The organism is Flavimarina sp. Hel_I_48, assembly GCF_000733945.1.
Classification (GTDB): Bacteria; Bacteroidota; Bacteroidia; order Flavobacteriales; family Flavobacteriaceae; genus Leeuwenhoekiella.
On record NZ_JPOL01000002.1, the window covers coordinates 701,859 to 817,201 of the forward strand.

Consider the following 115,343-nt stretch of genomic DNA (forward strand, 5'->3'; position numbering starts at 1 on the left):
ATACGGCAAACCACTGGGTGCTTATGCCGGCCTCGCTTATGGGTGGCGCGCTCCTTATGCTTATTTGTGATAGTATTGCGCAGGCGCCTTTTCATTCTTTTACGTTGCCCATCAATGCCATAACCTCCCTTCTGGGCGCACCGGTCGTGATCTGGTTATTGATCAGAAAAAAGAGATTGATCTTTTAATATGGACAAAAACCAACATAAAACACCCATAAATCCGGTTTTAAAGACTAAAAATCTTAGCGTGGGTTATTCCCCGAATGCGACACAAAAAGAGATTGTTTCCGGTATAACTATTTCATTCCAAAAAGGGGAGCTTATAGGGCTCGTGGGCATTAATGGTTCAGGTAAATCCACTTTGTTGCGCAGTCTTTCCGGTTTGCAGAAGCCTTTGCACGGAACGATTTTTTTAGAAGGAAAAAAGTTGGAAAGTATTTCTGCCGAAAAGCGCTCACAACTAATCAGCGTGGTACTTACCGGGCAGCCTATTTCTAAAAACCTCAGCGTTGCAGAACTTGTCGCTCTGGGCAGACAGCCCTACACCAACTGGCTGGGAAATCTCAATAAAAATGATATAAAAAGCATTAACAACGCGCTTACCGCCACCGAAATGCAGGCCTTAAAAAATGAAAAATGCCACCGTTTAAGTGATGGCCAACTGCAGCGCGCGCTCATCGCCCGCGCACTTGCTCAGGAGACGAGCCTTATCATTCTGGATGAACCTACAACGCATCTTGATTTGCACCACAAAGCTTCGGTGCTCAAGCTTTTGCAACATATTTGTACCACGACAGGAACGACCATTCTGTTCTCGAGTCATGATATTGAATTGATCCTTCCGCTCTGTGATAAAATGCTCGTGCTCCAGGAAAAAAAATGCATCATGGATACTCCTGAAAAATTAGTGGAAAATGGCACTTTTTCTGGTCTGTTTCCGAAGGAAATCATCGGTTTTGACCCGAAAACAGTCCGTTTTTACCTCAAAAAATAAGATTTATCTTAAGAATATTTGCCTGTACAAATATGTATCTTTGAAACCAAGTCTGTACTTATGAACCTATCTTTTTTATCGCTTATCGTTGCTTCCGCAGCATTGATTTTAGGGGTTTTAATAGGTTTTTTGATCGCAAATGCCAGGAAAAACGCACAACTTAGCAAACTTACCGAAAGGCTGAATTTACAAGCTTTGAATTTGCAAAAGGCAGAACGCCAACTTCAGGATATACAGGATGAAAAGAACAACCTGCTCAGTGAAACCAGCAGCATTCAACAACATCTTACGCGCCGAACGGTAGAACTGGAACACCTCAAACAGCGTATGACAGATAAAACCGGCGAACTTGAACAGCTACAGGCTCGGTTTACTAAAGATTTTGAGTTGGTCGCCAGTAAAATACTCGATGAAAAATCGACCAAATTTACCCTTCAGAACAAAGAAAACATAGATAATATCCTCAAACCCCTTCAGGAAAAAATAAATAGTTTTGAGAAAAAAGTAGAGGACACGAATAAAGAAAGTTTGGGCCGCCACGGCGAATTGCGACAGCAAATTAAAGGCCTGGCAGAATTGAACATGCAAATGAGCCGCGATGCAGACAACCTGACCAAAGCATTGAAAGGCGATTCAAAAATGCAGGGCAATTGGGGCGAGGTGATACTGACACGCGTACTTGAAAAGTCAGGATTGGAAAAAGACAGGGAATATACAATTCAGGATAGCCACGCCAGTGAGAACGGGCGCCGCCTACAAACCGATGTGCTTATTCACCTCCCCGATGGCAAAAAAATGGTGGTGGACAGCAAAGTATCGCTCACCGCTTTTGAGCGTTTTGTTTCCGAAGAGGATGAAGATCTGAAAAGGGCACATTTAAAACAACATATTCAATCCATCAAACGGCATATTGATCAATTGAGCGCAAAAAATTACCCGTATTTTATTGAAGAGAGTCCAGATACGACGTTTATGTTTATCCCTGTAGAGGCTGCTTTTGCAATAGCTTCGGCGCATGCCCCGCAATTGTATGAAATGGCGTTTGACAAACAGGTGATTATTGTCACCCCTTCTACCTTACTTGCGGCGCTACGACTGGTAGAAAATCTATGGCAAAACGATAAACAGAAAAAAAATACGCTCGAAATTGCTACCCAGGCGGGCAAGCTCTACGATTCTTTTAGTACTTTAACAGACGAACTCCTAAAGATCGACAGGCAAATGGGAACCGTTCAAAACAGTTTTGAAAACGCCCTTAAAAAGTTGACAGGAAAAGGAAATCTGGTACAACGGGTGGAAAAGTTGAAACGACTGGGTGCAAAAACCAGTAAGAGCATCGCCCCTAATTTACTGGAAAACCTCCCACAAAACCATTTAAAACCAACAGATAACAAATAAAAAACACATGAAAAGAACCCTAATTTTTATACTTGGTGGCCTTATAGTACTCTTTATCCTCTTTTTCTCATTCGTCTACTTTGTACCGTACAGTGAAGGAACGCGCGCCGGTGAACTTATAAAATTCAGTCATAAGGGATTTGTTGTAAAAACCTGGGAAGGCCAGATAAGTCAGGGCATTAGTGGTGCACAAATTTTTGATTTCACCGTGCTTGACAACAAACCGGAAGTCATTGAAAAGCTGAAGGAATATCAAGGCAGTTATGTAAAACTGAATTATGTGGAACGTTTTTCTACATTTTTTTTCTGGGGTGACAGCAAGTATTTTGTAAACGATGTTACACAGGAAAATTCACCGCACTTCAACCGAAAATAAACACGTAGTATCTTTTTCTATGCAGAAAAAATTCAAGAATATTTCTGAATCCCAGATTACCATGAGCCAGCTCATGTTGCCTTCCTATACTAATTTCTCAGGTAAAATACATGGCGGCTATATCCTGTCCTTAATGGACCAGATTGCCTTTGCCTGCGCCTCAAAACATTCCCGTAATTATTGCGTGACCGCTTCTGTAGACACAGTTGACTTTTTAAAGCCGGTAGAAGTGGGCGAACTCGTGGTATTGAAAGCGTCAGTTAATTATGTGGGACGCACTTCTATGGTGATCGGTATTCGGATAGAGGCAGAAAATATTTCTTCCGGGGAAATAAAACACTGTAATTCCTCCTATTTTACCATGGTCGCGAAAGATGACGCCGGGGATAGTGTTCCCGTTCCCGGACTTATTTTACTGACTGAAACCGATATTCGCAGGTTTGTAAAAAGCATGAAACGTCAGGAAATGAAAGGAAAGCGGAAGAATGAATTTAAGGCTACTGATTTTGCTTCAAAAGAATATCTTGAAGAACTGAAAAACCATAATATAAAAGTAGAGTATGATATCAGCTAGCAATTCAAAATAACCCCAAAAATAAAAAAACCTCCGTCTGGAGGTTTTTTTATTTTTGGGGTTATCTTAAAAACAATTCCGAAGGTTTATTCTTTCAACAAGAGCTTGAAATTGAATTTCTGTATGTTTAATTTTTAATTAGTTTTTGTGTAAATGAATCCCTGCCATTATCTACCTGCACGAGATAAATCCCCCTTTTAAGGGAACTTACTTCTACACCGTTGCGCATGGTCGCATTATTGAGACGTTCCTGTTTCACCACTTTTCCCAAAACATCAAATACAGTAATTTCCAATTCTTCACTATTGGTTTGATTTTGAAAGAAAATACGATCTTTTACAGGGTTGGGATAAATTTTAAAATCAAGCGCTTCTGCTTTTTCGGCATTCATATTTTTACTTGAGGTAATCGTCCCGAACATCGTTCCCGGATGCACGTTGCAAATGTAATCTATTACCGCAGGTTCAGTAAAAGTATAGGAATACACATAACCCTCCTGGATTATTGTTTCAGAACCGAAGTCGTTTGGAGCATCCTCGTCACTGCTTACAATGTTGTGCGGCGCCTCATTTCCCCAGATCCAACGCACGGTGTCCCCGGTTTGAATTTCCAGACTGGCATTGGTTCCATTTACATCCTGTTGCCAGGTGATATCGTACGTGGTCTGCCCAAAAGAAAAGGCAGTAAACAAAATAAAAAATAAGAGAAAAAAGGTAGTTTTCATTACATATGGGGTGATTTAACTTGATGCAAAAGTAGTCAATAGGATTACATCAAGCTAAAACCATGCCCAATTTAATACCGAATTAAGACTTGATCAGACAACCGCCTTTTCCTCCTCTTTTATTTGCTTAAATACATCTTTCTGCGTGCATATAAATCGTAAAACTCGTCATCCTTTAAATTATCAATAAAGAGGATACTCTCGCCCGTACTCTTCATTTCTGGACCTAATTTTTTATTTACTTTCGGGAATTTGTTGAAAGAGAAAACAGGTTGTTTGATCGCATAACCGTCTAAATGAGGTTTAAAATCAAAATCTTTCACCTTCTTCGCCCCTAGCATGACCTTGGTCGCATAATTTACATAAGGCTCCCCATAGGCCTTGGCAATGAATGGAACGGTACGCGAAGCACGTGGGTTGGCTTCAATGATATAAACCACATCGTCCTTAATGGCGAACTGGATATTGATCAGTCCCACCGTACCCAGCGCAAGGGCGATTTTTTGTGTATGGTCTTTTATTTGCTGCATGACCAGATCGCCCAGCGTAAATGGAGGAAGCAGGGCATGTGAATCGCCTGAGTGGATTCCGCAAGGTTCTATGTGCTCCATAATCCCTATGATATACACATCTTCGCCATCACAAATCGCATCTGCTTCGGCCTCAATAGCACCATCCAGATAATGGTCAAGTAAGAGTTTATTATTGGGTATTTTACGCAACAGGTCAACAACCGTTTCTTCCAACTCATCCTTGTTGATCACGATTTTCATACCCTGTCCACCTAAAACATAAGAAGGACGGACCAAAATAGGAAAGTCTAGCGAATCTGCTACCGCCAGTGCTTCTTCCGCGGTTTCGGCAGTATCAAACTCTGGGTAAGGAATATCATTTTCTTTCAACAACCTGGAAAAACTGCCCCGGTCTTCGGCAAGATCCAGCGATTCAAAACTTGTTCCTATTATTTTGATACCGTAACGATCAAGCTTTTCCGCCAACTTCAATGCGGTTTGTCCGCCCAGCTGAACAATAACACCTTCCGGCTTTTCATGACGGATAATATCATAGATATGTTCCCAGAAAACGGGTTCAAAATAGAGTTTGTCCGCAACATCAAAATCGGTAGAAACGGTCTCAGGATTACAGTTGATCATGATGGTCTCGTAGCCACACTCAGCCGCAGCGAGTACACCGTGCACGCAACAGTAATCAAACTCTATTCCCTGGCCTATACGGTTAGGACCAGATCCCAGAACCACAATTTTTTTCTTGTCGCTTACCTTACTTTCATTGGCAGAAAAAGGTTTACCACCTTTTAACTGCATTTGATTTTCAAAAGTAGAGTAGAAATAAGGGGTTTGCGCAACAAATTCTGCTGCACAGGTATCTACAAGTTTATAAACCCTATTGATCTGAAGTTCGTCACGTTTATTATAAACCTCGCTTTCAAGACATTCAAGCATAAAGGCGATCTGTCTGTCTGCAAAACCTTTTTGTTTTGCCTCAAGCATTAAATCTGCAGAGAGCGAATCAATATCATATTTTGTGATCTCTTTTTGAAGCGCATTCAGTTCTTCAAACTGCTTTAAGAACCACATATCAATTTTGGTAATATCATAGATACGGCTCAATGGAATGCCCATTTGTATGGCATCGTAGATCACAAATACGCGATCCCAACTGGGGTTCGTAAGCTTTTCAATAACTTCCTCGTAATTGGTCTCGCCTTTACCATCTGCACCTAGTCCGTTACGCTTTATTTCCAGGGATTGAGTGGCTTTATGAAGCGCCTCCTGAAAAGAGCGGCCTATACCCATAACCTCGCCTACTGATTTCATCTGTAAGCCTAATGTGCGCTCACTTCCCTCGAATTTATCAAAATTCCAACGTGGGATTTTAACGATAACATAATCAAGGGTAGGTTCAAAAAGTGCCGATGTGGATTTTGTGATCTGGTTATCCAACTCATCAAGCGTATAACCAATTGCTAGTTTTGAGGCGATTTTTGCAATGGGATAACCGGTGGCCTTAGAGGCAAGTGCCGAAGAACGGGAAACCCTTGGGTTGATCTCAATGGCAATTATATCTTCATTAGCATCTGGGCTTACCGCGAACTGTACATTACAACCACCAGCGAAGTCACCTATGCTGCGCATCATTTTGATTGCCATGTCGCGCATTCTCTGGTATGTGGTGTCGCTGAGTGTCATTGCCGGCGCCACGGTGATCGAGTCACCGGTATGAATCCCCATAGGATCCATATTTTCTATGGTACAGATGATAACCACATTATCGTTCTTATCGCGCAATAGTTCCAGCTCGTACTCTTTCCACCCCAGGAGGGCTTTATCAATAAGGACTTCGTGAATGGGCGAAGCCTCAAGGCCGCGCGTAAGGAGTTCATCAAATTGATCTGCCGTGTGCACAAACGAGGCACCAGAACCACCTAGGGTAAAAGACGGTCTAATCACCAGCGGAAAGCCAAATTCCTGAGCAATTTCTTTCCCTTTAAGGTAACTTCCGGCAATTTTTGCAGGTGCTACGGGAATACCTATTTTTATCATGAGATCCTTAAAAAGATCCCGGTTTTCGGTAACATTTATGGCATCTATATCAACGCCTATCATTTTTACACCAAAATCCTTCCAGATACCTTTTTCATCAGCCTCAATACACAAGTTGAGCGCGGTCTGCCCACCCATGGTAGGAAGAACGGCATCAATTTGAGGATGCTCTTTTAAGATCTTTACTATAGATTTTGTGGTAAGCGGCAATAAATACACATGATCTGCCATAGACGGATCTGTCATGATGGTTGCCGGGTTCGAGTTTATTAAAATGGTCTCTATGCCATCTTCCTTTAGGGAGCGAATGGCCTGGGTTCCAGAATAGTCAAACTCACAGGCCTGCCCTATGACGATAGGGCCAGATCCTACAATTAAAATAGATTTAAGATTTTGGTTTTTAGGCATTGTAAAAGTTGTTTTGGCTTAAAAATAAGTATGGATAGCTTATAAAAAAAGGCGTTACTTAAAAAAGTAACACCTTTATATCAACACATTGAAACATTGTGCTTATCTTTTATGTCGTAACTCAGAAGATACAGAAAGTTTTTTTCTTCCTTTTGCCCTTCTACGTGCAAGAACTTTACGTCCATTTGCAGAGGCCATACGCTCGCGAAAGCCGTGTTTGTTTTTTCTTTTTCTTTTGGAAGGCTGAAACGTTCTTTTCATTTTATATCTTCTTAGATGTTCTTACTTGCTTGCTTAAATTAAAACCGGTTTCCCGAAATTCTGGGCGCAAATATACAAAGACTTTTTTGTTGACCAAATGGAAAGTTTAAATTATTTGCAATACTTTTTCCTAACTTTGCAAACCGTTAAAAATAGTATTGGTCCTGGAGCAAAAAGCACCTGCCAATTAAAATAAACCAACCTATGTTCAATAAAAATATAAAATTAGTTCTTTTTGCCCTTGTACTTGGTCTGGCCATCTGGCAATTCATAGATCGGGAGATTGGCAACGGCATCATGCTCGTATTGCTCTCGCTAATCTTTATCGTACTCTATTTTAAGAACGAGATCATCATCCTGGCGTTTTTGCGTCTAAGGAAACAGGATTTTGATGGTGCAAAAAAATGGCTTGATAAAATTAAAAATCCAGAAGGGGCACTCACCACAAAACAACAAGGCTATTATAATTACCTTAATGGTCTTATGATTTCCCAGACCAATATGAACCAGGCAGAAAAGTATTTCAAAAAGGCAATTTCCCTGGGTTTAAGCATGGATACCGATCTGGCAATGGCCAAAATGAACCTGGCCGGAATCGCCATGGCAAAGAACAGAAAACGCGAAGCAGATACGCTCTTAAAAGAAGCGAAAAGCCTGGACAAGCACAATATGCTTGACGAACAAATAAAGATGATGAAAGATCAAATGAAAAAAGCTTCTAACATGCCAAAGCAACATTATGGCCGTGGAGGAAGGAGATAATCCTTATGCTTAAATTTTTAAATGATTTGGGATATGTTTCCATCCAAAGCATATTGACATTTTATTTTATATGTATTAAATACCCCACAGATTTTAAAATCTGTGGGGTATTTTTTTGTGTTTTAAATTTCAAATTCTAAAATAAATAACTACGTTCTCTTATGGACGTCACACTATTTTGAACGGTAGTGAATATAAAATTTGGCATCTTACACTTAGGACTTCAAAACCAAGATTATCTCTGGGATTTGTTTTACAAAATTTCTGTTTTCTCAAAATCGGACGACCAATTTAATACATTCGTTAAATCTTTAGCTTATTGGCTTAAATTCGGTAAAATCAATGTTTTTTAGTCGTATTTATCCATTTTTAGAGTAGTTTTCAAATAGTATGTACCCATTTTCTTAATTCCCAGACACCTAAAAATAACTACATATATGACCATAAAACCAGTACTTTTTATTTTATTTTTAACATCCATACTGCCAAAAAATGCCTTTTCTCAGGGTTTTGAAGGTTATTATCAATATCCAGATGTGCATGGCAACACCGTGGTTTTTTCAGCAGAAGGAGATCTCTGGACGGTGCCCTTAACTGGCGGAACGGCGCAACGCCTTACCACGCATGCTGAGGAAGAAAGCTACCCTAAAATTTCTCCAGACGGTAAAACCCTGGCCTATACCGCCAGTTATGAAGGTCCTGATGAAGTTTATACCATGCCCCTCGCCGGTGGACTTACACAACGTTGGACCTATGAGAGTGATGCTTCTCTTGTAAATGGGTGGACGCCCAGTGGCGATTTAGTTTATGATACACGGGCATACGCCACGCTTCCAGATCGCCAATTGGTGAAAATTAATTTAAAGAGTAAAAAGATAGCACGCGTTCCATTGAGCCAGGCAAGTGAGGCCAGTTATGATAATACGGGCGAGATCGTATATTTTGTACGGCCATCGTATCATGGCAACGTAACCAAGCGTTATAAAGGTGGCACCGCACGTCAAATCTGGAAATTTATAAATGGCAGTGCGGAAGCTGTGAAACTTACAATAGATTACGACGGGGAAAGCCACCACCCCATGTGGCATGAGAACCGTGTTTATTTTATAAGTGACCGCGATGGGATTATGAATATCTGGTCTATGACAGATACAGGATCAGATTTTAAACAGCATACCCATCATACTGGTTTTGATATTCGCTATGCTTCTCTAGATAACAATACTATTGTATATCAATTAGGTGCTGACTTATGGAATTACAACCTACAGACTGATAAAACCCATAAAATTAATATCACCCTGGCTTCAGATCTGGATCAGCTGCGCGAAAAATGGGTAGATGATCCAGAAAATTACATTACCTCAGTCAATCCTGATAAGGACGGCACCCACGTTGTGATCACCGCCCGCGGAAGGGTTTTTGTCGCTCCAGTTGATTCGGGTCGCTTTGTTGAATTTACCGATAAAGAAAGTGTACGCTACCGGGATGCCAACTTTTCGGCAGATGGAAAACAGATTATCACATTGTCCGATGAAAGTGGTGAATTCGAATTCATCCGTATGCCGGCCAATGGGATGAACCCTTCAAAAGCAATTACCAGTGATGGGAAAGTCCTGCGCTTTGGCGGAGAGCCGTCTCCCGATGGGAAATGGCTCGCTTACGATGATCTGGAAAACAACATGTTCATCCTGAATCTTGAAACGGGCAATAGTAAAAAAATATCCACTACAGAAGAAGGTATTTATTCCTATTCCTGGTCCCCTGACAGCAAATACCTGGCTTTTTCGCAGGTTGCAGAAAATACCATGGCTCAGGTTGAAATTTACGGTATTGATGATAAAGAAACATTTCCCATCACCACAGACCGCGCCAATAGCCGTTACCCGCAATGGAGCCCTGACGGAAAATTTATTTATTTCCTTTCAGACCGTAATTTTAATACTCTCGTAGGAGCGCCATGGGGCAGCAGACAACCAGAACCCTTTTTTGACGCGAGTGAGAAACTCTATCATATTGCCCTTCAAAAAGTTACCCGCTCCCCTTTTAGATCCAATGACGAACTTTTCACGGATAAAATGGACAGCGATGCTGACACTGAAAAAGAAAAGAAAAATGATGAGGAAGAGGAAAAACCAGACGTAAAAAGCAAAAAGGTAGTCATTGATAAAGAAAACATCAGCGAGCGCATTGCTGAAGTACCCATACAGCCAGGCAATTATCGTGGCCTGCAAGTGACTGAAAAAGCTATTTACATGCTCTCTACAGCTACAGGGGCTGACGCAAAAACGAACCTCATGGCCTTAAAAATTGACAATGAAGAAATTAAATTGAAAACCCTGGTAGAAGATCTCAGCAGTTTTGACCTTACGGAAGATGGCACAAAAATGCTAATCAGCAAAAACAAAGATTATTATATGGTGCCGGCGGGTACAGATGCGATCAATGAATTGAGCAAGAATAAAATAGACCTGAGCAGCTGGAAGTTTTCCATCGTACCCAAAGAGGACTGGAAACAGCTTTTTACAGATGCCTGGCGTATGGAACGTGATTATTTTTACGATAAGAATATGCACGGCGTCAACTGGAAAGCGATGTATACTAAATACCTGCCGCTCGTAGATCGTATTACCACACGTAGCGAACTATCAGATTTAATAGGTCGTTTTGTGGGCGAACTTGCTGCTTTGCACACGAGCGTTCACGGTGGTGACCTACGTGATGATGATACAGATATAGGTGTCGCAGATCTTGGTGCACGTTTTAGCAGGGATGAGGCTGCCGGCGGGTTCAAAATTGAGCACATCTATAAAGCAGATCCAGATTATCCTGATGAGCGCGCACCCCTGGATGATCCTTTTCTTGATATTGAAGAAGGGGACATAATCACAAAAATTAATGGAAAACCTACCTTGAGTGCAATAGACCTTGGTGAACTCATACGCAACAAAGCCGGCAAACAAGTTCGGTTGCGCGTGAGCCGCGAGGGTAAAACCAGAGATATGATCGTCGTACCTATAGCCAATAGTTATAGTCTGCGCTACCGTGACTGGGAATATTCCCGTCGCCGTCAGGTAGAGAAACAAACGAATGACAATGTGGGCTATGTACATCTGCAAGCCATGGGCAGTAACGATATCAATCAATGGTACCGCGAGTTTTACCCGGTTTTCAACCGTGCAGGCCTTATTATTGATGTACGGCATAACCGCGGGGGAAATATTGAAAGTTTTATTCTTGAAAAATTACTCCGCCAACCCTGGATGTACTGGAAAGGCCGCGCTGGCAAACCTTACTGGAACATGCAGTACGCCTTTAGGGGTCATATCGTGATTCTGGTAGATGAGCATACGGCATCAGATGGTGAAGCGTTCGCGGAAGGCTTTAAAAGGCTCAAGCTGGGTACCGCAATAGGAACGCGCACCTGGGGCGGTGAGATCTGGCTGGGCAATAGCAACCGGTTGAGCGACAACGGACTGGCCAGGGCACCTATGAACGGTGTGTATGGGGAAGAAGGCACATGGTTAATCGAGGGACATGGTTTTGAACCTGATATTGAAATTGTCAATCTTCCCCATGCTACTTTTGAGGGAAAAGATGCGCAATTAGAGGCTGCAATAGATTTTCTCAAGGAGCAAATTGCTAAAGATCCTCGGGAAGTACCGGCACCACCTGCCTTTCCAGACAAATCATTCAATAATAAAAAATGAGGGTTTCCTAACGCTTTCTTTTAATGATAAGAAATTTCAAAAAATGAACAGACTTCACATCCGCTTCTTTGCTATTTGCCTTCTAACGCTCTTTGTCTATGGATGTAAAAATAGGGATCAAAAAACGCAACCTAAACAGGTTGAAGTGCTGGAATTAACTATTCCCGATATACATACAGCATATCGGGAAGGCCAATTTACCAGTGAAGATCTGGTAAAAGCGTATTTGAACCGCATCAAGACGCTGGATACGTTTACAAATGCAATTACGACAATCAATCCAGATGCCCTTAAAATTGCCCGGGAACAGGACTCACGCTATGCTTTAAGCGGAAACCTGCTTCCTTTGCAGGGTATTCCCATTGTGATAAAGGATAATATAAATACCAAAGGGCTTGCCACAACCGGCGGTTCACGTGCACTTCAGGATTTTATTCCTGAAGAAAACGCTTTTGTGGTTCAGAAACTAATTGATGCCGGGGCTATCATTCTAGCAAAGACCAATATGGCGGAATGGGCCTTTAGTCCCATGCACACCGAAAGTTCTACAGCGGGCACTACCCGCAACCCCTATAATTTAGACTACGTGCCGGCAGGATCCAGTGGCGGTACGGCCGCAGCGGTTGCCGCCAATTTTGCTGTAATAGGCCTGGGTACAGATACCGGAAATTCCATCAGGGGGCCATCAGCTCATTGCGATCTTGTGGGCTTCCGTACCACTTTAGGATTGATAAGCCGAAGCGCGATCATTCCACTATACCTGCGCAACGATGTGGTAGGTCCCATGGGCAGAACGGTTGAAGACGCTACCAAAATTATGCAGGTCATGGCCGGAATCGATCCTAAGGATCCCATAACCGTAAATTCCGAAGGAAAAATCCCGGGAAATTACACTCAATTTCTTCTAAAAAATGGCTTAAAAGGTGCTAAAATCGGTGTTTTAAGGCAATTAAGTGACCATAATCCAGACCCCGAAGTTCATGAATTATTTGAAAAAGCCTTGAATGATTTAGATTCCCTGGGAGCGCAGGTTGTAGATGACGTTACTATTCTAAATTTTGAGGTGTTGAGACAAGATCAATGGTGCTCTGTGTTTAAAAATGATGTTGAAAAGTACCTGGCCACTTATGTTAAGGATGAAAGTATGCAAACCATACAGGATATTATTCGTGTAGGCAGCAGTTCTGATTTTGCCAGGCAGCGCCTTGATGCTTCCGCGGAAAGCGATAAGGCAGGTGATACAATTAATACCGCGTGCGGCGATGCCTATCATGATACGCGTCGCATTGCTTTTCGGGAAGCTATAGAAAAAACGATGGATTCCCTGCAATTAGATGCCCTGGTATACCCCAGCTGGAATAATAAACCAGCCACGATCGCCCATTTTCAGGAAGAATACAAAGGCGATAACAGTCAGGTGATCGCTCCGCATACCGGTCAGCCAGCTTTTACGGTGCCCATGGGTTTTACTGAAGGAAATTTACCGGCTGGTATTCAGTTTCTGGGCAGGATGTTTTCAGAACCCGTCCTGATTAAACTTACCTACGCATATGAGCAAGGCACCCTTCACCGAAAACCTCCCAAACTTCGTAGCATGGAAAGTGCTACGGAGTAGAACATAGCCCGGCGTGATGTTAACCAACCTAAATCTTCTATAAAGCAATAGCCAATTTCAAAACTTTTTTAAACTTAGTTTTAAAATTGGCTATTTGGTAATCAGTAATCCTCAAAATAGAAAGAAAGCAGCTCTTTTCAAGAAGTAACAAAAAGTCATTTTCTGCAACTTCTGGTATTTTTAGTTCCCCACTGCCGGACTATAATATCCACTTTTTGGTATTTCTATAAAGTACTCTTTACCGGAAGAATTATTTAGGTGATCCTCCCGCAACCAGGGATTGTGGATTTTCAGGATTTTATAGTTGATATCATAACCCTGCGCAAACTTCACAAAATTGGTTACTGCGGTATCTACTTTGACTTTGTATGTAGGTACTTCCTGGTAAAGGTCGTCCTGCGTATAATTAAAGCCAAACTTAGCCGGATCTCCCATAATCTCTTTTAAAGCTAATATCCTGAACACATAACGACCGGTTTCTTCACCTAAAAGCAGATCGTAATAACTAGCTACATCTTGTTCCTCTAGACGTCTGTCAATACCTCTGTTCCCAGCATTATATGCAGCGGCGGCAAGCGTCCACGTGCCCCATTTCTTCTTGGAATCCTTAAGATATTTACAGGCAGCCACTGTTGCTTTTTCCACATTATAACGTTCATCCACATTATCATTCACTTCAAGTCCCAGATCTTTACCGGTACCCGGCATGAGCTGCCAAAAACCACGTGCGCCTGCCGGTGAAACAGCATGCGTGAGTCCACTTTCTATTACTGCCAGATATTTAAAATCGTCTGGTATCCCTTCTTTTTTGAGGATAGGTTCTATAATGGGAAAATATTTATTGGCCCGCTTTATAAGCAACAGTCCATTAGATTGCCAGTATGTATTTACCAGTAATTCCCTGTCCAGACGCTCCCGTATGTCAGGATCATTGAGTGGAGCTGGCTCGCCGGCAAAATTGACAGACTTGGGCAATGGGATGGCATACACATTATAGCCCTGTACAAGGTTTTTAGGATTTCCTTCCTGAGATTTAGCTTCTGTTTTTTGAACCTGTCCAGCATCCTGAGACGTGGTATTATTGGAAATTGGGGCATCCTGTACGGCCTGCACGGAAAATAGCGCGACTGCGACAATTCCTACACCCGCAAATATTGATTTGATCGCTTTCATAGTTAAAATTTCTTTAATGCAAATTACTGATTATTTTCTATAATTCGAGGTATGTTCTCATTAAACCACTTCCATTTTGTAATGACCATAATGTGGGTTCCGGAAGGTATGGTCACACACTCCCCAATGTATTTATGAGGAAAAACAGGGTCAGCATCCCCGTGTATATGCACGATTCCCTCTGGCGCGTCATTTTGTTCCCAGCAAAGCAATTCGCGTATTGCCCATTTTAAATAATGTGGATCATCAACCGAAAGATATTTTTTATACAGTTCCAGGCGGTATTCTATCTTTTTATTGGGTGCGTATTTTGACCAACTTTTCATACTTTTTGCCAGACTCACCGGTATAATGTTATACAATTTAAACTTCCTGGATAAACGCATTCGCCTGGGCAGTTCAAATTTTGTTTTGACACTACTTATGATGATGAGTTTTTTAACCGGAATAAGTTTGGCCATTTCCTGTACGATCACTCCGCCAAAACTTACCCCTATCAGCACAGGGTTTTCATGCGCAATATGCTCGGTCATACGCTGGGCGTACTGGACAATAGTCTCTCCAGTTTTGGGTATTTCCCAGCGCAGCAAATAGATCTTGTACTGCTCAGGGAATTTCCAGGATTCAAATATTTCTGGACTTGCGGCCATACCCGGCATCAGATAGACAGGTGTTATCATATTTATATTTTGGTCTTTAACACTCACTGTTATTGAAAAACCGTTAAATTTCTGTAAATTTACGGAAGCACAAACGTTAAAAAATAGTACCAACTACTTCAAATCCAAAAAAACCATCTGTTAACGTAATTAATCTTTAAAACAAAAGATATGGCTGTGATAAGCGAAATTGAACTGACCGATAATGAATTTTTGAGACAATTTGAAACTACTTTTGATGGCAAATTAGCCAAAATCGAATATGCCCTGCAAGATCGGAAAATCTTTCTGACCAAAATCAAAATGCCCGAAGGAAGCGAAGAGCATATGAACGATTTTATCATCACCGTTTTCAAAGAAGTAGAAGACAGGGAAATCAGACTGGTTCCCACCTGCCCGGAAATCGCAAAATTTATGCGCTCTAATCGTAGAAAGTACAAAAAACTGCTTCCGGTAGGAATCAATATCTAATTTCTCACGCATATACAAACCTGCTTTCTCAACACTTGTATCGATAAGTAACTGGCGATTATTAAGAAGAAACAACCACTTATTATCGAAAAACAACCTAAAAAACACTAAAAACAGCTCAATTTGACTAAAACAGGTCTTTTGAGCTGTTTTTTTATGCCATAACCCCTTGGTTTTCTTCAGTAAAAGAAAAGCGCAGGAGCCCATCCTCATCTATTTCTTTTAACTGAACTTCATGCGTAGTATTTACCAGCGCAGGATCCCAGGGTGTTTTCACTTTTACATAATTTTCGGTAAAACCGTGTATAAAGCCTTTTTTGTTCTCCCCCTCAAAAAGGACCTCGTGGGTAGAATCCAACTGTGATTCATAAAAAGCCCGGCGCTTCTTGGCAGAAAGGCCACGGAGCATTTTACTGCGTTTTTTCCTCTTTTTTAAGGAAATCCTGCCTTCCATAGTTGCGGCGGGGGTATCGTCCCGTTCAGAGTAGGTAAAAACATGCAAATAGGAAATATCCAGTTCCTGCAAAAAAGTATACGTATCCAGAAAGTGGGCATCAGTTTCCCCGGGAAATCCCACGATGACGTCCACACCTATACAACTGTCTGGCATTAGTTTCTTGATACGGTTCACGCGATCCACGTAAAGTTCACGACGATAACGCCGGCGCATCTTACCTAACATTTCATTATTGCCACTTTGCAGGGGAATGTGAAAATGAGGTACAAAAGCCCTGCTCTGAGCAACCACATCTATTGTTTCATCTTTCAATAAATTAGGTTCAATACTTGAAATGCGCAAACGTTCAATGCCGTCTACCTGATCAAGTGCTTTTACAAGGTCCAGAAATGTATGCTCATGTTTTTTGTTGCCAAATTCCCCTTTCCCGTAATCCCCTATATTCACTCCGGTAAGTACGATCTCCTTAATGTCCTGTGCCGCGATTTGCTCTGCATTCCTGACTACATTTTGCAATGTATCGCTTCGCGATATACCGCGCGCAAGCGGAATCGTACAATACGTACATTTGTAATCACAACCATCCTGAACTTTCAAAAAAGCCCGTGTACGATCCCCTATGGAATAAGAACTCACATAAAAATCGGCATCCTGTATCTCACAGCTATGCACTTCGCCAAAATCATTTTTACTAAGGTCATTGAGATATTGCGTGATCTTAAATTTCTCGGTAGCGCCCAGTACGAGGTCCACGCCATCCACATCGGCAAGTTCTTCAGGCTTGAGCTGGGCGTAACATCCCACCGCGGCCACAAACGCATCTGGATTTACACTTTGAGCCTTTTTTACGATACTTTTAAAACGCTTATCGGCATTTTCGGTCACGCTGCACGTGTTGATCACGTAAATATCTGCCGGTTCACTAAAATCTACCCTTTCAAAACCTTCATCCCTAAAATCGCGTGCGATCGTAGAGGTTTCCGAAAAATTAAGTTTGCAGCCCAGGGTATGAAATGCCACTTTTTTACCAGAGGTACTCATTTTACTCGTTGTTTTTTTGGTTACATTTGCGCCTTGTTAGCGCTTTTATTGCGCATGAAACACAATTAAAATCAGCTGTTTTTTACCTTACTGCAAAGGTAGTTACTGGCAGGCATATGCTAAAATTGAAAAAAAATCACCATAACTTAATTCCATTCTCCTTATGTATCGTGCTGGCGATAAGCACCATCGCCTGTACTGATGTGAAAAATAAGGACCGGGACAAACTTGTTTTTAGGTATAATGAACATTACAATGTTGCCACGCTAGACCCTGCTTTTGCCCGGAACCCTCCTATAATCTGGCCCACCAACCAATTATTTAACGGTTTGGTACAGCAGGATGACAGTTTGAATATCGTTCCAGATATTGCAAAGCGCTGGGAAGTTTCAGAAGACGCAAAAACGTATATTTTCTATCTGCGTGAGGCGGTTTATTTCCACAAGCATGCGCAGTTTAAAACCCCAGATAGTACGCGCAAGGTGGTTGCAGCAGATTTTACTTACAGTTTTGACCGGCTCAAGGATGCGCGGGTGGCTTCGCCGGGAAGTTGGGTGCTCAGCAATGTAGAACATTACGAAGCGCTGAATGACAGCATGTTCAGCATCACCTTAAAAAAACCGTTTCCCGCATTCATCGGTATGCTGGGCATGCGGTATTGCTCGGTCGTGCCGAAGGAAATAACGGAATTTTACGGGAGCGATTTCCGGTCAAATCCCATTGGCACGGGTCCGTTTAAATTCAAGCGCTGGCAGGAAGGCGTAAAACTTGTACTTCGGAAAAACGAACTGTATTTTGAGAAAGACAAGCAGGGGCGCCAGCTTCCTTATATGGAAGCCGTAGCAATCACCTTTCTACCAGATAAGCAAAGTGAATTTTTGCAATTTGCCCAGGGAAACCTTGACTTTTTAAACAGTTTAGATCCCTCTTACAAAGATGAATTGTTGACCCCGCTGGGCGAATTAAAAGATAAATATGACGAAAATGTAAAAGTCATCACCGGCCCGTTTTTAAATACGGAATACATCGGTTTTTTTCTTGAAAGCAAGTCAGAAGAAGTGCGCTCAGAATTGCTTCGGCGTGCCTTAAACTACGGTTTTGACCGTCAAAAAATGATTACGTACCTGCGCAATGGTATAGGCATGCCAGCAGATGCCGGCTTTATTCCGAAAGGCCTGCCCGGCTACCAGGCCAATAGTGGATACGAGTATAATCCTGGCAAAGCGAGCCAACTTATAGATGCCTACATCAAGCAAACCGGCAATACTTCACCCAGTATCACGATAGGGACCAACTCGCAATATCTTGATATTTGCGAGTATATTCAGCGGGAACTGGGCAAGATCAACCTGCATATTGACATTGATGTGATGCCGCCCTCTACCCTGCGGCAATTAAAATCTACCGGGCAGCTGGATGCTTTTCGCGCAAGCTGGATCGCAGATTACCCCGATGCCGAGAATTACCTGTCTTTATATTACAGCAAGAATTTCACCCCAAACGGCCCCAATTATACCCATTTCAAAAATACCGATTATGATTCCCTGTATGAACACAGTTTTGGCATCACAGCCATTACAGAGCGCCAGGAAATCTACAGGAAAATGGATAGTATTTTAATTGAAAAAGCGCCTTTTGTCCCTCTGTATTATGACGAGGTCATTCAATTTGTGCACAAAGATGTGCACGGTCTAAAACCCAATCCACAAAATTTTCTGAACCTAAAACGGGTTTATAAGGGTGAAAAACCAGCAATACCGGCAAAAAATGGCGAATAATGCCTAATTATTAGACTGGTTTTAAGTTTCTTCAATCAAAAATTTAAGCCTAATTTTGGCGACTATGAGCGCGATAAATTATGTTTCGGTGGAAGGCATTGCCAAAGCCTTTGGTGAAAAAATTCTTTTCAATGATCTTTCTTTTGGTATCAATCAAGATCAAAAAATAGGTCTAATAGCTAAAAATGGAGCCGGTAAAACTTCCCTGCTCGATATTCTTGCCAGTAAGGAAAACCCAGATAGCGGCCAGGTAATTTACCGCAAGGGCATTAAAATCTCCTTTCTTGCCCAGGAACCTGACCTTGACGGAAGCCTTACCGTAGAGCAAACCATCTTTGACAGTGATAATGATACCCTGCTTGCCATTGCCGCTTATGAAAAAGCGCTGGTCAATATGGATGACGCAGATGCTTACCAGCAGGCTTTTGATAAAATGGAAGCGTTGCAGGCCTGGGATTTTGAAACCCAGTACAAACAGATTCTCTCCCAGTTAAAGTTGGACGATCTCGACCGCAAAGTGGAAAAACTGAGCGGGGGCCAGAAAAAAAGGCTTGCCCTGGCAAATATGCTGTTGCATAAACCTGATCTGCTCATCATGGATGAGCCCACGAACCATCTGGACCTGGAAATGATCGAGTGGCTTGAGGCCTATTTTGCCAAAGAAAACCTGACCATTTTTATGGTCACGCACGACCGTTATTTCCTGGAGCGGGTATGTAATGAAATCATTGAGCTGGAAGACGGTAATCTTTACAGCTACAAAGGAAACTATTCCTATTACCTGGATAAACGCGAATCGCGCATAAGCGCGGAAGAGGCAGAAACCGGGAAAGCCAAGCAGCTCTTTAAAAAAGAACTGGACTGGATGCGCCGCCAGCCCAAAGCACGTACGACCAAATCAAAATCCCGTATAGACGATTTTCACGAGATCAAAGAGCGCGCCGGCAAGCGACGTCAGGATCACGAAGTGCAGTTGGAGCTCAATATGGAGCGTATGGGCAATAAAGTGGTTGAATTGCACAAGGTCAGCAAAAAGTTCAAGGAGCGCCTAATTCTTGATCAGTTTGATTACAATTTTCAACGGGGGGAGCGCATTGGGATCATTGGTAAAAACGGTACGGGAAAATCCACTTTCCTGAACATCCTTACGGGTAAAATGGAAGCTGATAATGGTAAAGTGATAATCGGTGAGACCATCCAATTTGGCTACTACACACAGAAGGGGATTAACATTAAACCTGGTCAGAAAGTCATTGATGTCATTAAAGAGTTTGGCGATTATATTCCACTGAAAAAAGGGCGACAGATTTCTGCAGGGCAGTTGCTTGAGCGTTTTCTGTTTGACCGCAAGAAACAATATGATTTTGTTGAAAAACTGAGCGGTGGGGAGCGAAAAAGACTCTATTTGTGTACGGTTTTGATTCAGAATCCCAATTTTCTCATTCTTGATGAGCCCACTAACGATCTGGATATTGTGACCCTCAACGTGCTTGAAAGTTTTCTTATGGACTTTCCCGGTTGCCTGCTCGTTGTTTCCCACGACAGGTATTTTATGGACAAGATCGTAGATCACCTTTTTGTCTTCCGCGGTAGCGGAATCGTGGAAGATTTCCCCGGTAATTATTCTGACTTTAGAACATACGATCTAAGTGCGGACAGCGCCCCTGATAGCACAGAAAAAGAAGCGAAAACTTCAAGTTCCACAACGAAGGAAAATTGGAAAACGCAGGATAACCCACTCACCCACGAGCAACAAAAAGAGTACAACAGACTGGAAAAAGAGATCGCAAAACTGGAGCAAAAAAAGGTTGAGCAGGAAAAGAAATTCCTTGATCCAGAATTGTCTGGAGAAGAGATCAATGACGCATCCATCGCGCTGCAAAAAATCCAGGATGATATTGACCAGAAAACGGAGCGCTGGTTTGAACTATCGGTTTAATGCCTATGAAATGTGACCTATGAAAGCATTTTTGACCATTGCCCTACTCGTTATCTCAAATACATTCATGACCCTGGCCTGGTACGGCCATTTGAAATTTGCGGAGTGGAAATGGTTCAGTAAGCTTAGCCTCATTAGTGTGGTACTGATCAGCTGGGGGATTGCACTTTTTGAATATCTCTTTCAGGTACCGGCAAATAAAATAGGATTTGAAGAAAATGGCGGGCCCTTTAGCCTTTTGCAGCTTAAGGTCATTCAGGAAGTAATTACCCTCGTCGTCTTTGTTGCTTTTATGCTCATCGCCTTTAAAGAAGAAACCTTTAAGCTCAACCATCTAATAGGCTGTGTCTTTCTAGTGCTTGCGGTGTATTTTATGTTTAAAAACTAGCCGGTTTGTCACATGCTTTATATTCCATAAAAAAATATCTGGAATTTTTAAGGAAATCCACGCACCTGCCCCGCGTACATACTCCTTTTGTATATCTTTTTTTGACAAAATGCCTATATGATCAACAGGCGCACCCTGCTTATTCGAAACTTAAAACCTATCGAAAATCGGTCATAACTGACAATAAATTGATTGAAATAACCGATTTTGGCGCTGGTTCGCGGGTTTTTAAAGATGATTTACGAAAGATTTCCGAGCTCGGAAAAAACGCCGGAGCCACCTATAAGCGCATGCGCCTGCTCTATCGCGTGACCGCTTATTTTAAGCCCAGACATGTGCTGGAACTTGGGACTTCTGTGGGACTGGCCACTGCCGCGTTTGGCCTTGCGGAAACAGGTAAAATCACGAGCGTGGAAGGCTGCGAAAAGATTGCAAATGTTGCCAAAGAAAAACTTCTTGCGTTAAAAATCCCTCTGTTGACCCTCAAAAACGAGCAGTTTTCATCCTTTTTAGACCGAAAAACCGAAGATTTTTATGATTTAGTCTACTTTGATGGCAATCACAGTCAGGAGGCCACATTGCATTATTTTAACGCACTATTGCCTACCGTAACATCTGATACAGTTCTTATTTTTGATGATATTTACTGGTCAAAAGGGATGACCGCAGCCTGGGAAATAATTAAAGAGCACCCGCAGGTACAGCTTAGCATTGACTGTTTTTGGCTGGGTTTTGTTTTTTTCCGGAAAGAAGAAAAAAAGCAGCACTTTAAAATACGGCTTTAAATGTGTAACATCTGCCGCCGCTGTCGTACTTATAATAAAATCCCGTAAATTGGGATCTGGTAAACCGAAAAGCAACGTATGGGCAACTTAATCAAGATTAGGGACATTAAACGCGACTTCCCGCTAGGGAACGAGATCGTACACGTACTCAAGGGCATAGACCTGGATATTGATAAAGGGGAATATGTTGCTTTTATGGGTCCGTCAGGTTCTGGAAAATCCACGTTAATGAACCTGCTGGGCTGCCTGGATACGCCCACTTCTGGGACTTATGTCTTAAATGGAAAGGATGTGAGCGATATGAGTGATGATGAACTCGCCGAAGTGCGCAACAAAGAAATAGGTTTTGTGTTTCAGACTTTTAACCTTTTACCGCGTACTACTGCATTAGACAATGTTGCTTTGCCCATGGTTTATGCCGGTTATTCTAAATCAGAGCGCCATGTTCGCGCGCAGGAAGTTTTAACCGACGTGGGCCTTGCAGATCGTATGGACCACAAGCCTAACCAACTTTCGGGTGGTCAGCGCCAGCGTGTTGCCGTGGGGCGTGCACTGGTCAATAAACCTTCAATCATACTGGCAGATGAGCCTACGGGAAACCTGGATTCTAAAACTTCTGTGGAAATTATGAGGCTTTTTGATGATATTCACGCTGCAGGAAACACGGTGATCCTTGTAACGCACGAAGAAGATATCGCAGAACATGCACATCGCATTATACGTCTTCGTGACGGCGTTATAGAACGCGATGACAGGAAAGTTCTTATTTAACCAGTAGTCACCTCGAGTGTTTTTTCTAAAGTGATAACGGAGGAAAAAACGTATCAAGAGTCACCTCGAGTGTTTTCTCTAAAGCGATAACGGAAGAAAAAACGTATCCAAAGTCACCTCGAGTGTTTTTTCTAAAGTGATAGCGGAAGAAAAAACGTATCGAGAGGCGCTATGGAATAGGTCTCGATACAGCCTCGTGCCGTCGGCCACTCGACCTGACATAGTCATTTTATGTAAATGTATTCCGTTTACATTTTTAATTGTGCAGACGGAACATACTACACAGGGATTACTTCAGACCTCTGCTAAAGATTGCAAGATCACCAAAGAAAAAAATCCAAAAAGTAATACTGCGTCTAAACTTCCCTTAAATGCTGTTTTGTAGTGAATTTACAGATGCTTCCTTAGCAATTGTCAAAGAAAAACAACTCAAAAATTGGTCAAGAGCCAAAAAACAAGCATTAATTAGCGGTAAATATGAAAATTTACCCAATTTGGTTAAAAAGAAATTCCAAGGCTCTGGGTGTCGATACAACCTCCTACCGTCGGCCACTCGACCTGACAAGGATTACGATAAATTTTCTAGTTTTACACTTCACAAACTAGTTTAAATCAATCGCATTCTAAAAAAAGTAAGGATTCTCCATGAGATCATGACTTCGCAAATGTTTACAGATGCAAAAAACAATCAAGAATGTGCTGTTCTTAGCTTTCTTGGTTGGTGTTTTGTAGGTTCTATCGCCTCTAAAGGTTCTGCATAAAGGTCAAAATCTTCGGCAGAAGTAATTTTAACACGGGTAAATTCCGCGGTTTTAAGGTAATACTTCGTAGCATCAATTAACACCTCATTATCTACGTCTGGGGAGTCAAATTCGGTACGGCCTATGTAATGGTTGCCCTCTTTGCGATCAATGATCACTTTAAATTCTTTGCCAATTTTCTGTTGATTCAGCTCCCAACTAATTTGCGACTGTATCGCCATGATTTCATTGGCGCGATCCATTTTCACTTCTTCAGGAACATCGTCCTCAAGATTATAAGCGTGGGTATTCTCTTCATGGGAATAGGTAAAACAGCCCAGACGTTCAAAGCGCATTTCTTCAACCCAATCGCGCAAAAGCTCAAAATCCTCCTGGGTTTCACCGGGGTAACCTACGATCAACGTGGTGCGAATAGTCATTTCCGGTAGTTGTTCCCTGAATTTTTTCAGGAGCGCATTCGTTTTTTCATATGTTGTACCGCGACGCATGGATTTCAATACTTTTGTTGAAATATGCTGTAGCGGAATATCAATATAATTACAGACTTTTGGCTCTTCTTTGATAACGTCAAGAACATCTTCCGGAAAACCGGTAGGAAACGCATAGTGCAGGCGAATCCACTCAATGCCCTCTACCTTTACAAGCTCCCGAAGCAAGTCTGCCAGCGCTCGTTTTTTATAGATATCAAGACCATAATACGTAAGGTCCTGAGCAATAAGAATAAGCTCTTTTATCCCGTTTGCCGCCAGTTTTTTAGCTTCAATGACCAGGTTTTCTATGGGCGTGCTTTTATGGCCACCGCGCATAAGCGGTATTGCACAGAACGAACACGGGCGGTCACAGCCTTCGGCAATTTTTAGGTATGCGTAATTTTTTGGAGTTGTGGTAAGGCGTTCACCTATGAGTTCATGCTTATAGTCGGCGCCCAGGGCTTTTAGCAAACCAGGAAGTTCCGTAGTGCCAAAATACTGATCTACATTTGGCATTTCCTTTTGGAGGTCTGGCTTATAACGTTCAGAAAGGCAACCGGTCACAAAGACCTTGTCCACCATTCCATCTTCTTTCTGTTGAACGTATTGTAAAATAGTATTGACTGACTCCTCCTTCGCATTGTCTATAAAGCCGCAGGTATTGATCACCACGACATTACCATCCTGCTCGTGCACCACTTCCTTATTGTTTGCCCGAAGTTGCCCCATGAGGACTTCGCTGTCGTAGACGTTCTTTGAACAGCCTAAAGTGACAACATTTATTCGGTTCTTTTTTAAGGTTTTAGTACGCATAGTGCCTTTTTTTAAGGGCGCAAAGATACGTAATTTTAATGGGATTGTAAAGTATGAAAAAGGGCTATAAAAGTCAATAATTACCGGAAAATAGCCAATTTATGGTCCATTTAGGGTCAAAATTTATAACCTGCCCGCAGTTGAAATAAACTTTTGCTTTGCGGCATGGCATCAAAAACAGGTTTCATTTTTAAAGGGGGAATTTCTTTTGAATATTTAAATTCCATAAAAGCGTCCTTTTTAAAATCATACCGCACGCCAATGGGAATGGAACCGCTAAATGTATCACTGCCAAAACGATTGCCCAGTAAAAGGTCATCCTGATCCAGTAGCCAGTTGAGTTGACCGCCCGTATAAAACGTCCACTTATCCTTCGTAAATGTTGCAAAAACAGGGAACTCATAAAAATGGAGCATACTGGTAGTATTGGCCACGGGACCAAAAACCAGCGAAGAACGTTTAGAAATCCCAATCTCTGCAAGATTACTACCAAAATTTCCCAGCGTGCTGATTCCAGTAGAATCCCTAAAGGTCTCAGGAAATTCCTGAGCGCAGCAGCAGCCTATCATAAAATAACCGAAGGAAAAAAGTAACGTTTTTAGCATAAGCTTGAACGTATTTATAGTAAGATCAATTCGTACTAAAGACTTTAATCCCTTAAAAAAGTTGCAAATCAAAATGTTACAGACACTAAATTTCCTGAAAAATAGGATGCATATTATTCATAATCAGCTGGTGCTTTTCTTTCTTTTGTCAACTGTTCATACGCGTAGCCCAACTGTAAAAGCACACCTTCATTCCCTGCGGGTGCAATAAACGTTAAACCCATGGGTTGATTTTCAGCATTGTACCCCATAGGAACGGTAAGCGCGGGATATTTAGCCACTGCGGCGTAACCCGCCATATAATTATTGATGGAAAGCACCGCATCAAGCGTATTGGGTTCAAGGGCCTGATCAAAGAACTGCCTACCACGAGTCTGCAGCGTATCTTTGATTTTACTGAATTCTTCTTCACTGGCCTCATCGTCAATAACGCCGTAAAAAAGTTTCTGGCCATACGGCATCATTCGGCTGGAATCGGTTTTATTGAAAGCGATGATTTCGTCAAGATCTTTTACCCTTAGATTTTCCCCACCATAATTGGCCACATAATCTGGCAGGTCCCTTTTCATATCCAGATTTAACACACGCGTAAATTCCGGAAGGTCGAGATCTGGGCGGTCTAGCGCAATCAAAGTTGCGCCAGCATCTTTCAGGGAATTTATAGCCTGTTGGTAAAGCGTGTCCTGCTCCATATATTCAGAATAATAACCCAGACGTTTTGAACTCAAAAATGCCTTAAAATCCTTGATTTCTTCAATTTTAGCACTAAAACCGGTTGTTTTTGCATTCATTTTTGCGGAAGCAGGATCATTTGAATCAGTCCCCGAAAGCGCGTCGAGCATGATTGCATTATCCACGACTGTTCGCGTCATGGGCCCGGGCGTGTCAAGCGTGCTTGATATGGGAACAATTCCACTACGGCTTAAAAGCCCTATGGTAGGTTTTAAACCCACTACGGAATTTGCGCTCGATGGCGAAAGGATGGAACCCGAAGTTTCGGTACCTACGGCCGCGACCGCAAAATTAGCCGCCATTGAAACGCCACTACCCGAACTCGAACCGCCCGTATCGTGTATTTTGCGACCGTAAGGATTGAGCGTTTGACCGCCAACGGCAGAATAACCGCTAGGACAATCACCACAGAAAAAGTAGGCCCACTCACTTAAATTGGCCTTGCCTAAAATTAAAGCGCCATTTTCTTTTAAACGCTGGGCAATAAAGGAATCACCGGTACGGTTATCTTTGAAGGCCACAGCCCCGGCAGTGGTAGGCATTTCAGAAGTATTGATATTATCCTTTAAAAGAACCGGCATCCCAAAAATAGAGTAAATTTCGGGTGGTTTTGAGCCATTTTTGTCCAATTTTCGGGCTTCTTCCAGCACTTTAGGGTTGAGTGAAATGACAGAATTCAGGGAAAGGGAATTCTCGCGATCGTACTTTTTGATTCGGTATAAATAGAAAAGAACCAACTGTTCATAGGTAAGTTGGTTATCATTTATCGCCATCTGGATTTCAGGAATGGTTTTCTCAAAAACCAGTTTTTTTATTCCTTTATAATCGACTTCGGAAAAATCTGAAAGTGCTTTATCAAAAGGCATCCAGAGGGAATCAACATCAATTTCTTTAGAATCGAGAACTTTATATTCCCGCTCTTTAATGGCAGAAATAGTATCATTTTTATCTGATTTATCGCTGTTTTGAGAGGTTTTTGAGTCCTTACAGGCAGAAAGTGAAAGTATAAATAAGAGGAGTAAAGCTTTTTTCATAGATAAAAGTCCGTTGTGTGAGACTTCTAAAATACGAAAGAACTGCAAATGGAAAACCTTACCAACACAATTTATCCAGTGATTTTGAAGTTTATTGGACAAAAAGACAATACAGGGCAAAATCGGTTTAAAGATTATCCCGTAAACGCCATTTATTCTTTAAAATATAGATAGAACTTGATCTATCCTGTTTTATGGATTATAAAAAAACCTTCGATCTAAAAACGGATTTTGCGTTAGGGATTGAAGTGACTTTGCCAAACCTACCGGGAGGAAGCCTTTTTGTGAGAAACTCACAAAAAGATTGCAGCGTAAAGCCCTACCCATAGGGAAACGCCCAAAAAAGAATAAGAGAATTAAAATTGGTTTGAGATTCAACTAAATTAGAATATTTCTGACACCACTTATTTATATCAATGGTTTCTGGATATTCAAAAATTACTTAAAAAACGAGTCCACGAACTCATACTTATTAAAAACCTGAAGATCTTCAATCCCTTCACCTACTCCAATATATTTCACGGGTATCTGAAACTGGTCGCTAATCCCTATAACCACACCGCCTTTTGCCGTACCGTCAAGTTTTGTTACTGCCAGGGAAGTTACTTCGGTGGCCGCTGTGAACTGCTTGGCCTGCTCAAAAGCATTCTGGCCAGTTGATCCATCCAGGACTAATAAAACCTCATCTGGAGCGCTATCTATTACCTTTAGCATTACCCTTTTGATCTTGGTGAGCTCGTTCATTAAATTGACTTTGTTGTGCAAGCGGCCTGCAGTATCCAGTATGACCACATCAGCATCCATTTTTACGGCACTACTAACGGTGTCAAAGGCCACAGATGCAGGATCGCTGCCCATTTTTTGTTTAATGATAGGAACATCCACGCGATCAGCCCATATTTGTAATTGGTCAATAGCCGCTGCCCTAAATGTATCGCCGGCACCTAAAACAACCTTTAAACCTTTCTTTTTAAACTGGTAGGCTAATTTCCCTATCGTAGTGGTTTTACCCACACCATTTACACCCACGACCATAATGACGTAGGGCTTTTTAGCGGGCACGCTAAAGTCAGTGGCATTGCCACTATTTGTCTCGCTCATTAAAGCGGCAATCTCTTCCCTCAGAATTTCGTTAAGCTCTGCCGTACCCAGATATTTGTCACGAGCAACACGTTCTTCAATACGGTTGATTATTTTAATGGTCGTTGTAACGCCCACATCGCTAGAGACGAGCACTCCTTCAAGATCATCGAGGACTTCATCGTCTACCTTTGATTTTCCGGCAACGGCCTTACCAAGTTTTGACAGGAAGTTGGCATTCGTTTTTTCCAGTCCTTTGTCTAGGGTTTCCTTTTTATCTTTTGAAAAGATTTTCTTTAGAAAGCTCATGGATTTTTAATATTCAGAGGGTTAGTTACACAAATATAACACCTTTTATAAACCTTTTAGGGCTTGACTTAAAATAGAAAAGCCATTACGAATTACGTAACGGCTTTCAATATTGTAAAAAACGAAATTTTATTTTTTCAAAAAGTCGTTTACCATTTCTGGAGCCATAACGGACTCAACAAAAGTGTAAGCGCCTGTTTTTGGTGACCGAACCATTTTGATGGCTTTGGTCAAACGCTTTGAACCTGTCTGTAACGATGCAACTGATTTCTTTGCCATAATATTTTATTTTTTATCTCCGCTGGAGCGGAAATATTATTTAATTTCTTTATGAACAGTCATTTTGTTAAGTATGGGATTGAATTTTTTCAATTCCATACGGTCTGGAGAGTTCTTTTTATTCTTAGTGGTAACATAACGTGAAATACCAGGTTTTCCAGTAGCCTTGTGCTCTGTACATTCTAATATCACCTGTACCCTATTGCCTTTTTTTGCCATGGTAGTGCGTTTTTATCTATTATTTTTTAAGGAAGCCCTTTGTTCTAGCCTCTTTAAGAACAGCAGCAATACCGTTCTTGTTGATGTTTTTAAGAGCCGAAGTAGAAATCTTAAGGGTCAACCACTTACCTTCTTCTGGAATATAAAAACGTTTTTTGATTAGATTGGCGTCGAATTTACGTTTTGTCTTATTCATCGAGTGGGAAACATTGTTTCCTACCATCGCTTTTTTGCCCGTAAGCTCACAAACTCTTGACATGATTCTAAATTTTGTATTAGGTAATTAAAAACAGGCTGCAAACTTACACAACTTTCTTGCAGTGCGCAAGTGTATCTTTATTTTTTTAGTAATTCTTTTTGTAACAGTTCCATAGCTTTGTTCACCGTCTTGGTAATTACCCGTTCCCGGTGATTCCCCATCATGAATTTTTGGGAAAATACCCCGTCTGGAGTTGCAAAACCTATAAAAACGGTACCTACTTCCACATCGGCATCCCCTTTGGTAGGGCCTGCGTTGCCTGTAGTGGACAGGGCATAATCTGTTTTATAAATTGCTTTTGCCTGCCGTGCCATGGCCTCGGCAACTTCAGCACTTACAACAGAATGTTTATTAATCAAAGCGGGATCTAAACCCAGGACTTCTATTTTGGATTGTGTTGCGTAGGTGACCATCCCTCCTTTGAAAAAAGCTGACGAACCAGGAATTGCCGTTAATGTACTTGCGATTTGGCCGCCTGTACAACTTTCGGCAAGGGAAAGGGTGCTTTTCTCGTTCTTGAGCATAGTACCCACTACAAACTCAAGCGATTGCCCGTCTTCATAGCCTACGATAATATCCCCTATCAGATCCTTTAGTTGTTCGATTTGGGTTTCAAGCGCACGTTCCAGAATTTCCAGATCGTTGCCTTTAGTTGATAGGCGCAAACGTACTTTCCCCAGGGAAGGAAGATAAGCCAACTTGATAGTTACAGGAAGTTGATTTTCCCATTCCTCAATGGTCGCAGCAATTTCGCTTTCCCCCATGCCATACGTCTGTAGCGTTTTGTGCAGGATAAATGGCCTTTTAAAGCGTTTTTGCAACCGCGGAAGTACTTCATCTGTGATCAGCGCTTTCATCTCATAAGGCACACCGGGCATCGCGATAAAGACGGTACCGTCCTGTTCCATCCACATGCCGGGGGCTGTACCATAGGCATTATTCAAAACCGTGGCTTTACTGGGAACAAGGGCCTGCGTTTTGTTAGACGGAAGCATGGGACGTTTTACATGGTTCTTAAACAGGTTCTCCACATGTTTAAGAACTGCAGCATTTTCTACTAAATGATCGTCAAAAAATGTGCAAAACGTTTGTTTTGTAACGTCGTCCTTTGTGGGCCCCAGTCCACCGGTAATAAGTACAACTTCGGCATGTTCTTTAGCAAATGCTAATGCATTTACGATTTGCTCCTGAGTATCTGAAATGGAAGTAATTTGGGTAACGCCTATACCAATCTTATCCAACGCACTGGCTATAAAAGAAGAATTCGTATCTATGATCTGACCTATTAAGATCTCGTCTCCAATAGCGATTATATGGGCGCGCACTACATTTTCCAATCCCTCTTCATTTCTGTGATTGCATCGTTGACCATAGTGGTTATGGTTTGTAACTGCGACTGTATGGCAGAGGTGGGCTTTTTGCTTTCAGACCAGCGCTCCATGGCCGAAATCTCGCGTATGAGATCTATCCCGAACATTTCCAGGTTTGGCTTCATTTTATGGGCAAATTGATATGCCATCTTGTGATTGTCGTTCTCAATCGCCATTTGCATACTTGCCAGATCTGGTGGGATTTCTTCCAGGAAAGCGGCTACTACCGTTTTCATAAATTCCTTGTCTCCTCCAGACATGTCTTCTAACGCATAAAGGTCGTAATGGGTTGGCATGATTATTTAATATTTATGGCAAACATGGGCTTGCCGGACAAAAATCCTGTTAGTTTATCATCTATGGCTACGGGGCCTACACCCTTTGGGGTTCCCGTAAAAAGGACATCACCTATTTTTAAGGTCATGTATTTAGAAACATGGGCAATAAGATTATCTACAGTGTAGATCATATCTGCCGTATTGCCAGACTGAACAGTGGCATCATTTTTCTTTAGGCTGAAATCAAGATTTTCCAGACTGTTCAATTCCTTTTTAGGGATCCATTTGCCTATCACCGCGCTCCCATCAAAGGCTTTTGCTTTTTCCCAGGGGTGTCCTTTTGCTTTGCATTCCCGCTGCAGGTCCCTGGCCGTAAAATCAATACCCAGGCCTATTTCTTCATAATAGGTATGCGCAAATTCTGGTTGAATGTATTTTCCCAGTTTTTTTATCTTAACGAGCACTTCCACTTCATATTCAACTTCCTTACTGAACTCTGGAATCACAAACGGCTGCTGACTCAGCAATATTGCTGAATCTGGCTTAAGAAAAAACATGGGCTCGGTAGTGGGAGCACTGTTTAGTTCTTTAACGTGGTCCTGATAATTTTGACCTATACAAATAATTTTCAATGAAGAATCTTTATAATTATAGTAATGATAAAAAATTATATGCTAAATCTTGGTATTTAACTTCCTCAACTTGATTGCAGTAAGTACTTTTTTAGTGTATAATGGAAAATCTGCATTCTGTATCCACCCAAAATAGCCGGGCTCCTGATCCAGCACATCATCTACTTTTTTCCCCCTGTGTTTACCAAAGGAAAAAACCTCTTCATCATCTTTGTTATAAGCAATAAAACCGGCAAAATCAGCCAGTTTTTTCCGGGCACTAAAGTCGGCCAAGCTTTTCATGTTGTTTTCAAGATCCTCGTAACGGTCAAGCTGTGCCTTGAGCACCTCATAGGTGGCGATAGTATCTGCTTCCGCGCTATGGGCATCCGTAAGTTCCTGCTGGCAATAAAATTTAAGCGCGGCAGCGAGGGTACGCTGTTCCATTTTATGAAAAATAGTCTGCACATCTACCGCATGGCGGTTTTTCATATCAAAATCAACATCTGCCCGCAACATTTCTTCAGCAAGTAAAGGAATATCAAAACGGTTTGAATTGTAGCCGGCCAGATCAGAATCTTTGATCAAATTGTAAATTTCTGTTGCCAACTCCTTAAATTTTGGCTTATCTGCAACGTCTTCATCCTTTATACCGTGCACTGCGGTTGTTTCTGCAGGGATGGGAACGGTAGGATTGACAAGCCAGGTAAATTTTTCTTCTTTGCCCCCGGGGTGAACCTTTAAAACTGAAATCTCAACAATTCGATCGTTGGCTACATTTGTCCCTGTGGTTTCCAAGTCAAAAAAACAAATGGGTCTAGATAGGTTAAGCTGCATATTTTTTTCGATTTACGACACAAAAGTAGCGTATCTGTATCAAAAAAACATAATGTCTTAATATTGTTTCGTCAATTTAAAATATCCAATTCTAGTAAAAATCATATCTGATTGTTTTAAAAAATAAAACACTGTAAACCGAATTCTCCATAAAAGTCTATATTTTGAACTAATTATACCTTTCGAGGTTCTTGACATCTAATTTAAAAATAACACTGAAATAGTATTGCGTTGAACACCCTTTTTCATCACACACATCCCTACCCTCCCTTTAACCTTGAAGGCGCAACGAAGCTCATTGTGGGTACGTTGCCACCACCTCGCTTTACGACGAAAGACCTCAAACCCGGCGATGTAGATTTTAGCTATGGAAGCATAGATGGGCAGCTATGGCTCATTTTAAATCGCCTTTTTAATCTTGATCTTTTATTTGAAAACTCGAAGGAAGCCATTGCGCAACGTCATAACTTCTTAAAAAATCGTAACATAGGCATCTGTGACGTTGTAGCTTCTGCAAAACGGGCAAAAATAGATGCTTCAGATCTTGGCATGACAGATGTTGAATTACGTGATCTCATCTATATTTTAAAAAAATATCCCAATATCAAAACATTGCTGTTTACCGGCGGAAACAGTAAAAACGGACCAGAATATTTTTTCCGGCGTTTAGCAAGAACCTATAGCATCAAGTTGAAACCTGTTTCATCTGAAGTTCCACGTATTCATCAGTTTGAACTGCCTTTAGAAAAAGGGGTCAGGACGATCAGAACCGTATCGCTTACTGCACCTTCGGGATCAGCAAACCGTGCGGTAGGAAGTAATATGCTTTACAAAAAGAAAAAGGCAGAAAACGCTTCTTATACCACCATAGACTTTAGGATGGAGCAATATAAACCGTTCTTTTAAGCCTAAAATCGGTCTCTTTTACTGCATTTTCGGTCTTTAAATGCCTGCGGAATATCCTATTTTTGGGAATCCACTTCTAATTGTTCTGTTTATGAGCTTGACCTATGCATTAAAAAAACTTCTTTTTTTACCGATTTTCGGTATTTCCTGCCTGTTTTCGGCGCAAAGCCAAACCAAAACTTCGGCAAATAAATTTATAACGCTCTTCGAAGAAAGCAACGGTACAAAAACACCCACATATAAAGAGGTCATGCAATTTTATCAATATCTTGACTGTACGTATCCTGCCATTAAAACATATAAAATAGGCCTTACAGATAGTGGCGAACCCCTGACACTGGTCACCTACAATCCATCAAACCCTGACCGAACCCTTCAAACTGAATTTTCAAAAAACCCAGACCTCTATAAATTGCTTATCAACAACGGCATTCACCCTGGGGAACCAGATGGAATTGATGCCACAATGATGCTCTTCCGTGATGCCGCCCAGGGCAAAATAAATATCCCCAAAAATGTTTGGCTGGGAGCCATTACCATTTACAATGTAGGCGGCGCTCTTAATCGAAACAGCACATCAAGAACCAACCAGAACGGACCAGAAAGCTATGGCTTTCGTGGTAATGCTCGCAATTTTGACCTCAACCGGGATTTTATAAAAGCAGATACGCGCAATGCACAGTCTTTTGCGCAATTGTATCACAGTATAGATCCAGAAATGTTTATTGATAACCACGTGAGCAATGGTGCAGATTATCAATACACACTTACCCACCTTTTTACGCAACACGATAAAATGGGTGGTAAACTTGGTGATTACATAAAAAAAAGCCTGCAGCCGCAATTAGAAAATTTACTGGCCGCCCAGAGATGGGACATCACGCCCTATGTCAATGTCTTTAACGAAGTGCCAGAAACCGGTTTTAGTCAGTTTATGGATTATCCGCGCTATTCTACGGGGTATACCACGTTGTGGAATACGGTGGGGATGATGGTAGAAACCCATATGCTAAAACCCTACAAACCACGGGTAGAAGGAACTTACGCACTCTTGCGCAGCATGATTGATATCCTTGCGAAAGACGGAAAACAGATCAAAGAACTGCGCACTGCAGAAAAAGAAAGCTACTCCTCTGGAGCGCGGGTGGGAACATCCTATCCCTTAGCTTTTGAGATAGACAACAGTAAAGTGACCACCTTTGACTTTAAAGGTTACGAAGGCAAAATGATTCCCAGTAAACTTACGGGCAAGCAACGTCTAAAATATGACCGAAGCAAACCTTTTACAAAACCCGTGCGATACTATGACAATTTTAAGGAGGCACGAGAAGTAACAATTCCTAAATATTATGTGATTCCGCAGGGCTGGTTTACCGTACTGGATCGCCTACGTGAAAATAATATTGAATTACAAATCCTTAAAACCGACACTACATTACAGGTAGAAAGCTACCATATTGCTGACTATAAAACCAGAGAGAGTGCCTATGAAGGGCATTATATGCATAGCAATACCAAAGTAAATAAGGAGATTGAGAAGATAAAATTTAGAAAAGGAGATGTATTGGTAAGCACTGCGCAGCCAGGAATGCGCTATCTGCTGGAAACTTTAGAGCCAGCAGCGCCAGACTCTTTTTTCAACTGGAATTACTTTGACACCATACTTCAGCAAAAAGAGGGTTTTTCACCCTACGTCTGGGAAGATAAAGCCAAAGAATTGCTCGACAATAACGCCGGTTTACAGGAAAAATTTGAGGAAATGAGGCGAAAAAATGCCGATTTTGCCAATAATTGGTATGCGCAGTTAGATTGGTTGCATAAACATTCTCCCAACTATGAAAAAGCGCACTTACTCTACCCTATCTTTAGGATTAAGGATTAGATATTCTTTTGGAAAAAGAATTTTGATGTTTTCGTATGATTTACGGAGGGCTTTTTGGCTTTTTTCAAAATTTTCCATTTTACCTTTTTAATACCCTCGCTAGGCTCTGGTTTAAGCTCACCTTCATAATCACTGGTCATTTTATACCAGTGGGTTTCTTTTAGCTTAAACTTGTTATTGCGTTTAAAAACATGATAAGTGGTCTTGATAAATTCTGAGATCTTCAGATTTTCTACTCCGGTCTCTTCCCATACTTCCCGAAGGGCGCATTCTTCTATAGTTTCGTTCTTTTCAAGTTTGCCTTTAGGGAGGTCCCACTTACCGTTGCGGTAAATAAATAAGATTTTCCCTTTGTTGTTGTGTACCATTCCACCACCGGCAACCACTACGGGCAGGCTCTTTTTTAAAACTTTTAATAGTTTTTTCTCCTTGCGGTGATATAAATTTATGTGCGTAAGTTCACCGCGCACAATCTGCTTAATCACAGATTTTATTTTGACCCGCTTGATGGGGAGCGAAGTGTAATTTTTACCAATATACTTCTCAGTTGAGAGTATTATTGGTACATCGTTTACAAAAACTTTATACATTTGTACCATGATCCTAAAAAACGAAACAGCTCGAAAAACTGCTGAATTATTGCTGCAAATTAATGCAATAAAATTACAACCACAAAACCCATTTACCTGGGCCTCTGGTTGGCAGTCTCCCATTTATTGCGATAACCGCATCACTTTGTCCTATCCTACCATACGCAATTACCTACGCGAGAACATGGCAAGACAGATTGAAGAACTCTATGGCAAACCAGACGTCATTGCCGGCGTGGCCACGGGAGCTATAGGTATAGGTATGCTTGTGGCAGACTATCTGAACGTTCCTTTTGTCTACGTGAGACCAGAGCCTAAAAAGCACGGAAGGCAAAATCAGGTGGAAGGTAAACTGGAAGAAGGGCAGCATGTAGTTGTGGTAGAAGATCTCATCAGCACTGGTAAAAGCAGCCTTATGGCGGTAAAAGCACTTGAAGAAGCTGGTGCCCACATTAAAGGAATGATGGCCATTTTTACATATGGATTCAATGTTTCAAATGAGAATTTTGAGAAAGAAGAGATCACCCTCCACACGCTAAGCGACTATGACCATTTGCTGGAACAAGCTCTAAAAACACGCTATATTTCAGAAAAGGAAAAGCATACGCTTGAAGGCTGGAGGCTGGATCCCGCCAACTGGAGCGCTGCCTCAAAATAAAAACTAAAAAATTACGTGATACCTCGAAAAGGCTGATCGTTGCTATTATATTCAAATAAAAAATAAAATACTATGAAACTGGAGAGTCCCAAACATGTTGTTGAAAAATCGCCGGAGACCGTTTTTAATTTCCTGACAAATGTGGAAAATTACAAACAGCTCATGCCAGATACGGCAACAAAATTTGAAGTACTGGGAGAAGACCGTTTCGTTTTTGCCCTAAAAGGGATGCCCGAAATCGTTCTGGAACTCAAAGAAAGTATTCCGTATAACGAAGTGATTCTGGGCGCTGCGAGTGAAAAAATGCCATTTACCCTAAATGCGCAAATCAAACAGCTCACCGAAAACAGCAGCGAAGTTCAACTCCTTTTTGACGGTGAATTCAATAGTATGGTTTCCATGATGATAAAATCACCTATTCAGAAGTTTATCAACACGCTTGTAGAAAAGATGGAGCATATTTAAAAAACGCGCCTAATAAAGCATTTTTAGCTCCTTTAGGCCATATTTTCTTATAGCATCGTCTTCGTGCTGAAGCAGCAGTTTTCCTTCTTCGGAAACGCCTTTTATCATACCATTAAAGCGATCACCGTTAGGGTTACTAAATAAGGCGGGGCGGTCTTTTTTAAACAATTCCGCCTCGTATTCTACTTTGATCTGCTCAAAATCCCCCCTGGTAATACGATTGACATATTTTTCAAAAATGGGGTTTATCTTTTTGATGAGCTGCGCAAGTTCAAATTCCTTCTTGGTTTCCAGTGCTAGCGATGTCGCCTGGGGCGCACGTTCAAAATGCGTCTGGTTCACATTAAGCCCCACACCAATAATCAATGCGTCAAGTTTACCATTTTTGACCACACTTTCTATCAGAATCCCACAAAGCTTCCGGTTGCCTGCCAAAATGTCGTTAGGCCATTTTACCTTTAGCCGCGGTATCTCAAATTCTTTTAAAAGTTCCACTATTGCCAGGGATGCGGCCATGGTAATATAAAATTGTTTTTCTACCGGAAACAACCGCACACGTTTAAAAACACTAAATGTTAGGTTCTTAAAAGGTTGGGATTCCCAGGTGGCCCCACGCTGTCCCCTGCCGGCAAACTGGTGGTCTGTCCACAATAAAATCTCTTCTTGTAGGTCCATACTTCTAGAAAATTCCCTTAAATAGGAATTTGTGGAAGCCGTGGCATCAACTTTGACAGTACGCATGATATAAATGCGGTAGGTTAAGACTAAAAGACAAAATTGTGATAACTTTGCCGAACTAAAAAAAAATTGATGGTAAAAAAAGAAGCAAATTCAGATCAACTTATCACGACTATTTTAGAAGGTATTGAAGAGGTTAAAGGGCAGAACATTGATATTTTGGACCTTAGGGGAATAGAAAATATGGTTTGCGACTATTTTATCATCTGCAACGGTACCTCAAACACGCAGGTTTCTGCCATTGTAAATTCCGTACAAAAGACCGTTAGCAAGAAAATTAAAGATAAACCCTGGCATGTAGAAGGACTTCAAAATGCAGAATGGGTCTTGATGGACTATGTAAATGTGGTAGTTCATGTATTTCAAAAACACATTAGGGAATATTATGATATAGAAAGCCTTTGGGGAGATGCCAAGGTAACGTCTATTGAATCAACTTATAATTAGAATAAATGGCACAAAAAGCAAAAAAGCCGACTCCTAAGAAGCCTAAATTTAGTGCTTGGTGGATCTATGCGGCAATCATCCTGGTTTTTCTGGGACTCAATATATTCAGCGGTAGTGGTTTTGGCGAAACGTCTAAAATTACTCCAGACAAATTTGAACAGTATTTTGTAAGTGGTGATCTTCAAAAAGTGGTCATTGTCAACAATAGCCTTGCAAAAGTATACCTCACCCCTGAAGCTCAGAAAAAAGATATACACAGCAAAGCTACCGAGGATGGATTTTTACCTTCTGCGGGAGGTGCTGATTATCAGTTCCGTTTTGGGGATCTTGCAACATTTCAGAATAGGATCAAAGAGATTGAGGCAAACAACAATGTCAATGTTCCCGTATCTTTTGAGACGGAAAGCAATTTTTTCGGTGAAATTTTAATGACCCTTCTACCCATTGCGGTAATCATAGGGATCTGGATCTTTATCATGCGCAGAATGTCATCTGGTGCAGGTGGCGGAGCAGGCGGACAAATATTCAATATTGGAAAGTCAAAAGCGAAGCTTTTTGACGAGAAGACTGATGTTAAAACCTCCTTCAAGGATGTTGCCGGTCTTGAAGGTGCTAAAGAAGAAGTTCAGGAAATTGTGGATTTCCTTAAAAACCCTGATAAATACACCAATTTAGGTGGAAAAATACCTAAAGGAGCACTTTTAGTTGGTCCTCCGGGAACAGGTAAAACCCTCCTGGCAAAAGCTGTTGCCGGTGAGGCCAAGGTACCTTTCTTCTCACTTTCTGGTTCAGATTTCGTTGAAATGTTTGTAGGTGTGGGTGCATCACGGGTACGTGACCTTTTCAAACAAGCTAAAGAAAAATCTCCAGCCATCATTTTTATTGATGAGATAGATGCCATAGGTAGAGCGCGTGGTAAAGCGAATTTTAGCGGATCTAACGATGAGCGTGAAAATACCCTAAACCAATTACTGACCGAAATGGACGGTTTTGGCACCAATACGAATGTTATTGTCATTGCGGCAACTAACCGTGCAGATGTACTTGATACGGCGTTAATGCGTGCAGGTCGTTTTGACCGTCAGATCTACGTTGATTTGCCAGATGTTCGCGAACGTAAGGAAATTTTTGAGGTACACTTGCGTCCACTTAAAAAAGTGGATGACGAGTTGGACACAGAATTCATGGCCAAGCAAACCCCCGGTTTCTCTGGTGCAGATATTGCCAACGTTTGTAATGAAGCGGCACTCGTGGCTGCCAGACAAGATAAAACCGCGGTAGGAAGACAGGATTTCCTTGATGCGGTGGACCGTATCGTAGGAGGTCTTGAGAAGAAAAATAAGATCATTACCCCAGAAGAGAAAAAGGCGATTGCTTATCATGAAGCAGGTCACGCAACTGTAAGTTGGATGCTTGAACATGCCGCTCCACTTGTAAAAGTGACTATTGTTCCCAGAGGGAAATCCTTAGGTGCAGCCTGGTATCTTCCAGAAGAACGCCTTATCGTACGTCCTGAGCAGATGCTTGATGAAATGTGTGCCGCAATGGGCGGTAGGGCAGCAGAAAAAGTGACTTTTGATAAAATATCTACGGGTGCACTAAGTGATCTTGAGAAAGTAACCAAACAGGCCCGTATGATGGTAACCATCTATGGTCTTAACGATGAAGTGGGTAACCTTACGTACTACGATTCCTCAGGACAGTCTGAATATAACTTCAGTAAGCCTTACAGCGAAAAAACTGCGGAAATCATAGATAAGGAAATTTCTAAGATTATTGAAGAGCAATATCAGCGTGCCGTGCGCATTCTTGAGGAAAATAAAGATAAGCTGAATCAGCTAGCCGAAGTATTGCTGGATAAAGAAGTAATCTTTAAAGACAATCTAGAGCAGATTTTTGGAAAGAGACCCTACGCTAAAAGTGAAGAACAAATAGCTATAACAAAGGAGACCGCCACTACAGAATCTTCTACTCCAGATAATTTGTAGTTAAATACTACTTCAATGAGACATTAATCTTAACTTAACTGGCGGTTGAGTTAAGATTTTTTATATTTGAAAGAATCCATTTTGTTTTAAGGACTCATTCATGAGCAATTTATTTAAAAAAATCTTTTCACAGAATCTTAAGCCCGAGCCTCAAAAAGGCCCCCAGGGCAAACCGCATCGTGGAAAATACATGCCAGATGAAAAGTCTCCGGCTGATGAACGTTTTACCAAACATTTTATCCTCAACGGCGGTAAGTTTCTGTACTGTGTTGACATGAACGAGGTTCAGGAAAGTTTTGACAATATTTTGCTTGAAAATGACTGGTATGAGAACGAGGTTTTCTGTATAGATGATAATCTTGCCGCCAGTTTTAAAGGGTATAACTTAAACTTTGGGAAGTCTCAGGAGGCATCCTTCCTGCTTTCCACCTGCGAAAATTTAGTAGCTGATGATGGTAGTTTGCTTATCTGTTCCAATCAAATTAAGGAGAAAAAGTTGAAGGAACTTCCGCAGGATTTTGTGATATTTGCCACTACAAGTCAAATCGTAAATAACATTGGGGAAGGTTTACGGGGTATAAAATCAAAAAATACCAAGAGCATCCCTACAAACATTACTACCATTAAAAACTTTGAGCCAGATGGTGTTTCCAAAGATTTTATGTCTTACGGCAGTAGTGCTAAAAACCTCTATTTACTACTTTTAGAAGATCTATAACATGCGGGAACTTGTAGTCAGGACGCTTTCTGGATTGCTGTATGTTACCATCTTGCTATTCTCCATTTTCTCTTCGGAAAAATGGTATATCTTGTTATTTCTTATATTCGGGTTGATCTGTTTACGGGAATTTTTGAGGATGATTTCTTTTCAGTTCTGGTATACTTACCTTCTGCTTATCGCTTTTATCTTATTTTTCAGCTATTTCAAACTTTCCGATATAAGCACCTATATTCTACTTCTACTCACTGTAGGAACCGGATTTTACCTTATAAGAAATCTTTTCAGTACAAAAATCAGGAGGCTAAACAAGCTTAAGAAACTTCATATCACCGTATTTTACATGATAGGTGGTTTTGTTTTTCTAACGCTCCTCCCCTCGCATGGTGATGAGTTTTCACCTTATACCGTAGCTGGTTTATTTATACTTATTTGGGTCAATGACACCTTCGCCTATATTGTGGGGAAAAGTATAGGAAGGCACAAATTATTCCCCAGTATATCTCCTAAAAAAACGATCGAAGGCTTTTTCGGCGGACTCGTTTTTGCTTGTGTCGCAAGCTACTTTATTCATAAATTTACAGGTAGCCTTAACTTTAATATATGGTTTAGCCTCGCTGTTGTAATGAGTACTTTAGGTACCTTTGGCGATCTTATTGAGTCTAAACTCAAAAGAGAAGCCGGCATGAAGGATAGCGGTACGTTAATGCCAGGGCACGGCGGTCTTTATGATAGATTAGACAGTGTGCTGTTTGCAAGTCCTTTTATCTATCTGGTTTTAATAATTTTTGAATACGTATCTTCATAAATAGCTTCTATCGATGTAGGTACTTATGCGGATGGGGCGTATTCAACAGCTCATTGATGCAGCAAGCGTCATTTTTATAAATCATGGTGAAACATAACAAAAACATCGAAGCAGCGTTTGACGAGGCAGTAGCACTGGCAACAAACACTTCTAAAAAACTCCCACCTGACATTCGCCTAGCGCTCTATGCGCGATATAAACATGCCACCAGGCGAAACCATGTGGTGTCTTTTGACCAACTCGCAGATAATGACCTCCGCGGGGCTTTTAAGTACAATGCCATGATTCAGGTTAAAAATCTTACCATAACAGAGGCAAAAACGGAATATATAGAGCTTGTCAACCTTCATATCAAAGACTGATTTTTTAAATCATTGATACCTTATTGCTTACTTAAAGATCTTCTTTTAGCTATCCACATTGTGCTTCAATAAAGAAGTAAACGATCTCTAGAGTAGCTTCATTTATTTGATTTTTTAGCTTTTTTTAAGTCTTGTTTTTTGGTTGGGCGTTTCCCTATGGGTCGGGCTTTACGTTGCAATCTTTTTGCTCGTGCCTCACAAAAAGGATTTCCACTTCAATCCCTAACGCAAAGTTCATTTCTAAGCCCAGGATTTCAATTAAATCAAAACAATTTTTAACTTTCTCCGCATACACAATAAAAAAAGCTCCAAAACAGTCTAGAAAACGGACTATTTGAAGCTTTTTTTATGCTATTTAAGCAGTTTTCCGGCTTATTTGAGGGAATTTAATCTGGTCTCCAATGCTGTTATTTTTGCCTGAGCATCAGCTTGCTTTTGACGTTCCATTGCAACCACCTGTTCGGGCGCATTGTCAACAAAACGGGAATTAGCAAGTTTTTTCTCAACAGACTTAATAAAGCCCTGGGTATACTTGAGCTCTTCTTTGATCTTTTCGATCTCAGCCTCTACGTCGATTGCCCCTTTTAGCGGAATAAAATATTCATTGGCCTTGACCCGGAACGAAAGCGCACCTTCTATAGATTCCGTGGTTTCTTCCATAGTGGATATATTTCCCAGGCGCTTGATGACCGTATCAAAACGTCCTTTAAAGTTTTCGGTATTGTTTACAAAAAGCTCCAGTTGATCTTTAAAGGAAATATTCTTTTCTTTCCGAATGGTTCGCACGCCACTTATCACCTGTGATGCGGTATCAAATTCAGCTATGATCGCCGTATCTGGTTTTTTCATTTCTGGCCAACTGCTTACGATCAAAGCATTTTCAGGAGTACGCGAGGTAATTTGCTGCCAGATTTCTTCCGAAGCAAAAGGCACAAAAGGATGCAGGATGCGCAAGTTATTTTCTAAAGCTTTTATTACCCCATCAAATGTTTTTCTATCCATGGGCGCTCCATAATCTGGTTTTACGATCTCCAGCAACCAACTGCAGAAATCATCCCAAACCAATTTATAGGTAGCCATCAACGCATCACTGATGCGGTATTTTTCAAAATGATCTTCAATTTCAGCAAGGGTCGCGTCAAATTTGGCCTCAAACCATTCCAGACCTATTCTGCTCGATTCTGGCTGCGCAATATTTTCATCAATTTCCCAACCTTCAATAAGTCGGTAGGCATTCCAGATTTTGTTAATAAAGCCTTTGCCCTGCTTACAAAGATCTTCGTCAAACATGAGGTCGTTACCGGCAGACGCACTCAGCAAAAGCCCCACGCGCACACCATCTGCCCCATATTCATTGATAAGGCCCAGAGCGTCTGGCGAATTCCCCAGCGATTTGGACATTTTTCTGCGCTGCTTGTCACGTACAAGTCCCGTGAGGTAAACATTCTCAAAAGGTCGTTTGCCAGTATATTCATAACCGGCAATTATCATCCGGGCAACCCAGAAGAACAGAATATCTGGCCCGGTGACCAGGTCATTTGTAGGATAATAATAGTTGAATTCTTCATTCTCGGGATCGCGGATTCCATCAAAAACGCTCATGGGCCATAACCAGGAAGAAAACCAGGTATCAAGCGCATCTTCATCCTGCTTTAAATCGGTTGCTTTCAGATCAGGATTGCCTGTTTTTTCTTTAGCAAGGAGCAATGCATCTTCACTATTTTGAGCAACTACAAAATCCTCTTTTCCGTTACCGTAGAAATACGCTGGGATTTGCTGGCCCCACCAGAGCTGGCGGGAAATATTCCAATCCCTGATATTTTCCATCCAGTGGCGGTAGGTATTTTCAAATTTCTTGGGGAAAAGTTTGATCTCACCGGTCTCCAGCACTGCTTTTATGGCAGGCTTGACCAGTTCTTCCATCTTGAGGAACCATTGATCTGACAGCCTTGGTTCGATAACCGCACCGGTACGTTCAGAAGTCCCCACTTTATTGAGGTGGGTTTCGGTTTTGATCAATATATCCTTTTCCTCAAGCTCTTTGATGATCTCCTTACGTACCACAAAACGATCCTTACCTTCATAATGCAGTCCGTTCTCGTTGAGGCTTGCATCAGCATTGAAGATATCGATAACTTCCAGCTTATGCTTATCGCCCAGCATTTTATCGTTCTCATCATGCGCCGGGGTGACTTTAAGGCAACCGGTACCAAATTCAACATCCACATAGTCATCCTCAATAATAGGAATCGCCCGACCTACAAGCGGAACGATCGCTTTTTTACCTTTCAAATGCGAAAAACGCGCATCATCAGGATTGATACAAATGGCGGTGTCGCCAAAAATAGTTTCCGGCCTGGTGGTCGCGATCGTTAAGGTATCATCGCTATCTTCAATTTTGTACTTCAGGAAAAAAAGTTGGCCCTGCTGCTCCACATGGTTCACTTCTTCATCAGAAAGGGTGGTTTGCGCTTCGGGATCCCAGTTTACCATACGGTAACCGCGATAAATAAGCCCTTTATTGTAGAGATCAACAAAACTGCTGATCACGCTCTCAGACATGTCATCATCAAGGGTGAATTTGGTTCTTTCCCAGTCACAGGAAGCGCCCAGTTTTTTGAGTTGGTCCAATATGGAACCACCATACTCTTCGGTCCATGCCCAGGCGTGTTCCAGGAATTCACTACGGGTAAGGTCAGCTTTGTTGATCCCTTCAGCCTTCAATTTTGCCACTACTTTAGCTTCCGTAGCAATAGAAGCGTGATCTGTTCCCGGTACCCAGCAGGCATTATAACCGCGTAAACGGGCGCGGCGCACCAGCACATCCTGTATGGTATTATTGAGCATATGTCCCATATGCAGGATTCCGGTAACATTAGGTGGGGGAATTACTATTGTGTAAGGCTCTTTGTCATTGGGAACGGAATGAAAATAATTATTTTCCATCCAGTAGTCGTACCATTTTTTTTCTATTTCCTGGGCACTGTATCGTGGCGCTATTGGCATAGTATCATGTGATTTTTCTGAACCCGCAAAAATACTTATATAGCTAGAATAACCTCCCATTAGAATTCGAAAAAGTACTATATAATTCTAATTTCCTACAAAAATTTACTTAAAAAAGGATCAATAACTCAAAATACCGTTGAAAATTTTGTTCGGCGTTTATTTTAAGGTTATTTTTGTTATTCATATTAAAAATGAAGATCATGAAAAAATATGTAATTCTGTTATTTCTTGGCATTTGGGGTGTTGCACTTCAGGCGCAGGATAAAAAAGCAGAAATAAATTTTGAGACCGATGTCATTGATTATGGTGAGATCGCCCACGGTGCAGATGGCTTGCGGGAATTTAAATTTACCAATACCGGTAGCGCCCCGCTAATCATCAGCAAAGCTTATTCTACCTGTGGCTGTACTGTCCCTACACCACCCAAGGACCCCATCATGCCGGGCGATAGTGGTGTTATCAAAGTAAAATATAATACAAAACTCGCAGGCGGGCCCATCAGGAAGACGATCACTGTATATACCAATGCGTCCAGCGAACCGCATACTTTAAAAATAAAAGGTACGCTATTACCCGAAAAAGGTGCTATGGAAAAAGAACAATCAGGTCCTATTAATCAATAGCATATTATAAATTATATGTTTAGAAGCCGCGTACTGAGATTCAGTACACGGCTTTTTTTTTAATACATGGTGTTTCTAATTTTATATCTAGTTTTCAGATCACCAAGCGATTCTCAAGAATATTTCAGACCTTTGAGAGCTCAAAATAAACCTTATGCCAGCACTGTCACAGAAAGGGCAAGATATGCCCCAATCCCCCATACGTAAATTAGCGCCATTTGCCGAAGCTGCAGAAGCGCGTGGAACGCAGATATACCAACTCAACATAGGCCAACCTGATATTAAAACGCCACAGGGCGCCCTTGATGCGGTAAAAAATGCTAACATAGATATTCTTTCCTATAGCCATTCCGCAGGATTTTTAAGCTATCGTGAAAAATTGGCCGCGCACTACACCAAGCAGGGTATTGAACTAGAACCCAATGAAATAATTGTTTCAACGGGAGGTTCTGAGGCGCTTTTGTTCGCTATGGGCAGTATTACAGATCCAGGCGACGAGGTGATCATTCCGGAGCCTTTTTATGCCAATTACAATGGTTTTGCCACATCTTCAGGGGTAAATGTGGTTCCCGTTTTTTCTGCAATGGAAGATGATTTCGCCCTTCCTCCCATAGCAGATTTTGAAAAGCTGATCACTTCAAAAACGAAGGCGATCATTATTTGTAATCCAGGAAATCCTACGGGATATCTTTACAGCCATGAGGAAATCAAACAACTGGCAGAACTGGTCCTCAAACATGACCTGTTCCTAATTGCAGATGAAGTGTACAGGGAATTTGTCTATGATGGCCTTGCACATCATTCCATCTTAAAAGAGCGCAGTATCGATAACAATGCGATCATGATCGATTCGGTTTCTAAACGTTTTTCCATGTGTGGAGCACGTATAGGTTGCCTGGCCAGCCGCAATAAGGAATTTATGGCCACAGCAATGAAATTTGCCCAGGCACGCTTGAGTCCGCCTACCCTTGCCCAAATCGCAAGTGAGGCTGCGCTTGATACACCGCAGTCTTATTTTGACCAGGTCATTGAAGAATACGTAGATCGTCGTGACACACTGGTCGCCGGTCTTAAAGATATTCCCGGTGTTAAGGTTTCAGTTCCTAAAGGTGCTTTTTACTGTATCGCAGAATTACCCATCAAAGATGCCGAGGATTTTGCCCGCTGGTTGCTTGAAGATTTTGAAAAAGACGGAAAAACGGTAATGGTAGCACCGGCAGCCGGATTTTATTCTACCCCGGGAAGTGGACTCAACCAGGTGCGTATTGCTTATGTCCTTAAAAAAGAAGACCTGGTGGAAGCAATTCATTTGTTGAAAGAAGCTCTGGCATCATACAAGGAACAACATGCAGATAACGCCTGATTTTTCTCTCAAAAACCATAATACGTTTGGTATTGATGCCAAAGCGGAATTTTTTGTTTCGGTACAAACCGTAGAAGAATTGACGCACGCTTTGAATTTACCGGGATATTCCCAGAAGTTTATTTTAGGCGGCGGAAGCAATATGCTGCTCAAAAAAAACATCAAAGGCCTGGTCATCAACCTCAACCTGAAAGGTATTACCGTTGAAGAAGAAGATGAAAATCACGTTTGGCTTCGGGCAGCCGCGGGAGAGAACTGGCATGAATTTGTAATGTATTGCGTGGGCAATAACTATGGTGGTGTTGAAAACCTGGCGCTGATTCCCGGTAACGTGGGTACTTCCCCGGTACAAAATATAGGGGCTTATGGCGTGGAACTTAAGGATAGTTTTGAAAGCTGCGAGGTGGTAGACAGGACTACGCTCGAAACCCGAACACTTTCAAAAGCTGCCTGTAACTTCGGGTATCGGGATTCTATCTTTAAAAACGAAGATAAGGGAAGGTACATCATTACCTCGGTACTTTTTAAACTGACCAAACGCGACCACGAGCTCAGGACTTCGTATGGCGCTATTCAGCAAACGCTTGATGCACTTGGTATTGATGAACCTACACTTGTAGATATCGCCAATGCCGTGATTTATATCAGACAACAAAAACTACCCGATCCTAAAAAAATAGGCAACAGCGGTAGTTTCTTTAAAAATCCCGTGGTTGCCCGCAACTATCTCGGGACCATTCAAAAAAATCATCCGGATGCTCCTTTTTACGAGATGGGCGATGATCTGGTAAAAATCCCCGCTGGCTGGCTTATAGAACGGGCAGGATTTAAAGGAAAACGCTTTGGTCAGGCCGGTGTACATGATCGTCAGGCTTTGGTTCTTGTAAATCATGGCGGCGCGACCGGTGATGAGGTATGGAAGGTTGCCCTTGAGGTTCAACAAGCGGTACAAAAGGAATTTGGCATTCTACTGCAGCCAGAAGTAAATATCATTGAATAAAAGAAACTTTTCAATTTCAATTACGTAGTGGCTTCGGTAAAAATTTTATTCCACTGGCATTTCATAAAATTTATTCATACCCCTACGTTGACACTAATTAAAGAAAACAATGAATGACAGAAAGTAATAAAATGCAAGTCCTATTCTGGAGATATTTTTTCCTTGCGATTGGAATGGTCTTACTTTGCTTAAGTATCTTGAAATTTTACAATCCGGACCGAATTACTGACTGGAATAATCTTATAATTTTTGGGGGGATCGGATTGTTATTAATGGTCTTAAACATAATTTTCTTCGACAAAATTAAAAGCGTCAAAGTAAATCACAACAGAATTATATTTGAAGAAAATGGAGCTCAAAAAGATGTAAACTGGAAAAATGTAGGTAAAATTGGCAGAATATTATTTATCGCTCCTCCCCTTTATTTTGCTGTCATAGAGAAAAAAATAATCATCTTTCCAACAGAGAGAAATTTTGGGTATTCAAGTTTCGGATCCTCCTCTGTTTTCGTTGTCATTGATCATAGTAAAATGGGAGATATTATAAAGAAGGCTAAAAGCCAATATTTAATCTAGGATAACAAATGCCAACAATATTTAAAAACAATGCTTAATTTGTTCTTGAACCGAAACTCCCTGCTCGATTGCTTAGCGGATTGTCTCGCGTACAATCACGCACGCCCGCTCGCACAGTTTATACGGTCGTTCGCTAGGGTATAGCTTTAAAACACAAAAAAACCGCCTAAAAAAGCTGATTATTAGCTCTTTTAGGCGGTTTTATCGTTGTGCAATTTCACTATTATCCTTTAGTCAAAAGCACTTTATCAATTTTGTGTACGATTCCATTAGATGCTTCAATATTTCCTTGTAGAATATGTGCCCTAATGTTCGTTCCATCTTTTATAACGATTTGATCGCCATCCATCATTGCAGTAAGTTCCTCACCATTTACGGTATTGAATGTGTATTTTCCGCCATTTTCTTTGATGCCATCGGTAAGGTCTTTTGCCAGCACTTTACCCTGAACCACGTGATATTGCAGGATACCGGTAAGCATTTCTTTACTTTCTGGTTTTAAAAGTTCATCCAACTGTCCTTTTTTCAGTTTACTGAAACCATTATCTGTAGGCGCAAATACGGTGTATTCACCTTCTTCCATCATCATGCTATCAAGGCCGGCGGCTTTTAAAGCAGTAACAAGCGTATCCAGATCGCTGCTCGCCATGGCTTTTGACGCAATACTGTTAGCCTTGGCTTTTTCTTCCAGTTCTGCCTGGCGCTGTGTTTCCAGAGCCGCAGCGGCTTCTTCTTCCGCTTTTTGATCCATTTCGGTGGTTTCTACATTCTCTTTTTTATCTTCTTTACAAGAAGTAAGGGTTATCCCCAAGAGCATTACAAGAAGATAGGGCAAGGTTTTAAGAATTTTCATAGGATTGTGTTATGTGTTAAATTCAAATGTATCTCTTAAATGAGGTATTTTCCAGAGCACCTTATTAATCTTTAGTTAAAATATTACCAATCAGTCAATGGGAAACCATTCAGGCACCAATTCATCTTTAATAATTTGGGCTACTGCACCCCAGATCGTACCTTTGCACAAACAACTCGATATTATGAAATTGTTATTGATCACACTCGTATTGCTTGGACTTGCTTTTGCCGGAATTGCCATTAAAATATGGGGCAAAAAAGACGGTAAATTTGCCGGTACCTGCGCGAGCCAGAGTCCATTTCTCAATAAAGATGGTCAGGCCTGTGGGATGTGCGGTAAAATGCCAGACGAAATAGGAACCTGCGACACAAAAAATTAACACCTATATTTTTAGCGTGATAGCACTGGAGCCCGTAGTATTTTACATATGTACGGGCTTTATTTTTATAAATTGCTGTTTTTATGTGTATTTCGGTGGTTTTTGCTTTCGTAAGGCGAAAATTAAAGAATTTCATAAATCAGCGCTACCTCCACTTTCTATACTGGTTTGTGCCCGAAATGAAGCACAAAACCTTGCTGCAAATGTTCCATTTCTACTAAAACAGAAATATCCCGAATTCGAAATTTTGCTCGTCAATGATGGCTCTACTGATGAAACCGCTGCCGTAATTGACGCATTTTCCGCAACCAACCCAAACGTACGCGCACTCCATACAAAAGCAAAAGCGGATACTAGAAGCGGAAAAAAACAGGCACTATCAACCGCAATAGCTGCCGCCCGCCACGAACACCTTCTTTTTATGGATGCAGATTGCCGGCCACGTACCACCCACTGGGCGCAGGAAATGGCACAGGGCTTTGATACCGGAAAACAAATTGTACTGGGATATGGAAGTTATGCGACCGTAAATAATACTTTGCTCAATAAAATTATTCGGTTTGAAACGCTGTTGACGGCCATGCAATATTTTGGCTATGCCAAACGAAAGAATGCATACATGGGCGTGGGCAGAAACCTGGGCTATACCAAAACCTTGTTCTATGCGCAAAATGGTTTTTCTGCCCACAATGATGCGCCGTCAGGTGATGATGATCTTTTTGTTAATGCTGCCGCCACGGTTACTAATGTTTCCTGCGTTTATACAACGCAATCTTTTAGCGTTTCTATGCCAAAAACCACCTGGACCGACTGGTTTTTGCAAAAAAGAAGGCATATTTCGGTGGCAGATCGTTATAAAAAAAGACACCAATTAAGCCTGGGTTTGTTTTATATAAGTCAGTTTTTACCGTATATATTGGTCATTTTCCTGCTATTTTCGCCCGTTTTTAGCCGGATTTCCTTAAGTATTTTACTCGTGCGCTACCTGTTTGTGGGCTTTATAATGTATGCCGGTATGAAGCGGTTTCAAGAAAAGAATTTGATCTATTGGTTTCCAGTACTTGAAATCATCTTGGTGCTGTCACAATTAAGTATCTTTATACTATCTATCACCACCAGAGTCACCCCTTGGAAAAGCAACCAGACATAGCAGAACATATTCAGGATGCCCTTGAGGGCAGGCAGGCTGCTTTTAGCTATCTGCTCACCACTTTTTGGAGCCAGGTTTATGCCTTTCAGCTTAAGCGTACGAAGGATGACTATATTTCCGAAGAAATTACCATACAGACCTTTTCACAGGCATTTTCTCATTTGGGACAATACGATCCTAACCATAAATTCAGCACCTGGTTACTCGCGATCTCAAAAAACATACATATTGACCGCCTGCGGAAAGAAAAAGGGAAACGGCATATAGAAAGTGGTACGAATGCCGAAAATCTCAACCGTATCATTGACGACAGCCCCACCCCGGAAGACGCATTGATCAAAAAACAGCATCACGACGAACTTTCCCATTTTATCAAACAATTGAAACCGCCCTATCAGGAAGTACTGGACCTGCGTTATTTTCAAGATATGAGCTATAAAGAAATGTCAGGTCATTTACGGGAGCCCATGAACAATGTAAAAGTCAGGCTACTGCGGGCGCGACGACTGCTGGCAGATAGCATACAAAAAAAATAGCCGTGACCAGATTTTCCTTTAAACAACTGGGGCCGGGACTTTTATTTGCCGGTGCGGCGATAGGGGTTTCCCATCTTGTACAATCCACAACTGCGGGTGCGCAATATGGATTTGGGCTAATATGGGCATTGCTACTTATCCACCTTATAAAATATCCGTTTTTTCAGTTTGGGCCACGCTACGCTGCAGCGACAGGAAAAAGCCTGCTTGATGCCTACCTTCAGCTTGGAAAAGGCGTACTCTGGTTTTATTTTATATTGAACCTGTTGAGCATGTTCACCATCCAGGCAGCAGTTACCGTAGTTACCGCATCGCTGGCATCATATATTTTTGGTTCAACCATGAGTATATTGGGTTGGTCTGCTGTGATAACCGCAATTTGTACACTATTGCTCATGGTGGGCAGGTATCAATTACTGGATAAAGTCATGAAAATTATCGTGGTTACCCTTACGGTAAGCACGCTGGCTGCAGTGGCCTTTGCTTTTTTTGATACGGAAAAATCAGTTGAACTAAGCCAGATTATTCCATCAGATACCGCAGGAATAGCCTTTCTGATCGCTTTTATGGGTTGGATGCCCGCACCATTGGATATTTCAATCTGGCATTCGCTCTGGTCACTGGAAAAGGCCAAAGAAGAAAAGATTACTGAAAAATCTGCCGTATTTGATTTTAATGTGGGTTATGCCGGGACGATCCTTGTGGGCATTTGCTTTATAGGACTGGGTGCGCTGGTGATGTACCACACAGGCACTACCTTTAGCTCCAGCGGAACCGGTTTTGCCAAACAACTAATTGACATGTACACGTCAAGCCTGGGATCATGGACATTCTGGATTATAGGGATAGCCGCTTTTACTACCATGTTCAGCACTACACTTACCACGCTGGATGCCTCGCCCCGGGCAATGGCAAAAACTACGGAACTACTTACTGGCGCGAAGATCAAACATATGTATACCCTCTGGCTCGCGCTTCTTATTATAGGAACCCTTAGCATCCTCGCGTGGCTCTCTACGGAAATGGGTACGTTAATCACCCTTGCGACCATACTTTCATTTCTGTCCGCACCTTTTTACGCGTATGCCAATTACCGCGCAATGACCTCACCCGAAATTCCAGAAAGTGCCCGCCCGGGCAAAGGCCTTAGGATTTTGTGTTTTGTAAGTATGGCGTTGCTAATTGGCTTCTGCCTTTGGTATCTTTCCACGTTACTTTCTTGATTCGCCACGGGTACGTATGGGCGCATTTTCCACCACGGTAGAAAGGACAATATGCGTCTTGGTTTCCCCATAGGTTATTAATTTGTCTATGAATTCCTCCAGGTGAAACTGATCAAAAAGCACCACTTCCATTACAATATTTTCATTACCGGTGATACGGTAACAATTGAGCACCTCGCTCAGGGAAGTCACTTTTTCCAGAAAAGGTTTTAACCTTCCCATAAACGCGCGCAAGGTAATGATCGCTTTGAGCTGATGACCGGTTTTAAAATGGGAAACTTCAGCTTTATACCCCAGCAAAACCCCGGCATCTTCCATTTTACGGATACGCTCCGCTACCGCAGGTGCACTTAACCCAAATTGGCGGCCAAGTTCCGCATTGCTGATACGGGCATTTTTCTGTAATGCCTGGAGAATTTTCCAGTTTGTAGCATCTATGTTCATTCAAAAGTAATTAAGTGAAAAGTTTATGTTTCCGAAGGCAAAAATAGTATTTTACCTTAGAATCGAAATGTACGCTGACCAATTATCCACTAAATTTGATACCAAATGAATAGGATACCAAAAAATAAACGTCTTTATAATCAAGCACTTGAGATACTGAAGCTTTCGCGCAGTATTTCAGGATTCCTGGCGTATGACCTATCTGAACTTGATGAAAAGGGCAATGAGCAGGAAGCGATTTATTTTACCGGCGATATGGTCATGCATTCTGATGCACTGGCCCCAAGTATCATAGCGGCAGAGAATGAACTATTTCAGGATGACCGCATGCGCCACGCGGTTTCAGTGGAACACGTGACCCAAAAGCTCCTCAATACCTGTGAGCGCCTGGAACGCGCCGAAAGTAACGGTAGGGAATTTTTATCCTTATTACGGAAAGAACTTAAAAAGTTCAACAGACTACAGCAAAAATGGGTACTTACCCTTTAGTACTTATAGCGTTGTATTTTCGGTGAAAACGGGTAAAAATGCCTTATTTATAGCTCAGAAAAAGGTTTTTTAGGTCTTTTTTTCGTCGATTTTAGATCATATTCTTTATAAAATCATAGAACAGCAATCCCCATCCCGCAGCCAGTGACAGTCCGCCAAGTGGCGTAACCGGCCCCAGCCATTTCCATTTCTTGCCAGAAGCCCCACCAAGGCATAGCCCATAAATACTGAATGAAAAAAGCACGACCCCTACGGTGATAAGTAAAGGTATTGTTCTTTGTATGCTTGTGGTAAAACCCAGGTTGTAACCCAGCACCAGAAGCAGCAATGCATGGTACATTTGATATTTCACACCAGTTTCAAATGATTCCATCTGCTGGGAAGTGAATTTTTTCTTAAGGGCATGCGCTCCAAAGGCTCCTATAATAATTGCGGTAAAACCAAATAAACAGGCAATAAGTTGCGTTTCAAGAATTCCCATAAGTAGATGTTTTGTGGCAAAGATAAAGTTTACTTAAAGCAGGTTTTGGTTTTCGGGGAAAATAATATATTTCGATATGGATTTAAAAGCTTTTATAAAAGACGTGCCCAACTTCCCAAAACAGGGAATTTTATTCAAAGATATCAGCCCTTTGCTCAAGAGCAATACGGCAACACGAAATGCCATTGAAAAACTCGCGGAACCTTTACGGGAACTGGGTGCAGATCATGTGGTAGGTATAGAATCCCGCGGATTTTTACTGGGGATGTTGCTTGCGCAAGAACTGGGTGTGGGCTTTACACCTATAAGAAAACCCGGTAAATTGCCAGGCGAGATTATTGTAGAAACCTACGAACTGGAATACGGCCTTGATACCTTAGAAATGCAACAGAACGCCATAAAAAAAGGTGACAAAGTGATTTTGCACGATGATGTGCTGGCTACCGGCGGCACTGCGATGGCTGCATGTAACCTTATAAGAAAGTGTGGCGGGGAGATTTTAGAGTTTAATTTTTTACTGGAACTGGAAAATCTCAATGGTCGCAAGAAATTGCGTAATGTACCGTTGCGTACACTACTAACCTACTGAAACTAATCAAGTGCGTTCTTGGTTACCCATAACCTAAAACCAAAAACGGCCAACTGTATTTTGGAAGCTTTGGTAAGATCTAGATCCTGCTTGGTGTAACTGGGCAGGATTTTTTTATTCAGCTTGGCAAGGGACTTAAAGAATTTCTTTTTCATAGGTTAGGTTGAATAAAGATGATAATTACTTTAAAAATAAGGAAACGGCCGAAGATTTCGGCCGTTTTTATATGGTAATTAATACTTACGTCTAGTTGTTCTCTCCCTTTTTGAGTGTCACTTCAATCACGCCATTTTTTGCTTTGTCGCCGTATTTTTTCAATTCTTCACTATCCTTTACAACATTGACAGATTCAATAGTATTAGGATCTATAAGGTTCATTTCTTCCTGGGTTATTTCTTTCCCATTTACGAAATAAAGCACATTCTCTGGTAATTTTTGAGTGGCTGATTGATTCCCTACAGTTGGAACCGAATGAAGAGCACCCTCATTAGCTACAGAATCTTTCTGGCCGATTAGCACTTCTGCCCTATCCTCCATTTCCTTTCTTTTAATTTCCAGCATGGCGCGTTGCTTTTCCATATGAACACGTTGTTGTTCAATTGCTTCACGTTGCACCTCAAGAGCGGCTGCCTGTGCTTCTAAAGCGCGCTCTTGCGCAAGGAGCGCTTGCATTTTTCCACTTTCAGAGTTGCTTTGTTCGGTTATGGAACCTGTTCCAGAAATAGTGTTGCTGGTCATGGAATTAGTAGTAGTGGAACTCGATGTAGAACCGGTCGTAAAACCCAGCGTACCTTCCTCACTCCTGAACATGATTATACTTCCCAGCCCCTCCTCATTCTTAAGATTGAGTTTACTAACGTTTTTATTGCGAAGGTCTTTCATTTCCAGATTGATGGCTGTAATCAAACCAGAAGCATCGTAGGTAAGTTGGCTGTATTTAAACTGTACATTAAATTGTTCCTTAAGTTGGACAGCCAGGCCCTGCATCTCCGTCTCTGTGGTCTTTGGGCTTATTTCCAGGCGGAAGGCTTTATCCTTAAACTTTAGGGTTTTCGAAGTTGATTTTTCGCCGAAATTATTGTGTTCCCCATGCTTTGCCATTTGCATTTTAGTTCGGGTAATGAGAAAGTCCTGGCCATCTTTTCCCATTTCACTGATCATCAATTTACCAGTTCCCAAATACTGTATTTTATAAGGGTTAAAAGGACCTTCTGAAGCACGTGTAAACCGCTTTTGAAATTCATTTCCTCTTGCAAATTTCGTCTTGAAATCAAACATTAAGATATTTTGTTTAGTATCTCTTTTTTCAACCGTAATTTCAATATTCAAAGCTTCTATGTTCTTTCTGAAATAAGCAGTGATTTCATTTATTTCATCTGGTGTGGAATTCTGGGTTAGTGTAAAAACAGGATAACTGGTTTTGGAAGTTTCCCTATCACTATTCGAAATGAAGTGCAACTCTTCCTTCACATTAAAACTCCATAAAAATATTGCCAGAAATGGCAGCAATGCCAGGGCTTTGAGTCGGTTGCTGCTTTTGGATTGAACTGTGTTTAGCATAATGATTCGTTTTTTGATGAATGATTTATAAAAAGTTTGGGCAAAGGGTGGTACGCTGCTACCTGTGGCTGTATTGAGAATAGCCATCTGATACGATCTGGATGTATATTTGTCTGCCTGTACCGAAGCATCTGCCAGATATTCAAGATTTTCTTCGATGCACCGAAAATAAAGCCAGCACAATGGATTGAACCAAAGTAGGGCACAACACAATCGTCCCAACAATACATCGATACTATGCCGTTGTTTTGCGTGGGCCTGTTCATGCTCTAATATCATTTTAAGCTCTTCTCCGTTATGCGCCTGTGGGTCATATACGATATAGTTCAGGAACGAAAAAGGAGCAGAGATACCAGCAATTTTGATGTATAATAGTCCGTTTTCTGCATAAAAATCCTGTTTGTTGAGGTATAAATACAAGTGAACCAACTGGTATAAGAAATACGTTGAAAAAGATAGCGCACCCACTAAATAAATGAGGAGCCCAATCTGCCAAAGATCAAAATTAAAGGCTGCTGCAGTGGGCATTACTTCCTCACCGGCGATTGCAACTGTGGTAAATTGCGATAGATCTGGCGCTGCGACCAGCACCTCACGAGTAAAAATGATACCGGGGACCACAAAAGAACTTATCAAACCTACTCCAAGAAAATGCCGGTTAAAAGCATAAAAAGTGTCCCTGGAAAGCAAAAACCGATAACAGGCCAAAAAAAGCATCAAAACCAGGCTGCTTTTTAATAAGTAAAGAAGGATTTCCATACTATTTGTTGTTTTTTTCGATCATATCCAGAATTTCCCGAAGTTCATCTGCTGATATTTTTTCCTCCTTGGCAAAAAAGGAAACCATATTTTTATAACTACTGTTAAAAAACTTCTGTGTAGCATCGTTCATGAATTTTTTCCCATAGACATCCCTGGAAACCAGCGGATAGTACTGATGCGTTTTCCCATAGGCCTTATAGCCCACATAGCCTTTTTCTTCCAGGTTGCGTATCATGGTTGACACCGTGTTGTAGTGCAGGTCCTGGCCAGAAAGTTCTGCCTGTACTTCTTTTACAAAAGCCTTTTCCAGCCGCCAGAGGGCATGCATGACTTCTTCTTCTTTATTGGTTAATTTTTCCATAGTGTAAATTATTGTGGTTTTGAATTTGCCCCTTTGTTTGTATAAAATTGCATTTCTACCAGAAAATAATGGGGAATGTCAAATTCTTTGCCCAATAGTTCAGGAGTAACCCCAGACTGTGCAACTTCGCAATAAGAACCTGATCCATCCGGATTCATTTTTGGTGTGATGATAGCGAGAAGATGAATCGGCTTAGTCAAGGAAACATGAAGGGTATTACTATTTAATGTAAAATCTTTCAACGCGTATCTTGATGTATCCTCATATAGTGGAAAAGTCAATTTTTTAGATGCAAAACGAGATGTACGTAAACCTATACTGAATTCACCATCGCTAATTTTTGTTATGATATTGAAAGAAGCAATGGAAGAATCTAATTGAAAAATAGGACTTTCACTACCATCAAAAAGACGGTAGGTCTCAATTAGATTTCCATCCTTAAACTCTTTTATGTTCAACGCATAAAATGCATTTTGCAAATTTTTATTTTCAAAATTAAACTGGGTAAGATTAATCCCTTCAAAATCCATTATCTGCTGCATATTTTGATCGTTCACTTTTGTGCTTATGTGCATTTTAACGTCATCCTGAGCATAAAGTAAAGGTGTGCAGAAAATAGCAAAAACCATATAGATACTTTTCATTCTTAAATCCGTTTAATTCTCAAACTATTAAAATGCCAAACAAATATATAACTAAAAATAAAGTTGTAAAACTATTTTTATAGTTTATTATCATTTAATGCAATGTTTATCCTTATGAAAGAGTTCTCATTCGATTAAAATTATTTAGTATTTGAACTAATATTTTAAGCTTACGAGGCACGTATACCTCAGCACTGAAAATTTTCCCTTATTTTTACAGAAACCATATCTTAATTGAACCTACTCGAAAATTTCAGAATTCTTGACATCATTGATATTATTCTGGTGGCCTGTCTGCTTTATTATCTTTATAAACTTGTCAAGGGCACGGTTGCGATAAATATCTTTTTCGGGATCTGTATCATCTGGGTGATCTGGAAAATCACGCAATTACTGCAAATGGAAATGCTGAGCAGCATTCTCGGTCAGTTTATCGGTGCGGGTATGTTTGCCCTGATCGTGGTCTTTCAGCAGGAAATACGGAAATTTCTCTTGCTTATTGGTTCTACTAAACTAGACAGGAGGAGTGGTTTCTTAAAACATATTAAATTTTTGCAGGACGACGAGGTCACCATGACCAAAGTGGAGGAGATCATACGTGCTTGTGAAAGTATGGCGCTTACTAAAACAGGTGCACTTATTGTCATACAGCGTAATACCAATCTGGAATTTGTCAAAAACACCGGGGATACGATGATGATAGAGGTCAATAAACCTATCCTGGAAAGTATATTTTATAAAAATTCAACCTTGCACGACGGGGCCGCAATTATTGAAGACAACAATATCACCGCTACCCGCGCCATTCTTCCCGTTTCCAATGAACGGAATATACCTTTGCGTTTTGGTCTTCGCCACCGTGCGGCTGTGGGCATTACCGAAAAAACGGATGCCGTAGCCCTCGTGGTAAGTGAAGAAACAGGACAGATTAGTTACTTAAAGGACGGGGATTTTGCCTTGTTTAAAAACAATGAAGAGCTTATCGAAATGTTACGCACAGATCTTAGCTAAGTTCTTTTTTTCAAACCGCTTCTTCCTGCATGAACTGCACTTCGTATAGGTTTCGGTAAAAACCATCCTCTTTCTTGAGGAGTTCTTTATGGGTTCCCATCTCTACGATCAGTCCTTTGTCCATGACAATGATCTTATCAGCTTTTTTGATCGTTGCCAGTCGGTGAGCAATGACAATACTGGTACGGCCTTTTGTGATTTTATCAATGGCATTCTGTATAAGTTGCTCGCTATTGGAATCTACGGAAGAAGTAGCCTCGTCAAGCACCAGGATACTGGGATTGCTCACATACGCCCTGAGAAAGGCAATAAGTTGTCGCTGCCCACTGGAAAGCATCGCACCACGTTCTTTTACATTGTAGTGATAGCCGTTAGGGAGCGATTTTATAAAATGGTCCACCCCTATAGCTTCTGCCGCGGCCGCTACCTCTGCTTCAGAAATATCAGGATTATTGAGTGTGATATTGTTTAAAATGGAATCTGCAAATAGGAAAACATCCTGTAAAACGACTGCGATCTCCTTACGTAGCGAACTGATTTTAATGTCTTTTACATCAATGCCGTCTACGCGGATAGTACCGCTGTCTATCTCATAAAACCTGCCCAGGAGATTTATAATAGTGCTTTTTCCTGCGCCCGTGGCTCCTACGATTGCAACCGTTTCCCCCGCCTGAACCTCCAGATCAATACCGCGCAGGATTTCTTCCCCTTCAATATAACTGAAACGGACTTTTTCAAAACGTATCGCCCCTTCAAGGGCAGAAAGCTCTTTGGTACCCTTATCTTCAATTTTGGAATCGGTATCCAGAATACCAAAAACCCTGTTGGCCGCTACCATTCCCATCTGCAACGTATTGAATTTATCTGCGATCTGCCTTAGCGGTGTAAAAAGCATTTGGGCAAACTGGATGAAAGCCGTGACCAGTCCTATGGTGTACACATCACTTTGCACAGCCTTTAAGCCCCCGTACCAAACCAATAAACCTATGGTTATGGAAGTGGCCATTTCTGCTACGGGGAAGAAAATACTGTTGTACCACACCGTCTTGTTCCACGCTTTCATGTGCTTTTTGTTGATATCCCCAAATTTCTCGCGCTCTACTTTTTCCCGTGAAAAGATCTGTACGATCTTCATACCCGTAACGCGCTCCTGAACAAAGGAATTTAAATTGGCCACCTGGGTTCGAACATCTTCAAAAGCAGATTTCATCGCTCGTTGAAATATGCGTGTAGCGTACATAATAAATGGAAGTATGGCAAAGACGATAAGCGATAGCTGCCAACTCTTAAATAACATTACCCCAATGATAAAGCCCATTTTCAGCAGGTCGCTTATGATCATAAAGAGCCCTTCGCTGAATATACTTGAGATCGTCTCAATATCACTCACCGCGCGCGTGACCAACCTTCCAACCGAAGATTTGTCATAGTACTGCATTTTAAACTCCAACATATGCCCAAAGAGTTTTACGCGGATATCCTTAACGACTGTTTGCCCCAGCCAGGTTGCAAAATATATAAAAAGGAGTTGAAAAAGCGACTCTCCCAGCAATACCGCCAGCATGAGCCATAGATAATAGATCAGGGAATCAAAATCCTTAGGGGTGATACCTTCATCTATTGCAAGTTCAAGATAGATGGGCCGCAGTACGGCAAAAAGGGATATCAATATTGCGGCCACGGCCACAAAATAGAGCCTTAACCGGTAGGGCTTTGTAAAGGTCATAAGACGTTTAAAAAGCTTAAAATCAAATGCATTCCCTTTTGAACTCTCTGCCATTACCTAAAAATTGATTGGGGGTATGTTACCTGTGTAAGATACAAACCGTGCGCTGGCGCTGAAGGCCCTGCCTGATTTCTATCCTGACTTAAAATTATGGACTGCAACTCCTCAAGAGTCATTTTATCCTGGCCTATTTCCATAAGCGTGCCTACTATTGCCCGTACCATATTGCGTAAAAAACGATCTGCGGTAATGGTAAAAACAAGCATATTTCCCTGATTTTCCCAAAGCGCATGCTGAATATCACAAAAATACGTCTTAACTTCAGTTTTTGAACGGCTGAAACATTTAAAATCCTTGCGGCCCAGCAATAATTTTGCACCTTCGTTCATCATTGTATAATCAAGCGGTTGTTCTACGAGGTACGATCTGTTGATCTGAAAAGGATCTTTTGCGGTAGTGATTAGATATTCATAACTCCTTCCCGTGGCGTCAAATCGCGCATGAGCATCTTCCTGCACTTCATAAATCGCAAGTACCGCAATTTCTTTTGGCAAAAAGCGGTTCAGCCTAAATTGGAGTTGGCTCGTATCAATGGATTCCTTCAGGTCAAAATGAGCAAATAACTGTCGTGCATGTACACCGGCATCTGTTCTCCCCGCTCCAGTGAGCGCAATTTCCCTGCGCAATAAGGTGCTCAAAGCCGTCTCCAGGTTTTCCTGTACGGTTACCGCATTGGGCTGTCGCTGCCAGCCGTGGTAGGGCGTCCCATCGTAGGCGATTTCAATAAAATAACGCAACATGTACCCCGTTTGTAATTAAGTGCGCAAAGGTACATCTTTGCACAGAAATAGCGGTAATTTCCCATGGTTTAGGGAGATTATGCGCATGCTTATAGAATGTATATGAAAAAAATACTTTTGCTCAGCGATACCCACAGCTATATAGATGAGCACATTTTAAAACACGCAGCGTGGGCAGATGAAGTATGGCATGCCGGCGATGTGGGTTCCCTTGATGTTACAGATGCTTTAAAAAAAATAGCCCCACTCCGCGCCGTTTATGGAAATATAGACGCCACCGAAATACGTAGTGAATTCCCACTCAACAACCGCTTTTTCTGCGAAGACGTTGACGTATGGATCACACACATAGGTGGTTATCCCGGGCGGTACTCACCTGCAGTGCGTGAAGAAATAAACACCAACCCACCAAAATTATTTATCTGTGGGCATTCCCATATCTTAAAAGTAATGCCAGACAAAAAAAGAAAGCTGTTGCACATGAACCCGGGCGCCATAGGCAAACATGGCTTTCACAAAGTGAGAACCATGCTGCGCTTTACCATTGACGGAAGTAAAATTGACAACCTGGAGATTATTGAAGTAAAACGGTGATTATTGGGAAGTAAAAATTGTATTAAGTAAAATGTATATCGAATCGTTGAATAACAAGATTAATTTTTCGGAAGAAAACCGCTTCAGCCATGTCTGTTCATTCTCAAAAAATCTCCATATTTAAATTCGAAAATAGGCAAAAAGAATAGTCCTTAGCTATTAGAATATAATAAAGAAGGTATTGCACATCTTTTTACATTTCAGACTTCATTCCTTCCCTACATAAACCTACAAGGAGGTTTCCTTACGTCTACGACACCTTGCAGATTAAAATTTCTAGTTTGCCTATTGACTTTTCATTTACCACATCACCTCATATCTTAAGAAACATATGTTTCCACCTCCTGCAATACCTGTGGAATCCCATCAGGATTTTTACCGCCGGCCGTTGCAAAAAACGGTTGTCCGCCGCCACCTCCCTGAATGTATTTCCCCAGTTCGCGCACGATGGATCCCGCATTCAGGTTTTTGGCTTTGGCCAAATCTTTATCAATATAACAGCTCAGCAAAGCTTTACCTTCATAACGGGAAGCCAATAGCACAAAAAGATTCTCGACCTCATTGCCTATTTGATAGGCCAGGTCTTTCATACCGTTCGCATCCAGGTCTATTTCCTGGGCTAAAAAGTTGATTTTTATGCCAGAAGCATCGGTTTTTGACTCTATTTTGGTCAAAAGTTCCTTTTTCAGGTTACCTGATTTTTCCTGTAGCAAACTTTCCATTTGCTTCTTGAGGGCGTTGTTTTCCTCTTGTAAATTATTTATCGCTTTTACCGGTTCTTGTGCGTTATTGAGAAGTGCGCTGATCTGTGCCAACTGCATATCCTGCTCGGCAAAATAGTGCATCACCGCATCACCCGTAATAGCCTCGATACGGCGTATGCCGGAAGCTACCGCACTTTCTGAAGTGATTTTAAAGTGCCAGATATCAGCTGTATTGTTTACGTGCGTACCGCCACAAAGTTCCATGGATTTTCCAAAACGTATCGTACGCACCGCATCCCCGTATTTTTCACCAAACAATGCGATCGCACCTTCTCCTAACGCCTGTTCATAAGGAATAGCGCGCTGCTCTTCAAGCGCAAGTTGCTCCTGAATACGCGCATTGACAAAATGCTCTACTGCTACAATTTCTTCCTGCGTAAGTTTTGCAAAATGTGAAAAGTCAAAACGAAGGTACCCACTGTGTACCATAGAACCTTTCTGTTCTACGTGTTTCCCTAAAATAGCACGCAGTGCCTGATGTAGCAAATGCGTGGCAGAATGGTTTGAGGCACTGCGCTTGCGCTGCTTTGCATCTACCACAGCCTTAAATGTACCTTCCACATCTTTAGGCAGGTTTTCGGTGAAATGTACGATCAGGTTATTTTCTTTTTTGGTATCCGTAATGTAGATCACATCCCCGTTATCGGCCTCCAGATAGCCTTTGTCGCCCACCTGGCCACCACCTTCAGGATAGAAAGGGGTAATGCTGAAAACCAACTGGTAATGTTCGCCCAGTTTTTTACTGGTCACTTGCCGGTAGCGGGTAATTCGAGTAGGACTTTCAAGTGTATCATAGCCTACAAAGGACTCTTCATTTAGGCTAACATAAATCCAGTCGCCCGTTTCCACTTTTGTGGCAGCGCGGGAGCGTTCTTTTTGCTTTTGCAGTTCGGTTTGAAAGCCCTGCTCATCAAGCGCATATCCTCTTTCGCTCAGGATCAGTGCGGTTAGATCTATGGGAAAACCATAGGTATCGTACAGTTCAAAAGCTTTGCCACCGGAAACTTCTTTGTCTTCCGCTTCAGCGATTATCGTATCCAGCAAAACCAGTCCCTGATCTAAGGTACGCAAGAAACTTTGCTCTTCTTCCCTGATCACGTTATAGATTAAATTTTGCTGTTTTTTAAGTTCTGGAAAAGCCTGGCCCATCTCATCGCTCAGCACCTGTACCAACTTATAAATAAAAGGTTCTTTTATGCTTAAAAAGGTAAAGCCATACCGAATCGCCCTGCGCAAAATCCGACGTATCACATAACCGGCGCCGGTATTGCTGGGCAGCTGGCCATCTGCAATAGAAAACGCCACGGCGCGCACATGGTCTGCAATTACCCTTATGGCTATGTCCTGATCTTTATTTTGGCCGTATTTTGTATTGGTAATGGTTTCAATTTCCCTGATAATTGGGGTAAAAACATCCGTATCATAATTGGATTTTTTGTCCTGTAGGAGCATACACAAACGCTCAAAACCCATTCCCGTATCTACGTGTTTTGCGGGAAGATTTTCCAGTGAACCATCAGCTTTGCGGTTGTACTGTACAAAAACAAGATTCCAGATTTCAACAACCTGGGGATGGTCTGCATTTACGAGTTGGGCACCGGGTATTTCCGCTTTTTCGGCCTCAGAACGCAAATCCACATGAATTTCTGAACAAGGTCCACAAGGGCCCTGATCGCCCATTTCCCAGAAATTATCCTTTTTATTACCGTTGAGGATTCGGTTTTCTGGCAGGTGTTTTTTCCAAAGGTCAAAAGCTTCGGTATCGCGTTCCAGTTTTTCACTGCTGTCGCCCTCAAAAATGGTTACGTACAATTTTGATTTGTCAACCTTATAGACTTCGGTAAGCAGTTCCCACGCCCAGTCGATCGCTTCGGTCTTAAAATAATCACCAAAACTCCAGTTCCCAAGCATTTCAAACATGGTATGGTGGTAGGTATCCTTTCCCACTTCTTCCAGGTCGTTGTGTTTTCCGCTAACGCGCAGGCATTTTTGGGTATCGGTGACGCGGTTGTTCTTTGGTGTGCCGTTACCTAGAAAAAATTCCTTAAATTGGTTCATTCCTGCATTGGTAAACATCAGGGTAGGATCGTTCTTGATCACCATGGGCGCTGATGGAACAATGGCGTGATTTTTGGAGTTGAAAAATTGAAGGAACGTCTCGCGTATTTTTTGGGATTTCATGTGTGTTTTTTAAACAATTGGGGTCTATTTCCGTGACCTTAATTGGTATTCTAAAGTATTTTTTATATTTGCAGGCTGCCTCATAATACCAGCCGGCGCCGTACAAAACTTAAACAAAAATAGCATAATTTAAACAATGGCTAAGGTTAAATATTATTATGACGAGGAGACCCTCTCCTATAAAAAGATTGGAAATCGAAAACGTAAAAAGTTTGGCATTACCGTTCTTTTTATTGTAGGTGCTTTTCTGGCGGGTTTTATCCTGCTGGTCGTCTACTTAAATATTCCCTATCTGGTCACACCGCGGGAAAAAGCGCTCCAAAGGGAACTTCAGAATACCAAAATTCAATATGACGTGCTTGATAAGAAAATGGATCAGGTAGAGACCGTACTTGCTGATATTGAAGACAGGGACAACAACATTTACCGGGTATATTTTGAAGCGAACCCCATACCACAGGCACAGCGCAAAGCAGGTTTTGGCGGGGTGAACCGCTATAAAGACCTTGAAGGATATGACAATTCAGAAATGATCGTAGAAAGCAACAGGCGCCTGGATATCCTTACCAAAGAACTGGTGGTACAAAGCAAATCGCTTGACGAGATCGCCTTACTGGCCACGGAGAAAGAAAAATTACTGGTGGCCATACCTGCCATTCAGCCCGTGGCGAACAAAGACCTTAAGCGTGTAGCCTCCGGTTACGGACTACGTACAGACCCGTTCACGAAAGAGCGAAAAATGCACTGGGGGATGGATTTCAGCGCACCGCGCGGAACGCCTATTTATGCCACGGGCAATGGTACCGTGACCCGGGCAGATGACAATTCTTCCGGTTACGGAAATCACGTGCGCATTGATCATGGCTATGGCTATACAAGCCTTTATGGGCACATGTACAAATTTAACGTGCGGCGGGGTCAAAAAGTGAACCGTGGCGACCTTATAGGTTTTGTGGGCAGTACCGGCCGCTCTGAAGGACCACACGTTCATTATGAAATTTATAAAGATGGCGAGCGCATCAACCCTATCAATTTTTACTACGGTAATTTAACACCAGAAGAGTTCAACGTGATCCTTAAACGTGCTCAGATGGAAAATCAATCCCTGGATTAATGCACGTAGAACTTCCTGAAAAATTATATTACAGTATCGGCGAGGTTGCCGAAGCCTTTGCGGTAAATACTTCCCTGATTCGATTTTGGGAAAAAGAGTTTGATGTGCTCAAACCTAAAAAAAACGCCAAGGGAAACAGGAAATTCACCCCAGAAGATGTTAAAAACCTCGAACTCATTTTCCATCTGGTAAAAGAACGCGGCTTTACCCTGGAAGGAGCAAAAACCCACCTAAAGGAAAGTAAAAAGGAAACGCTCACCAAGTTTGATATGATACGTAAGCTGGAAAATATAAAAGCCCAACTCGTAGCATTAAAAGAGAGTTTGTGAATTTTATGCTAGACTTAGGATCGCTTTGCTATGAGACATAGGACAAATGACCATATTTTTTAAAATGCATGAAGCAGACTGTTTTGAATGCTAAATTTTAAATTTTGAATGGTTTGATATTCGTGGTGTGACGGGAGGTATCTGCTGAAAATTTAAGACGGTTGCGTTTGGGACTTAGGACAAATGAGTGCATTTTGTGAAATGTAAAATGTAGACTGTTTTGAATACTAAATCTTATATTCTGATCTGAATGGCCTAATATTCCTAGAATGATCACAAACAATAAACGCAAAACAGCTTTCACCTGTTAACTTAAGACCAACTGTTTTCAAAGAAAACTAAAAAGCTCCCCTCCTTTTTTAAAGGAGGGGAAAAACCGCCAGCGGTTTGGGGTGGTTAGACACGCTTTTTGTTCAAAAAAAAACCTGTTCCTTGATAATTTTATTAGTTTTCAAATCAACAATTCCCTTGATTCAACCAATTTCCACAAGCCTCAATAATTTCATTCCAAAACTGTAACTTTGTCAATCAATAAATGACCTATAAAGCACAAAAAACACGCTAAACCAATGAAAAAATCACTTATACCCATACTCGTAATCGTAGGAATTCTTGTTGTCCTCGGTTTTTGGATCGCCGGAATGAACAACACAATGGTAGAACTTGACCAGAGCGCCACCAGCCAGTGGGCCAATGTGGAAAGCTCATACCAGCGCCGTTCTGACCTGATCCCCAACATTGTGAGCACCGCAAAAGGCTATGCCCAGTTTGAGCAAGAAACCCTTACCCAGGTGATCGAAGCACGTGCAAAAGCGACTTCCGTACAGGTAGATCCCACAAATATTTCACCAGAACAACTGGCCGAGTTTCAGCAGGCACAAAGCGGGGTTTCCTCTGCCCTTTCCAGATTGATGGTTACCGTAGAGCGTTATCCGGAACTTAAGGCCAATGAAAATTTCAAGGAACTCATCAATGAACTGGAACGTACCGAAAACCGTATCAATGTGGAGCGTAACCGCTTTAATGGCGAGGTACAATCCTACAATACGTATATCAAAAAATTCCCAAACACCGTTGCGGCAGGATTTTTAGGCTTTGACGACAAGGGTTACTTTAAGGCTGATGAAGGCGCAAGTTCTGCCCCTAAAGTTGATTTTGGAACGAGCAACAGCTAAATCTTATGGAAGCCACTGTAGAGGACTTTTTGACTAAAAATGAAGAAGAAGCGGTAGTGGAAGCCATCCGCCAGGCAGAATTGCGTACTTCCGGCGAAATACGCGTGCACCTGGAACGTAAGTTTAAAGGGGATGCGTTCAAACGTGCCAAAGTCCTTTTCCAAGAACTCAAAATGGACAATACCAAGGCCGAAAATGGCGTTCTCTTTTATGTGGCCATTGAAGATCGCAAGTTCGCCATTTGTGGTGACCGTGGCATCAACGAGAAAGTCCCGGCCAACTTCTGGGAATCTACTAAAGAATTAATGCAATCGCATTTTAAACAAGGCAAGTTCAAACAAGGTCTAATTGATGGGATTACAAGTGCAGGCGAGCAGCTACGCACTTTTTTCCCATGGAATACTGATGATAAAAATGAACTTTCCGACGAAATATCCGTTTCTTGAAACACCTAAAAAACCCCTCTTTTAAGCTGATTTTTGCCCTTTTCCTGACATTTTTTGTCAGTATCAGCGTAAATGCGCAGTTTGAAATACCCGCTAAACCAGAGCTACAGACCAGCGTATACGATTATACCGGCCTGCTAAATGCTTCTGAGAAAGCGAACCTGGAAACCAAATTAGTTAAATACAGCGACACCACCTCAACGCAGATGGTTGTTGCGGTTATCAGCTCCACAAATGGTGAGGATATCAGTATGCTAGGTGCAAAATGGGGACAACAATGGGGCATTGGTCAGGCAAAAGAAGACAATGGGATCTTAATATTACTTGCCAAGGATGATCGTATGGTAGATATCAATACCGGATATGGTATTGAAACCGTGATCACAGACCGTATGGCAGAGCAGGTCATTAACCGCATTATGATCCCCGAGTTTAAAAATGGCAACTACTACGCTGGTCTAAACTCCGGTACAGATGCGCTCGCCGAAATGTTGCTGGGCACCTACAAAGGCGAACGCAAACAGGAAGCTCCCGGCATACTTAATCTCATCAGACGCTTTGCCCCTTTTATCATTTTTGTAATCATCATCATGTTTGTCCTTAACCGGGGCGGCGGTGGCAATGGCCGCAATGGTGGCAGACGCCGTGGCGGCGGCCTGCTTGACGCGATCATCCTGAGCAGCCTGGGCCGTGGCGGTTTTGGCGGTGGCTCCGGTGGAGGCGGCGGTTTTGGCGGCGGTGGTGGTTTTGGCGGCGGCTTCGGCGGTGGTGGCTTTGGAGGCGGCGGCGCTTCTGGGGGCTGGTAAATTAAAACTCACTTATTTTATACGTCATTCTGAACTCATTTTAAGATCGCATAATATCAGCGTACTTTTGAGAACCTGAATCAAGTTTAGCTTGGCGCTTCTCTATTCTCTTGTTACTCTCTTATTTTTTTAGTTATTTCATTCTGAACTTGTTTCGGAATTTCATCATACGCGCGATCCAGTCCCACAACAACCTGAATTAAGTTCAGGTTGACGCTTCTATTTTTTCTCTTTGTTTTTTACCATTTTTGAGTAGTTTTTAGTTATTCTAGAGGTTTTTCTATCTGATTATGGTTTTCCGTAAATAGTAATGATTTGGTTTTGTTATATTTGAGAAGTTTTGATGTAATTAAAAATTAAAATATGGAAATCGGAATTGAGCATGATGATGGAAAATATGTCGGATTTAAGATCGATAGCGAAATTATAAATTGTAGGCTTCCCTAAAAATAGGACAGATGTTAATTCGAATTTACTAATTTTAAATTCAGACTGTCACAATGAAAAACAGCAAGTTTAGCGAGAGCCAAATAATTAAAGCTCTTAAAGAGAATGAACAGGGAAGATCTGTAGGCGATCTATCCAGAGAATTAGGTATTGACAAGAGTACCTTTTATTACTGGCGCAAGAAGTATGGGGGTATGGAGCAAGAGCAGCTCAAGCGCCTAAAAGAGCTCGAGCAGGAAAATGCGAGGCTCAAGCAGATGTATGCCGATGTGAGCCTGGACAACAAAATGCTCAAGGACGTACTGTCAAAAAAGTTCTAAGGCCTTCCGACAAAAGAGTTCGGGTCAAGTATCTCATCAAGGAATTTATAGTACCGGTTGTACGGGCCTGTAATGTTGTAGGGCTTGCCAGGTCAATGTGGTACTACCGTAGTAAAAAGGACGATAGCGAAGTCATTGATAAATTAACTGAACTAGCCGAAGCCTATCCAACTCGAGGTTTTGATGAATACTATTACAAGATCCGTCGTGAAGGTCTGATATGGAACAGAAAGCGTGTATTACGAGTTTATCGGGAGATGAATCTCAGTCTTAGGCGTAAACATAAGAAGCGTTTAGTAAAACGCGTAAAACAACCTTTAGAAACACCTGCTGTACTCAATGAGTGTTGGAGTATGGATTTTATGAGTGATGCACTTACCGATGGCAGAAAACTTAGGATATTCAATGTAATTGATGACTGCAACAGAGAAGCTCTTGCTATTGATACTGGGCTTTCTTATCCTGCCAGAGCAGTAGTAGAGACATTGAACAACCTTAAAGAAGAGTTGGGAACGCCAAGATATATACGGTGTGATAACGGCCCAGAGTTTATCTTGAAAACATTTACAAAATGGTGTGAGAAAAACTTTATTGAAATCAAGTATACCCAACCCGGTAAACCAATGCAGAACGGATATATTGAACGCTTTAACCGCTTCTTTAGAGAAGATATCTTAGATGCCTATTACTTTAATGACATCTATCAACTTCAAAAGATAAGCGATAACTGGAGAGAGGATTACAACTTTAATCATCCTCATAAATCCTTAGGGAATAAATCACCCAAAGAATATATGCCCAGGTTTGATGAAGAATTTAAATTCTTCATCAAACCTGAACTAAATAACAACTATTTATCGAATTTTAAGGTGTCCTAAAAAGGGGAAGCCTACAGATGAAAATATAAGTTTACTAAATAAACTAATAAAAAACGCTAAAGACAAAAAGGAAAAAACAAAAGAAAAAGAAACAGTAAAAAAGATTATTGATTCTATTAATGACGAGAGATATAAAGCAATAACTACAAACATTAAAACTTTAAAGCAAGAATTAAACTCAATCGAGAATAGTAAAAAGAATTATAAATTATTACTTGATGATTTAAAAAGAATATCTCAAAATTACGAACCTGTTGAGAACTTAAATGATGTCGATATAAGAATACAAGAGATTGTATCTACAATCATCAGCTTAGATGAATTGCAAAAAAATAAAGAAGTTATTGAAATCATTCAAAAAGAATTCAATACAGTCAAAACGCGCATTGACGAAATTAATGCTGCTTTAGAAATTGAGACAAAAAATCTTCGTGACTTTTTTCAAGAAAAAGGAACTAATGAAGAAACAATTAAAGATTCACAAAAAGCCTCTGAAAATTTATCAAAAATTATTTCTGATTTAGAAAACATAGAAATACTTGATACAAGATTGAAAGCAACATACAGAGAAAACAATCTAAACATTGACAATCTTCAAAGTTTATACGACAAAAACAATTCATTAATAGCGTCAAATTTGGCTGACATAAACAGCAAACTACAAGTAAATGACGAAAATGTACTTGATATAAATTTCACTTACGAGTTTGATGATCTAGAATACCAAAACAGTTTATTTATAGAGTTTTATAATAAGTTCGGTAAATATCATATCTCGGGAACATCAGAATCAAGAATTAAAGAAGTGCTATTTCTTATTGAACCGAATCTTGAATTACTTAATATAAATTACAGCACCTTTAAAGAACGTTTAGACAATTTACTTGATGAAAAAAATATTCGTAAACAAAACAATTATGTAAAAGTAATCACGGAAATTTTTAATAGTTCCGGCAATTATTTGATTTATCTTAACCTTATAAAAAAACATCGTTATAATCTATCGAAATACATTAAAATAAATGGATTCTATGGTAATCGTGAACTAGAATCTTGTTCTTTTGGACAAAGATGTACCGCTGTTATAGTTACGTTATTGATGACAGGTGTGAAACCGTTAATTATTGATGAGCCTGAGGCACATCTTGACAATAAACTTGTTGCTGATTATTTAGTTTGTTTAGTAAAACGAAAGCAATTTGATAGACAAATAATTTTCGCAAGTCATAATTCTAATTTTGTAATTAATGGAGATTCCGCTTTAATACATATTCTAGAAATACCAAACAATGATATTTATACTCACAAAACTTCTACGACAATAGAAAATATTGATTATAGAGAAAAACTATTGAAACTTGAAGGCGGAAAAGAAGCATTTTTAAATAGAGAAAACAAATATGGTATATAAAAAGTAGAAAATACGATATAGATATATTTCATAATACAAATTACTACCCGAGTCCCCAATCCCTCAGGTGAAATTTCAGAAACCTCGCACTCTTAAACTAGGTACCCCACCCAGAAATAAGCATCAAAGAAGTCTGCACTTAAAACTTCATTTTCATAGTTCTTAATAAATTGGTACTAAAATAAGAGTATAAAAATCTTGAAGACGCATAAAGTGCAACAAAAAAAAGACTACAAGAAAAATCCCTGATTTTGAAGTTCAGTGAAAATAAAAACCTTCTAAAACCCTCAAACCACCAAATCCTCAAATAGTTTCTCGAGCGTATCTTCTAAATCCTCACTAAAACCCGGGTGCGTTTTTGAAGTTTGAATAACCGAACTTCGGGTAGCGGTGAGCCACCTAAAGCGTTCGGCGTTTTCTAGTTGGGCGATAGGACCCGCATTTTTTCTGCCACAACTGATCGCCTTAAAAGCGTCCAGGTTTTTTTCTACTTGTGCAACATCAACTTCCGGACAAAAAGCTGCGAGCTTTTTTGAATCGAGTTGATATTTCATAGCGATAAACCGCGGGTTTTTGCAATAGACGATTACCCCCACATTAAAAAATTCCTCGCGCTCAACCTGAGGGACGATGCGTATCACCGCATATTCATACAAGTGCTTCCCGTGCATGCTTTGCTTCTTTAGTAAATACTTCTGCGTGTGCCAGTCGTGTGGTGAAAAAATTGAAATATACCGCTCTTATTTCGTCTGCCGTTATTTCAGAACCTTCCCATTCCAACCATTCCTGCGGAATCAGGTTTACGATCTCCTCTAAAATTGCTGGAGTTAAAATTGTGCTGAACTTAGTGTTCGCCGCTTCCAGTTGGCTTGCTTGTGGAAGCAGCACGTGATCTTTGATGAACGCAAACGGAGTTTGCGCACTTTTTTCCCAATTGGTGAAAGCGTGGTGAAAATACAACGAAGCACCGTGATCTATCAGCCACAATTCGCGGTTCCACATCAGCATGTTTGTATTGCGAAAGGTGCGGTCAATATTGGTCATAAAAGCATCAAACCATACCAATTCTGAAGCCAATTGCGCATCTACAGTGGTCACCACAGGGTCAAAATTAATGGCTCCCGATAAAAAATGAAGCCCGATGTTCATACCCTGACTCCCTTTTAATAGATCCTGAATTTCCTCATCGGCTTCGGTACGGCCAAAAGCTTCATCCAGGTTGGCAAAAACAACTTCGGGTACTTTAAAGCCCAAAAACCTTCCGATCTCACAACCCAATAATTCAGCAATCAACGCTTTGACACCGTGCCCGGCACCTTTAAATTTCACCACATATTTAAAACCGTCGTCAGCATCAGCCACTGCAGGCAACGAGCCACCTTCACGCAATGGCGTGATGTAGCGCGTAACGTTCACCTGGCGAATTTCAATAGGATCGTTCATAAATCAATAACTAAGTGGAGACAAAAATAAGGTATTAAGAGAGTACCACTGGCATTAAATAATATGCCATTTTCTGCTAAAAATCGGCAAATTGCGATTGATAATTAATAATTGGTTTACATTCATAAGTTAAAGATCATGTTCATTTTTAAGGTTGAATTTGAAAAAGCTATGTGTATCTTGTTTCCGCGTATGATAGTTGTAAATCCATTTAGCGGCGTACTACAATAAACGTCACCCTGAATTTAGTTTAGGGTTTCAAAAGCGGCTAAAGTGTTGTTAAACATAGCTTTCTAAAGCACTAGCAGTGCTACGCGTGCAATGCTGAAAGGAGTTCAGCAGGACGAAATTTGCGTTGGGAACGATTCCGTAGAAACAAAAAAAATCAAAATAAAAGAAAAAGTAATATGCATCATACCATTTGCCCTAACTGTAAGGGACGCGGCAAAACGAAACGGAGAATTCGTAAAAACGTTCGCCTTACCTATAAGCGAGCGCTTGAAGCTTTTGAAAATAATGATTGCGTGGGCATTCCTCCCACAAAACCCAAAGCACATTTTGAGCTTTGTACCTTTTGTGGCGGTTCTGGGTTGGTTGCTTCCGCTGCTCCTGCCCTTCCAGATACGGGGAATTATCCTCATGTTGCGATTATTGGCGGTGGTATAGGCGGCACAGCACTGGCGGTGGCTTGTTTGCACCGTGGTATCCCTTTTACCCTTTATGAACGAGATGGCGGTTTTGACACCAGGTCACAAGGCTATGGCCTTACTTTACAACAGGCGCGCAAAGCGATAAAAGGTTTTGGGATTGATTCACTGGCAGAAGGCCTCATTTCCACGCGGCATGTGGTTCATACCACAGATGGAAAAGTGATTGGCGAATGGGGAATGCGAAAATGGCTGGAGGCACATGAAAAAACGGCCGCCAAACGCAGCAATGTGCACATCGCACGTCAATCCTTGCGCCTGGCACTTTTAAAGCAACTGGGCGGTAACGATATTGTGCTATGGAACCATAAGTTCCTGGATTTTCAGGAAAACGAAGACGGAGCGGTATTGCTGAATTTTGAAGTTGATGGAAAAATAAAAACCACCACCGCAGATCTTGTGGTGGGCGCTGATGGCATTCGCAGCGAAGTCCGTAAGTTGGTTCTTGGCGAAGCGCAAACCCCGTTGCGGTATCTGGATTGTATCGTGATTTTAGGTATTTGTCCGCTGGCGGCGATCAAGGGTGTTGAAAATGAATTATTGGATTCCGCAACGGTGTTTCAAACCGCCAATGGAACGGAGCGCATTTATATGATGCCCTATGATGCGGAATCCATAATGTGGCAACTCAGTTTTCCGATGCCGGAAAAGGAAGCGAAAGCACTCAGTGAACAAGGCCCAAAATCCCTCAAGAAAGAAGCCAGTTCAAGAACGCAATGGCATTATCCCATTCCGCAAATCATTGCCGCGACCCGGGCAGAACAGATTTCCGGTTATCCGGTTTATGACCGCGAACTCTTAAAACCTAAGACGCTTCAGGAAGTGGGCCCCGTCACTTTGCTGGGTGATGCGGCCCATCCCATGAGTCCGTTCAAAGGTCAGGGCGCAAACCAGGCGCTGCTGGATGCGCTGTCACTTGCCCGTACAATCTTTCTGAAATGCCAGCCGGGATCCAACTGGAGGGAAAAAGGCATCCGAAAATCTGTATTGACCGTTTTTGAAGCGGAAATGCTTGCGCGCAGCGCTTCTAAAGTAAAAGATTCTGCCGCAGCGGCACAATTTTTACATTCTGATGTGGTACTTGAAGAACACAATGCACCCCGCGGCAGCGCATTTAAAAATAAGGATCTAAATGATTCGTAATACGATGACGATACACCATTTTAATACGGAATAGCGACATAAACTTCAGTCGAAAAACGGACTGAAATAGCCGTTTTTTACCCTGTTTTAGCCGAAAATCGGGCGTTTCTCACTGAAAAATCAGCTGAAATTTAATAGGGGAGTCTCCTTTTAAAAGGCTATTTCAGAACGCAATTATGTTCTCTAAAAATACCAAAACATATAAAACCAAAAATCCCCGAGAACAAGAGTTCTCGGGGATTTAAAAGTGGTGCCTCCAGGAATCGAACCAGGGACACACGGATTTTCAGTCCGTTGCTCTACCAACTGAGCTAAGGCACCTCCTTAAAATGCTTCGGTCTCCATGCTTATCGCATTGCCAAAGCGGCTGCAAATATAATATCAAAATTGATATTGCACAACCTTAGAACGAAAAAATCTGAAAAAATTTTAGAAATAAATGATAACGTATTGATATTCCCTTACATGCACTTTTGTAAATTTGCCGGCCGTAAGCCATCCTAAAATAATAGGGATTGAGAAAATAAATCCCTCGAATTAGGGTTAATGGTTATAGAAGTTGCGCACATGACAAATCTTGCCATAGATATAGGAAATACCCGTTTAAAATGGGGTGTTTTTAAGGATCAAAACCTTATTTCAAAAGAAGATCAGTCCGTTACTGAAGGTATTTCAGTATTAAAAAAAGTGGTGAATGATCAGTCGTTTCAGCAAATTTTAGTTGCCGCTACTGGAAATTCACAAAATGTTGTCACACTGCTACAGGAAAACGGTCTTTCTTTTAAAATCTTAGATCACACAACGGGAATCCCTTTTAAAAACAGGTACAAAACACCACATACCCTGGGGGTTGACCGCATCGCGCTGGTCGCCGCTGCGGTAAAGAACTATCCCGGTCAGCATGCACTTGTGATAGATGCGGGGACGTGTGTGACTTTTGATTTTAAGAATCAACAGGAAGAGTATATGGGAGGTTCCATCTCACCGGGTTTATCGATGCGTTTTAAAGCACTGCATCATTTTACTGAAAAACTACCGCTGCTAACTGCGGAAGAAGTACCGGATTATATCGGTAAAAACACTGCAGAAGCGATACAAAGTGGCGTAATACAGGGTATTTCTCACGAAATAAAAGGCGTAATCGAATGGTATACAGATAATTACCCAGGACTCAAGGTTATTTTAACGGGAGGGGACGCGCTATTTTTGTCTAAAACCTTAAAAAATGGCATCTTTGCGCATCAAAATTTTCTTCTCGAAGGATTAGATCACATAATGGTATTTAACACAACTCAATGATAAAAAGGTTTTTGCTTCTACTAGCGGTATTCCTTACCGCTCCTATGTTTGCCCAAGAGGGAAATTCATCACCTTACTCGTATTATGGCATAGGACTCCGTAATTTTAAAGGAACCGTTGAAAATCAATCCATGGGTGGCATCAGTATCCTTGGGGACAGTATTCACGTTAATTTACAGAACCCGGCAGGTTTCGGTGCCCTGCGCCTTACCAATTTTACGCTGGGGGGAAGCCGTAAGGATGTAAGCTTAAAGAGTGACGCGGGTACCGGTACAAATACCTCTACAAACCTGGATTACGTGACCCTGGGTTTTCCCATAGCAAAAAATATGGGTGCCGGTTTTGGGCTCATCCCCTACACTTCCGTGGAATATAAGATAACGAATCGCACAGACGAGTTTTACGAACGCTTCATGGGCCGTGGTGGTCTCAACAAGGCTTTTGTGAGTTGGGGCTATGAGTTTTATAAAGGGATCAGGATAGGTGCAACCGCAAGCTATAACTTTGGTAATATAAGAAGGGAGTCCGTTCGTGAAGATCGTGGCCAGCAGCTGGGCATACAGGAGATCAACCGGTCTGACATCAGCGGTGTGTCCTTTAACCTTGGACTTCAGGCAGAGCGAAAAATTACCGAAAAACTGAACCTTTACGGCTCTGCCATGTACACTCCAGAGAGTACGATTAGTGCAGAAAACAATCGTGAAATCAGTACTGTGGGAACCGCAGTACAAACCCTACCTACACAAAGGGTCAAAACTGATTTTAAACTACCATCAGAATATACCTTGGGACTTGGTATAGGTGAATCAAGTAAATGGTTTACCGGTGTGGAATACACCAGTGTACAGACCAGCCAATTCACAAATCCATCCTACAGTCTTCAAAATGTGAGCTATGATGATGACTCACAATTCCGCATTGGTGGATTTTATATACCTCGTTTTAATTCTATAACAAGTTACTGGGAGCGAATGGTTTACAGGGCAGGATTCAGATATCAGGAGACCGGTTTGAACATTAATGGCGTAGGGATAAATGAGTTTGGCATATCTTTTGGAATAGGTTTACCAATGGGTCGTGCATTTAGTAATGCGAACATCAGCTTCGAATACGGACAGCGCGGTACAGAGAATGCAAGTCTTGTTAAAGAAGACTTTTTTAAGGTTGGGCTTAGTTTATCACTTAATGATAAATGGTTTGTGCCTTTTAAATTTAATTAAAATTGCTAATATTGTTTTTTTAAAAACCAATTAAGATGAAAATCAAATTTACACTACTATTATTAACCATGTTTGCTGGCGCGAGTACGATCAGCGCGCAGTCTTCAGTAGATTGTGTTACCACTGGTTCTATTTTTACTGAAAATGCCAAGGTAAAAAATTATGATGCGGCTTACGAGCCTTTCAGAAAACTGATGGAAAATTGCCCTAAATGGTCATATGCACTCTATCAATATGGAGAGCGCCTGTACCGTGACAGATTAGAAAAGGCTCCTGAGGAAGAGAAAAAAGCTGTTGTGGCAGAATTTATCCAGATGTATGAGCAGAAATATGCGAGTTATCCAGATCGTGTTTCTAAGGGAGAAAATCTTACTGATATTGCCCAGTTGATGAGCGATAACAACGTAGGAACAAAAATGGAGCAATTTCAAAAGTTCAATGAGGCCTGGGAAGCAGACAAAGATTCTTTTACGAGTCCACGCGCACTTTACAACTATTTTGTTTTGGGAGTAGAATTGCAAAGTACAGGCGATATGGACCTTAATGAAATCTTTGTTCTTTATGACGACGTACAGGAAAAAATCACCGAAGAGCAAAACGCAGCAGCAGAAAGTGCAGCACCGTTGTTAGAAAAAGAAGAGGCTGGCACAGCGCTTACCCAAAAAGAAGAGCGTGCTAAAAACGCGGCCAATGCCAATCTTGAAAACTATTCTAAGGTTATTGCCGGTATGAACGAAAAACTGGGTAAACTGGCAGATTGTGATAACCTGATCCCACTTTATCAGAAAGACTTTGATGCTAAGAAAGATGATATAGACTGGATTAGACGTGCTGCTGGCAGAATGTCTTCTAAGGAATGTACCGAAGATCCTTTCTTTGAAAAACTTGTTGTTCAGTTAGATAAATTAGAGCCATCAGCACAGACCGCATATTACTTAGGTCAGTTGGCAGATAAAAATGGAGACAACACAAAAGCGGTTAAATATTATGAGGAATCTGCAAACCGTGAGACAGACCCAAGTAAAAAAGCAGTGGTATTCATGCGTTTAGGAGAGAAAATGCGCGCTCGTAAGAGTTATTCTCAAGCACGTTCTTTTTATCAAAAGTCGCTTGAAGCAAAACCCTCTAATGGTAGAGCTTATTTAATGATCGCTAACATGTATGCTTCAAGCGCAAATAGCTGTGGGGAAACACAATTTGAAAAACGTGCGATTTACTGGTTGGCTGCTGATTACGCTTCACGTGCAGCGAAAATCGATCCTTCGATTTCTTCAAATGCAAATGAAACAGCCGCAAGCTATCGTGGCCTTGCACCATCTAAAACCGAGATTTTCCAGAGTGGAAAAGCTGGTCAGAAGATCAACTTTAGCTGCTGGATAGGTGGAGGCGTTACCGTTCCCAATCCTTAATGCAGAATAAAATAAAACATACAATTTTAAAAGGGGTCGCAGCATTTGCTGTGACCCTCTTTTTTGCTTGTGGGAACAATGCAGAAGAACTGCAACGGTTCAGCCAGCGTACAGACGGCCCCGCCGCAAAAGGCGAAGGCATCGTTTTGAGATATACAGACTCCGGCAAGGTAAAAGCCACCCTCAAGACTCCTTATATGCTTGATTATGGTATATCAGAATTTCCCTATCAGGAATTTCCAGATGGTATAGATGTAACCTTTGTGAGTGATGACGACAAAGAAAATTACATCACTTCAAATTACGCAAAGCTCTTTAAGCAAACGAACCTTGTTGATCTTCGGAATAATGTGGTATTGATCATGAGCGATTCCACTATTTTGAGAACTTCCCAACTTTACTGGGATCAGCGTAACAACTGGGTCTTTACAAACAGGGCGTACACCATAAATTTTCAAGACGGGTCTTTTAATAACGGAAATGGATTTGACAGTAGTGAGAATTTTAAAAATTTCCTATCTTCTGGCAATCAGAGCAAAATGTATATTAAAGAAGGCAAAAACACTAAAAGCGACAGTTTAAATGAGTAAGTACTTTAAATATTTTGAATACGCCTATCTGATCATTGTTATTCTGTTTTTGCTGAAAGCATACGACTCGTGGCCAGCAGAACCCAACCAGACCTATATTTCGCTGTTTTTTGTTGCCCTTGCGCTGGGCATGTTCTTTTTCAAAAGACATTTTAGAAAAAAGATTGAACAGAACCAACGGGACAATTAAATGGAAACCGAAATCATTATTATAATAATTTCATTATTGCTTTCCGCTTTTTTTTCGGGAATGGAAATTGCCTATGTATCTTCAAACAAGATCCATATCGAGATCGAGAAAAAGCAAAATGACCTAATCGCAAAGATTTTGACACGGCTCACGCAAAAGCCGTCAAAATTTATAGCGACCATGCTCGTGGGCAATAACCTGGCACTTGTTGTGTATGCCTATTTTATGGGTGCCCTTTTACAAAACTGGCTTACAGGTTTTGATTTTGGATATGCGTGGATCAATGAATTCCTTATTCGGTTTAGTCTGATTACACAAACCATTATTTCTACGCTTATAGTCCTGCTCACGGCAGAATTTTTACCCAAGGTGTTTTTTCAGATCTATGCCAATTCGCTTTTAAAGATCTTTGCCATCCCGGCCTACATTTTTTATCTCCTATTTTATTTCATATCCAGTTTTGTTATATGGATTTCAGATATGGTGCTCAAACGCTTTTTTAAGACCGAAGGTGACGAGGTGCAGCTTGCATTTACAAAGGTGGAACTGGGTAACTATATTTCTGAACAGATGGAGTCTATTGAAACCAATGAAGAACTGGATTCTGAAATACAGATTTTTCAGAACGCCCTTGAGTTTTCTGAAGTAAAATCGCGCGAAGTGATGATCCCCAGGACAGAGATCGTTGCCGTTGAAAAAGATACGCCCCTTTCAGAATTAAATTTGCTGTTCACAGAAACCGGACTTTCTAAAGTGCTGGTTTATACAGAATCTATTGATGATATTATAGGTTATGTTCATTCTTTTGAGCTCTTTAAAAAACCTACACATATTGAAGAAGTCCTCATGCAGGTTATCTTTATACCAGAAACGATGCTGGTAAAGGACGTCCTTAACATCCTTATTAAAAAAAGGAAAAGTATCGCTGTGGTCATTGATGAATATGGCGGTACCAGCGGCATGATGACCGTTGAAGATATTGTGGAAGAACTTTTTGGCGAGATCGAAGACGAGCATGACAGCGTACTGCTCATCGAAGAAAAAATTGATGAGAACACCTTTAAGTTTTCCGCCCGGCTCGAAGTGGATTACATCAATGAAACGTACAAACTGGACCTTCCGGAAAGTGAAAACTATGAAACCCTGGGCGGTCTGATCGTGAATAACGAGGAAGGTATCCCAGAGGAAAATGAAATCCTTGAGATTGAAGGGTACCAGTTCCATATCTTACAAACATCAAGCACAAAAATTGAACTTGTGCAGATCAAGAAGATTGAAGAAGATTAAATTCGTTTCTTATCTCATAAGCAGTCCCTTTGGCTTATCTTATTTAAGCGATTTCAGTTTTATCTTTTGATATAAAATAGTATTTTCGCCCTTTATTGCGGTAGAGGTGGTTAAAAATCACCCAAAAAGCTATAAATAACGCAGAATTTAATTTAACGCAGGTCTTTCCCTGCATATTAGTAGTATATCATGGCAGTTTTAAACAAAATCAGGCAACGTTCGGTATTTTTGATCATCATCATTGCCCTGGCCCTTTTCTCCTTTGTACTTGCAGATTTGTTCAAAGGTGGCGGTTTCAATACTCAAAAATCGCAGCGTGTATTAGCCACGGTAAACGGGGAAGATATTGACAGGGATGATTTTGCCAAGAAGGTAGAGTTACAGACCAGCCGCTATGGTGGTCAAATGAGCACGACCCGAGTCCAGAATATGGTATGGCAACAAGAACTTAATGATGTTCTACTGGGCGAACAGATGGATGAACTTGGCATTACCGTAGAAGAGGACCGCTTGAACAGTATTCTTAAAGAAGCATTGCAAAACGAGCCTCAATTTCAAGATGCAAATGGGGTTTTTAGTGAAGGTAAGATGCGCGAGTATATTGCGACATTGCGTTCTACTAATGAAGCGGCTTACAGCCAGTGGGTAGATTATGAGCAGGGACTTGCAAAAAATGAAGAAGAACTGATCTATTTTAACCTTATTAAAGCAGGAATGGGCGCAACCCTTAGTGAGGGCAAGCAAGCTTATGAAATGCAAAACAGCACACGCGATGCACAATTTGTGAACATCCCTTTTAGCAGCATTCCAGATGATCAGGTAAAAGTTTCTAAATCAGATATTGAAAGCTATATCAAAAAACACCAGAACAAATATCAGGTAGAAGCTAACCGCAGCCTTCGTTTTGTGAAGTTTGATGAAAAACCTACCCTTAAGGATGAGAAGGAAGTTGAAAAAGAAGTTGCAACGTACTTGAATGATAAAGCAGGTTATAATGCTGCTACCAAATCAAACGACACCATCGCCGGACTATCAAAAACCGATAATCCTGAAGAATTTGTAAATGAATTTTCAGACCAGCGCTACACAGATCGTTTCTATTTCAAGAACGAACTACCTACCGCTTTCCAGGACCAACTTTTTGCATTGAATGAAAATGAGGTTTATGGACCTTATAAAGACAACGGGGCTTACAAAATATCAAGGGTAATTGCGGTAGAACAAATACCAGATTCAGTAAAATCATCACATATTTTGCTTCCTTTTGCAGGTCTACAGAATGCAGGAGCGGTAACACGATCCAAAGCAGAAACAAAAAAATTAGCAGACAGTCTTGCGGAAGTACTTCGCAAAACGCCTTCAAAAATGGCTGAACTTGCTACCGAATTTTCCACTGATCAGGGAAGCGCCGAAAAAGGCGGTGATCTTGGGTATGTAGCAAAAAATACATTTGTAAAGCCTTTTAATGATTTCGTGTTCATGCAGAACACAGGGGATATTGACGTCGTGGAAAGTCAATTTGGATATCATGTTATCAAAATTGAAGATCAAAAGGGTGAGCAACGTGCTATCAAACTTGCTACGGTTTCTAAAGAAATTGAGCCTTCTCAACAAACTGTAAATGACATTTTCACCGCGACCACTAAATTTGAAATGGCAGCAAACGCTGATCAGAAAAAATTTACTGAAGTGGCAAAGAAAGATAACTATACCGTAAGACCGGTCAATAACATCAAGGCCTTAGATGAAACCATTCCAGGAGAAGGGAGCCAGCGCGAAATTATTCGCTGGGCTTTTGAAGAAGAGACCGAAGTGGGCGATATTAAGAGGTTCTCATTAAATGGTGGTTATCTTGTGGTCCAACTTACTAAAAAGAGCCCTGCCGGACTTATGCAGGTTGATGAAGCATCAGCAAGTGTGACTCCGCTGGTTCGCAATGAGAAGAAAGCTAAGATGATTCAGGATAAGATCTCTGGTAATGATCTTACCGCCATCGCCAGTGCCAATAATGTACAGGTACAAACGGCATCAGCGGTTAGCCTTAAAAACCCTACCCTTGCCGGGGCTGGTCGTGAACCTAAAGTTGTAGGTGCGTTGTTTGGACTGAAAGAAAACACGGTCTCAGAACCTATCGTGGGTGAGAAAGGAGTTTATCTTGTAAAACCTACGGCTATCAATAAAGCGAAGGAAATGGATAATTACTTAAGCTTTACCATGCAACAAACAGCTACCAATAGAAATTCGGTCAATGCAAATGTGACCAAAGCATTAGAAGATGCAGCAGAAATCGAAGATCAAAGGGCAAACTTTTACTAAGAACAATTTGTTTTCAAAATAATAGCAAGACCATTTTCAATTTTTGAAAATGGTCTTTTTATATTTATACCATGACTATAAATGAACTCCACGATATTTTTCTGAAATCTTCAGGAATTTGTATAGACACCCGCAAAATCAGTCAAAATAGCTTGTTTTTTGCCCTTTCCGGGGAGAATTTCAATGGGAATACCTTTGCTGATAAAGCACTGAAGAGCGGTGCCTGTAATGTCGTAATTGATGATGATGACTATGAACAGGAACATACTCTTCTGGTAAAAGATTCGCTGAAAGCACTTCAGGATCTGGCGCATTTTCACAGGAAATTCCTCGGTTTGCCTATCATTGCCCTTACCGGAAGCAATGGGAAGACCACGACAAAAGAATTGATCAACGCGGTGCTTTCTAAAAAATACAAAATCACGGCCACCCAGGGCAATCTCAATAACCACATAGGTGTACCCCTTACCCTGTTATCCATGAATGAAAAAACGGAAATAGGCATTGTGGAAATGGGTGCGAATCATCTTAAAGAAATAAAAAACCTGAGTCAGATCGCAGCACCAGATTATGGCTACATCACAAACTTTGGCAAGGCACATCTCGAAGGTTTTGGCAGCGAAGCTGGCGTAGTAAAAGGTAAAAGTGAACTTTACGATTATATTAAGGCAAACGGTGGTACACTTTTTATAAATGCTGATGATGAGAAACAAAGGGCACGAACCGCTACTTCAGACTTTTATAGCTTTGGGACCAATGCCAATAATAATCTTGTGGTAACCTACCCTCCTGCGCTGCCTTTTGCTGAAATTATATATCAAAAAGAGCCATTTACGAGCCAACTAACCGGTTTTTATAATGCTTCTAATATGGCGGCTGCGCTAAGTATGGGCGTTTTTTTTGAAGTGGAGCCTGAAAAAATCAAAGAAGCGCTGGCCGGGTATAAACCGGCAAATAACCGTTCGCAACTTATGCAAGTGGAACAGTTAACGCTCTTGCTTGATGCCTACAATGCAAATCCCACAAGTATGGAGGCTGCCCTGACCAATTTTAAAGGTTTGGGTGCCAAACATAAAATCGCCATTCTCGGCGACATGTTTGAGTTGGGCGATACAGCCGAAAGTGAACATATGCAGATTGCAACGTTGGCACTAGCGCAAGCGTATGATTCCGTTGTACTTATAGGAAAGAATTTCGCGAAAACCCACATAAATTCTGAAAAGCTCTTCTATTTTGATGATGTTACCGCTTTTGAACAAAACGTACCAGAACAGGTAAAAAGTCTTTTAAAGAAAGAAACATTAGTACTTATAAAAGGTTCTCGTGGGATGGCGCTAGAGCGACTTGTACCCACGCTAAAAAAACTATCTTCTTAAAAAAAAATCCTTCTATTTAGAAGCATCTTTTAAAAGTTCATAACGATATATTTTCAGTAGAAAATCACTAATTGAGCATAAAAAACGCCCGAAAAAAACTTGTTTTTCGGGCGTTTTTGGATGTTTATAAGGTGTGGACCATGTTGGATTCGAACCAACGACTTCCACGTTGTCGACGTGACACTCTGAACCAACTGAGTTAATGGTCCCACAATGGGTGAGCAAAAATAAGGGATTTATACACACCCGCCAAATGCTTCTTTTCAAGCATCAAATCAAAATAAGGTTTGTTTAAGGACAGCTTTTCTAAACCAACTATAAAATATAATCCGTACTTACAAAATTCGATTTTTTGGCATCCATTAATTCCTGTAAAATCGCGTTGTTGTAAGCGTTGTCTTTAGAAGCCACAAATGTACGTATAGAGAACGAACGCAGTGCATCGTGCACGCTCAGTGTACCCACGGCAGAATCTTTACGACCGGTAAAGGGATAGACATCAGGGCCACGTTGACAGGAACTGTTCAGGTTTACGCGGCATACCAGGTTTACTAAAGTATCTATCAGCGGCGCAAGGGTTTTGACTTCTTTACCGAATAAGCTCACCTGCTGACCATAATTGGATTCCGCCATATCATCTAAGGGCTCATCTATATCTTTAAAAGTAAGCACAGGAATTACCGGGCCAAATTGTTCTTCTTTATAAACCCGCATTTCTTTGCTCACTGGAAACAAAACAGCTGGGAAAATGTAGTTTTTACTGCGTTCCCCGCCCTTTTTGTTTAATATTTTAGCACCTTTTTCCGTAGCATCATCTATCAATTCCTGAATATAATCTGGCTTATCAGGTTCTGGCAAGGGAGTTAATTTGACGCCATCCTCCCACGGGAGTCCGAATTTTAATTTATCAACCTGTTCCGAAAACTTTCTATTAAAGGTTTCGGCAATGTTTTCATGTACATAAACCACTTTTAGCGCCGTACAGCGTTGACCATTAAAAGAAAGTGTACCCGCAATACATTCGGAGACGGCAAGATCCAGATCTGCATCAGGCAGTATTATTGCCGGATTTTTTGCTTCAAGTCCTAAAACCAAACGCAAACGATTCTTTTTAGGATGCAGGTTTTGAAGGGCATTTGCTGAAGAGCTGTGCCCTATAAGCGCCAGCACATCTACATTACCGGTCTTCATAATAGGCGCGGCCACTTCCCTGCCCCTCCCATAAACGATGTTTACCACACCTGCGGGAAAACTCTCCTGAAAAGCTTCCAGGAGTGGGGAAATCAATAAAACACCATGCTTCGCCGGTTTAAAGATTGCCGTATTTCCCATAATAAGCGCTGGGATAAGTAGGCAAAATGTTTCATTTAAGGGATAGTTGTAAGGACCCATACACAACACCACCCCTAACGGACCACGGCGTATGTGCGCATGAATACCGTCCTGTTTATGAAACTTTGCACTGTCACGGTCCATGTTTTTGTAATCCTCAATCGTATCGTAGATATATTCTACCGTACGGTCAAATTCCTTCTGGGAATCAGGATAGTTTTTACAGATTTCCCACATGAGCAGATTTACGACCTCCTCCCGTTTGGTTTTCATCTTGGTCACAAAGGTTTCCATACATTTGATACGGTCTGCAACCTTCATCGTAGGCCATTCCCCCTGTCCTTTATCATAGGCCTTCATCGCCGCATTGAGGGCATCCAGACCTTCTTTTTCGCTTAAGCTGGGAATGGATCCCAGGCGTGTAGGTTGTAATTCTCCTTCCTGCTCTGTTTCAATGCTAGAAAACACATCAGTTGTTTTACCTTTCCAGGGAATCAGTTTACCATCTATCAGATAGGTGTTTTGCTCAAGGGGTTTTACTTGAAATTGCTGGGGTATATCAGAAGTTTTAGAAGAAATCATTCAGTGTTCTTTGTAAAAATTAATAGTACATTTTTTTAAATAGAGCGAAATACGGTTTTTCAAGGTTTTCAAAACCATTTAAATGGCAAGTAAACGGATTGAAAGCAAACAGTACAACTCAGATCAAAAACTCAAACAAATTGGGTTTGTCATTAAGGTATTCACCGAAGAAATTTCGGTTTTTCATACGTCTGATCAACGGTTTTAAATCATCCTGGGCTTTCAATTCAATCCCAACAACCGCCGGACCGTCTTCGCGATTGGTTTTTTTGGAATACTGAAAAAAGGTGATATCATCATCAGGACCCATAATTTCTGCAACAAATTCTTTCAAAGCTCCGGCCCGCTGCGGAAAACGGATTATAAAATAATGTTTTAGTCCCTGATAGAGTAACGCACGTTCCTTAATTTCTGCGGTACGCGTGATGTCGTTATTGCTTCCGCTGATCACGCACACGACATTTTTGCCTTTGATTTCTTCGGCATACATATCAAGCACCGAAAGCGTTAACGCTCCGGCAGGCTCAACAACAATCGCATCTTTGTTATACAAATCAAGAATCGTCTGGCAAATTTTCCCTTCGGGCACGGTTACCATCTCACTGAGATATTCACTACAGATAGCAAAATTGCGGTCGCCCACACGCTGTACGGCCGCACCATCCACAAACTTTTCAATCATGGAAAGCTTGGTATTTGCCTTCGCCATGATCGAGGTACGCATGGAGGGCGCTCCCTCAGGCTCCACGCCAATAACTTTTGTTTCTGGTGAGAGCAGGTGAAAAACCGTGCTCAGGCCAGAGGCCAGACCACCGCCGCCCACGGGTACAAAAACATAATCAATGGGATCTTCGGTCTGCTCCAGAATTTCAAGTCCCACCGTCGCCTGGCCCTCAATGATTTTTTCATCATCAAAAGGATGCACAAATATCTTCCCTAGAAGTTTGCATTCCGCCTGGGCAGCCTTACTTGCATCATCAAAATTATCGCCGGTGAGTATAATATTTACCAGATCTTCCCCAAACATTTTAACCTGCTCAATCTTCTGTTTTGGCGTAGGCGAGGGCATATAAATTGTCCCTTTGATATTCAGTTTTGCACAGGCGTAAGCTACGCCCTGCGCGTGGTTGCCCGCACTTGCACACACGATCCCCTTTTTACGATCTTCTTCGCTAAGCGAACTAATTTTGTTATAAGCGCCCCTAATTTTGTAAGATCTAATCTGCTGCAAATCTTCCCTTTTGAGCATAATATTTGCGTCAAACTGCCTTGAATAATGAATATTTTGCATCAAAGGCGTGCGGGCTGCGACTGATTTTAATGTTTCTGCAGCCTGCCTAACAGCGTCTAATGTGGGATAGTATGTGCTCTTCGTTTGGGTCAAACTTGTCATTTTATTATCTATTACAAAAACCTTAGAATATAAAAATCCCAAGGTTTGGCAAAATTTAGACTGAATTGTCTACAATTGAATTATGCAGTAACCGCCTCCTGTTCTTCAACAGCAGTTCTGATTTCTTTCATAGAAGTCATGGATTCGCGCAACCAGGCGCCCACTTCTTCAACGGGATGATTTCTAATCGCATCATTAACCGCTATGAGTTCGCGGTTATCCACACCATTATCTTTGGCAAAATCAGCGCCTATTACTTTCTTATCAATATTCTTCATAAAATCCTGAAGCAAAGGTTTTGCGGCGTGATCAAAAAGATAACAACCATATTCCGCCGTGTCCGAAATGATACGGTTCATTTCAAATAACTTCTTGCGCGCAATGGTATTGGCGATAAGCGGCGTCTCGTGGAGAGACTCATAATACGCCGACTCTTCAATGATACCTGCAGCGGTCATGGTCTCAAAAGCAAGTTCTACGCCCGCTTTTACAAAAGCGACCATAAGCGTACCGTGATCAAAATATTCCTGTTCGCTTATTTTTTGCTCCTGTGCGTCTGTTTTTTCAAAGGCGGTTTCTCCGGTTTCAGCACGCCATTTGTGAAGGTTTTTGTCATCGTTTGCCCAGTCTTCCATCATTGTTTTTGAGAAATGCCCAGACATGATATCATCCATGTGCTTTTCAAAAAGAGGACGAAGGGTTTGTTTCATCTCTTCGGCAAGGTGGAAAGCTTTGATTTTTGATGGATTGTTGAGCCTGTCCATCATGGTAGTAATCCCGCCATGTTTTAAAGCTTCGGTAATGGTTTCCCATCCATACTGAATCAAACGTGCGGCATAGTTTTTATCAATGCCTTCTTCTACCATTTTGTCGAAACAAAGAATGGAACCGGTCTGTAACACCCCACATAAGATGGTCTGTTCGCCCATAAGGTCACTCTTTACCTCAGCGACAAAAGAGGACTCCAGCACACCCGCGCGGTGCCCACCCGTGGCGACCGCATAGGCTTTCGCCTGCTCAAAACCTTTTTGTTCGGGATCATTTTCAGGATGTACGGCCATTAACGTAGGTACACCAAAACCGCGTTTGTACTCTTCGCGCACTTCAGAACCTGGACATTTTGGCGCTACCATGATCACCGTAATATCTTCACGGATTTTGGTTCCTTCTTCCACGATGTTAAAACCGTGACTGTAGGAAAGGGTCGCCCCATTTTTCATCAAAGGGACGATCGCTTCAATCACTGAGGTGTGCTGCTTATCTGGCGTAAGATTGCAAACCAGATCTGCCGTAGGAATCAATTCTTCATACGTTCCCACGTTAAAACCATTTTCGGTGGCATTTTTATAAGATGCGCGTTTTTCTTTTATGGCGCCCTCGCGTAGCGTGTAAGAGATATCGAGGCCAGAATCACGCATATTGAGGCCCTGGTTAAGCCCTTGTGCGCCACAACCTACAATCACCACCTTTTTTCCTTTAAGCGCCTCTACTCCTTCACTGAATTCATCAGCTTCCATAAAACGGCATTTGCCCAGTTGGGCCAATTGATCTCTAAGTGAAAGCGTATTGAAGTAATTTTTCATTCTAATTGGTTTTGTTCCTAAAAGGGCAATTTTTCACCCTTTTTGGGTCATTATTTGGTTAATTTGCTTTGTTTATTCTTTGAATTCAGCCAATAAGGTTGAAATTTTCATTTCATCTTTTGTTACTGCAATACGGCCACTGCGTACAAACTGCATGATACCGAAAACGCTCAGTTCCCTGTAAAGCAACTCGATCTCGCTACGGCGACCGGATTTCTCCAACACAAAAAACTCTTTGTTTACGGTAACAATACGCGTATTGCTTTCCTTAATGATGTTCTGGATCTGCGGTTCTTCAAAAAGCAGTGAAGATTTGATCTTAAAAAGACAACTTTCCAAGAAAATAGTTTGCTCGTCTGTATGGTAGAACGCCTTGATCACCTCGACCTGTTTTTCCAACTGGCCAATTATTTTTTTGATACGTTCTTCGGTAAGGCTGAGCACAAGCGTAAACCTGGATACGCCTTCAATTTCTGAAATGGACGTGTTCAGGCTTTCTATATTTATATGCCTACGTTGAAATATGGCCGAGATTCTGTTCAACAAACCGATATTATTTTCGGTATAGATGGAAACGGTATATGTTTTTTCTTCGTTCATTATTCTAATCTTATATCTGAAACTGAAGCTCCTGACGGAACCATTGGGAATACGTTATCTTCTTTTTCTACTTTAACTTCAAGGAAATAGGGCCCATCACAAGCAATCATAGTTTCAATGGCCGCGGTAAGATCTTCTCGCTTTGTTACTTGCTGCGCCTCTATGGAATAACCTTTTGCGATAGCGACAAAATCAGGGTTTACCATTTCTGTAGAAGCATAGCGCCTGTCAAAAAACAACTGCTGCCATTGACGCACCATCCCTAGGAAATCATTATTAAGTACCACGATCTTTACAGGTACTTTGGTCTGAAAAATAGTACCCAATTCCTGAATGGTCATCTGGTAACCACCATCCCCTATTATGGCCACCACTTCACGTTCTGGAGCGCCCATTTTAGCACCTATCGCCGCGGGAAGTGCAAATCCCATGGTTCCCAACCCGCCAGAGGTGATGTTGCTCTGCGTTTTATTGAATTTTGCATAGCGGCAGGCGACCATTTGGTGCTGACCCACATCAGAAACGATTACCGCGTCCCCTTTAGTTACTTCGTTGATGCCTTCTAAAACCTCGCCCATGGTCAGGCCCTCTTTTGTAGGGTGAATATCATGGGTTATGATTTTATCATATTCAATTTTATATAAATCCTTAAACTGCTGGTGCCAGGCCTCATGTTTATTTTCTTTGACCAATGGCAATAGTGCCGCCAGTGTTTCTTTGCTGTTGCCTAAAACGGCCACATCTGCATTGACGTTTTTGTTGACTTCTGCGGGATCAATTTCAAAGTGAATGACTTTGGCTTGTTTTACATAGGTATTTAAATCTCCGGTTACGCGGTCATCAAAGCGCATCCCGATAGCGATAAAAACGTCACATTCATTGGTCAGCATATTGGGCGCATAGTTTCCGTGCATACCCACCATACCCACATTAAGGGGATGATCTGTAGGGATTGCGGAAACGCCTAAAATGGTCCATGCGGCCGGAATTCCGGTTTTTTCAACGAGCGCTTTAAATTCTTCCTCGGCTTTGCCCAGAATTACACCCTGACCCCAAACGATGAAGGGTTTTTTTGCATTATTGATCAGTTCCGCAGCTTCGGCAACCTTGTCCTTATCCATCACCGGTATGGGTTTATAACTGCGGATACCGGTACACTTATTATAGGTGAAATCAAATTCCTCAAATTGTGCATCTTTGGTAATATCAATAAGTACCGGCCCCGGTCTGCCACTTTTGGCGATATAAAATGCTTTGGCCATAATCTCCGGAATTTCAGAAGCGTGCGTGATCTGATAATTCCATTTAGTGACCGGTGTGGAAATACCGATGATATCAGTCTCCTGAAAGGCGTCGCTACCCAATAAATGGGAAGAAACCTGACCCGTAATGCAGACCATGGGAGTAGAATCTATCTGCGCATCGGCAATTCCCGTAATCAGGTTTGTCGCACCGGGACCAGAGGTTGCAATGGCTACGCCCACTTTTCCGCTTACACGGGCATATCCTTGTGCGGCATGCGTGGCACCTTGCTCATGGCGGGTAAGAATGTGGTTGAGCTGATCCTGGTATTTATAAAGTTCGTCATAAACAGGCATGATCGCTCCACCGGGATAACCATAAAGCGTGGTAACACCTTCAGCCAGAAGACATTTTATAATTGCCTCTTTTCCCGTTATACGTTCCGTAACCTGATTCTCGTTAGGCTGCAATTTCATCGTTTGTATTTCCATAGCATTAGTCTAAAATTCATCCGTCACGCAACCCTGAGAGGCCGAAGAAACGGTCTTTGCATATTTGTAGAGTACGCCGCGATCAAATTTGAGCTTTGGCGCATTCCATTTTTCTTTTCTTTCTTTTAATTTTTCTGCGGAAACGTCAACGGTAATAGAATTGCTTTCCGCATCAATAGTGATTATATCGCCATCTTCTACAAGCGCGATATTCCCGCCTTCCTGAGCTTCTGGGACAATATGACCCACCACAAATCCGTGCGTACCGCCGGAAAAGCGACCGTCTGTGATCAACGCCACATCTTTGCCCAGACCAGCGCCCATAATGGCGGCAGTTGGTTTAAGCATTTCGGGCATTCCGGGGCCACCCTGCGGACCTTCATAGCGAATGACCACTACATTTCCTTTTTGTACTTTACCGTCCCTAATACCATCATTTGCCGCATATTCGCCGTTAAATACTTTCGCAGGCCCGCTAAAGCGGAGTCCTTCTTTTCCGGTAATTTTAGCTACGCTGCCCCCTTCAGCAAGATTCCCGAAGAGAATGCGCAGGTGGCCTGTTTCTTTAATTGGCTTTTCTTTTGGCATAATGACGTCCTGCCCTTCTTTCAAATCGGGCACATCTGCAAGGTTTTCAGCAATGGTTTTACCCGTTACCGTTAGACAGTCCCCATGCAACATGCCTTCCTTGAGCATATATTTCATCACCGCCGGGATTCCGCCTACATTATGCAGGTCTTCCATAAGGTATTTTCCACTGGGTTTAAGATCAGCCAGAAAGGGTGTAGAATCACTGATACGTTGAAAGTCGGCCAGGGTAAATTCAATGTTTGCCGCTTTGGCAATGGCCAGAAAGTGCAATACTGCATTTGTAGAACCTCCCAGAACAATCACTAAACGAATGGCATTTTCCATCATTTTTAGCGTGACAATGTCAGAAGGTTTAATATCTTTTTCTATAAGGTTTCTAAGCGCATCGCCCAGACGTTTGCACTCTGCTTTTTTATCATCGCTCACCGCTGGATTGGAAGAATTATACGGCAAGGACATGCCTAGGGCCTCAATCGCAGACGCCATGGTATTTGCAGTATACATTCCGCCGCAGGCGCCAGCACCGGGACAGGCTTTGTTGATGACCTGCTTGAATTCGTTTTCATCTATAGTACCCGCAACCTTGGAACCCCAGGCTTCAAAAGCAGAAACCACGTCAAGTTTTTTACCCTTATGGCAACCGGGGGCGATCGTACCACCATATACTAATATAGAAGGACGATCCAATCGCAACATGGCCATTAGCGCACCAGGCATATTTTTATCACAGCCCACTACGGTAACCAGACCGTCATAACTCATCGCCTGCACCACGGTTTCCATACTGTCTGCAATTATATCGCGGGAGGGCAATGAAAAACGCATTCCAGGAGTACCCATGGAAATACCATCACTTACACCAATGGTATTAAAAATAAGGCCTACCATATTCGCATCATCAATCCCGGTCTTAATATCAGCGGCCAGGTCATTGAGGTGCATATTGCAGGGATTGCCCTGATAACCGGTGCTTGCTATCCCTATTATAGGTTTTTTAAAATCTTCATCCGTAAGGCCGATGGCATGTAGCATCGCCTGTGCGGCCGGCTGTGTGGGATCTTGAGTAACTGTTTTACTGTACTTGTTTAATTCCATAAGTTATATTGTACCTCCGAAAATAAGAAGATTAAATGCTTTTCTTTCCGTTATGTTCTAAGGCCATTAATTGCTAACAGGTAACTTAGCTTTTTAATTCATTGAATATCATCTATTTAAATGTGTTTTTGTTACTATAGCCAATTTTTTAAGATTTGTTGAAAATAGTATTTTCAGGTGTTTAGCGCTAAAATTTCCACATTCCAGCCCACATCTTTGAACTTTGAATGTTTTACCCACAATCGTAGAATAATTCCACACATTGCTATTCTTTAAATCCCAATCAACATAAATTTTATATGTAGCTGCCACATTTTTTTGCAATATTTAGAGAATTCATAACTACCCATCAATAAACTGTGAATTGTAAAAGAATAGGCTGTAAAATTCATATTATCAATATCTTATAATATTTAACAACGTTTCTCCAAAGCAAAATCCTAATAATTTTTAGCAGAATGATCTCTAGAAAATGTTCGGCTAAATCTTAAATAATATCTGGTGCTTGCTACGACAGCACGCGCGGTATTGTAATTGCTCCCTAAAATGAAGGATAAAAAGAGGGTAACCCAACTCATAAACTGATTTTAATAATATATACCAATTAGATTAACATCGCATGAACACAACGTTAGAAGACAAGAATGTCAAGAATGCAAAATTAAAACTAGAGCGCATACTTTTTAAAGCTGATGAAATGGGCTTTATAAGCAAATATGATGGTAAGGATTATCCAGAATACATTCATGACCTTTGGAATTCAATTATTCACCAGCCTATATTAATGACAGAAGCTCTTGCGGTAGAAAGCAAGTTGGGCAACGGGGATACGATTCAATTGGTCAGTGATGCTATGTTTGAATCATTTCACAGACATCTTGAAAGTTATTGATTTTCCCGGCATTTGCTGGGAGATCGTATTGATTCCCATTTCATTTAATTGTAAAATACGAGGATAACCACCTGTTATTTGACAATCCCGCATAAGTACAAGTAGCTTGCCCTGGGGCGTTAATTGAACCGTCCCAGGCATGGTTACCGAAGTTGTAATACCCTCTAAGCTATTTCTTATTTCTTCTTTAAACTGAATTGCCATGCGGTTGCTTGTGGGCAACAGCGTAAAAGGAGTTTCAAATAGTTGCCTTTTCTGTTCTGATTGAAGCAAATCATACTCGGGTCCTGGTATTACTTCTATCGATTTATCCTTACCCTCCTTATTTTCAAACTGAACGCGCGCAGAGGTATTTGGAAATGTTGGTTTTAGATCAAATAATGGCAATATTGCTCCTTTTTTTAAGCGAAAATCTGACGTAATTCCTGCATATTGACTCCGGCTATTAAGTATTAATGGGGTATTTATTCCACCAGAAATTGCCAAATACGCTCTAAAACCGACTTTTAATGCTCCAAAATCTAGTTGGTCTCCCGGATTGACCACATACGGTTTATCGTTTTCAAAACGTTCACCATTGCACCTGAGCTCAAAAGCTGCCCCGCATACGCAGATAGTAGTCTGCGTACTAAATCTTAATTTTGGCCCTGAAAAGGTAATTTCCAATACGGCATCGTTCGGTTTATTACCAAGTAATAAATTTGCCTTCTTTGCCGAAAAAGAATCCATAACTCCCGCTTGAGGTACGCCAAAGCCGGCGATGCCAAATCTGCCCAGATCCTGAACACTCGTATAAAAACCGGGGGAAATAATTTCTATATTAGCCATTTTCCTCAATATTTAGCTCATAATTGCCATTTTCTACCGCATTTTTGATGCGTGCATGCGCTTCGATATCTACTTCTTTAAACCGGATCTGATCGCCGGCCTTCAATAAACAAGGTTCTGGCACGTTCGGATCAAATAGCGTTAATGGACAATTACCGATGATCTGCCATCCTGCCGGACTCGCAGTTGGATAGATTCCGGTCTGGTTTTCGGCAATGCCCACGGCTCCTTTTTCAATCCTGGATCTCGGCTCTTTTTTCCGTGGAAACGCCAAACGTTCATCCAGCCCGCCCAGATAGGGAAAACCGGGCAAAAACCCGATAAAATAAACAGTGTAAACCGGTGCGGTATGCAACCTTATTAATGAATCTATGCTTTGCTTCTTTTCTTTTGCCAGAAATTCCAGATCCAGCCCAAAATGCGAATCATAGCATACCGGTAGTTCTACGACACGTTGTTCCACCTCAAAATCCTTTGTGGGATCAAAGTTTAGCTTTTGCAGCGCTTTTAAATCGGTATCGCGTGAATTTATAATGTGGGGATAACGCACTAAAACCGATGTATACGTGTTCACAACTTCGACTTCCGGCTGCAGCAACGATGCAATTTTTGCTTTAGCGGAAAGCAGGATTTTCAAATTTTCAGGACTAAAATCAAAATCCCACTGCATTAGGATCCCACGATCACCAAAACGTGAAATTTGGGGTTTTTTAGCCATTTTTCACCTTTTTTAAGAGGTTCTTCTCGCCCAGCTTTTCATGCAGGAATTTCAGCAGGGAAACGGCATTTGCAGAATCCCCGTGCACACAGACTGTATCTACGCGTGTATCAATTTCTTTGCCTTCAATTGTTTTTATTTTTTCATCAAGCAGCATATGCGTTATATGACGGAGTATTTCCTCCTGATCTGTGCGCATGGCATTGGCCTCTTTGCGGGAAACCAGGCTATGATCATCGTTATAATTACGGTCTGCAAAGCCTTCAAAATGAACCTCAACAACACCTTTGGCAATTTTGGAAATAACCGAATCGTATGGAGCATAAAGTATTGTTTCCGGAAAATATTCACGGATCAGGTTTACCATCATGGTAGCATACTCTTTGTCTACCGCACAGCGGTTATATAGCGCGCCATGAGGCTTTATATGGTGCATTTTCACACCCTCGCGCGTACATTGCGTAGCTACAAGATTGATTTGCTCCAGCAGACTTTTACGCAATAGCGTTATGGGCATGGGAATAAATTCCCTCCCGAAGTTTTTCTCATCTGGAAACGAGGGGTGCGCGCCTATTTTTACCTTGTGTTCTTTGGCCAGTGAAACCACCTGCGCCACCGATGCCAGCGAACCCGCATGGCCGCCACAGGCAATGTTGCAAGCAGTGATAAAGGGCATAAGCGCCTCTTCATTGCCCATGCCCTCGCCCGTATCACAATTCAAATCTATTTTACGTTTCGCTGCTGTCAATTATTGGGTTTTTGGTTATGGACGCTACTTTTATTATTCCTTTGAAACAGTTGAAATCAGCCAAAATTGGTTGTTTTTCGGTTATTTTTCGGTTAATTTTTCGGTTTAAAATTATAAAATTCCAAGCACATTGAGTATCGTTCTGGCACCCAGGACGATGGTGATCGCGAGGATCACAATACTCACCCCATTTTTGACCCAGCTATTGCTGTAATCCCCCAGCAGTTGGCTGCGATTGGCCAGCCAGATTAAAATCCCTGCGATAACCGGTAATAATAATCCATTGGCAATTTGCGCAAACTGAATGATCTCTATGGGTTTTATGCCCAGACTGGCAAAGACCGTCCCTGTGATCAGAACCAGCATCCATGCCGACTTAAATTTCACAGATTTCATTCCGCCAGAAAACCCAAGACATCCTTGCGCCACATATGCAGCGGCCAGTGGAGCGGTTATTGCTGAAGTCAATCCGGCTGCAAAAAGACCCAGCGCGATAAAATAATTTGCCCATTCCCCATAAAGCGGTTCCAGGCTTTTTGCCAGGCCGGTAAGTCCATCAACATTTTCACCGGGAATCGCCGCCGCCGCAATGACGACGCACATAGAAACAAAACCGCCCAGAATTATAGCCAGATACGTATCTGTGCGCGCATGTTTGAGATCGCTTGTGTCTTTCCATTTCTGATTGACAAGCGATGCGTGCAAAAAAAGATTGTAAGGAACTACCGTAGTCCCCACCAGCGCAATGATCATAAGCAACTGATCTGTATCAAAACTGGGCAGCAGTGCATTTTGAAAGACCAGTCCCCAATCTGGTTTGGTAAGGATGGCGGTAATCAGGAACGAACAGCTCATTAAAATCACGAGACTCAGTAAAATACGTTCCAGCACCTTATAATTGCCCAGATAGAGCAGAAAAAAGGCCAGCGCGCCTAGGAGTAGACTGAGCACATTAATGGAAACCCCGCCTGCTGTGAAAACACCAGATAAACCAGCCAACTGAATCCCCAGCACGCCGCCACTAATATTACCCGCTTCATAGGCCGCGTTGCCAAAAACAATGGCAACCAGTACAAGCCCAAGTATCATTTTTTTCAGTAGCGGATTATGCAGTTCGTCGCGCAATACCTGTGCCAACCCTTTTTGCGTGACCAGCCCTATACGCGCCGATGTTTCCTGCAAAACTATCGTTGCAACAATTGAAATACTGAGCGCCCAGAGCAGCGCATACCCAAACTGAACACCGGCTAACGTACATACCGTGACCGTCCCGGGCCCAATGAATGCCGCAGCAACAAGAATTCCCGGACCTATATTCTTAAACGGATTTTTCAAAGAAGTTGGTGTTTATATGTTTTATCATTTGCTGTCAGACTATTTTCTTTGCTATTTCCGAAGAAAATTGATAAAAATGGCCATAAAATGAGATAAAAAGAGCGTTTTTCAAGGTTTTTTTCAAATAAGATTGAATTGCAGGGCAATAAAGTTCTTTCTTTTTTTAGGAAATTTACTCAAAGAACGATCTCGAAACTAAAAAAAGCCTCACCGTTTTTTAAACAGTGAGGCTTGAATTTTAAGTATAAAACTAATTTTTAGCTTAAATAGCTATTTTTTGAGGGCGCTCAATTCGATTTCATTGCCTTCTTTATCCAGCAATTGCACTTCATCAAAGCCCATATTCTTGAACTGCTGAAACTGGGTTGCCGCATCGCCCACGACCAGATAAGCCATTTTTGAAGCATCCAGGTATTTATTGGCAAGCGCTTTATGTTGCTCTAATGTCATCGCACCAATGGTCTGCTCCTCCTTTTCGATATAATTGGGATCAAGGTCATAGGCACTGCGTTCTTCAAGCATGTTGAGCAACGAACCCTGTGTTTCAAAACGACGTGCATTTGATTTGATCAGCGCATTTTTTGTAAACGCAAGATCTTCTGGGGAAATGCCTTCTTTATACTTTTCGATCTCATTTTTGAAAATTTCTACAGATTCTCCCGTGGTATTGGTTCGCACACTTGAAGATGCCGTAAAGGTACCGGGGATTTTTGAACCGTTGAAACCGGATCGTGCTCCATAGGTATAGCCTTTTTCTTCTCTCAAAATAAGGTTTACGTTACCGGAAAAAGAACCGCCCAACTTGTAATTCATCACCTCAGCTGGGAAGAAATCTTCATCTGTGCGTGGCAGGGCGATATAGCCAATGTTTATGACCGATTGTTTCGCATTTGGGACATCCACAAAATAAAGGGAGGCTTTATCCCTGTCGTTTGTAACATCAAAACTTGGGATTTTTACGTCTTTGGCTTTCCACTTCTCTTCAATTTCATCAAGGGCTGCAAGGGCTTCATCCTTATCCACATCGCCTACAACATGAAAATTAGTAACCGAAGGGGAAAAATTCTTCGCGTAAAAATCTTTGAGGTCCTGCATAGTAATTCCTTCAACAGATTCTACGGTTCCTTTAGTGGGTTGCGCCAGTGGATTGTCCTCACCATAAAGGACTTTGTTATATACACTATTCGCAATTACGTTAGGATTAGAAGCATCACGCTGAATGCTGTTTACCGTACTCAGCTTAATACGCTTCAACTCGTCCTCATCCCAGCGCGGTTGCAACAAAATCTCCTGAACCAGTGCCATGGTCTTGTCAAAATTGCGTTTTAACGTATTCCCACGAACCACAATTGATTCATCTGTGGTATATATGTAAATACTGGCGCCCAGCAGATCGATCGCTTCTTCAAGTTCCTCAGGGGTTTTGTTTGCTGTGCCTTCCATAAGGATATCAGTCATGAGATTTGCCACGCCATTTTTTCCTTCTGGGTCCAGCAAATGCCCACCATCAATCACAAGACTGAAATTCACCAGCGGAAGCTCATGCTGTTCAATACCGTAGACATCTAAATCATCATCAAGTTCTGCAGTCCAGGAATCTGGGATGCTCAATTTTGGCGTTTCGCCCATTTCCGGTGGTGTGGAACGGTCAAAGGAAGAAGGTGTTTTCTTGATTTCCTGCTCGGTTTCCGCGACAGCTGTTTCTACATTTTCGGTGATTTCTTCTTCTACAACATCTGCTTTTTCTGAATTTTCAGCGATCAGTTCCATTTCGCCCTTGGGCACAAAACTGGTCAATATAAAAGGTTTTCCTTTTATATATTTCTCATAAACGCCCACAACATCTTCTTTGGTCACCGCTTTGATATTCTCGATATCCTGAGTTATAAATCCGGGATCACCGGTAAAAACATCATAGGAAGCTAACTGGAACGACTTGCCCAGCACACTGCTTATTCCATTATAAAAATCAGTTTCCAGTCCGGCTTTTATGCGCTCTATGTCATTATCGGTCACGCCTTCTTTTTCAAAAAGTTCAAACCCCTCTTTAATTCCGCTTTCCACGCTATCCAGATCAACGCCAGAATTTGCGGTAACCCGTATAGTAAATTTTCCGGCAATCTGGTCAGAACCGCTATAAGCATCCACTCTGGAGGTCAGTTCTTTCTCTTTGACCAAAACTTTATAAAGCGGCGCTTTTTTTCCGTCAGATAAAATTTGACCAAGAACGTCTAGCGCGTAGGCGTCTTCTGTATACTGCTCTACCGTGGGCCAAACCATATTAAGTTGGGGCGCGGTGGCAAAATTATCTTCGTGATATAATCTTTTTGTCGCGTCCAAGGTCACGTTCTGAACTTTTAAAGGTTTTACCTCCTGACGTTTTTTGATCTCACCAAAGTATTTTTCTACCATATCACGCGCAGCAGTTTCCTCAAAATCACCGGCAATAACCAGTGTGGCGTTATTGGGACCGTAAAAACGGTCATAAAATTCCTTTACATCAGCTACCGTGGCGTTCTGAAGATCTTCCAGCTCACCAATGACCTGCCAACTGTAGGGATGTCCATCAGGAAACAGGTTTTTATCAATTACCCAGCTCGTGTGACCGTAGGGATTGTTGTCCACACGCTGTCTTTTTTCATTTTGTACCACTTCCTGCTGGTTTGCAAAAGCGGCTTCGGTAATCGTGTTTTCCAGATAGCCCATACGGTCAGATTCCAACCATAAAACGGTTTCCAGCGCATTGTTTGGCACGACCTCATAATAAACGGTCCCATCCTGCCAGGTACCGCCATTTAGCGTACCGCCGGCATCTTGGATCGTTTTGAAAAATTGATCTTCGGGCACGTTTTCAGATTGCTGAAAAAGCATGTGTTCAAAAAGGTGCGCAAAACCGGTACGCCCTTTTTTCTCCCGGTTAGAGCCTACACCGTATTGTATGGCCACGGAAACCACAGGATCAGATTTATCCTGGTGTAGGATGACGTTGAGACCGTTATCCAGTTCGTACTTTTCATATTCGATAGAAAGGCTGGCATCTGCCGTATCGCCTTCATTTCCCATATTCTTATCACAGGAAACAAGGCCTAAAATAAGAAGCGTAAACCCGAAAAAAGCAGGTCTAAGGTTAATTAGTTTCATATTGCTTGAGATTATTGATTGCTATTGAATGCTGTTAAATATAGTGGAAATTCAATAGATCTATAAAAGACAAGCGATTCTTATCGATTATCGGTCAATTTAGGGTCAAAATCAGTCGTTTTTGGAGCTAAATTCGACATTATTGGTTTTTCCTTACGCGTCAATCACGAAATAATCCAACCCTCAACAACGATAAACCCACCGCCTATAATCTGAAAACAAACTTTGCGTTAGGGATTGCAGCAGAAATCCTTTTTGAGAGGCACGAGCAAAAAGATTGTAGCGTAAAGCCCGACCCGCAGGGTAACGCCCAAAAAATATCAATTTATACCAAAAATCGGTTATTTTAGTGCTTAAATCAGTCGTTTTTACCAGTTAAAGCAGCATTATTGGCTTGCCCTCCTCTTTAGTCGGGAAATAGACCAGCTACTAATAACGATCAGCGCACCTCCTTTGATCTGAAAACAAACTTTGCGTTAGGGATTGCAGCGAATTTGTTAGCCCCTTAGGGGAGAAGGCCTTTTTGAGAGGCACTAGCAAAAAGATTGCAGCGCAAAGCCCGACCCGCAGGGTAACGCCCAAAAAATATCAATTTATACCAAAAATCGGTTATTTTAGTGCTTAAATCAGTCGTTTTTACCGGTCAAAGCGGCATTATTGGCTTCTTCCTTCCGCTTTAAGCGCGAAATAGACCAACTCCCAATAACGATCAGCGCACCTCCTTTGATCTGAAAACAAACTTTGCGTTAGGGATTGCAGCAGAAATCCTTTTTGAGAGGCACGAGCAAAAAGATTGAAGCGTAAAGCCCGACCCGCAGGGTAACGCCCAAAAAACATAAATTTATATCAAAAATCGGTTATTTTAGTGCTTAAATCAGTCGTTTTTACCAGTTAAAGCAGCATTATTGACTTGCTCCCTCCGCTTTAGTCGGGAAATAGACCAACTCCCAATAACGATCAGCGCACCGCCCAGGATCATATTCAAGGTCAGCGTTTCGTCCAGAATAAAATAACCCAGTGCAATGGCGCTCACCACTTCAAGGTACATCAGGGAAGTCGCGGTAGCCGCCGGCAAATATTTAAGCCCGAAGAAAAAGAGTTTAAAAACACCAATACCGATGACAAAACCATAAAGCACACCCACGCCCAAATGGTCAATTTCCGCGGAACCAATACCTGCCAGAAATGGAAGAAAAACGACTGCTCCAGCGATATTCTGATAAAAAATAAGTTGGTTTTTAGAAAAATTCTGCGCTTCGGTCTTAAAGAGAATCACGGTGATCGCGTAGCCAACCGCAGAGCCCAAAGCCGCCAGCATCCCCACAAAATCATCTGATTCAAAACTAAAAGACTTGCCCGCGTAGGCCACAATAATCCCTAAAAATGCCATCAATAAAAAGAGCAGCTGTTTTCTGGGAATGGGCTGCTTGAGATAAATGGATTCTATCGCAGCGACAAACAGCGGGTAGGTATAAAAGAGCACCACCGCGTTGCCTATTGAAGTGTAGGTAAATGCGATCAGGTATAGATACATGCGCCCGGCATTGATGAGCGATGCCAGCAAAAGGGTCTTGTAATTCCCCTTAAATTTGAGTTCGTTTTTTCTGTAAAGGGTAGGCAAAACAAAAAGCAAAGGCACAATAGCCCGAAACCAGCCCATGGTACCGGTACTCAAACTGGTCATATACTTGATCAAAATACCATTTGTACCCGCAATTAGCGCACAAAGGATTACGGCATAAATAGCCTTTTTAGTCATAAAAATTGATAATTGGGTTGAAGGTTGAGAACGTTGCAGGTTGCCGGTTACAGATCGCACATAATTGAATAAAGTAAAAGATTTTCCATTCTTCAGTTTTCATTTCTCTCTTCTCTTTCTTCTTTGCTTTTCACTATTCAAAAATAACTTCAGAATGCATGATCTTTCCACCTTTTTCAAGGATCTCATTTTTCGCTTCGTCGAATTTTGAAGCGTCAATCGCACGTGTGGCATCTTCAATCAGACACGCCGAAAAACCCTCCTCAAGCGCATCTAAAATGGAGTAAAACACACAAAAATCGGCTGCCAGACCGCAAAAATAGAGCTCTTTTGCGCCTTTTTCCCTTAAATAGCCGGCCAATCCGGTGGATTTTATATGCGCATTGTCATAAAAACCACTGTAACTATCCACGCTATGATCGGTTCCCTTTCTGAAAATGGCTTCGATCTTTGAAGTTTGTAATTCGGGGTGCAATTCTGATCCCTGCGTGTTCTGCACACAATGAACCGGCCACAATACCTGAGCTTGACCATTAAGGTCTATGATTTCAAATTCTTTGCCATTGGGGTGGTTTTCGGCAAAACTAGAATGGTTTTCAGGATGCCAGTCCTGTGTGGCAATCACGAGATCAAAATGCTTCTGTAATTTATTAATGATGGGAACGATCTCGTCTCCCCGGGGAACGGCAAGCGCGCCACCGGGCATAAAATCATTCTGAACGTCTATGATCACAAGGGTTTTCATGTTCAATTATTTTTATGGAGCGCGATAAGGCGGTCACGTTCTGCTTTTAGTCCGGCACTTATACCTACTTTGTAAATATGCGGATTGTCAAAACGTTTATATTCATAGGGCAGTTGTTGTAAACGAGCCTTACTGTATTCCGCGATTTCGGTAAGGCTTCTTTTTGTAATGGAAAGCGTTCCGTTTTCCATAACTTTTTGCAGCAAAGCCTCTTGTTTTAGGGAAGAAATATCCAGTTCTTTATGCGGCTCATGGGGATGGTGCATAACTTTAAGGGTTTCTTCATCGCGCATGCTTATGGCATCTGCACCTACAAATTTGCCGCTCTCATCGCTTATTCTAAACACTTGTTTTTCATGCGGCAGCGTTGTTTTAGTAAGTGTTTCCGAAAGTTTGATACGCGGTTTATCTTTAAAATAAGCCAATTTATAAACCCCGTCAAGGGCCGCATCTGGATTACCGGTGACCAGGTTTGTCCCCACACCAAAAATATCAATGGGCGCGCCCTGATCGTGCAGGCTCTTGATCACATATTCATCCAGCTGGTTGGAAACCGCAATCTGAACATAGGATAGCGAGGCATTGTCCAGAAACGCCCGGGCTCTTTTTGAAAGATAGGCAAGGTCGCCACTATCTAGCCGTATTGCCAGCAGTTTTTGTCCCTTTTCCTCCATTTCTTTGGCAACTGTAATCGCATTCGGAATACCGCTTTTCAACGTATCATAAGTATCTACCAGCAACACACAATTTTTTGGCCTTACGGAAGCAAAATCCCGAAAAGCGGTGAGCTCATCGTCATAGCTCTGAATATACGAATGTGCCATGGTACCCGAAATGGGAATCCCAAAATCCCTGCCCGTAATCACATTACTGGAACCATTAAAACCACCCACCATGGCCGCTTTTGAAGCCAAATATCCTCCCGGACCTTGTGCCCGGCGCAAACCGAAATCAAGTAAAACCTTGTCTTTTGCGGTAAGCCGCATACGGCTGGCCTTCGTAGCAATGAGCGTCTGGAAATTGAGCAGGTTAAGCAAAATAGTCTCTACCAACTGTGCCTGAATAATGGGCGCTTTTACCTGTAAAACCGGTATGTTTGGGAATATTAGATCCCCTTCCTGTACCGCACGTATCGTTCCCTGAAACTTAAAATCTTCCAGATAGTTCAAAAAATCAGGGTTAAAATCCTTTGTTTTAAGGTAGTCCAGATCTTTTTTGGTAAAACGCAGATCCTGTAAAATTTCCAGCAAATCTCCCAGTCCGGCAAAAATCGCATACCCTCCTTTAAACGGTAGTTTCCTGAAGAAATAATCAAAAACAGCAACTTCTTCGTGCTGCTGTTTCCTAAAATAAACCTGAGCCATGCTCAGTTGGTATTGATCTGTATACGTGCCGGTAAAATCAAACATTGTGGTTGTTTTGCACAAAGTTAAGGTTTGTGGGAGTTTAGAGCAGAGATAAGAGAGTAAAGATTTTTTGGGGAAGAATGTAGGAGATAGAACATTTTTTGTCATTTCCACGGAACGAAAAATGAATGATGAGAAATCACACTTTACTTTGATTTTTGCTACAGGTGTGAGACTTCTGATCAAATAACACCGCACGCTTCAGGTGCGATTTTGAAGCAGTACAACTATTTAGTAAAATAATTTAAAAGCATAAGAATTTCTCAACCCCCAAATAAAATTAACCTTAACCATAATCACAACTGGTTGAAATATCCGGATAATAAGAGATAACAGTTCCACCAGAACCATAGAATAGGTCTATTTCTCATCTTTCTCTTTATTGTAATTATCATATAAGTTTAGAGGTTTCCACCTGAAAATATTAGCAACCTGCACAAAACATTTTGTTGCACTTTCCCTTTTATTCTTATTCACTAAGATTATTACAAGAAATATAAATCCCAATAATCTATAAATTGAACCAAAGAAAAAATCCGCTATATCTTTTAATATTTCTATACTCTCCATAATCCTATATTTTACCGAAGCAAATTTAAATTGAATAAAACCTATATTGGATAAATAGTGGTAATCATCCAGAACAAACCTACTGAAGGTGCAGGATAGAAAAAAGGACATCCCTTTACATCTATCTAAGAGTGATAATTAACTAACTCATCAGCAAAGAGAACTAATAATAATAGTTTATCTATCGTCATTATGTAGACAAAATTTCGTTACATTATTTATTCCTGCATAAGAAACGGAAACTGCTTAATTCTGTTTCAAAAATAGAAGTACGTAGGGTAATAAATTCTTATTTACAGTTTTTAAATCAGTAGAGAGAGTGATAAAATAGGATGTACCGAGAGCTTAAGTTAATCCGTATTTGTTTTAGCAATAAAAATTTTGAATTAAACACTTCTCGATACATTTTTTATTTCCGCTGTCGCTTCAATAAAAAACACTCGAAGTGCCAAATGGCATAAATTCAAAATAAATACCTCCGCCCGAGTAAGAGTTCCCCCTTCGGGGGTTAGGGGGATTTCAAGGGGAATCACCCCAACCACCCTTCACGATCCAGACTCCTGTACTGTATCGCTTCGCTAATGTGCATCCCACTAATATTCGCAGCTCCTTCCAGATCGGCGATAGTGCGGGCGACTTTAAGGATGCGGTCGTAGGCGCGTGCGGAGAGGTTTAAGCGTTCCATAGCGGTTTTTAGCAGGTCTTTAGAAGATTCTTCAAGGGCGCAGTATTTTCTGATCTGTTTTACATGCATCTGCGCATTGTAATGCGTACTGCTTTCCTTAAAGCGTTCGGTCTGAATATCGCGCGCTTTTGCTACACGCTTTCGTATGGATTCGCTGTTTTCGGCGGGGCGCTCGTCAGAAAGTTTATCAAACGGCACCGGAGTCACTTCAATATGAATATCGATACGGTCCAGCAATGGCCCGGAAACTTTGCCCAGATACCGCTGCATTTCCGCAGGACTGCTTACCACGGGCGCATCGGGATCATTAAAATAACCTCCCGGACTGGGGTTCATACTCGCCACAAGCATAAAACTACTGGGATAGGTCACGGTAAATTTTGCTCGGGAAATAGTCACTTCGCGATCTTCTAAGGGTTGGCGCATCACCTCGAGCACGGTACGTTTAAATTCTGGCAGTTCGTCAAGAAAGAGCACGCCATTATGCGCCAGCGAAATCTCGCCCGGCTGGGGATACGCTCCGCCACCCACGAGGGCAACATCGCTAATAGTGTGGTGTGGTGAACGAAATGGACGCTGGGCAATCAATCCTACATGCTCCCGCATCCTGCCGGTAACACTATGGATTTTTGTGGTTTCCAGTGCTTCGCGCAAGGTCATGGGCGGCAAGATGGAGGGCAGTCTTTTAGCAAGCATTGTTTTTCCAGCTCCCGGCGGACCGATTAAAATAATATTATGTCCGCCGGCCGCGGCAATTTCCATACAGCGCTTAATAGATTCCTGACCTTTGACATCAGCGAAATCAAAATCTGGGTTTTGCAGGCTGTTTTTAAATTCCTCACGCGTATCAACCACAAAGCGTTCAAGTTCGGTGCCCTTTTCAAAATGATCTATTAGTTGGGCGATATTTTCCAGTCCATAGATTTCCAGATCTTTTACGATCGCGGCCTCTTTGGCATTTTGAATGGGAAGGAAAAACTTTTTAAAACCATCTTCCTGCGCTTTTATGGCAATGGGCAGCGCGCCACGAATGGGCTGTAGGCTTCCATCCAGTGAAAGTTCGCCCATAATAAGAACCTCCTCCAGATTTTCAGCTTTAATTTGTCCGCTGGCGACCAGAATACCTATGGCAAGCGTAAGATCATACGCCGAGCCTTCTTTGCGCATATCGGCCGGAGCCATGTTGAGGGTTATCTTTTTTCCGGGAATTTTATAACCGTTGTTTTGAAGTGCAGCGGCGATACGAAAATTACTTTCCTTGATCGCATTATCTGGCAAACCCACCAAATGATACCCAATGCCTTTATCTATATTCACCTCAACGGTAATCGTGGTCGCTTCCACCCCAAAAACGGCTGAGCCATAGACTTTTGTAAGCATAGTTTAAGATTAAGTTGTTTACGAATCTAAACTATTTTAAATAAAATGGTATAAAATCATACAAAAACTGCCATTTTCTCTATGAAAATGGCAGTTTTTCTGATGAATTGTAATTTCACAGTATAGCACAATGCAATTCCAGGTCAAAAACGTTTTTCATTTAGAATTGAGATTCGCGAATAATTGTTATTCCACTTGGTAGTTCGGTTTGCAATAACATTTCTAATTGGGACATTAAAATTTTCAAATGAGCATAGGTCAATTTGAAGGTATGTAAAATGATAACCGGTAATTGATAATTTTCAAAATTTTGCTGATGCCCTATATTTTTATCCGCAGTAATCAAAACATCAAATTTTTCGTTTAGCATAAGTTTTAAAAGTTCACCATTTTTCGTTCCCTTCCACTCCTGATCTGCAACCGTATAAACTTCATGTTGCGCTTTAAAATTAAGAATGTCCCTCTTTAGCTTGATAGGAATATTTTCATCAAGGAGCAATTTCATAAATACGCTGAATTTTATCTGACGTAAAAAAAGTCCCAGCTAGTTCCAAAACCTCAACAACCTGCCCTTTGTTTACTGTCGGAAAGTCTGTCAAAAATTCATCAATGGCAATGCCGCTTTCCAAATGATCAAAAAGGGTCTCAACAGGCACCCGTGTGCCTTTAAAAACCGGTGTTCCCCCTAATATTTCTGGATTGACTTCAATGATTTCAGTTTTCATGACTTTGATTTTCATCATCTTATTAAAGTAAATTACATCATAATCCCGAATTCACAAAACAAATATCTTTTCGCGTTAGGGATTGAAGTGAAAATCCTTTTTGGGAGGCACGAGCAAAAAGATTACAACGTAAAGCCCGACCCGTAGGGAAACGCCCAAAACCAATAAAACAACAGAAAATCAAAATAAATTATAGATATCAGTCTTTTCAATAGAAGAAAGCCGAAAAAAATTTTCCTATTACTTGGTGAAATGTTTCATTTTCATCCTAATTTGCTCCAGGCCAGGATTATGAATACTGCCCATATGCGTGTGGTTTTTGCCCTTTTTAGGCGAATAATTACCACTTTCTACCTCTTTTCCGATAATCTGATAGGCTTCGCGGAAGGTTTTTCCGTCCATTACCAAATCATTGATGCTGTCTACCGTAAACAGGTATTTGTATTTTTCATCCTGAAGATCAATTGCTTTTACCTGTACCTGAGCGATACTGTAATCAAAGATTTCCAGGATATCTTTCATCGTTTCTACAGCACTGATCGTGTTTTCCTTGAGCACTTGATAATCGCGGTGATAACCGCTGGGAAGGTTGTTTGTGATCAGGATCATTTCTGTGGAAAGCGCCTGGATTTTATTGCATTTTCCGCGAATAAGCTCAAAAACATCAGGATTTTTCTTGTGGGGCATAATGCTGCTGCCGGTAGTCAGCGCGTCTGGGAAGCTCACAAACCCAAAATTCTGACTCATATACAGGCAGATATCCATCGCAAAACGTGCCAGGGTATTTGCTAATCCGCCAAGGGTGGAAGCCAGTGTGCGCTCACTTTTACCGCGGCTCATCTGGGCAGCGACCACATTGTATTTCAAGGTCTGAAAATCCAGTTCAACCGTTGTGTATTCCCGGTTGATGGGAAACGAACTACCATAACCTGCTGCAGAGCCCAGCGGATTTTGATCTACGACTTTTTGTGTGGCGTTGAGCATGATCATATCGTCAATGAGCAGTTCCGCATACGCGGAAAACCAAAGTCCGAAACTGCTGGGCATCGCCACCTGCAAATGCGTATAGCCAGGAAGGAGTTGGTCTTTATGCGTTTCGGCAAGCTGCAGTAAAGTTTCAAAAAGGGAAAAGGTGCGCTCTTTTATCCCCTGAATATTTTCTTTAAAATAAAGTTGGAGAGCAACTAAAACCTGATCGTTACGGGAGCGCGCGGTGTGTACTTTTTTTCCGGTATCGCCAAGAATCAAAGTTAGCTCCGCTTCAATTTTACTGTGGATATCTTCATATTCCGGTTCGATGACAAAATCTTCACTGGCCGCTTTTTCTTCCAAAACATCCAACTCCGGTAAGAGGGAATCCAATTCCTCCTGGGTTAGAATACCAATTTTCTGTAGCATTTTTACATGGGCACGCGTGGCACGTACATCATATTTTGCGATATGTACATCGATCTCGCGATCGTTACCTACCGTAAATTCCATGATTTTATCGTCTATGTTGGTTCCTTTTTCCCAGAGTTTCATAAATCTTTGTTTTGCCTTTTAAAATGGCTTTGTTTTTAAATGTTTAGCGTTTGGCTTACTTTCAAATATACTTAATATGGACTGCTTGCAATCCAGAAGATATTTCTGGATAGTATTTTAAAGTAAGACTACTCAAATGAAATTCCAGCGGTATTACTATTCCGAAGTATTTCTAAACTCAACCTGACAAACCCTAAAAATCGTTATTAAAGAGACTCCGCGTTGAACGTATCGCCCTGCGAAATATCCCCGGTTTCAAAACCTTTTTTAAACCATCGCATGCGCTGTTCAGACGTGCCGTGGGTAAAGGAGTCAGGAACCACCCTACCGCTTGATTGTCGCTGCAATCTATCGTCACCAATGGCGTTTGCGGCATTGAGGGCTTCCCGTAAATCCCCTTCTTCCATCATTTGCGACCTGTTTTGCGAGCGATTTGCCCAGACGCCTGCCAGAAAATCGGCCTGAAGCTCCAACCGCACGGAGTATTTATTGAATTCTGTCTCACTTAATTGGCCTCTGAGTCTATTTACCTTGTCAGTAGTCCCCATCAGTTTTTGAATGTGATGACCCACCTCGTGCGCTATGACATAAGCCTGTGCAAAGTCACCGGGGGCATTCATCTTGTTTTCCATATCCTCAAAAAAACTAAGGTCCAGGTACAACTTCTCGTCCCCGGGACAATAAAAAGGGCCGGTTGCACTAGAAGCATATCCGCAAGCGGAAGATACCGAACCTGTAAAAAGAACCAGGGTTGGCTCGCGGTACCCATCCAGGACTTTATTCCATACGTCTTCGGTACTGGCTAATATGGTGGCGCTAAAAGCTGCCTCCTTGTTCTCTTTGTCCGTTCCCTGATAAGGTTGGGAAGAAACGCTTTGACTGCCACCACCAAGAAAATCACCTATAAAAGTCAACGGGTTATTACCGGTCACAAATGAAAATACCAGGACGAGCCCCACAATGATCAAACCTACTTTTGAAAAAAGAAGTTTTATCAATGGCGCAAGAAGCATGGGACTTAATCCCCCTCCAGAGCTGGATTGTCCCCTACGGTCATCTACATTTGAACTTTGACGTTTGCCTCTCCATTTCATTTGAATACAGTATTTATTTCAAAAAGTTAAACTATACTATTTAGCGCGATAATTTGATTGAATTATTGATTTTTTTGATCTCCATAATCCCTGAGTTCTTTTCTTTTTAAACTTCGGAAACCAGCAATAAATCGGTATAAAAAGCATGTAAAATTACCTAAAAACCAAGTAATTTTTAGGTAGGAAGGCTATCAAAATACTTTTTCTTTAACCAGAAAGCGACGCGTACCAGAACAATGAGTGCCGGGACTTCCACCAGCGGACCAATAACCCCGGCAAATGCCTGTCCTGAATTAAGTCCAAAAACAGCGATGGCAACCGCAATGGCGAGTTCAAAATTATTCCCGGCAGCCGTAAACGCCACCGAAGCGGTTTTGTCATACGTAGCCCCCAGCGCCCTGGTCATAAAAAATCCAATGAGGAACATAAGCGCGAAATAGATCAGTAAAGGCACCGCAATGAGCAGTACATCCATAGGTATTTCCACAATTAATTCGCCTTTTAAAGAAAACATGACCACAATGGTAAAAAGCAGCGCAATAAGCGTTAGCGGTGAGATGGCGGGAATGAATGTTTGAGTATACCACTCTTCACCTTTTAGTTTTACCAAAATATACCGACTCAAAATGCCCATGACAAACGGAATCCCCAAATAGATGGCGACACTTTCTGCGATCGTGGCAATGGAAATATCTACAATGGCACTTTCAAAGCCAAAATATGGAGGCAGCACCGTGATGAAAATCCACGCATAAAAACTATACGCAAACACCTGAAAAATACTGTTAAGCGCGACTAAACCGGCACCATATTCACTGCTGCCTTCCGCGAGGTCATTCCATACCAGCACCATGGCAATGCAGCGTGCCAGGCCTATAAGAATCAACCCTACCATATATTCTGGATAATCCCTTAAGAAAGTGATCGCGAGAAAAAACATGAGTACAGGGCCAATAATCCAATTCAGGATTAAAGAGATCGAAAGGATTTTAGTGTTTTTAAAAACCTTTGGCAAGAGTGTATAATTCACTTTCGCCAGCGGTGGGTACATCATTAAAATAAGACCGATCGCTATGGGAATATTGGTCGTGCCGCTATTAAAGGAATTGATAAAAACCGGAAATCGAGGAATAAAATAACCCAGGCCCACCCCTATCGCCATGGCCACAAAAATCCATAAGGTCAGGTTTCTATCCAGAAAATTCAGCTTTTTTGCTTGTGCCATTGTTTAGGGTTGAATTTGGGAGAAAACATACAACAGTTCCGTAGCGATTTCAAGGCTTCGCTCGTTATATTTTTCTGCCTGTTCAGGTGTTTTATCGAAAATCTTGGGATCGTCAAAGGGCATTGAAATGCGCTGCGCTGCCCCGGCAACTATAGGGCAATCCCCATCTGCCTTCGAACAGGTGAGAACGGCAGCAAATTCAGTTTTTGGATTAAAAGTATCATCCAGCGTTTTTGAAAATGCAATTACGGGGTGCGCATTATCAGCATAAGTCACGCTATAAACAGGATTTTCACCGCTAGAAAGCGACGCCACCTGAAAACCTGAATTTTGCAAGGTTTCCATAATCATGGGAAAAACAGCCGTAGCCTCGGTACCGGCAGAATAACAATACACATTTTGCAGGCTGAAATGCTGGGCGATTGCCTGTGCCCAGATCTGGGCCAGATGGCTTCTTCTGGAATTGTGGGTGCAAATAAAATTGATCCTGATCTCCTGGCGCCTGGTACATTTTGACTGTATGAAATTCACCAGCGGCTGTAAATTTATTTTGCGCTCTTCTGGGAGCTGCTTTGGTTTTAAACCATTAAGCACTTTGATGATCTCAGGAAATAACGGACTTTTTTTTGACGCCATTTTATATTTTTTTTTAAGCTAGCAGCAGTTTCCGCCAGGAGAACACACCGGCTTTTTATGTAGATCCTGAAGCTTTACTTTAGGTTTTTCTTCTGGAATACCGCATTTCTCTTTTGCCAGGCAATCGGTTTGTGTTGTGGTCAATAAAAACTTCGTTCCGTCAAAATCCAACCCGAATTTCGCAATGGTTTCTGCCTGATATTCAACTTCAATTTCTAAATCGCCCAGTTCTAAAATTCGTTCTGAAAGTGTAACGATTTCCAACAATTTATCAGGATGCAACCGGTGATCATAATCGCCTGCTTTCCACAATTGCAGGCTTATTACTTCTTCATTACGCACCGTACCGCCACAATCGATGAAATTCTTGGTTATTTTCCCAACTTCGGTGACATGAAAATGGCTGGGGACCAAGTGACCATCCGGTAATTGAAACGCAATAGTTTCTAATGTTTCAAGCTTGTTTTTTAATTCTGAAAGTCTCATATCTGTTAAACTTTACAATATCACGATTAAAACGTATTCTTTTAGCAGCATTCTTGATTGATCGCATCTTGATCTAAAAATTCAGTCATCACCGCTTTCATTGTTAACCAATTTTGCGCATTAATACAATAACAAACGCTGGTGCCTTCAATTGTACCCTTTATCAAACCTAATTGTTTTAATTCTTTTAAATGTTGGGAAATCGTGGGTTGTGCGAGTCCGATCTCGTTGACCAGATCTCCACAAAAACAAGTATTGATTTTAAATAAATGCTGCAAAATGGCCACACGCGCAGGATGCCCGAACGCTTTTGCAAAACGTGCGATTTCATTTTGCTTATCCGTAAAGATTTCTGTTTTGACTAAACCCATTTTATATTTGTATATCGCAATATTACGATGATAAAGGCAATATTCCAATTTCAATTCAAAAAAACCAAATCGGTTTTAGCTAGAAATCAGCTTACCCAATCCAGTTTTAGAAAGATTTTCAGCGTAAAATCCTATGCAGCAATTCAATGTAAATTTCAATCCCTTCCTCAATTTCGCTAACATAGATAAATTCATCTGCACTATGCGAGCGCGTGCTGTCACCGGGACCTAGTTTTAGCGATGGACATGTAAGGGTGGCCTGATCGCTGAGCGTGGGCGAACCATACGTTTTCCTACCTAGGGCAATCCCCGCTTTTACAAGTTCATGATCTGTGGGAATGGAAGACGAATTCAAGCGCAAACTACGCGGTATTAAGGTATCGCAAGGTGATTTTTCGATCAATATATCGGCTATTTCCTGATTGGTGTATTTATCATTGACGCGTACATCAATGACAAGCGCCACATCTGCAGGTACGGCATTGTGCTGCTTACCCCCATTGATCTGGGTTACGGTCATTTTCACTTCGCCCAGGGCTTCGGAAACCTCTTCAAATTTAAAATCCCTGAACCATTCCAGTACCGGGATACAGTTATATATCGCGTTGTAATCATTGGGGTGTGCGGCGTGTGACGGCGTGCCTTTTACCAGCGCATCAAAAACCACCAGCCCTTTTTCTGCAACGGCGAGGTGCATCTGTGTAGGTTCGCCCACAATGGCAACATCAATCTTAGGGATTATGGCCAGCATGCTGTTCAAACCATTGGGACCGCTACTTTCTTCTTCCGCGGAAGCGACCAGTACCAGATTATAGTTCAGGTCTTTTTCCGCATAAAAATAAGTGAACGTGGCAATCAGTGAAACCAGGCAACCGCCGGCATCATTGCTGCCCAAACCAAATAACTTACCATCTTTGACAAAGGGTTCATAAGGATCGTTTGTATAGCCATTATTGGGCTGTACGGTATCATGATGACTGTTCAGTAACAACGTAGGTTTCTTCTCATCAAAATCCTTATTTACCGCCCAGATGTTATTTTTCTCCCGTTTATAGTCAATTTTATGGCTTT

At 41.6% G+C, this 115,343-nt stretch carries 108 protein-coding genes, 2 tRNA genes and 2 pseudogenes (2 of these 112 cut by a window edge); 53 read left to right on the forward strand and 59 right to left on the reverse strand.

Translation table 11 applies throughout. The features are described from left to right. The 5 genes in view from P162_RS03215 to P162_RS03235 are tightly spaced (at most 60 nt apart) and all read left to right on the forward strand, a layout consistent with a single transcriptional unit that may run on beyond the window. Positions 1–188, forward strand: partial view of an iron chelate uptake ABC transporter family permease subunit gene (locus tag P162_RS03215; RefSeq protein WP_031425792.1) — the final stretch only. 841 nt of this gene lie to the left of the window's left edge; only the last 188 of its 1,029 coding nucleotides appear in the window; its start codon lies beyond the left edge, outside the window; its stop codon occupies positions 186–188. A 1-nt stretch (position 189) separates the two neighbouring features. After that, the gene (locus P162_RS03220) at positions 190–996 is read left to right on the forward strand and encodes an ABC transporter ATP-binding protein (RefSeq protein WP_031425793.1); all 807 of its coding nucleotides are present in this window, start codon (positions 190–192) and stop codon (positions 994–996) included. 60 nt (positions 997–1,056) lie between these two features. Continuing rightward, positions 1,057–2,394: a DNA recombination protein RmuC gene (rmuC, locus tag P162_RS03225; RefSeq protein ID WP_031425794.1), complete on the forward strand. Its 1,338-nt coding sequence runs from the start codon at positions 1,057–1,059 to the stop codon at positions 2,392–2,394. Positions 2,395–2,401: 7 nt separating this feature from the next. Then, on the forward strand, positions 2,402–2,770 hold the full coding sequence (locus P162_RS03230; protein ID WP_031425795.1) for a hypothetical protein: 369 nt from the start codon (positions 2,402–2,404) through the stop codon (positions 2,768–2,770). Positions 2,771–2,789: 19 nt separating this feature from the next. Further along, a complete protein-coding gene (locus P162_RS03235) occupies positions 2,790–3,344 on the forward strand; it encodes an acyl-CoA thioesterase (RefSeq protein ID WP_031425796.1) in 555 nt (184 codons plus the stop codon). Between the two features lie 127 nt (positions 3,345–3,471). On the opposite strand, the gene P162_RS03240 is transcribed toward P162_RS03235, so the two are convergent. The 3 genes from P162_RS03240 to rpmH form a co-directional block, all read right to left on the reverse strand. Further along, on the reverse strand, positions 3,472–4,068 hold the full coding sequence (locus P162_RS03240) for a T9SS type A sorting domain-containing protein (protein ID WP_031425797.1): 597 nt from the start codon (positions 4,066–4,068) through the stop codon (positions 3,472–3,474). Positions 4,069–4,187: 119 nt separating this feature from the next. Beyond that, positions 4,188–7,040, reverse strand: coding sequence for a carbamoyl-phosphate synthase large subunit (gene carB, locus P162_RS03245; protein WP_031425798.1), 2,853 nt, complete (start codon positions 7,038–7,040; stop codon positions 4,188–4,190). 102 nt (positions 7,041–7,142) lie between these two features. Continuing rightward, positions 7,143–7,301 carry a 50S ribosomal protein L34 gene (rpmH, locus tag P162_RS03250; RefSeq protein WP_031425799.1) on the reverse strand — a complete coding sequence of 53 codons (159 nt, stop codon included), beginning with the start codon at positions 7,299–7,301 and terminating at the stop codon, positions 7,143–7,145. Between the two features lie 204 nt (positions 7,302–7,505). Here rpmH and P162_RS03255 point away from each other — a divergent pair, with 204 nt between their 5' ends. From P162_RS03255 to P162_RS03265, 3 genes are all read left to right on the forward strand, one after another. Next, a complete protein-coding gene (locus P162_RS03255) occupies positions 7,506–8,063 on the forward strand; it encodes a hypothetical protein (protein WP_031425800.1) in 558 nt (185 codons plus the stop codon). A 437-nt stretch (positions 8,064–8,500) separates the two neighbouring features. Beyond that, the gene (locus tag P162_RS03260; RefSeq protein WP_031425801.1) at positions 8,501–11,773 is read left to right on the forward strand and encodes a S41 family peptidase; all 3,273 of its coding nucleotides are present in this window, start codon (positions 8,501–8,503) and stop codon (positions 11,771–11,773) included. 43 nt (positions 11,774–11,816) lie between these two features. Next, entirely contained in the window at positions 11,817–13,388 is a 1,572-nt protein-coding gene (locus P162_RS03265; protein WP_031425802.1) for an amidase, read from the forward strand. A gap of 180 nt (positions 13,389–13,568) precedes the next feature. Here the strand turns inward: P162_RS03265 and P162_RS03270 are convergent, their stop codons facing one another. Beyond that, the gene (locus tag P162_RS03270) at positions 13,569–14,561 is read right to left on the reverse strand and encodes a lytic transglycosylase domain-containing protein (RefSeq protein WP_031425803.1); all 993 of its coding nucleotides are present in this window, start codon (positions 14,559–14,561) and stop codon (positions 13,569–13,571) included. 23 nt (positions 14,562–14,584) lie between these two features. Beyond that, the gene (locus P162_RS03275) at positions 14,585–15,241 is read right to left on the reverse strand and encodes an alpha/beta fold hydrolase (protein ID WP_031425804.1); all 657 of its coding nucleotides are present in this window, start codon (positions 15,239–15,241) and stop codon (positions 14,585–14,587) included. A gap of 150 nt (positions 15,242–15,391) precedes the next feature. Between P162_RS03275 and P162_RS03280 the strand changes: the two genes are divergently transcribed. Beyond that, positions 15,392–15,691, forward strand: a complete 300-nt coding sequence (locus P162_RS03280) for a GNAT family N-acetyltransferase (RefSeq protein WP_031425805.1) — start codon at positions 15,392–15,394, stop codon at positions 15,689–15,691. Positions 15,692–15,845: 154 nt separating this feature from the next. Here the strand turns inward: P162_RS03280 and mtaB are convergent, their stop codons facing one another. Then, the gene (gene mtaB, locus P162_RS03285; protein WP_031425806.1) at positions 15,846–17,189 is read right to left on the reverse strand and encodes a tRNA (N(6)-L-threonylcarbamoyladenosine(37)-C(2))-methylthiotransferase MtaB; all 1,344 of its coding nucleotides are present in this window, start codon (positions 17,187–17,189) and stop codon (positions 15,846–15,848) included. A 116-nt stretch (positions 17,190–17,305) separates the two neighbouring features. Here mtaB and P162_RS03290 point away from each other — a divergent pair, with 116 nt between their 5' ends. From P162_RS03290 to P162_RS03310, 5 genes are all read left to right on the forward strand, one after another. Continuing rightward, positions 17,306–18,967, forward strand: a complete 1,662-nt coding sequence (locus tag P162_RS03290) for an ABC transporter substrate-binding protein (RefSeq protein WP_031425807.1) — start codon at positions 17,306–17,308, stop codon at positions 18,965–18,967. A gap of 73 nt (positions 18,968–19,040) precedes the next feature. Next, positions 19,041–20,906 (forward strand): ABC-F family ATP-binding cassette domain-containing protein, encoded by a 1,866-nt coding sequence (locus P162_RS03295; protein WP_031425808.1) that lies wholly within the window; start codon positions 19,041–19,043, stop codon positions 20,904–20,906. Positions 20,907–20,925: 19 nt separating this feature from the next. After that, positions 20,926–21,294, forward strand: a complete 369-nt coding sequence (locus tag P162_RS03300) for a DMT family protein (RefSeq protein ID WP_031425809.1) — start codon at positions 20,926–20,928, stop codon at positions 21,292–21,294. Between the two features lie 5 nt (positions 21,295–21,299). Continuing rightward, entirely contained in the window at positions 21,300–22,079 is a 780-nt protein-coding gene (locus tag P162_RS03305) for an O-methyltransferase (protein ID WP_031425810.1), read from the forward strand. Between the two features lie 78 nt (positions 22,080–22,157). Then, positions 22,158–22,850: an ABC transporter ATP-binding protein gene (locus P162_RS03310; RefSeq protein WP_031425811.1), complete on the forward strand. Its 693-nt coding sequence runs from the start codon at positions 22,158–22,160 to the stop codon at positions 22,848–22,850. Between the two features lie 688 nt (positions 22,851–23,538). Here the strand turns inward: P162_RS03310 and rimO are convergent. From rimO to P162_RS03370, 11 genes are all read right to left on the reverse strand, one after another. Then, positions 23,539–24,894: a 30S ribosomal protein S12 methylthiotransferase RimO gene (rimO, locus tag P162_RS03320; protein ID WP_051907757.1), complete on the reverse strand. Its 1,356-nt coding sequence runs from the start codon at positions 24,892–24,894 to the stop codon at positions 23,539–23,541. 116 nt (positions 24,895–25,010) lie between these two features. Then, on the reverse strand, positions 25,011–25,499 hold the full coding sequence (locus P162_RS03325) for a hypothetical protein (protein ID WP_031425813.1): 489 nt from the start codon (positions 25,497–25,499) through the stop codon (positions 25,011–25,013). A 113-nt stretch (positions 25,500–25,612) separates the two neighbouring features. Further along, complete coding sequence (locus tag P162_RS03330) at positions 25,613–27,265, reverse strand: amidase family protein (protein WP_031425814.1); 1,653 nt, start codon at positions 27,263–27,265, stop codon at positions 25,613–25,615. A 438-nt stretch (positions 27,266–27,703) separates the two neighbouring features. Continuing rightward, complete coding sequence (gene ftsY, locus P162_RS03335) at positions 27,704–28,654, reverse strand: signal recognition particle-docking protein FtsY (protein WP_031425815.1); 951 nt, start codon at positions 28,652–28,654, stop codon at positions 27,704–27,706. Between the two features lie 129 nt (positions 28,655–28,783). After that, positions 28,784–28,933, reverse strand: coding sequence for a DUF4295 domain-containing protein (locus P162_RS03340; protein ID WP_081868369.1), 150 nt, complete (start codon positions 28,931–28,933; stop codon positions 28,784–28,786). A gap of 36 nt (positions 28,934–28,969) precedes the next feature. Beyond that, on the reverse strand, positions 28,970–29,152 hold the full coding sequence (gene rpmG, locus P162_RS03345) for a 50S ribosomal protein L33 (protein ID WP_031425816.1): 183 nt from the start codon (positions 29,150–29,152) through the stop codon (positions 28,970–28,972). A gap of 19 nt (positions 29,153–29,171) precedes the next feature. Then, positions 29,172–29,411: a 50S ribosomal protein L28 gene (gene rpmB / locus P162_RS03350; protein WP_031425817.1), complete on the reverse strand. Its 240-nt coding sequence runs from the start codon at positions 29,409–29,411 to the stop codon at positions 29,172–29,174. A gap of 77 nt (positions 29,412–29,488) precedes the next feature. Beyond that, positions 29,489–30,736, reverse strand: a complete 1,248-nt coding sequence (locus P162_RS03355; protein WP_031425818.1) for a competence/damage-inducible protein A — start codon at positions 30,734–30,736, stop codon at positions 29,489–29,491. Beyond that, a complete protein-coding gene (locus P162_RS03360; RefSeq protein WP_031425819.1) occupies positions 30,736–31,077 on the reverse strand; it encodes an Hpt domain-containing protein in 342 nt (113 codons plus the stop codon). The genes P162_RS03355 and P162_RS03360 overlap by 1 nt, the downstream gene beginning before the upstream one ends. Before the next feature lie 2 nt (positions 31,078–31,079). Further along, positions 31,080–31,691, reverse strand: a complete 612-nt coding sequence (locus tag P162_RS03365; protein WP_031425820.1) for a fumarylacetoacetate hydrolase family protein — start codon at positions 31,689–31,691, stop codon at positions 31,080–31,082. Between the two features lie 42 nt (positions 31,692–31,733). After that, entirely contained in the window at positions 31,734–32,507 is a 774-nt protein-coding gene (locus tag P162_RS03370) for a 3'-5' exonuclease (RefSeq protein WP_031425821.1), read from the reverse strand. Positions 32,508–32,738: 231 nt separating this feature from the next. Between P162_RS03370 and P162_RS03375 the strand changes: the two genes are divergently transcribed. After that, a complete protein-coding gene (locus P162_RS03375; protein WP_031425822.1) occupies positions 32,739–33,413 on the forward strand; it encodes a uracil-DNA glycosylase family protein in 675 nt (224 codons plus the stop codon). A gap of 91 nt (positions 33,414–33,504) precedes the next feature. Then, positions 33,505–35,295 (forward strand): M14 family metallopeptidase, encoded by a 1,791-nt coding sequence (locus P162_RS03380; RefSeq protein WP_031425823.1) that lies wholly within the window; start codon positions 33,505–33,507, stop codon positions 35,293–35,295. On the opposite strand, the pseudogene P162_RS03385 reads toward P162_RS03380, so the two are convergent. Next, a pseudogene (locus P162_RS03385) lies at positions 35,263–35,885 on the reverse strand (NUDIX hydrolase). The gene P162_RS03380 and the pseudogene P162_RS03385 overlap by 33 nt on opposite strands. 7 nt (positions 35,886–35,892) lie before the next feature. On the opposite strand from P162_RS03385, the gene pyrE reads away from it, so the two are divergent. Further along, positions 35,893–36,543, forward strand: a complete 651-nt coding sequence (pyrE, locus tag P162_RS03390; protein ID WP_031425824.1) for an orotate phosphoribosyltransferase — start codon at positions 35,893–35,895, stop codon at positions 36,541–36,543. Between the two features lie 72 nt (positions 36,544–36,615). Beyond that, the gene (locus P162_RS03395) at positions 36,616–37,008 is read left to right on the forward strand and encodes an SRPBCC family protein (protein WP_031425825.1); all 393 of its coding nucleotides are present in this window, start codon (positions 36,616–36,618) and stop codon (positions 37,006–37,008) included. Between the two features lie 9 nt (positions 37,009–37,017). Here P162_RS03395 and P162_RS03400 read toward each other — a convergent pair whose 3' ends face one another. Continuing rightward, a complete protein-coding gene (locus P162_RS03400) occupies positions 37,018–37,749 on the reverse strand; it encodes a biotin--[acetyl-CoA-carboxylase] ligase (protein ID WP_031425826.1) in 732 nt (243 codons plus the stop codon). Positions 37,750–37,818: 69 nt separating this feature from the next. Between P162_RS03400 and rsfS the strand changes: the two genes are divergently transcribed. The 5 genes from rsfS (at position 37,819) to P162_RS03425 (ending at position 42,069) form a co-directional block, all read left to right on the forward strand. After that, complete coding sequence (rsfS, locus tag P162_RS03405; protein WP_031425827.1) at positions 37,819–38,193, forward strand: ribosome silencing factor; 375 nt, start codon at positions 37,819–37,821, stop codon at positions 38,191–38,193. Positions 38,194–38,198: 5 nt separating this feature from the next. Continuing rightward, a complete protein-coding gene (ftsH, locus tag P162_RS03410) occupies positions 38,199–40,181 on the forward strand; it encodes an ATP-dependent zinc metalloprotease FtsH (RefSeq protein ID WP_031425828.1) in 1,983 nt (660 codons plus the stop codon). Between the two features lie 100 nt (positions 40,182–40,281). Beyond that, a complete protein-coding gene (locus P162_RS03415) occupies positions 40,282–40,899 on the forward strand; it encodes an LUD domain-containing protein (RefSeq protein ID WP_031425829.1) in 618 nt (205 codons plus the stop codon). 1 nt (position 40,900) lies between these two features. Then, positions 40,901–41,707, forward strand: a complete 807-nt coding sequence (locus P162_RS03420; protein WP_031425830.1) for a phosphatidate cytidylyltransferase — start codon at positions 40,901–40,903, stop codon at positions 41,705–41,707. A gap of 83 nt (positions 41,708–41,790) precedes the next feature. Then, positions 41,791–42,069, forward strand: coding sequence for an acyl-CoA-binding protein (locus tag P162_RS03425; RefSeq protein WP_031425831.1), 279 nt, complete (start codon positions 41,791–41,793; stop codon positions 42,067–42,069). A gap of 372 nt (positions 42,070–42,441) precedes the next feature. Here the strand turns inward: P162_RS03425 and P162_RS03430 are convergent, their stop codons facing one another. Then, positions 42,442–45,075, reverse strand: coding sequence for a valine--tRNA ligase (locus P162_RS03430; protein ID WP_031425832.1), 2,634 nt, complete (start codon positions 45,073–45,075; stop codon positions 42,442–42,444). Positions 45,076–45,278: 203 nt separating this feature from the next. On the opposite strand from P162_RS03430, the gene P162_RS03435 reads away from it, so the two are divergent. The 4 genes from P162_RS03435 to P162_RS03450 all read left to right on the forward strand — a co-directional run bounded on the left by P162_RS03435 (position 45,279) and on the right by P162_RS03450 (position 48,639). After that, entirely contained in the window at positions 45,279–45,701 is a 423-nt protein-coding gene (locus tag P162_RS03435; RefSeq protein ID WP_031425833.1) for a DUF1573 domain-containing protein, read from the forward strand. Positions 45,702–45,855: 154 nt separating this feature from the next. Beyond that, entirely contained in the window at positions 45,856–47,064 is a 1,209-nt protein-coding gene (locus tag P162_RS03440) for a pyridoxal phosphate-dependent aminotransferase (protein WP_031425834.1), read from the forward strand. Then, positions 47,048–48,064 (forward strand): UDP-N-acetylmuramate dehydrogenase, encoded by a 1,017-nt coding sequence (gene murB / locus P162_RS03445; protein WP_031425835.1) that lies wholly within the window; start codon positions 47,048–47,050, stop codon positions 48,062–48,064. Before P162_RS03440 ends, murB begins: the two co-directional genes overlap by 17 nt. Before the next feature lie 113 nt (positions 48,065–48,177). Beyond that, positions 48,178–48,639, forward strand: coding sequence for a hypothetical protein (locus tag P162_RS03450; protein WP_031425836.1), 462 nt, complete (start codon positions 48,178–48,180; stop codon positions 48,637–48,639). A 223-nt stretch (positions 48,640–48,862) separates the two neighbouring features. Here P162_RS03450 and P162_RS03455 read toward each other — a convergent pair whose 3' ends face one another. Next, positions 48,863–49,492 carry a fasciclin domain-containing protein gene (locus P162_RS03455; RefSeq protein ID WP_031425837.1) on the reverse strand — a complete coding sequence of 210 codons (630 nt, stop codon included), beginning with the start codon at positions 49,490–49,492 and terminating at the stop codon, positions 48,863–48,865. 184 nt (positions 49,493–49,676) lie between these two features. Here P162_RS03455 and P162_RS03460 point away from each other — a divergent pair, with 184 nt between their 5' ends. From P162_RS03460 to P162_RS03475, 4 genes are read left to right on the forward strand one after another with little or no spacing between them, the layout of a single operon-like run. Then, on the forward strand, positions 49,677–49,874 hold the full coding sequence (locus P162_RS03460) for a hypothetical protein (protein WP_031425838.1): 198 nt from the start codon (positions 49,677–49,679) through the stop codon (positions 49,872–49,874). 16 nt (positions 49,875–49,890) lie between these two features. Next, positions 49,891–51,024: a glycosyltransferase gene (locus P162_RS03465; RefSeq protein ID WP_051907758.1), complete on the forward strand. Its 1,134-nt coding sequence runs from the start codon at positions 49,891–49,893 to the stop codon at positions 51,022–51,024. After that, positions 51,003–51,560 carry an RNA polymerase sigma factor gene (locus P162_RS03470; protein ID WP_031425840.1) on the forward strand — a complete coding sequence of 186 codons (558 nt, stop codon included), beginning with the start codon at positions 51,003–51,005 and terminating at the stop codon, positions 51,558–51,560. Before P162_RS03465 ends, P162_RS03470 begins: the two co-directional genes overlap by 22 nt. A gap of 2 nt (positions 51,561–51,562) precedes the next feature. After that, positions 51,563–52,783 carry an Nramp family divalent metal transporter gene (locus tag P162_RS03475; RefSeq protein WP_031425841.1) on the forward strand — a complete coding sequence of 407 codons (1,221 nt, stop codon included), beginning with the start codon at positions 51,563–51,565 and terminating at the stop codon, positions 52,781–52,783. Here P162_RS03475 and P162_RS03480 read toward each other — a convergent pair. Further along, entirely contained in the window at positions 52,772–53,227 is a 456-nt protein-coding gene (locus P162_RS03480) for an Lrp/AsnC family transcriptional regulator (protein ID WP_031425842.1), read from the reverse strand. The two genes, P162_RS03475 and P162_RS03480, sit on opposite strands and share 12 nt — an antisense overlap. 105 nt (positions 53,228–53,332) lie before the next feature. Between P162_RS03480 and P162_RS03485 the strand changes: the two genes are divergently transcribed. After that, positions 53,333–53,716, forward strand: a complete 384-nt coding sequence (locus P162_RS03485; protein ID WP_031425843.1) for a hypothetical protein — start codon at positions 53,333–53,335, stop codon at positions 53,714–53,716. 91 nt (positions 53,717–53,807) lie between these two features. Here P162_RS03485 and P162_RS03490 read toward each other — a convergent pair whose 3' ends face one another. Then, on the reverse strand, positions 53,808–54,197 hold the full coding sequence (locus tag P162_RS03490; RefSeq protein ID WP_031425844.1) for a DUF423 domain-containing protein: 390 nt from the start codon (positions 54,195–54,197) through the stop codon (positions 53,808–53,810). A gap of 76 nt (positions 54,198–54,273) precedes the next feature. Between P162_RS03490 and P162_RS03495 the strand changes: the two genes are divergently transcribed. After that, entirely contained in the window at positions 54,274–54,786 is a 513-nt protein-coding gene (locus P162_RS03495; RefSeq protein WP_031425845.1) for an adenine phosphoribosyltransferase, read from the forward strand. 2 nt (positions 54,787–54,788) lie between these two features. Here P162_RS03495 and P162_RS03500 read toward each other — a convergent pair whose 3' ends face one another. The 4 genes from P162_RS03500 to P162_RS03515 form a co-directional block, all read right to left on the reverse strand. Further along, positions 54,789–54,941, reverse strand: coding sequence for a hypothetical protein (locus tag P162_RS03500; RefSeq protein WP_031425846.1), 153 nt, complete (start codon positions 54,939–54,941; stop codon positions 54,789–54,791). A gap of 91 nt (positions 54,942–55,032) precedes the next feature. Then, a complete protein-coding gene (locus P162_RS03505; RefSeq protein ID WP_031425847.1) occupies positions 55,033–57,105 on the reverse strand; it encodes a M56 family metallopeptidase in 2,073 nt (690 codons plus the stop codon). 1 nt (position 57,106) lies between these two features. Further along, entirely contained in the window at positions 57,107–57,469 is a 363-nt protein-coding gene (locus P162_RS03510) for a BlaI/MecI/CopY family transcriptional regulator (RefSeq protein ID WP_031425848.1), read from the reverse strand. Between the two features lie 8 nt (positions 57,470–57,477). Continuing rightward, positions 57,478–58,113, reverse strand: coding sequence for a hypothetical protein (locus P162_RS03515; protein WP_051907759.1), 636 nt, complete (start codon positions 58,111–58,113; stop codon positions 57,478–57,480). 234 nt (positions 58,114–58,347) lie between these two features. Between P162_RS03515 and cdaA the strand changes: the two genes are divergently transcribed. Next, positions 58,348–59,124, forward strand: coding sequence for a diadenylate cyclase CdaA (gene cdaA, locus P162_RS03520; protein WP_031425850.1), 777 nt, complete (start codon positions 58,348–58,350; stop codon positions 59,122–59,124). Positions 59,125–59,134: 10 nt separating this feature from the next. Here cdaA and P162_RS03525 read toward each other — a convergent pair whose 3' ends face one another. Beyond that, a complete protein-coding gene (locus tag P162_RS03525; RefSeq protein WP_031425851.1) occupies positions 59,135–60,904 on the reverse strand; it encodes an ABC transporter ATP-binding protein in 1,770 nt (589 codons plus the stop codon). Next, a complete protein-coding gene (gene truA / locus P162_RS03530; protein WP_316931586.1) occupies positions 60,904–61,650 on the reverse strand; it encodes a tRNA pseudouridine(38-40) synthase TruA in 747 nt (248 codons plus the stop codon). Before truA ends, P162_RS03525 begins: the two co-directional genes overlap by 1 nt. 102 nt (positions 61,651–61,752) lie before the next feature. On the opposite strand from truA, the gene P162_RS03535 reads away from it, so the two are divergent. Next, positions 61,753–62,244 (forward strand): metallophosphoesterase family protein, encoded by a 492-nt coding sequence (locus tag P162_RS03535; RefSeq protein ID WP_031425853.1) that lies wholly within the window; start codon positions 61,753–61,755, stop codon positions 62,242–62,244. A gap of 320 nt (positions 62,245–62,564) precedes the next feature. Here the strand turns inward: P162_RS03535 and alaS are convergent, their stop codons facing one another. Further along, positions 62,565–65,189 (reverse strand): alanine--tRNA ligase, encoded by a 2,625-nt coding sequence (gene alaS / locus P162_RS03540; RefSeq protein WP_031425854.1) that lies wholly within the window; start codon positions 65,187–65,189, stop codon positions 62,565–62,567. A 136-nt stretch (positions 65,190–65,325) separates the two neighbouring features. Here alaS and P162_RS03545 point away from each other — a divergent pair, with 136 nt between their 5' ends. The 8 genes and pseudogenes from P162_RS03545 to P162_RS03580 form a co-directional block, all read left to right on the forward strand. Continuing rightward, on the forward strand, positions 65,326–66,303 hold the full coding sequence (locus P162_RS03545) for a M23 family metallopeptidase (protein WP_031425855.1): 978 nt from the start codon (positions 65,326–65,328) through the stop codon (positions 66,301–66,303). Continuing rightward, entirely contained in the window at positions 66,303–66,632 is a 330-nt protein-coding gene (locus tag P162_RS03550) for a MerR family transcriptional regulator (RefSeq protein WP_031425856.1), read from the forward strand. The genes P162_RS03545 and P162_RS03550 overlap by 1 nt, the downstream gene beginning before the upstream one ends. A 569-nt stretch (positions 66,633–67,201) precedes the next feature. Further along, positions 67,202–67,807, forward strand: a complete 606-nt coding sequence (locus tag P162_RS03555) for a LemA family protein (protein WP_031425857.1) — start codon at positions 67,202–67,204, stop codon at positions 67,805–67,807. Between the two features lie 5 nt (positions 67,808–67,812). Beyond that, complete coding sequence (locus P162_RS03560) at positions 67,813–68,253, forward strand: TPM domain-containing protein (RefSeq protein ID WP_031425858.1); 441 nt, start codon at positions 67,813–67,815, stop codon at positions 68,251–68,253. Then, complete coding sequence (locus tag P162_RS03565) at positions 68,250–69,059, forward strand: TPM domain-containing protein (protein WP_206340675.1); 810 nt, start codon at positions 68,250–68,252, stop codon at positions 69,057–69,059. The genes P162_RS03560 and P162_RS03565 overlap by 4 nt, the downstream gene beginning before the upstream one ends. Positions 69,060–69,559: 500 nt before the next feature. Next, on the forward strand, positions 69,560–69,826 hold the full coding sequence (locus P162_RS03570; RefSeq protein WP_031425860.1) for a transposase: 267 nt from the start codon (positions 69,560–69,562) through the stop codon (positions 69,824–69,826). A 35-nt stretch (positions 69,827–69,861) separates the two neighbouring features. Continuing rightward, complete coding sequence (locus P162_RS03575; RefSeq protein WP_241077796.1) at positions 69,862–70,704, forward strand: IS3 family transposase; 843 nt, start codon at positions 69,862–69,864, stop codon at positions 70,702–70,704. Between the two features lie 16 nt (positions 70,705–70,720). Then, positions 70,721–72,115, forward strand: a pseudogene (locus P162_RS03580) (AAA family ATPase); the annotation flags it as partial. A gap of 287 nt (positions 72,116–72,402) precedes the next feature. On the opposite strand, the gene P162_RS03585 reads toward P162_RS03580, so the two are convergent. After that, positions 72,403–72,786 carry a DUF3037 domain-containing protein gene (locus P162_RS03585; protein WP_031425863.1) on the reverse strand — a complete coding sequence of 128 codons (384 nt, stop codon included), beginning with the start codon at positions 72,784–72,786 and terminating at the stop codon, positions 72,403–72,405. Next, the gene (locus tag P162_RS03590; RefSeq protein WP_031425864.1) at positions 72,764–73,558 is read right to left on the reverse strand and encodes a HipA family kinase; all 795 of its coding nucleotides are present in this window, start codon (positions 73,556–73,558) and stop codon (positions 72,764–72,766) included. The genes P162_RS03585 and P162_RS03590 overlap by 23 nt, the downstream gene beginning before the upstream one ends. 407 nt (positions 73,559–73,965) lie before the next feature. On the opposite strand from P162_RS03590, the gene P162_RS03595 reads away from it, so the two are divergent. Beyond that, positions 73,966–75,408 carry an FAD-dependent oxidoreductase gene (locus P162_RS03595; RefSeq protein ID WP_031425865.1) on the forward strand — a complete coding sequence of 481 codons (1,443 nt, stop codon included), beginning with the start codon at positions 73,966–73,968 and terminating at the stop codon, positions 75,406–75,408. A gap of 248 nt (positions 75,409–75,656) precedes the next feature. Here the strand turns inward: P162_RS03595 and P162_RS03600 are convergent. Beyond that, positions 75,657–75,729: transfer RNA gene (locus P162_RS03600), tRNA-Phe, on the reverse strand. Positions 75,730–75,954: 225 nt separating this feature from the next. Between P162_RS03600 and P162_RS03605 the strand changes: the two genes are divergently transcribed. The 8 genes from P162_RS03605 (at position 75,955) to P162_RS03640 (ending at position 85,095) form a co-directional block, all read left to right on the forward strand. After that, on the forward strand, positions 75,955–76,707 hold the full coding sequence (locus P162_RS03605; RefSeq protein ID WP_051907760.1) for a type III pantothenate kinase: 753 nt from the start codon (positions 75,955–75,957) through the stop codon (positions 76,705–76,707). Beyond that, positions 76,704–77,927: a hypothetical protein gene (locus P162_RS03610; protein WP_031425867.1), complete on the forward strand. Its 1,224-nt coding sequence runs from the start codon at positions 76,704–76,706 to the stop codon at positions 77,925–77,927. Before P162_RS03605 ends, P162_RS03610 begins: the two co-directional genes overlap by 4 nt. 35 nt (positions 77,928–77,962) lie before the next feature. Further along, complete coding sequence (locus P162_RS03615) at positions 77,963–79,336, forward strand: tetratricopeptide repeat protein (RefSeq protein ID WP_031425868.1); 1,374 nt, start codon at positions 77,963–77,965, stop codon at positions 79,334–79,336. Further along, positions 79,336–79,926, forward strand: a complete 591-nt coding sequence (gene lptC, locus P162_RS03620) for an LPS export ABC transporter periplasmic protein LptC (protein WP_051907761.1) — start codon at positions 79,336–79,338, stop codon at positions 79,924–79,926. Before P162_RS03615 ends, lptC begins: the two co-directional genes overlap by 1 nt. After that, positions 79,919–80,116, forward strand: coding sequence for a hypothetical protein (locus P162_RS03625; RefSeq protein ID WP_031425870.1), 198 nt, complete (start codon positions 79,919–79,921; stop codon positions 80,114–80,116). Before lptC ends, P162_RS03625 begins: the two co-directional genes overlap by 8 nt. Further along, on the forward strand, positions 80,117–81,403 hold the full coding sequence (locus tag P162_RS03630; RefSeq protein WP_031425871.1) for a hemolysin family protein: 1,287 nt from the start codon (positions 80,117–80,119) through the stop codon (positions 81,401–81,403). Between the two features lie 189 nt (positions 81,404–81,592). Beyond that, positions 81,593–83,719 carry a peptidylprolyl isomerase gene (locus P162_RS03635; RefSeq protein ID WP_031425872.1) on the forward strand — a complete coding sequence of 709 codons (2,127 nt, stop codon included), beginning with the start codon at positions 81,593–81,595 and terminating at the stop codon, positions 83,717–83,719. A gap of 71 nt (positions 83,720–83,790) precedes the next feature. Next, positions 83,791–85,095: a UDP-N-acetylmuramoyl-tripeptide--D-alanyl-D-alanine ligase gene (locus P162_RS03640; RefSeq protein WP_031425873.1), complete on the forward strand. Its 1,305-nt coding sequence runs from the start codon at positions 83,791–83,793 to the stop codon at positions 85,093–85,095. A 134-nt stretch (positions 85,096–85,229) separates the two neighbouring features. On the opposite strand, the gene P162_RS03645 is transcribed toward P162_RS03640, so the two are convergent. From P162_RS03645 to ilvD, 7 genes are all read right to left on the reverse strand, one after another. Next, positions 85,230–85,304, reverse strand: a tRNA-Val gene (locus P162_RS03645). 106 nt (positions 85,305–85,410) lie between these two features. After that, entirely contained in the window at positions 85,411–87,009 is a 1,599-nt protein-coding gene (locus tag P162_RS03650; protein WP_031425874.1) for an NADP-dependent glyceraldehyde-3-phosphate dehydrogenase, read from the reverse strand. Positions 87,010–87,127: 118 nt separating this feature from the next. Next, positions 87,128–88,402 carry a threonine ammonia-lyase IlvA gene (ilvA, locus tag P162_RS03655; RefSeq protein ID WP_031425875.1) on the reverse strand — a complete coding sequence of 425 codons (1,275 nt, stop codon included), beginning with the start codon at positions 88,400–88,402 and terminating at the stop codon, positions 87,128–87,130. Between the two features lie 80 nt (positions 88,403–88,482). Next, a complete protein-coding gene (gene ilvC / locus P162_RS03660) occupies positions 88,483–89,985 on the reverse strand; it encodes a ketol-acid reductoisomerase (RefSeq protein WP_031425876.1) in 1,503 nt (500 codons plus the stop codon). 72 nt (positions 89,986–90,057) lie between these two features. After that, positions 90,058–90,585: an acetolactate synthase small subunit gene (gene ilvN / locus P162_RS03665; protein WP_031425877.1), complete on the reverse strand. Its 528-nt coding sequence runs from the start codon at positions 90,583–90,585 to the stop codon at positions 90,058–90,060. Beyond that, the gene (gene ilvB / locus P162_RS03670; RefSeq protein ID WP_031425878.1) at positions 90,585–92,318 is read right to left on the reverse strand and encodes a biosynthetic-type acetolactate synthase large subunit; all 1,734 of its coding nucleotides are present in this window, start codon (positions 92,316–92,318) and stop codon (positions 90,585–90,587) included. The genes ilvN and ilvB overlap by 1 nt, the downstream gene beginning before the upstream one ends. A 9-nt stretch (positions 92,319–92,327) precedes the next feature. Further along, a complete protein-coding gene (gene ilvD, locus P162_RS03675) occupies positions 92,328–94,004 on the reverse strand; it encodes a dihydroxy-acid dehydratase (protein WP_031425879.1) in 1,677 nt (558 codons plus the stop codon). A gap of 619 nt (positions 94,005–94,623) precedes the next feature. Here ilvD and P162_RS03685 point away from each other — a divergent pair. Beyond that, the gene (locus P162_RS03685; RefSeq protein ID WP_031425881.1) at positions 94,624–94,896 is read left to right on the forward strand and encodes a hypothetical protein; all 273 of its coding nucleotides are present in this window, start codon (positions 94,624–94,626) and stop codon (positions 94,894–94,896) included. On the opposite strand, the gene P162_RS03690 is transcribed toward P162_RS03685, so the two are convergent. The 19 genes from P162_RS03690 to P162_RS03785 form a co-directional block, all read right to left on the reverse strand. Continuing rightward, positions 94,867–95,724 (reverse strand): biotin-dependent carboxyltransferase family protein, encoded by an 858-nt coding sequence (locus P162_RS03690; protein ID WP_031425882.1) that lies wholly within the window; start codon positions 95,722–95,724, stop codon positions 94,867–94,869. The genes P162_RS03685 and P162_RS03690 overlap by 30 nt on opposite strands. After that, the gene (pxpB, locus tag P162_RS03695) at positions 95,717–96,442 is read right to left on the reverse strand and encodes a 5-oxoprolinase subunit PxpB (RefSeq protein ID WP_031425883.1); all 726 of its coding nucleotides are present in this window, start codon (positions 96,440–96,442) and stop codon (positions 95,717–95,719) included. The genes P162_RS03690 and pxpB overlap by 8 nt, the downstream gene beginning before the upstream one ends. Further along, positions 96,435–97,190: a 5-oxoprolinase subunit PxpA gene (pxpA, locus tag P162_RS03700; RefSeq protein ID WP_031425884.1), complete on the reverse strand. Its 756-nt coding sequence runs from the start codon at positions 97,188–97,190 to the stop codon at positions 96,435–96,437. Before pxpA ends, pxpB begins: the two co-directional genes overlap by 8 nt. A 111-nt stretch (positions 97,191–97,301) precedes the next feature. After that, positions 97,302–98,525, reverse strand: coding sequence for an Nramp family divalent metal transporter (locus P162_RS03705; RefSeq protein WP_031425885.1), 1,224 nt, complete (start codon positions 98,523–98,525; stop codon positions 97,302–97,304). 270 nt (positions 98,526–98,795) lie between these two features. Then, positions 98,796–101,666 (reverse strand): M16 family metallopeptidase, encoded by a 2,871-nt coding sequence (locus P162_RS03710; RefSeq protein WP_031425886.1) that lies wholly within the window; start codon positions 101,664–101,666, stop codon positions 98,796–98,798. An 874-nt stretch (positions 101,667–102,540) separates the two neighbouring features. Continuing rightward, entirely contained in the window at positions 102,541–103,425 is an 885-nt protein-coding gene (locus tag P162_RS03720; protein WP_051907763.1) for a DMT family transporter, read from the reverse strand. A 133-nt stretch (positions 103,426–103,558) separates the two neighbouring features. Next, on the reverse strand, positions 103,559–104,170 hold the full coding sequence (gene pncA, locus P162_RS03725; protein WP_031425889.1) for a bifunctional nicotinamidase/pyrazinamidase: 612 nt from the start codon (positions 104,168–104,170) through the stop codon (positions 103,559–103,561). 2 nt (positions 104,171–104,172) lie between these two features. Then, positions 104,173–105,579, reverse strand: coding sequence for a nicotinate phosphoribosyltransferase (locus P162_RS03730; RefSeq protein ID WP_031425890.1), 1,407 nt, complete (start codon positions 105,577–105,579; stop codon positions 104,173–104,175). A 357-nt stretch (positions 105,580–105,936) separates the two neighbouring features. Then, on the reverse strand, positions 105,937–106,146 hold the full coding sequence (locus tag P162_RS03735) for a hypothetical protein (RefSeq protein WP_031425891.1): 210 nt from the start codon (positions 106,144–106,146) through the stop codon (positions 105,937–105,939). 529 nt (positions 106,147–106,675) lie between these two features. Further along, positions 106,676–108,211, reverse strand: a complete 1,536-nt coding sequence (locus P162_RS03740) for a YifB family Mg chelatase-like AAA ATPase (RefSeq protein ID WP_031425892.1) — start codon at positions 108,209–108,211, stop codon at positions 106,676–106,678. A gap of 160 nt (positions 108,212–108,371) precedes the next feature. Then, the gene (locus tag P162_RS03745) at positions 108,372–108,716 is read right to left on the reverse strand and encodes a DUF5615 family PIN-like protein (protein WP_035916817.1); all 345 of its coding nucleotides are present in this window, start codon (positions 108,714–108,716) and stop codon (positions 108,372–108,374) included. After that, complete coding sequence (locus P162_RS03750) at positions 108,700–108,936, reverse strand: DUF433 domain-containing protein (RefSeq protein ID WP_035916819.1); 237 nt, start codon at positions 108,934–108,936, stop codon at positions 108,700–108,702. The genes P162_RS03745 and P162_RS03750 overlap by 17 nt, the downstream gene beginning before the upstream one ends. 240 nt (positions 108,937–109,176) lie before the next feature. Further along, positions 109,177–110,460, reverse strand: a complete 1,284-nt coding sequence (argH, locus tag P162_RS03755; RefSeq protein ID WP_031425895.1) for an argininosuccinate lyase — start codon at positions 110,458–110,460, stop codon at positions 109,177–109,179. A 206-nt stretch (positions 110,461–110,666) separates the two neighbouring features. After that, positions 110,667–111,554, reverse strand: a complete 888-nt coding sequence (locus P162_RS03760; protein WP_031425896.1) for a neutral zinc metallopeptidase — start codon at positions 111,552–111,554, stop codon at positions 110,667–110,669. A gap of 175 nt (positions 111,555–111,729) precedes the next feature. Then, positions 111,730–112,779 (reverse strand): ACR3 family arsenite efflux transporter, encoded by a 1,050-nt coding sequence (gene arsB / locus P162_RS03765; RefSeq protein WP_031425897.1) that lies wholly within the window; start codon positions 112,777–112,779, stop codon positions 111,730–111,732. Between the two features lie 3 nt (positions 112,780–112,782). Further along, positions 112,783–113,415 carry a protein-tyrosine-phosphatase gene (locus P162_RS03770; protein ID WP_031425898.1) on the reverse strand — a complete coding sequence of 211 codons (633 nt, stop codon included), beginning with the start codon at positions 113,413–113,415 and terminating at the stop codon, positions 112,783–112,785. 18 nt (positions 113,416–113,433) lie between these two features. Further along, on the reverse strand, positions 113,434–113,901 hold the full coding sequence (locus P162_RS03775; protein WP_031425899.1) for a DUF6428 family protein: 468 nt from the start codon (positions 113,899–113,901) through the stop codon (positions 113,434–113,436). Positions 113,902–113,942: 41 nt separating this feature from the next. Next, the gene (locus P162_RS03780; protein ID WP_031425900.1) at positions 113,943–114,272 is read right to left on the reverse strand and encodes an ArsR/SmtB family transcription factor; all 330 of its coding nucleotides are present in this window, start codon (positions 114,270–114,272) and stop codon (positions 113,943–113,945) included. Positions 114,273–114,390: 118 nt separating this feature from the next. Continuing rightward, on the reverse strand, positions 114,391–115,343 hold the 3' portion of the coding sequence (locus tag P162_RS03785; protein WP_031425901.1) for a M20 family metallo-hydrolase. Its footprint extends 118 nt past the window's final position; 953 of the gene's 1,071 nt are visible here — the last part of the coding sequence; the start codon falls outside the window, past its right edge; the stop codon is at positions 114,391–114,393.

Coding starts and splice junctions, on each gene's coding strand:
- P162_RS03220 (WP_031425793.1), top strand. CDS start 190: ATGGACAAAAACCAACATAAAACACCCATAAATCCGGTTTTAAAGACT.
- rmuC (WP_031425794.1), top strand. CDS start 1,057: ATGAACCTATCTTTTTTATCGCTTATCGTTGCTTCCGCAGCATTGATT.
- P162_RS03230 (WP_031425795.1), top strand. CDS start 2,402: ATGAAAAGAACCCTAATTTTTATACTTGGTGGCCTTATAGTACTCTTT.
- P162_RS03235 (WP_031425796.1), top strand. CDS start 2,790: ATGCAGAAAAAATTCAAGAATATTTCTGAATCCCAGATTACCATGAGC.
- P162_RS03240 (WP_031425797.1), bottom strand. CDS start 4,068: ATGAAAACTACCTTTTTTCTCTTATTTTTTATTTTGTTTACTGCCTTT.
- carB (WP_031425798.1), bottom strand. CDS start 7,040: ATGCCTAAAAACCAAAATCTTAAATCTATTTTAATTGTAGGATCTGGC.
- rpmH (WP_031425799.1), bottom strand. CDS start 7,301: ATGAAAAGAACGTTTCAGCCTTCCAAAAGAAAAAGAAAAAACAAACAC.
- P162_RS03255 (WP_031425800.1), top strand. CDS start 7,506: ATGTTCAATAAAAATATAAAATTAGTTCTTTTTGCCCTTGTACTTGGT.
- P162_RS03260 (WP_031425801.1), top strand. CDS start 8,501: ATGACCATAAAACCAGTACTTTTTATTTTATTTTTAACATCCATACTG.
- P162_RS03265 (WP_031425802.1), top strand. CDS start 11,817: ATGAACAGACTTCACATCCGCTTCTTTGCTATTTGCCTTCTAACGCTC.
- P162_RS03270 (WP_031425803.1), bottom strand. CDS start 14,561: ATGAAAGCGATCAAATCAATATTTGCGGGTGTAGGAATTGTCGCAGTC.
- P162_RS03275 (WP_031425804.1), bottom strand. CDS start 15,241: ATGATAACACCTGTCTATCTGATGCCGGGTATGGCCGCAAGTCCAGAA.
- P162_RS03280 (WP_031425805.1), top strand. CDS start 15,392: ATGGCTGTGATAAGCGAAATTGAACTGACCGATAATGAATTTTTGAGA.
- mtaB (WP_031425806.1), bottom strand. CDS start 17,189: ATGAGTACCTCTGGTAAAAAAGTGGCATTTCATACCCTGGGCTGCAAA.
- P162_RS03290 (WP_031425807.1), top strand. CDS start 17,306: ATGCTAAAATTGAAAAAAAATCACCATAACTTAATTCCATTCTCCTTA.
- P162_RS03300 (WP_031425809.1), top strand. CDS start 20,926: ATGAAAGCATTTTTGACCATTGCCCTACTCGTTATCTCAAATACATTC.
- P162_RS03310 (WP_031425811.1), top strand. CDS start 22,158: ATGGGCAACTTAATCAAGATTAGGGACATTAAACGCGACTTCCCGCTA.
- rimO (WP_051907757.1), bottom strand. CDS start 24,894: ATGCGTACTAAAACCTTAAAAAAGAACCGAATAAATGTTGTCACTTTA.
- P162_RS03325 (WP_031425813.1), bottom strand. CDS start 25,499: ATGCTAAAAACGTTACTTTTTTCCTTCGGTTATTTTATGATAGGCTGC.
- P162_RS03330 (WP_031425814.1), bottom strand. CDS start 27,265: ATGAAAAAAGCTTTACTCCTCTTATTTATACTTTCACTTTCTGCCTGT.
- ftsY (WP_031425815.1), bottom strand. CDS start 28,654: ATGAGCTTTCTAAAGAAAATCTTTTCAAAAGATAAAAAGGAAACCCTA.
- P162_RS03340 (WP_081868369.1), bottom strand. CDS start 28,933: ATGGCAAAGAAATCAGTTGCATCGTTACAGACAGGTTCAAAGCGTTTG.
- rpmG (WP_031425816.1), bottom strand. CDS start 29,152: ATGGCAAAAAAAGGCAATAGGGTACAGGTGATATTAGAATGTACAGAG.
- rpmB (WP_031425817.1), bottom strand. CDS start 29,411: ATGTCAAGAGTTTGTGAGCTTACGGGCAAAAAAGCGATGGTAGGAAAC.
- P162_RS03360 (WP_031425819.1), bottom strand. CDS start 31,077: ATGCCAACCCATTACGACCTTTATGCGTTAGAAGACATGTCTGGAGGA.
- P162_RS03370 (WP_031425821.1), bottom strand. CDS start 32,507: ATGCAGCTTAACCTATCTAGACCCATTTGTTTTTTTGACTTGGAAACC.
- P162_RS03380 (WP_031425823.1), top strand. CDS start 33,505: ATGAGCTTGACCTATGCATTAAAAAAACTTCTTTTTTTACCGATTTTC.
- pyrE (WP_031425824.1), top strand. CDS start 35,893: ATGATCCTAAAAAACGAAACAGCTCGAAAAACTGCTGAATTATTGCTG.
- P162_RS03395 (WP_031425825.1), top strand. CDS start 36,616: ATGAAACTGGAGAGTCCCAAACATGTTGTTGAAAAATCGCCGGAGACC.
- P162_RS03400 (WP_031425826.1), bottom strand. CDS start 37,749: ATGCGTACTGTCAAAGTTGATGCCACGGCTTCCACAAATTCCTATTTA.
- rsfS (WP_031425827.1), top strand. CDS start 37,819: ATGGTAAAAAAAGAAGCAAATTCAGATCAACTTATCACGACTATTTTA.
- ftsH (WP_031425828.1), top strand. CDS start 38,199: ATGGCACAAAAAGCAAAAAAGCCGACTCCTAAGAAGCCTAAATTTAGT.
- P162_RS03415 (WP_031425829.1), top strand. CDS start 40,282: ATGAGCAATTTATTTAAAAAAATCTTTTCACAGAATCTTAAGCCCGAG.
- P162_RS03420 (WP_031425830.1), top strand. CDS start 40,901: ATGCGGGAACTTGTAGTCAGGACGCTTTCTGGATTGCTGTATGTTACC.
- P162_RS03425 (WP_031425831.1), top strand. CDS start 41,791: ATGGTGAAACATAACAAAAACATCGAAGCAGCGTTTGACGAGGCAGTA.
- P162_RS03430 (WP_031425832.1), bottom strand. CDS start 45,075: ATGCCAATAGCGCCACGATACAGTGCCCAGGAAATAGAAAAAAAATGG.
- P162_RS03435 (WP_031425833.1), top strand. CDS start 45,279: ATGAAAAAATATGTAATTCTGTTATTTCTTGGCATTTGGGGTGTTGCA.
- P162_RS03440 (WP_031425834.1), top strand. CDS start 45,856: ATGCCAGCACTGTCACAGAAAGGGCAAGATATGCCCCAATCCCCCATA.
- murB (WP_031425835.1), top strand. CDS start 47,048: ATGCAGATAACGCCTGATTTTTCTCTCAAAAACCATAATACGTTTGGT.
- P162_RS03450 (WP_031425836.1), top strand. CDS start 48,178: ATGACAGAAAGTAATAAAATGCAAGTCCTATTCTGGAGATATTTTTTC.
- P162_RS03455 (WP_031425837.1), bottom strand. CDS start 49,492: ATGAAAATTCTTAAAACCTTGCCCTATCTTCTTGTAATGCTCTTGGGG.
- P162_RS03460 (WP_031425838.1), top strand. CDS start 49,677: ATGAAATTGTTATTGATCACACTCGTATTGCTTGGACTTGCTTTTGCC.
- P162_RS03480 (WP_031425842.1), bottom strand. CDS start 53,227: ATGAACATAGATGCTACAAACTGGAAAATTCTCCAGGCATTACAGAAA.
- P162_RS03485 (WP_031425843.1), top strand. CDS start 53,333: ATGAATAGGATACCAAAAAATAAACGTCTTTATAATCAAGCACTTGAG.
- P162_RS03490 (WP_031425844.1), bottom strand. CDS start 54,197: ATGGGAATTCTTGAAACGCAACTTATTGCCTGTTTATTTGGTTTTACC.
- P162_RS03495 (WP_031425845.1), top strand. CDS start 54,274: ATGGATTTAAAAGCTTTTATAAAAGACGTGCCCAACTTCCCAAAACAG.
- P162_RS03500 (WP_031425846.1), bottom strand. CDS start 54,941: ATGAAAAAGAAATTCTTTAAGTCCCTTGCCAAGCTGAATAAAAAAATC.
- P162_RS03505 (WP_031425847.1), bottom strand. CDS start 57,105: ATGGAAATCCTTCTTTACTTATTAAAAAGCAGCCTGGTTTTGATGCTT.
- P162_RS03510 (WP_031425848.1), bottom strand. CDS start 57,469: ATGGAAAAATTAACCAATAAAGAAGAAGAAGTCATGCATGCCCTCTGG.
- P162_RS03515 (WP_051907759.1), bottom strand. CDS start 58,113: ATGAAAAGTATCTATATGGTTTTTGCTATTTTCTGCACACCTTTACTT.
- P162_RS03525 (WP_031425851.1), bottom strand. CDS start 60,904: ATGGCAGAGAGTTCAAAAGGGAATGCATTTGATTTTAAGCTTTTTAAA.
- truA (WP_316931586.1), bottom strand. CDS start 61,650: ATGTTGCGTTATTTTATTGAAATCGCCTACGATGGGACGCCCTACCAC.
- P162_RS03535 (WP_031425853.1), top strand. CDS start 61,753: ATGAAAAAAATACTTTTGCTCAGCGATACCCACAGCTATATAGATGAG.
- alaS (WP_031425854.1), bottom strand. CDS start 65,189: ATGAAATCCCAAAAAATACGCGAGACGTTCCTTCAATTTTTCAACTCC.
- P162_RS03545 (WP_031425855.1), top strand. CDS start 65,326: ATGGCTAAGGTTAAATATTATTATGACGAGGAGACCCTCTCCTATAAA.
- P162_RS03550 (WP_031425856.1), top strand. CDS start 66,303: ATGCACGTAGAACTTCCTGAAAAATTATATTACAGTATCGGCGAGGTT.
- P162_RS03555 (WP_031425857.1), top strand. CDS start 67,202: ATGAAAAAATCACTTATACCCATACTCGTAATCGTAGGAATTCTTGTT.
- P162_RS03560 (WP_031425858.1), top strand. CDS start 67,813: ATGGAAGCCACTGTAGAGGACTTTTTGACTAAAAATGAAGAAGAAGCG.
- P162_RS03570 (WP_031425860.1), top strand. CDS start 69,560: ATGAAAAACAGCAAGTTTAGCGAGAGCCAAATAATTAAAGCTCTTAAA.
- P162_RS03585 (WP_031425863.1), bottom strand. CDS start 72,786: ATGCACGGGAAGCACTTGTATGAATATGCGGTGATACGCATCGTCCCT.
- P162_RS03590 (WP_031425864.1), bottom strand. CDS start 73,558: ATGAACGATCCTATTGAAATTCGCCAGGTGAACGTTACGCGCTACATC.
- P162_RS03595 (WP_031425865.1), top strand. CDS start 73,966: ATGCATCATACCATTTGCCCTAACTGTAAGGGACGCGGCAAAACGAAA.
- P162_RS03605 (WP_051907760.1), top strand. CDS start 75,955: ATGGTTATAGAAGTTGCGCACATGACAAATCTTGCCATAGATATAGGA.
- P162_RS03610 (WP_031425867.1), top strand. CDS start 76,704: ATGATAAAAAGGTTTTTGCTTCTACTAGCGGTATTCCTTACCGCTCCT.
- P162_RS03615 (WP_031425868.1), top strand. CDS start 77,963: ATGAAAATCAAATTTACACTACTATTATTAACCATGTTTGCTGGCGCG.
- lptC (WP_051907761.1), top strand. CDS start 79,336: ATGCAGAATAAAATAAAACATACAATTTTAAAAGGGGTCGCAGCATTT.
- P162_RS03625 (WP_031425870.1), top strand. CDS start 79,919: ATGAGTAAGTACTTTAAATATTTTGAATACGCCTATCTGATCATTGTT.
- P162_RS03630 (WP_031425871.1), top strand. CDS start 80,117: ATGGAAACCGAAATCATTATTATAATAATTTCATTATTGCTTTCCGCT.
- P162_RS03635 (WP_031425872.1), top strand. CDS start 81,593: ATGGCAGTTTTAAACAAAATCAGGCAACGTTCGGTATTTTTGATCATC.
- P162_RS03640 (WP_031425873.1), top strand. CDS start 83,791: ATGACTATAAATGAACTCCACGATATTTTTCTGAAATCTTCAGGAATT.
- P162_RS03650 (WP_031425874.1), bottom strand. CDS start 87,009: ATGATTTCTTCTAAAACTTCTGATATACCCCAGCAATTTCAAGTAAAA.
- ilvA (WP_031425875.1), bottom strand. CDS start 88,402: ATGACAAGTTTGACCCAAACGAAGAGCACATACTATCCCACATTAGAC.
- ilvC (WP_031425876.1), bottom strand. CDS start 89,985: ATGAAAAATTACTTCAATACGCTTTCACTTAGAGATCAATTGGCCCAA.
- ilvN (WP_031425877.1), bottom strand. CDS start 90,585: ATGAACGAAGAAAAAACATATACCGTTTCCATCTATACCGAAAATAAT.
- ilvB (WP_031425878.1), bottom strand. CDS start 92,318: ATGGAAATACAAACGATGAAATTGCAGCCTAACGAGAATCAGGTTACG.
- ilvD (WP_031425879.1), bottom strand. CDS start 94,004: ATGGAATTAAACAAGTACAGTAAAACAGTTACTCAAGATCCCACACAG.
- P162_RS03685 (WP_031425881.1), top strand. CDS start 94,624: ATGAACACAACGTTAGAAGACAAGAATGTCAAGAATGCAAAATTAAAA.
- P162_RS03690 (WP_031425882.1), bottom strand. CDS start 95,724: ATGGCTAATATAGAAATTATTTCCCCCGGTTTTTATACGAGTGTTCAG.
- pxpB (WP_031425883.1), bottom strand. CDS start 96,442: ATGGCTAAAAAACCCCAAATTTCACGTTTTGGTGATCGTGGGATCCTA.
- P162_RS03710 (WP_031425886.1), bottom strand. CDS start 101,666: ATGAAACTAATTAACCTTAGACCTGCTTTTTTCGGGTTTACGCTTCTT.
- P162_RS03720 (WP_051907763.1), bottom strand. CDS start 103,425: ATGACTAAAAAGGCTATTTATGCCGTAATCCTTTGTGCGCTAATTGCG.
- pncA (WP_031425889.1), bottom strand. CDS start 104,170: ATGAAAACCCTTGTGATCATAGACGTTCAGAATGATTTTATGCCCGGT.
- P162_RS03730 (WP_031425890.1), bottom strand. CDS start 105,579: ATGTTTGATTTTACCGGCACGTATACAGATCAATACCAACTGAGCATG.
- P162_RS03735 (WP_031425891.1), bottom strand. CDS start 106,146: ATGGAGAGTATAGAAATATTAAAAGATATAGCGGATTTTTTCTTTGGT.
- P162_RS03740 (WP_031425892.1), bottom strand. CDS start 108,211: ATGCTTACAAAAGTCTATGGCTCAGCCGTTTTTGGGGTGGAAGCGACC.
- P162_RS03745 (WP_035916817.1), bottom strand. CDS start 108,716: ATGAAATTGCTCCTTGATGAAAATATTCCTATCAAGCTAAAGAGGGAC.
- P162_RS03750 (WP_035916819.1), bottom strand. CDS start 108,936: ATGAAAACTGAAATCATTGAAGTCAATCCAGAAATATTAGGGGGAACA.
- argH (WP_031425895.1), bottom strand. CDS start 110,460: ATGAAACTCTGGGAAAAAGGAACCAACATAGACGATAAAATCATGGAA.
- P162_RS03760 (WP_031425896.1), bottom strand. CDS start 111,554: ATGAAATGGAGAGGCAAACGTCAAAGTTCAAATGTAGATGACCGTAGG.
- arsB (WP_031425897.1), bottom strand. CDS start 112,779: ATGGCACAAGCAAAAAAGCTGAATTTTCTGGATAGAAACCTGACCTTA.
- P162_RS03770 (WP_031425898.1), bottom strand. CDS start 113,415: ATGGCGTCAAAAAAAAGTCCGTTATTTCCTGAGATCATCAAAGTGCTT.
- P162_RS03775 (WP_031425899.1), bottom strand. CDS start 113,901: ATGAGACTTTCAGAATTAAAAAACAAGCTTGAAACATTAGAAACTATT.
- P162_RS03780 (WP_031425900.1), bottom strand. CDS start 114,272: ATGGGTTTAGTCAAAACAGAAATCTTTACGGATAAGCAAAATGAAATC.